Below are 115,343 nucleotides of genomic sequence, written 5' to 3' on the forward strand. Positions count from 1 at the left end.
GGACGGGACGATCCTGTGGACCTCCGGCGCGCTGCCGGGCAAGGCCCACGACCTGAGCGCCGCCCGCATCTGGGGCATCCTGCGTGCACTCGAGCGGGCCGGGATCATCACGCTGGCCGACAAGGCCTATCAAGGAGCCGGAGGCCTGGTCCGCACCCCGTACAAGGGCAAGAACAAGCCCGAGTCGCAGAAGCAGGCCAACCGCGCCCACGCCAGGCTGCGCGGCCCCGGCGAGCGCGCCAACGCCCAGCTGAAGAACTGGAAGATCCTCCGGAAGCTACGTTGCAGCCCGTCCAAGGCCGGCCACCTGTGCAAGGCCATCGCCGTCCTGCAAAATCACCGAGTCGCGCAGGCGGCGCGAGGATGAAAAACGTTCAGTGGCGAGCGCGAGCACGGGCGGTTTGCGCCACAAAACCTCTGGGGTCGGAATCGGCGCCATGGCCATGGCTTCGACCTCGACGTCAGTGCGCGTCTGATCGGCGTCGATCTTCAGAAACACATCCCCGGCACGCAGGGGCGCGCTCGTCATGCGCGACGACGACCTCGATCTGCTCCACGTCGGCCATTATCGCGAGAATGATCACCGACGTCGCCAGGCAATTCGCGTGCGGCTGCGCGGCTGATCGCATCCCACTGTCCCGAGGGCTGTGCAGGACACTGACCACTGACGCATCCAGCACTGAGGCGTTCCTCGCCCGCAGGCGCAAGCCGTCATCAACGACGGATGTCCCGACTTGATCTACGAACAGTGAGTCTGTGCGGTGGCGCGGACGCCCGTCGCCAATCTGACCACAAGCAGGCGAGAATCGTGATCCACAGCTCAGGCTGCAACGGCTCTTGATGTGGTCTGCTGCGAATCCTCCTGCCCAAGCTGTAGGTGACTTGCGGCCGGAAGAGGATTCGTTGTGAGGCGACCGAGTACCGGAACAGCGGAGCCTCATGACGCGTAGTCCCCATGTGGGGCTCCACGAGGGCGATGGGGCAGAACGAGTCCTACCGCGCCCTGTGGCCGATCAATAGGCGGATGGCGATCCGGCTTGTGGTCCTTCGGTTCCTCGAGGTGTCGCTTCCCAGGGGGTTTCGTGTGGGTGCGCGAGGCTCCAGGCGGCGAGGTGCGGCGCCACCCGGAGCCCTGAACCGGTCAGACGGGCATGCTGTACATCACTCTGAAGCGATCGCCCGGAATGACGATGTCGCTCGTTTCGACAGGACGTTCGCCGGCCCAGTGCGTACGTTCGACATGCAGAACGTGAACCCCTGCCGCCAGATCGAGGGCATCACTCTCGGCCGGTTGGGGCACCCGGGTGTGGATGCTCTCGACGACCTCGGTGATCTTTATGCCGTGCGCGTACATTCTCGCGACCAAGCTACGGCGTTCCTCCTCAGTGTGGGCGACGAACGCCATCGGCTCGTAGGCGGTGACGAGTTGGATCGGCTTGCCGTCGCCACGAAAGACGTAGTGCGTTCTGGTCAAAGTGGAATGTTCGTCGATGCGTAGACGTCTGGCGATGTCGGGGCTGGCGTCGGCCGGTTCGCTGTGCCAATCCCACGTCACGCGCCTGCCTTGGGACTGCAGGTCGGACGCGAACGGCGCGGGGTGGTCCAGGAAGCGCCATCGATGCAAGGGGGTCAAATTTGGGCGGTCCCTGACGTAATGGCCTGAACCGACACGGCCGATGATGAGACCCTCGCCCGCGAGGACGCGTAGAGCGTGACGGGCAGCGGTCTCACCGACCTGATACTTACGGGTCAGTTGCGCCCGTGAGGGAATGGGCGCGCCTGGGGGGAGGGTGCCGTCGAGGATCTGCCGCCGGATGTCTTCGACGACACGCAGGTAGACCGGATCTGAGGTGGCCACTAGTCCATCCCTGGGGGTTCGTGTGAGGCGTTGCCCCATGTTGCCGTATTCGACAGGTAACCGACCGTCATCGATGACTGCTGGAGCCCCAACTTTGCGATGGCGAAAAATTATCGGAGAAACCCTGTAACGCTGATGTAAGGGACACCGATTCTCCGGTAGAGGTCGTCGATGTGTGTACCCCCGAGCACATATCGGCGGCCTCTTCCAGTGCGCGCCCTCAGATGCAGTCGTCGAGGCATGCTTGCGCAGCTCATTCCGTACGTCGAGCTCCGCTTCCTGTCTTTTCACGGCATGTCCCAACCAGTTGGCCGGATGGACGGTTGGGACACGCGACAGCGGAACGCTGAAAGTAGAACCTGCCGCATGGGAACGGGAACGGCATCCAGTTGCCCTGTCCCTGCTCGCAACCGTGTGATGGCCACAGCCGCGCGTGTCCACAAACGCGGAGAGTGACGGTCGGAACGGGCGCATGTGATCGGCCCCGGCAGGAGTCCCCGCTGCGGTACTCAGCGGCCGAGAGAGCAGTCGAGGACAGCGCCCTCCGCAGGGGCCGTCGGTACCCGCAGGGCCATTGGTACCCGCAGGGCCATTGGTACCCGCAGGGCCATTGGTACCCGCAGGGCCATTGGTACCCGCAGGGCCATCGGTACCTGCAGGGCCGTCGGCGTCGGCCGCCGGCACCCGCGGGGCCATCATCAACACCCGCAAGGGGCATCAGCCCCGCAAGGTCAGCAACACTTACAAGGTCATCTGCATCACTCCAGGGCCATCAGTGCCTGTAGAGCCGTCAGTACCGGTAGGCGCTGTCAGTTGGCGGGATTTTCCCCCGCAGCTCAGTGCTCTCGCCGAGGGGTTGCGGAGAGGCGCAGCGTCGGAGTGCCACTCTATTGATGCTGGCGACGGCGGCGGGAGTTTCGTGCCGCGTGCCTCCTGCGAGGTGGCCGGCATCGGGAAGAGTGGTCGTCTGGTATCCCAAAGAAGTGGCCGTGTTGTAGAGAGCCACCTTCTCCCTAGGTTGTGAGCTCCGCCTTCGTCTTAGTTGTCGGCCCGGTCCATCCCGTGGGCTCGGCTGTCTGAGGCCGTGCCTGTAAGGAGACCATGTGATCAGCATCGGCAAGCTCATGCCGTCCGACCGGGATGCGTGGGAGAGCTTGTTCCGGGCCTACATCGACTTCTACCAGCGAGTCGAACCCGACGAGATGTATGGACGGGCTTGGCAGGAGTTCCAGGCAGACACTCGGATGCACGCCCTCGGCGCGCGCCTGGACGGGCGGCTCGTCGGCATCACCCACTTCCTGGTGCATGCCAGCACCTCGGCCCCTGACTCCGACGTCTGCTATCTCCAGGATCTGTTCACCGCTCCCGATGTCCGGGGCAAGGGAGTGGGACGCAAACTGATCGAGGCTGTCGCGGACTGGGCTCGGGATGGCGGCTGCTCCCGTGTCTACTGGAACACCCACGAATCGAACAGCACGGCGCGCCGCCTCTATGACAAGGTGGCCGAGAACAGAGGTTTCATCAGGTACCAGATCGAACTGTCCCGGTAGGGGACGCCGCGTGGTGGCTGATCTTCCCTCGTCGGTCCCGTCCAGGGAAAGGTAGGCGTGGGCGGAGATGATGAGGACTCGGCTGCCGGCGAGGTGATCGCAAGCGAAGTAGATCGGGTTACCCCATGCGGTCATCCTTGTCACCTTGCTCCTCCGAATGCCTGCGAATGAGGGCAAATGGCTCCGTCGGGCAGGCAAAGCGGGGTGGCGACGTCCAACGTTTTTCCGAATCCAGGTAGCGTTCGCACTATGGCATCGCCAACTGGAACCGCCGAAGCGCCCTTCGGTCGCATGCTGACCGCGATGGTCACGCCGTTCACCTCTGACGGCGACGTCGACTACGAAGGCGTACGACGCCTGGCCACCTACCTGGTGGACGAGCAGCGCAACGACGGCCTGATCGTCAATGGGACGACAGGCGAGTCGCCCACCACCTCGGACGATGAGAAGCGACGGATCGTCAGCGCCGTCCTGGAGGCCGTTGGCGACCGCGCCGCCGTAGTGGCGGGAGTGGGGACGAATGACACACGCCACACCGTCAAGCTCGCGAAGCAGGCGGCGGAGGTGGGCGCCCACGGACTGCTGGTGGTGACTCCCTACTACAGCAAGCCCCCGCAGGAGGGGCTCTATCAGCACTTCACCCTGGTGGCCGACGCCACCGAGCTCCCAGTGATGCTCTACGACATTCCTGGGCGCAGCGGCGTGCCGATCAAGACCGAGACCTTGATCCGTCTGGCGCAGCACGACCGCATCGTGGCCGTGAAGGACGCAAAGGGCGACCTGTTCGCCGCCAGTCAGGTCATGACGGCGACCGATCTCGTCTTCTACTCCGGCGACGACCTGCTCAACCTCGCCTGGCTGTCCCTCGGCGCCGCAGGGTTCGTCAGCGTCGTCGGGCATGTCGTTGGCTCTGAACTGGCTCGCATGATCGAGTTGCACAAGAGCGGTGACGTCAAGCAAGCGCTGGAGGTACACGGCCAGGTGGCCCCTGTTGTAGACGGGATCATGCTGAAGGCCGGTGGCGCGATCATGGCAAAGGCGGCGCTGAGCTTGGTGGGTGTGCCGGTGGGACCGGTACGTCTGCCGCTCGTGGCCGCAACAGAGAAGCAAATCGCCGAGCTGCGTGCTTGCCTGGTGGCCGGCGGGGTGAAGTTGACAGACGCATAGGAACGGGGAGGAACCGGGAGTTTTGAGAACACGATTTGACCATGGGGGCCGGGCATGAGCCATCCGCATCCTGAGCTTGGCCCCCCGCCGGAGCTGCCTTACGGTGGCCTGCGCATCGTCGCGCTCGGCGGGTTGGGGGAGATCGGCCGGAACATGGCCGTCTTCGAATACGACGGCCGGCTGCTGATCGTCGACTGCGGGGTGTTGTTCCCCGAGCCCGATCAGCCGGGCGTCGATCTGATCCTGCCCGACTTCGAATACATCAGGGACAGGCTCGACGACATCGAAGCCGTCGTGCTGACCCACGCCCACGAGGACCACATCGGGGCGGTGCCTTACCTTCTGCGCGAGCGGCGCAACATTCCGCTCATCGGATCCAAGCTCACCTTGGCCCTGATCGAGGCCAAGCTGACGGAACACCGGATCCAGCCGACCAAGGTCGAGGTCGTCGAGGGCGAACGGCACACCTTCGGGCCCTTCGACTGCGAGTTCCTCGCGGTGAACCACTCGATCCCCGACGCGCTGGCCGTGGCGATCAGGACGCCCGCCGGCATCGTCCTGCACACCGGCGACTTCCGCATGGACCAGTTGCCGAGCGACGGCCGGCTCACCGACCTCGGCGGCTTCGCCAGGCTCGGCACCGAGGGCGTCGACCTGCTGATGTCGGACTCCACCAACGCTGAGGTGCCGGGCTTCGTCACCAGCGAGCGGGAGATCGGGCCGGTCATCGACGAGGTGATCCGCACCTCCGAGCAGCGCGTGATCGTGGCGAGCTTCGCCTCGCACGTGCACCGCATCCAGCAGGTGATGGATGCCGCGGCCAGGCACGGCCGCAAGGTCGCCCTCGTGGGCCGATCGATGGTCCGGAACATGGGGGTGGCTCGTGATCTGGGCTACCTCAAGGTGCCGCCGGAGTTGATCGTCGACTCGCGCGACATCGAGCAGTGGCCGCCGGAGGATGTGGTGCTCGTCTGCACCGGGTCCCAGGGCGAACCCATGGCGGCGCTGTCGCGGATGGCCAATCGCGATCATCCGATCCGCATCGCCGAGGGTGACACCGTGTTGCTGGCATCGTCGCTGGTGCCGGGGAACGAGACCGCGGTCAACAAGGTGATCAACGGGCTCACCAGGTGGGGCGCTCGTGTCGTGCACAAGGGCAACGCGAAGGTGCACGTCTCCGGCCACGCGGCCGCAGGCGAGCTGCTCTATGTCCTCAACCTGACTCGCCCCTCGAACTTCATGCCGGTTCACGGCGAATGGCGGCACCTGCGGGCGCACGCCAAGCTTGCCGCGCTCACCGGTGTTCCCGACGACCACATCGTGATCGCCGAGGACGGCGTCGTGGTGGACCTGGTCGACGGCAGAGCGAAGATCGTGGGAGCGGTTCACGCCGGGTACGTCTATGTCGACGGCACCTCGGTGGGCGAGATTACCGACACCTCGCTGAAGGACCGCAGGATTCTCGGCGACGAGGGGTTCATCTCGGTGGTCGTCGTGGTCGACTCCGCCACCGGCAAGCTCACCGCCGGCCCCGAGATCCACGCCCGAGGCTCCGGTATTGATCCGGCGCAGTTCGAGGAGTTCATTCCGCAGATCGAAAGAGCTCTTCAGGACAAGGCCGCGGATGGCGTGGTCGACATGCAGGAGATCCGCCGGGTCGTGCGCCGCACGGTCGGCCGTTGGGTCAGCGACACTTACCGCCGCCGACCCATGATCATTCCCGTCGTGCTCGAAGTCTGAGCCACTGAGCGGTACGGCAGGCACCTGAGCCTGCCGTACCCGCAGTTGCGGAACGAGACGGCAGAGGATGCATCGCAACAAGGTCCATGGAGCGGGCATTTCAAGCGTCCCTCCTGCGTATGAGCCAGATGGCGGCCAGCAGGGGAAGAATCGCGTACAACACCAGCACGGTGGCGGCCGCAGGTGGAGGCAGAAGTGACCCGTACACCGACGTGGTGATGATGTCGCCGGTGATCTCGCGGGGAAGCGCACCGATCATGATCGAGCCCAGCCGTTCACTCCAAGGCTCCGGGATGTTGCCCACGATCATCGGAATGACATAGATCAGCCCCACCAACAAGGTGATCGCACCGGTGGCGGAACGCAGAAGCGCGCCCAATCCCAAGCCAAGCAGCGCGAACACGACCACCGTGGAACTGGTGACGAGCAGGAACGGAAGCTTGACCGCGAACGAGGTCATATATGCGCCGGAGAATCGGTCGCCAAGCACCCAACGCGAGACGAAATACGTCCCGAACACCGCCATCGGACCAATGACCAAGCTCAATACGCCGACCACAGCGGCCTTCGCAGCGAGAAGCGGCCATCTACGGGGGACGACCGTCAGACTCGTCCTGATCAAGCCGGTGGCGTATTCAGATGTGACGGCCAATGTGCCCAGGACGCCCATGCAAAGCTGCGGGACGATCACCAGAACCTCCTCCAGATCCGCTATCCGGGCAGTCGGACGCTGCTCCACGGGGGCGTCGTCGTACATGCCGGCTGCCATGGAGGCCAAGGCAAGGCCCAGAAGGATCGTGCCGAGACTGATGCCGACGATGAGATAGGAAGATCGGACCGAACGGACCTTCAGCCACTCTGAGGCCAGAACACTCATACGTCCCTCCGCGTGAGCGAGATGAAACCGGCAGCGAGCGTGATTACCGGGTAAGCCAGGAGGACCAGCAGCGCGGCCCAAGGCGGAAGAAAGCCGTCGCCAAGCCGGGACGACAGACGATCGCCGACCACTTGGGGAACCAGGTTCGGCAGCAGCAGTGATGCGGCACGCGTGTTCCACGGCGCAGGTAGGTACACGACAACACCGGGCAGGACGAACAGCAAGGCCACGACCGAGATGACCGCGCCAGCCGTCGACCGCGTGGCCATGCCCAGGCCGAGCCCCACCAGAGCCAGCGCAGTCACTGAGATCCCCGTGGCCAAGAGCACCGGCACGTCGTCGGCCAGCGAAGTCTCATTGAAGCCCAGCCGATGGTCGTGGGCGATCAGACGGCTCGCCGAATAGGTGACCAGAAGGATGACGTGAGCCGCTGTCAGCGTGGCCAGGCCGACGACGACGGCCTTGGCCAGAAATAAGGTGCTGCGACGCGGAACGACGGTAAGACTGGCGCGAATCATCCCTGTCGCGTATTCGGACGTGACCGCCAGCACGCCGAGCACGGTGAGGCTTATCTGAAGGAGGGGCAGGAATCTTTGTTCCGGCGCGGCTGCCTGCAGCGTCCCTCGATCTTCGGCGAGGTCGCTGACGTAGAGCGTCCAGACCACGCCGAGCACCGCCATGAGAGCCGCCGCACCCATTGCGTACCAGGTGGAGGTCACTGACCGGAGCTTCAGCCATTCGGCCAGCATGGCCGCCCTCATCTTGCTGCTCCGAACTGGACGCTGGTCGCCGTCAGAGCCATGTAGGCGTCCTCCAGGGAGGGATAGCGCGCGGTCAGCTCGTTGACCGTGGAGTGCGCGACCAATCGCCCCCGGCCCAGGATCACGATGCGTTCAGCGGTCAACGCCATCTCGCTCATCAGGTGACTGGAGAGCAGGACGGTCCTGCCCTCGGCGGCCAGTGACCGCATCAGGTCGCGGATCCAGCGCACCCCGTCGGGATCGAGGCCGTTGACGGGCTCGTCGAACAGCAGCACACCAGGATCGCCGAGCAGCGCAGCGGCGATGCCGAGTCGCTGCTTCATACCGAGGGAGAAGCCGGCCACGCGTTTTCGTGCCACACTCGCCAATCCGACCTGTTCAAGTACCTCGGCCACGCGTGTGGCACCGATGCCGTTGGTGGCGGCCAGGCAGAGCAGATGGTTGTAGGCGCTGCGCCCGCCATGGACCGCACTCGCGTCGAGCAGCGCCCCCACCTCGAACATGGGCGTGCGCAAGGAGGAATATCGTCGGCCGCCGATCAGAGCCTGACCGGAGGTCGGCGTGTCCAGGCCGAGAATCAGGCGCAGCGTGGTGGACTTGCCGGCACCGTTGGGGCCGAGGAAACCCGTCACATGGCCCGGCTCGACCTTGAAAGACAGATCATCCACGGCGAGCATGTCGTCGTAGCGCTTGGTGAGGTGCTGAAGTTCGATCACGCTGAAGAAGATGCGGCATGCCGGGCCGGCGGCGCATCAGACCACGGTTCGAACTTCAAGGTCAGACCCTGGGCTGACGTGCTCAGCTCGGCGAGAGGCTACCGTTCAACGCGTGAACGAGAACCATCCCTTCTTCGCCAGGCGTTGGAGCCGCGGTCAGCTGATCGTGCTCGATCTGGCAGCAGGGCTGGGGTTCGCCTTCGTGTTCGTCACAGCGGCGGTCACCGCGCCTGGGATACCGCCGGGGTTGAAGATCGCCCTCCCGTGCGGGCTGGGCCTGCCCTTGGCGGTGCGAAGGCTGTGGCCTGTGCCCGTCTTCTGTTTCACGCTGGCGCTTGCCGTCTTCGCAGTTGCAGTTGACGTGGTGGGGTACGCCTGCATCGCACCGGCTTATGCGATCTATATTGTGGCGATGTCCGACAGGTTCGGGGCCGCGCTGCCGTCCTCGGCCATCGGTGTGGTCAGCGTGATCAGTGTGTTCGGACTGGTGGTCGCAGGTGGCGCGCCTCGCGGGGGCACGCCTGCTTGGCTGGTGCACATCGATCAACCGCTGGTCGGCATCGCGGCGCTCGGCGGAGCCTGGACCATAGGGCGGGCCGTCCGGGAACGCAGGTTGTACGCCGCTCGTGAGGCCGAGCGAATGGCCGAGCATGCGGTAACACAGGAACGGTTACGCATCGCGCGGGAACTGCACGACGTCGTGACTCACAGCGTGGGGTTGATCGCGGTCAAGGCGGGCGTGGCCAATCACGTGCTGGCGACCAGGCCGGAAGAAGCACACGACGCTTTGCGTGTGATCGAGACCGCCAGCCGGAGCGCTCTGGTGGAGATGCGCCATCTTCTAGGCATGCTCCGTTCGACCCAACTGCCAGATCTTGTTCCCGTTCCTGGTATCGCGGGCCTGGAGGGTTTGGTGGAGCAGGCCAGGCAAGCTGGGGTCGAGATCGAGCTTGATCTACGGATCGGTGGAGATGAGGCCGGCCAGGAGAGTCCAGGTCTGCGGAGTCAGGCTGGAAGCACGCCACGGGGGCGGCCAAGAACGGGGCCTGGCGAAGTAGGTGGGCCTCTTGACGAGGAACAGGCCATGCCGTGGGACGGTGACCGTGCGCTGGATGAAGGCTTGTTCGGAGGAGTCGTCGCGGCGAATGGAGTAGGGGAACGACGAGGAGGGGGTGCGGCGCAGGCTAGACGGTTGCCCGATGGCGTGGAGTTGGCCGTGTATCGCATTGTGCAGGAGGCGCTCACGAACGTGGTCAAGCATGCCTCACCGACTCGCTGTCAGGTCTCTGTCGTGACAGACGGGGGCGAGGTGCGGATCGAGGTGATTGACGAGGGCACAGGAAGGCGGGTGTCGCCCGGGGACGGCTCCGGCCACGGGCTGATCGGGATGCGGGAGCGGGTCATGATGTACGGCGGAGTCTTTGAGGCGGCAAGTCTGCCTCGACGGGGGTTTCGTGTCTTCGCGCGTCTGCCGTATCAGGAGGTCTCGTGATCAAAGTGGTCGTTGCTGACGACCAAGCTCTGCTCAGAGGGAGCTTCACGATGCTGGTCGACTCCGAGCCTGACATGACAGTGGTGGGCGAGGCGTCAACCGGTGCTGAAGCAGTGGCAGTCGTCTTGGAGCATCGACCCGATGTGGTGCTGATGGATGTTCGCATGCCGCATATGGATGGCATCGAGGCGACTCGACGTATCGGGGATATCTCGCGGGTTCTCGTGGTGACGATGTTCGACCTGGATGCGTATGTCTACGATGCGCTTCGGGCCGGTGCGAGTGGATTCCTACTTAAGGACACGCCGCCTGCGGACCTGCTGGCTGCTGTTCGGGTGGTTGCGAGCGGCGATGCATTGCTGGCGCCGACGGTGACGCGACGCTTGATCGAGGAGTTCACGAAGACCCCTGTGGCGCAGCGGCCACAGGGGTTGGACAGGGTGACGGAGCGAGAGAGGGAAGTGCTGCTGTTGATCGCTCGCGGCCTGTCCAATGGGGAGATCGCTGATCATCTGCAGTTGAGCCTGGCCACCGTCAAGACACATATCGGCCGCTTGCTCGCGAAGTTGGATGCTCGTGACAGAGCGCAGTTGGTCATCGCGGCGTACGAGAGTGGGTTGGTTTCTGCGAGGCGGTGATGCAAGGGGACCTGTGATCGCTCGGTGCTCAGTGCTTTTCTGGTCGTAAGAGATCTTCACAAGGGGTGGATTCTGTAAGGCTGAGGGCCAGACTGGGGAAGTCGATTTGTGCGTCTTGGACGATCGTGCGCCACCGGTCGTATGGAGGTTGGACCCGAGGCCGCCGTTGACGTCCTTGCGAAGGCGAAAAACACATTCAATCGGCTACTTGCGGCGATCACCATGCGGTGCGGTCAGGTGATCGGCAAACGGCATCTGCGGTGGGGCCAGGCGCTGGAGGCAGGATGGTCGGTCGCGCCTGGGGTGGTAGCGGGTGCGCGCCGTCACATGATCGCCGACGGGCTCGGCCTGGCCGGGGCGCGGTGGGGCCTTGCGGGGGCCGAGGCGGTGTTGATGATTCGCACGCTGGTCGCCAGCGGGCATCTGGAGGTGTGCTGGAGATTCATATCGCCCGGCAGTGCGAGCCTGTCCATCGGGGCGGCTATCGGGACGGATATGCCCTACGGCTTGATCGCTTCAGTCGCCGAAACGAGCAACACCTTGTCCGGTTCAGCCCTGGGAAGTGCGGCGCCGTACGATCGCGTCGCTGATCTGCCGTGCCGCTTTCAGTTCGGGCGCCACCCAGCGCAGGCCGACGTCTTCCGCGCCCCTCGGCTCGACGATGACCTGCGGCAGCGGCTCCTCGTCACTGGGGCGATTCGCGTCAACCGAGTCAGGGGCAGCGGGTTCGACCAGGAGGTGCGTTCGTCGATTTGTGTGGGCATCTTGACCAGCGCCGAGGGGAACAGTGTTTCGGCTTAGATCCGGGGGCAGCCGGCGGGTTTCCGCTGGAGCCGCGTGAGGTTGGTGTTGAGGCGTTTAACGCATACCCAGTTTCGGAGAGGTGCGGCTGGAGTTGTTGGCCGTTAGCTTGATGGGGCAGCACGCAGGGGCCGGCGCAAGCGGCAGGGGAGCGTACTGAGGATGGACATGCTGAGGCGCGTTACGGGCTAGGTTTGGCCGTGATGAAGGCGGTTGTCCCTTCGGGGAGGGGACTTGAAGCCCGCCCGCTGTCCGCTCGACTGCTGGGGGCAGGGCTTGCACGGCTGGTGGGTCTTCGGTGTGGATATCGACGGTGGTTCGTGTGGCATTGTCCGAACCGAAGGGGCGGCCCGCGCGGGCACAGGTGTAGGGGTTGGTGCTCGCGCGGGCCGGCGTGGAGGAACTGGTAGGTGCCCGCGCGGGCAAAATGGAGGGGGATTCTAAGTGCCCGCGCGGGTGTCAATGGGATCCGGTGTCGGATCGATCTGTCCTGCTTGAACAGGTGGGTGTGGAACTGTTCGCTGTTTCGGCTTGCTCAGGGTGAAGATTACTAGCCGGTGGCCTAGTTGTGGGAGTGAATTCTTATCTTGGTGCTGGTGGAATGGCGGAGGGGGACGGTTCGGGGCGAGCAGGGCTAAGTACTTCTTTTGCGTCTTAGGTGGAATTGTTGCAACTTTGAGGGGGTCGTCTAGTGGGATTTGAGTCTTTTTGAGGGCTCTGGGTGGTGTGGGTTGGAGGGAGGATGGTGCTCTGGGGAGGGGTGGGGTCTTCTTCGGCTTGTGCTTCCGCCAGGACTCGTGCCCATGTTCCGTTCTCGGTCCAGCGTTTGTAGCGTTCGTAGCAGGTTTGCCAGGGGCCGTAGCATTTTGGGATTTCTCGCCAGGTCGATCCGGTCTCAAAACGCCAAAGGATTCCGTTCACTACTTGCCGGTGACCACGCCAGGGGCGGCCAGGGCCTGCGCCGGACGGGAGTAGGGGGGCGATCCGGTCCCATGCTTTATCGGTCAAGTCGCTACGTGTTGCCACGGCTCACTGTTCAAGCGGGATCGGAGGGGAGTGGTAAGGGGCTCCTTGGGGCGTTCTTTGACTGGAAGTGTGTGAGTGGGGGCGGGAACGGTGAAAATGCCTGGGTGTTTGGGCGATAGGTGGCAGCTTATCGAGGCTGGTGTTGTTGTAGGTCTGATGGATTGATAATGCCACTTTGTGGTATCTGGCGTGCGGTTGTAGAAGTTCCTCGTGGCTTGCTTGGGGTGAGGGCGGGTAAAGGGGGAGTGCGCCGGCTGAGGGGGATGCGGTTCTGGTGATGCATAACGGGCTTTATCCTGATGAGGGCTTGACTGCTCAAACTGAGGGTGACTTTCCGGCGGGGTAGAGCGTGCTGGCCTTGGTGTAGCGCGAGGGGCTGGAGCTGGACCGGATGGGAGCACAGGGCGCTCGTCACTGTGGTTCGCGCCTCGGAAGTCTGAATGCGATCGGTGTGGGATTAGAGGTATGGGCGAGCCGTATTTCTGCTTCCGGTGCAAGCCCTCAGGGGTCTTGGGGAGTCGGGGGTAGCCGCTGGTGGATGGCTCGTCTTCCGTGGGTTGGTAAGGGCAGGGTTCATCGACTGCATGGTGGGGTCTGGAGCTGAGTCTGTGGCGAGGGCGTGGTCTCAGGGCCTGGGAGGAGAGGGCGGGGCTGGGGAGGGGACGAGAGAGGTGGCCTCTCGGTTCTCGTGGTGGAGGTGGACGAAAAGTAGATTTGTTCTATGAGTGATGTACGGGTGGTGTTTCGGAAGTACGGCGGGGCGTTGCACTGGAACCATCCGGGCACGGTGCTCGGAGACGATCAATACGGGGTTTGGGTGGCCGTGCCCGGCGGGACGGTTGCGCGCAAGGGGGATGGGCCGGCCATCACCTGGGACAAGCACGCGATCATGCTGTTCCCGCGGGATGCCTGGTGGACGGCATCGTTCAATGCGGCACCCCATCGCACTGAGGTCTATGTGGATGTCACCACGGTTCCCGAGTGGCGGGATGACGAGGTCACCATGCTGGATCTCGATCTCGACGTGATCAGGAAGCGGGATGGGCGGCTCATTCTCGACGATGAGGACGAGTTCGCTGAGCATCAGGTGGTGCTGGGGTATCCGCCGGAGTTGATCGCCGGGGCGGAGGCGAGCGCGCGGTGGCTGATGGACGCGGTCGGGGCTCGTAGAGGGCCGTTCGGGGGAGCGCATGTGAAGTGGCTTGCGATGATGGAATGAGTGCCGCCGGTCCGGATGATGGGTGCAGTGGGCGGCGGGCTCGGGCTTGCGCCGGCGGCTGACACGGCAGGGTGTGTCGGGGTGTCGGGTGAGACGGTTGACGCTGGTCAGGTGGGTGACTTTGGGGGCCGGACGATGATGGCGGCGGGTGGCTGAGGAGCACCTGGTCTGTGATGTGAGGTTTGCGCCCCGGTTGAGGTGCGGCGGGTTGCTGTGTCAGGGCTCGACGCCCGGCTCGGCCAGGCGGGCGGGGGTGGTCGGGTTGCCGACGACGTCCCAGGGGGAGACGTAGGCGGCGTTCACCAGCGGGGGACCTTAGCGGAAAAGGAAGGGTCGATGCGCCGCATGTAGGCCGTGTCGTCGCGGGCGCGGGGGCCGCAGGTCTCGTACTGCTCGTGCATGACCGCCAGCGCGTCGCGGTCCAGTTCGACGCCCAGGCCCGGGCCGGTGGGCACCGGTACGGCGCCGTCGACGAAGCGCAGGCTGCCGGGGAGCACCACGTCCTGGCCGTCCTGCCAGGGGGTGTGGGTGTCGCAGGCGAAGGTCAGGTTCGGGGTGGCGGCGGCCAGGTGGGTCATCGCGGCCAGGCTGATGCCGAGGTGGGAGTTGGAGTGCATCGACAGGTCCAGGCCGAAGGTGCCGCAGAGGGTGGCGATGTGCGCGGATCGTACGAGGCCGCCCCAGTAGTGGTGGTCCAGCAGGAGCACGCCGATCGCGCCAGCGGCGATGGCGGGCGGCAGGTGTGCGGGGGTGACGACGCACATGTTGGTGGCGAGCGGCATCGGGACGGCTCTGGCCACCTCGGCCATGCCCGCGATGCCCGGCGTGGGGTCCTCCAGGTACTGCAGGGCGCCGTCGAGTTCGCGGCCGACGCGGATGGAGGTCTCGACGGTCCAGGCGGCGTTGGGGTCCAGGCGGAGGGGGACGCCGGGGAACGCCTCGTGCAGGGCGCGGATGCCGGCGATCTCCTGGTCGGGCGGCAGGACGCCGCCCTTCAGCTTGATCGAGGAGAAGCCGTGCTCCTTGATCAGGAGGGCGGCCTGCGCCACCAGGGCCGCCTCGTCGAGGGCCGGGCCGAAGCGGTCGGGGGCCGCGCCGGGGTGGCCCGCCCACTTGTAGAAGAGGTACGCGCTGTAGGGGACGGCGTCGCGGACGCGCCCGCCGAGCAGGTCCACGACGGGGACGCCGGCCGCTTTGCCGCGGATGTCCAGGCAGGCCACCTCGAAGGGGGAGAAGACCCGGTCGACGCTCTTCTCCTTGGTGGCGACGCCGGTCAGTCCGTGCAGGTCGGTGACGACGTCGCCGACGGTGGCCGCGACGCGGGCGTACATCTCGTTGGTGGCGTGGACGTCGAGCCCGAGCAGGACCTGCGCGCACTCGCGGACCTTGGTGAGGTGGCCGAGGTCGCCGTAGGTCTCGCCAAGCCCTGAGATGCCCTCGTCCGTGACGATCTCGACGATGGTCCGCAGGGCCCACGGCTCGTGCACGCCGGCGGCGTTGAGGAGGGGCGGATCCCGGAAGGCGACGGGGGTCACGTGGATCTGCCGGATAATCATTGAAGAACCGCCGTCCATATATGTGAACAGTAGCCAGATTTGTGGACAGGTTGCCGCAACTGTAAGAATCGGGCCGAGAAAGTGTCAAGACTCCGAAGGGCCACTCGATGATCTACGGATACGACCCCAGGACCGGTGAGACCGTGGGCAACGGCCTGCCCGAGACCGACGGCGCCGGGGTCGACTTGATCGTCTCCGCGGCGACGGCGGCCGGCGCCGCGTGGCGCGCGACCCCGGCGGACGAGCGGGCGGCGGCGCTGGAGGCCGTCGCCGACGCGCTCACCGCGCACGTGGACGAACTGTGGCAACTCGCCGACCGGGAGACCGCGCTCGGAGAGGTGCGGCTGCGAGGCGAGGTGGCTCGTACCGCCGGCCAGTTCCGGCTCTTCGCCCAGGTCGTCAGGGACGGCGGCTACCTGGAGGCCGTCATCGACCACGCGGACCCGGCGCTCACCCCGCCGCGGCCGGACGTGCGGCGGATGAACCATCCGCTGCCCGGGGTCGTCGCGGTGTTCGCGGCCAGCAACTTCCCGTTCGCGTTCTCGGTGGCCGGTGGCGACACCGCCTCGGCGCTGGCCGCGGGGTGTGCCGTGGTGGTCAAGGCGCATCCGGGGCATCCGCACACGTCCGATCGGGTGGCGAAGATCGTACGGAACGCCCTGCCTTATCCGGACCTGCTCGGGCTGGTGCAGGGGATGCAGGCGGGCGCCGACCTGGTACGACACCCGCGGGCGGTCGCGGCCGGGTTCACCGGGTCGGTGGCGGGCGGCAAGGCGATCCAGAAGCTGATCGACGAGCGGGAGACGCCCATCCCCTTCTACGGCGAGCTGGGCAGCGTCAACCCCGTGGTGGTGCTTCCGTCGGCGCCGGCGCAGGGGGTGGCGAGCGGGTTCGCGGCGTCGCTGACGCTCGGGGTCGGGCAGTTCTGCACGAATCCGGGGCTGGTGTTCGTGCCCGAGGACGACGAGTTGCGCAAGGCGCTGGTCGCGGCGGTGGAGGGCACGAGCGGCGGCCCCATGCTGGCCGAGCGGATCAGGGACGGGTATCTGGGCGGGCTCGGCCGGCTCGGCGAGCTGACCCTGCTGGCGGAGGGGAAGCCGGGGGAGGGGGCCTGGGCGGTGGCGCCCAAGGTGTTCACGACCGATCTGGCGTCGTTCGGCGAGCGGCTGCCGGGGATCGCGGAGGAGTGCTTCGGGCCGGCGGCTGTTGTAGTGACTTATCGGGAAGTTTCGGAGCTGAGGAGGGTGCTGGAGCGGCTGGAGGGATCGCTCACGGCGACCGTCCATGGTGATGATCCGGACGAGGCCGAGGAGATCGTCGAGGTGCTCGGCCGGAAGGCGGGGCGGCTGATCTGGAACGGATGGCCGACCGGGGTGGCGGTCTGCTGGGCGATGCACCACGGTGGGCCGTGGCCTGCGTCGACGTCGGCGTACACGTCGGTGGGGGCGACGGCGATCGGGCGGTGGGTGACGCCGGTCGCGTACCAGGACTGGCCGGAGGCGCTGCTCCCGGACGAGCTCAAGGACGCCAACCCCCTCGGGATCCCGCGCCGGGTGGACGGCCGCCCGCGGACGGCGTGACAGGCCGCCAACGGCCTTGGGAAGCGGGCCCAGCCGCCCGGACGGTGAGGATGATGTGCTGGAGCAGGTCGAGGTCGCCCAGCCCGTCCTGAAGCTGAACACGTTCGGCAGGGCGGCGAGCTCGGCCACGGCGGCGGGGGAGAAGCGCGCGTTCCCCCGCGTCGCCGAACACGGGCACGCGCCCGCCCGCGCCGCCGCCGACGTGGCTATGACCTTGGCTTGGTCGGCGAGGTCGAGGGCGTTGTACTCACCGGTGCCGCAGGCGGCGAACACCCCTCCCGCCTCGACTGCGACCCCGGCGGAGACGTGCTCGGCCAGCACCGGCTCCGAGACGGCGCCGTCGCCGTCGAAGGGGGTCACCACGGAAAGAAGAGAACACCATCCAGCCGCACCGGCAGTCCTTCCAACGAGGGGGCTAGCGGATGCCCTCCCTGCGCAGAGTGGCAGCCAGCTTGCGGGTGTGCTTGATCACCGCTTCGGTGACGCGCTCGATCTCGGCGGGCGGCAGCGCGGCCGGCATCGAGCAGCTGATGGCGTCGGTGGCCGGGATGCGGTAGTCGACCGCCACGGCCACGCAGGCCACGCCGGGGGTGCCCTGCTCGCGTTCGAGGGCCCAGCCGCGGGTGCGAACCAGGTCGAGCTCGCCGGTCAGCTTGGTCAGGTCGGTGATGGTGTGCTCGGTCAGTGCCCGCAGCGGGTCGGGCAGCAGGGTCGCGACCTCGTCGTCGGTGAGCTGGGCGAGCAGCACCTGGCCGAGCGCGGTGACGTGGGCGGGCAGCCGCCGGCCCACCCTGGGGATCACGTGGCCGGCCTCGCGTGACTCGCGGGTGGCCAGGTAGAGGACGTGGGCCTCGTCCCTGCGGGCGAAGTGCACGGTCTGGCCGATCTCGTCGCGCAGGTCCTCCAGGGTCTCCTGGGCGAAGTGCAGGGCCGGGTCCTTGTCGAGGTAGGCGGTGCCGGTCAGCAGGGCGTGCGGCCCGATCCCGAACGCCGACCTGGTCGTGTCGGTCTCGACCCAGTTGAGCTCGACGAGGGTGCGCATGAGGGCGTGGAGACTGCTGCGCGGGAAGCCGGTGCGCCGCTGGAGCTCCGACAGCGTCATGGGGACGGCGGACTCCGCCAGGGTCTCCAGGATGCGTACGGTCCGCTCGGCGGACTTGACCAGCTGTGGCTCCATACTCGTCCTATCTCGGCGGCTTCAGGGTGTCAGGATATGGGACCCCGTCCAGATACATGGACATCAATCCTTGACGATCGACGGCAGAGGAGAGCGGAGCGAGCGCGGGGCGATGGGCAGGGTCCGGGTGCTGGAGTCCGTCGAGACGATCAGCGGCAGCAGGTACGGGTCCCAGATCACGATGAAGCCGAAGACATCGAGGCACGGTGATCGTCGCGATGACGCGCAGCTCGCCCACGCCGTCGATGCGGGCGGCCTCCTCCGGCTCGACCGGAACCTCCTTCATGACCGCGACCGAGAAACCCGGGCGCCGACGGGCAGGATCATCCCGGGCGTACGCGCCGATCGGGTTGACATGCAGGACGGGCAGGTCGGCGAGGCAAACGGTTGCAGAAACCTTGACGCCGGGACCGCCGAAGGTCAAGGCTTGGCTCTGGCAACCGTTTGCAAGGAGGACGGCCATGACGGTGACGATCAAAGACGTCGCCCGCGCCTGCGGCGTGCACGTGTCGACCGTCTCGCGCACGTTCTCGGCGCCGCACCTGGTCAATCCTGCCACGCGGAACCGGGTGCTGGCCGCCGCCGACGACCTCGGCTACCGGCCCAACAGGGCGGCCAGGGCGCTGACGACCGGCCGCACGTTCAACATCGGCCTCATCGTCGCCGACATCGCCAACCCCTTCTTCCCACCGCTGATCAAGGCCGCGCAGGCGCAGGCGCGGGGGCGCGACTACCACGTCTTCGTGGCCGACACCGACGAGGATCCGCGGGTCGAGGAGGAGCTGATCCGCACGCTCGCCAAGCAGGTGGACGGCGTGCTGCTGTGCAGCCCCCGGCTGTCCAACCGGATGATCGAACGCCTGGCGGAGGACGTGCCGTTCGTGCTGGTCAACCGGCGGATCAAGGGCATGCCCGCGGTGCTGATGGACGTCGGCAAGGGCGCCAGGCTCGCGCTGGAGCACCTGGCCGGGCTCGGCCACCGCAGGATCGCCCTGCTGTCCGGCCCGCCCGGCTCGTGGACCAGCAACGAGATGCAGGCCGCCGCGGCCGAGATGCCGGGCCTCGACCTGCTCTTCTTCGGCCCCAACCAGCCCACCGAGTCCGGCGGCCTGGCGGTGGCGCCGGAGGTGGCCGCCTGCGGGGCGACCGGCGTGCTGGCCTACAACGACCTCGTCGCGCTGGGCCTCATCGAAGGGCTCACCGCGATGGACGTCGAGGTGCCGGGCCGGATCAGCGTCATCGGGTTCGACGACATCCTGCCGGGGCGGCTCGGCCGGCCCAAGCTCACCACGGTGGCGATGCCCGCCGCGGTGGCCGGGCGGATGGCGGTCGACCTGCTGCTGCAGTCAGAGGGCGAGGGCGCGGTGATCAACCTGGACACCGGCCTCATCGTCCGCGAGTCCACGGGAAGGGCCCAATCATGATCTTCGGAACGCTGCCGTCGGGGGAGACCGTCGAGCGCGTGGAGCTGTCGTCCGGACGGCTGCGCGCCGAGGTGCTGACCTACGGCGCCGTCCTGCGCTCGCTGGAGGTCTCCGGCCTCGACGTCGTGCTCGGCCTGGACACGCTGGAGGACTACCGCACCCGCAGCCGCTACTTCGGCGCCGTGGTCGGCCGCTACGGCAACCGCATCGCCGGCGGCCGTTTCACCCTCGACGGCCGCGAGCACCGCCTGCCCGTCAACAACGGCCCCAACAGCCTGCACGGCGGCACCGAGGGCTTCGACGGCAGGGTCTGGACGGTCACCGCCCGCACCCCCGCCTCCGTCACCCTCGAACTGACCAGCCCCGACGGCGACCAGGGCTACCCCGGCACGCTCACCGCGTCGGTCACCTACACCCTGGAGGACGACGCCCTCCGCCTCGACTACGCCGCCGAGACCGACGCGCCGACCGTGCTCAACCTCACCAACCACTCCTACTTCAACCTGACCGGCGGCGGCGACGTGCTCGGCCACGTGGTCAGGCTGGACGCCGCCCACTACCTCCCCGTGGACGACGGCAAGATCCCCACCGGTGAGCTCGCGCCGGTCAAGGGCACCCCCTTCGACTTCACCGAGCCGCACGCGGTGGGCGAGCGGATGGGCGGCGCCTACGACCACTGCTACGTGCTCGACGGCGACATCGAGGTCAGCGCGGGCGGCCTGACCATGCGGGTGACCACCACCGAGCCGGGCGTGCAGTTCTACACGGGCGGCATGCTCGACGGGGTGGCCACGCCGTACGGGCCCTTCGCCGGGTTGTGCCTGGAGACCCAGCACTTCCCCGACTCGCCGAACCAGCCGCACTTCCCCTCGACCGTGCTGCGGCCCGGCGAGCGCCACACCTCCTCGACCGCCTACCGCTTCACGGCCTGACCCCGCGCAGCTCCGTCGCGGCCTTGATGACCAGCAGCGCCACGTCGTCCTGCGACGGCTCCTGGGCGAACGTCTCGACCGCGTGCCGCACGCGTTCGGCCACCGCGTGGGCGCTCAGTCCGCGGCAGGTGGACAGCAACGCCGACAGGCCGTCGTCGTCGTCGAGCAGCCGGTCGCCGTCGCGCCGCTCGGTCACGCCGTCGGTGACGCACAGCAGCACCTCCTCCGGCGCCAGCTCGAACGTCTCGACGTAGAACCTGGCGCCGGCCTCGACGCCGAGCAGCAGTTGCGGCGCGGCCACCGTGTCGACCGCGCCGTCGGCGCGCAGCAGCAGCGGCGGCGGGTGCCCGGCGGACGCGATCGTGCACAGCGCGCCGCCCTGGGGCAGCGGGATCAGCTCGCCGCACAGCAGGCTCAGGAACCGGCCGTCGTCGCCCTCCTCCAGCAGGGCCTGGTTGAGCCGGTCGAGGATGTCGGCCACCGTGTAGTGCTCCTTGGCCAGCAGCCGGACGGCGTGCCGGGCCAGGCCGGTCACCGCGGCCGCCTCGGGGCCGCTGCCGCACACGTCGCCGAGGGCGAAGCACCAGTGGTCGGAGACGGTGAACAGGTCGTAGAAGTCGCCGCCCACGTCGGCGCCCTCCTCGGCCGGCTCGTAGACGACCGCCGACTCCAGGCCCGGCATGGGGGCCACGCGCATGGGCAGCAGGCTGCGCTGCAACACCCGGGAGGTGGTCGCCTGGCGGGCGTACAGCATGGCGGTGTGCAGGTTGAGCGCGACCAGCCGGCACAGATCGGCCAGCAGGTCGGCCAGCTCCAGCGGCAGGGTCGGCTCGGCGCGGCCGATCACCAGCGCGCCGTGCGACCTGCCCTGCGTGAGCAGCGGGAACGACAGCACCGTCTCGGGGCCGACCGGCCAGCTCACCTCGTCGAGCGCGGTGCGCGGGATCGCCGGCAGCGACCTGCGCAGGTTGGCGTTGTAGCGCTCCTCGCTGTGCCAGACGTGGGCGAGCCTGGTCATGCCCGCCAGATCGGTCAGGTAGACCGCCGCCCACGTCGCGATCTTGGGCACGACGAGCTGCGCGGTCAGCGCGGCGATCAGCTCCTCGTCGTGCACCCCGGCCAGCAGCTCGCCCGCCTCGGCCAGGAAGGACAGCCGGCCCCGGTGGGCGCGCTCGCGCTCGGCCAGCCGCTCGCGCTGCACCGGCACGGCCACCTGGTCGGCGATGTGCTGCAGGCTGACCGTGAGCTCCTGGTCGAAGCGGCCCGGCTGGGCCGCGGTCACCACGATGTAGCCGGTCACCTCGCCGCCCACGCTCATCGGCGCGCACGCCAGCGACCTGGCCCGCAGCTGCTGGGCCAGCTCGACGTCGCCGGCCAGCAGGTCGTCGATCATCGACGGCGTCCTGCCGTCGGGGCCGAACACGCCCGCGGCCAGCACGCCGACCAGCCCCGCCGTCGCGCCCGCGCCCGCCGCCACGCCGAACCGGTCGCCGCCCTCGGCGGCCAGCAGCACGTACGCCGCGTCGCCGCCGCTGCTGGTCTGGACGATCCGCGCGATGGTGTCCAGCAGCTCCGCGAACGGCATGTCCCGGTCGAGCAGGTCCTTGATCCGCCGCCCGGCCTCCCGGCGCAGCGGCGCGGCCGGCGGCGTCAGCACGTAGCGGTGGTCGCCGGCCACCATCATCCAGATCGACCGCCGGTCCTGCGGCCCGCCGCGGCTGCGCACGTGGGAGACGTAGACGGGGATCAGCCGGCCGTCGAGGTGGCGCATGCGCGCCTCGCCCCGCCAGCGGCCCAGGGACAGGGTGCCGGCCAGGGACATCGCGTACGGGCCGTGGCCGCGCCAGGCCACCAGGTCGGCCAGCGGCCTGCCGACGGCCTGCTCGGACGTCCAGCCCAGCAGGTGCTCGGCCTCGGAGTTCCACGACTGCACGGTCCCGTCGCCGTCGGCGAGCAGCACCCCGACGTGCAGCCCCTCGATGGGCGCGGCCACGGTGGCGGGCGCCAGGCCCGGCGTGCCGACCATGACCTCCTGGTGGTCGGGCCCGTCGGTCAGCTCCATGCGGACCCACACCCGTTTGGCGGTCCTGGTGTAGGTGACGCCCCAGGCGTCGGCCAGCATGGCGGCCAGCGCCAGCCCGCGCCCGGACGTGCGCGCGGGGTCGGTGGACAGGGCCTCGGGGGTCGGGACCGTCCTGCCGGGCCGGTGGTCGTCGACCTCGATCTCCAGCCTGGCCGGGCTCGCCGCGACGTCGAGGCGGCAGGTCAGCTCGATGCCGGTGCCCGCGTGCAGCACGGCGTTGGTGACGAGCTCGCTGGTCAGCAGCACCGCGTCCTCCGTCAGGTGGTTGAGGCGCCACTCGCCGAGCACCTGGCGGATGAAGCGGCGCGCGTGCGCCGGGGCGTGCGGAGTGCCGTCGAAGGCTGTGCTCGACACTCTGGTCGTGTCCACTGTGCGTCCTAGAACATCACTCGTTGTGGCAGTTCGGTCACAGTCAGAGTGTCAGATGGGTGCCGTTGATACCTCCGGTTGTGAAGAAGGTGCTCCCGGCTGACGCACGTCCCGCAGCAGGCCGACCAACGGCGCCGTGCATGTCGGACGCCGGGAAGCAGGGAGGGTCTGTGGAAAGGCTGCCCGCATGTGGCCGGGGGATGAACCCTGCGGCACCTTAAGGTGTTCACGTGCCACGACAAGCCCGCTACCGGGAGATCGCCCAAGTCCTCGGCAGGTCCATCGAGTCGGGCGAGCTGGCGCCGGGCGAGCGCCTGCCGACCGAGGACGCGCTGGCCGAGCGCTACGGCGTCCACCGGCTGACCGCCCGCCAGGCGATGGTGGAGCTGCGCAAGGCGGGCCTGGTCGAGACCCGGCAGGGGCTCGGGAGCTTCGTCAGGCGGGCGCCGCGCCGGATCGAGGTCTCCGTCGACCCCGAGACGCGCCGGCACCGCCCTTCCGACATCGCGGGCATGGCGGGCGTGTTCGCCGGCGGCGAGCGGGTCGTGGAGCGCGCGGAGGCGGCGCATCCGGTGGCGGCCGGTCACCTGCGGCTGCCCGGCGGCGTCGTGCACGAGATCACCACCCTGCTCCGCAACGCCGAGCGGCCCTGCGTGCTCAGCCGCTACCGCCTGGCCCCCGAGCTGGCCGGGCTGCGCCTCGACGCCAGGGCGGGCGTGCTCGCCGCGCTGGAGGCCGCCGGGCACGCCTACCGCTACGCCTGGCACGCCATCTCGGCCGAGCCCGCCGACCTGCACGACCAGAGCATGCTGGAGATGCAGGCGGGCGAGGCGGTGCTGGTGCGGGAGGGGCTGCTCACGCACGACGGGCAGCCCCTGTGTCATGTCGAGCGGCGCTGCCGCGGCGACATGATCTCGTTCGTCACCCGATATGACTGAGCAGGACCTCGGTGTCCAGCTCGTGGACCGGCGGCGCGGCCGACAACGGCACGAGCCGCACGTCCGTCCCCGCGGCACGCGGGCCGGCCGTTCGGGCTCGCGCAGGCCGATGCCGTCCATGAGGGGGCGGCACGCTCGGGATCGGCGGGTGGTGGTGCAGCATCAGCACGCTGCCGTCGGGCGCGAATGGATCAGCGTGTACGTCATCACTGCGGACGATCCACGACGCCACTGAACGTGATCAGCCATCTATATGAATACAGTAGGACATTTCGGGCGCACGGCGCGTCTCCGCGCGTGCGACGCCGTCTCCGACGTACCTTTGGCATCATGGCCACCCGTACGCCGAAAAGCGCATCGAAGGGGCCGGCGAAGCGGTCGACCTCGCCTCGATCGACCCCCGCGAAGCGGCCGGCCACGGCGGCGGGGCGACCGAGGGCGAAGGCCGCGAGCTCCGGCCGCAAGTCCTCCGTGACCCATCCCGACCCGATCAGCTGGGTCTTCACGATGATCGGCAAGCTGATCGTCGGGCTGTGGATGCTGCTCGCCAACGGCATCGGCAGCACCGCCCGCGCGCTCGGCAAGAACGCCCGCGAGCTCGACCCCGCACACCGGCGCGACGGCGTGGGCCTGTCGGTGCTGGCCGGCGCGATCGTGCTGGCCGCGATGACCTGGCGCAACCCCGAGGGCACGGTCTCCGGCGTCGTGAACACCGTCGTGCACGCCGTGTTCGGCTCGCTGGCCTGGGCGCTGCCGCTGCTGCTCGGCCTGCTGGCCTGGCGCTACCTGCGCCACCCCGACCAGAACGCCGACACCGGCCGCATGGTCATCGGGTGGAGCGCGCTCATGGTCGGCGTGCTCGGCGTCATCCACGTGGCCAACGACACCCCCTACCCGGCGGGCCAGGGGCAGGGCATGGACAAGGTGTCGGCCGCCGGCGGCATGATCGGGTTCATCGTGTCGGCGCCGCCGATGAGCATCCTGCCGTCCTGGATCACGATTCCGCTGCTGCTGCTCCTGTCCGGGTTCGGCGTGCTGGTGATCACCGCCACGCCCGTCCACCGCATCCCCGAGCGGCTGTCGGAGCTGCGGCACATGTTGTTCGAGCGGCACGCCGAGCCGCTCGCGCCGCTCGAACCCGCCAAGCGCCGGCCGCGGGCCAAGAAGGCGGAGGCCGAGGGCGCCGAGACGGTCAAGCCGTACGACACGCCGGTCATCGCCGAGAAGGACAAGCTGGCCGACCACTCGCCGGAGATCGTGCCGGGGCTCGTCGACGGGCCCGCGGACGAGGAGCCGTCCGTGCCGGAGCGCAGGCCGGAGCCGCCGGAGCCGCCGGACCCCACGCCCGCGCCGCGCAAGGTCGAGCAGCTCGTGCTGTCGCCGCAGGCGGGGCCGTACAGCCTGCCCGACCTGCAGTTCCTCAAGCCCGGCACCGCGCCCAAGCCGCAGACCAAGGCCAACACGACCGTGGTCAACGCGCTGACCAGCGTGCTGGAGCAGTTCGCCATCGACGCGCAGGTGATCGGCTTCACCCGCGGCCCGACGGTCACCCGCTACGAGATCGAGCTGGGCCCGGCGGTCAAGGTGGAGAAGGTCACCGCCCTCACCAAGAACATCGCCTACGCCGTCAAGTCGGCCGACGTCCGGATCCTGTCTCCCATCCCCGGCAAGTCTGCGATCGGCGTCGAGATCCCCAACGCCGACAAGGACCTGGTCGCGCTCGGCGACGTGCTGCGCTCCCAGGTGGCCCAGGCCGACCACCATCCGATGATCGTGGGCCTGGGCAAGGACGTCGAGGGACGGACCATCGTCGCCAACCTCGCCAAGATGCCCCACCTGCTCATCGCGGGCGCGACCGGCGCCGGCAAGTCGGTCTGCGTCAACGGCCTCATCACCAGCATCCTCATGCGCTCCACCCCCGACGAGGTGCGCATGGTGCTGGTCGACCCCAAGCGCGTCGAGCTCAGCGTCTACGAGGGCATCCCGCACCTCATCACGCCCATCATCACCAACCCGAAGAAGGCCGCGGAGGCCCTGGAATGGGTCGTGGGCGAGATGGACCGCCGCTACGACGACCTGGCCGCCAGCGGGTTCCGGCACGTCGACGAGTTCAACAAGGCCGTGCGCGCGGGCAAGCTCGTGCCGCCGCCGGGCAGTGAGCGGGTCTACCAGCCGTACCCGTACCTGCTGGTGATCGTGGACGAGCTGGCCGACCTCATGATGGTGGCCCCGCGCGACGTCGAGGACTCGATCGTGCGCATCACGCAGCTCGCCCGCGCGGCCGGCATCCACCTGGTGATCGCCACCCAGCGGCCCTCGGTCGACGTCGTCACCGGCCTGATCAAGGCCAACGTGCCGTCCAGGCTGGCCTTCGCGGTGTCGTCGCTGACCGACTCGCGGGTCATCCTCGACCAGCCGGGCGCCGACAAGCTGGTCGGCCAGGGTGACGCGCTGTTCCTGCCGATGGGCGCGAGCAAGCCCATCCGGATCCAGAACGCGTACGTCTCGGAGCGGGAGATCGCCGAGATCGTCACGCACTGCAAGGAGCAGATGCAGGTCGAGTACCGCGACGACGTGGCCGCCGCGCCGGTCAAGCGGGAGATCGACGAGGAGATCGGCGACGACCTCGACCTGCTGATCCAGGCCGCCGAGCTGATCGTGACCACCCAGTTCGGCTCGACCTCGATGTTGCAGCGCAAGCTGCGGGTCGGCTTCGCCAAGGCCGGACGGCTGATGGACCTGCTGGAGAGCCGCAACGTGGTGGGCCCCAGCGAAGGCTCCAAGGCCCGGGAAGTGCTGGTGAAACCGGACGATCTGCCCGGCCTGCTGGCCGACCTGCGTGGCGAATGACCCCAATGCACGGGTCCACGGCGATAACTGATTGAATATGAACCACTACGCACTGTCGTGGTGGGGAGGCGTTCGCTGTGCAGGAACAGAGCATCGGGGCCATGCTGGCAGCGGCCAGGCAGGCGGCGGGATTGACGGTCGCGCAGGTCAGCGCGGCGACCCGGATCCGAGAAACGATCATCAACCGGATCGAGCAGGAGGACTACGACCAGTGCGGGGGCGCGTTCTACGCCCGCGGTCACGTCAAGGCCATAGCCAAGGTCGTCGGGCTCGATCCCGAGGCCACGGTCCACCTGTTCGACCAGCAACACGGCGGGGCGCCGCAGCCCGTCCGCGCCGCCGCCGTGTTCCAGGCCGACCGCACGCTCGCCCTGCGCGAACGCCGGGGGCCCAACTGGACGATGGCGCTCGGCGTGGCGCTGGCCGTCGTGGTGGTGTTCGGCACGGTGCGCGTGCTCGGCGGCGCGAGCGACCAGGTGCGCACCGCCGACGTGCACGCCATCACGCCCAAGCCCAGCGTGCCGCCGAACACGCCCATCACCGAGGGCCCCAGAGCCGCGGCGGGCAAGGGCAAAGCGGGCAAGGGCATGGTCACCCTGAAGATCGAGGCCAGGCGTACGTCGTACGTGAACGTGCGCGACGGTCAGGGCCGGATGCTCTTCGCCGGGATGTTGAAGGCCGGAGACAGCTCGACCTGGCGGGCCGCGGAGAAGGTCAGCCTGCTTCTCGGTGACGCCGGAGCGGTGTCCTTGCAGGTCAACGGCAAGAAGGTGGAGAAACTCGGGGGCCGGGGCGAGATGGTGACCCGCTCGTTCGGTCTCGACGCGACGCCTCCGCGGTAGTCCGGCGGGGAGGCCGTGCATCAGGTGGTGGCCAACTCCCGATACCGTAGTGTTCACCATGTCATCCCGCCGAACCGCATCGCTGATCACCCTGGGCTGCGCGCGCAACGAGGTCGACTCCGAGGAGCTGGCCGCGCGACTTGAGGCTGCCGGCTGGCAGCTGGGCGACGACGACCCCGACGTCGTCGTCGTCAACACGTGTGGCTTCATTGACTCGGCCAAGAAAGACTCCATCGACACGCTGCTCGCCGCCGCCGACTCCGGGGCGAAGGTGGTGGCCGCGGGTTGCATGGCCGAGCGCTACGGCAACGAGCTGGCCGAGGCACTGCCCGAGGCGAGCGCCGTCATCTCCTTCGACGACTACACCGAGATCGGCGGCCGGCTCGACGACGTGCTGGCCGGGCGTCCGCTCAAGCCGCACACGCCGCGCGACCGCCGCACGCTGCTGCCCATCTCGCCGGTCGAGCGCGGCAGCGCGCCCAAGACCGGCATCCCGGGCCACGGCGAGCTGCCCGACGGGCTCGCGCCCGCCAGCGGCCCGCGCGTGCTGCGCAAGCGCCTCGACGAGAGCCCGGTCGCCTCGCTCAAGCTGGCCTCCGGCTGCGACCGGCGCTGCACGTTCTGCGCCATCCCGGCCTTCCGCGGGGCCTACGTCTCGCGCAACCCCGACGAGCTGCTCGCCGAGGCCGACTGGCTGGCTCATCGCGGCGTGCGCGAGCTCGTCCTGGTCTCGGAGAACTCCACCTCCTACGGCAAGGACCTGGGCGACCTGCGGGCGCTGGAGAAGCTGCTGCCGCAGCTGGCCGCCGTGCCGGGCATCGACCGGGTGCGGGTCAGCTACCTGCAGCCCGCCGAGCTGCGGCCGGGGCTGATCGACGTCATCACCGCCACCGAGGGCGTGGCCGACTACTTCGACCTGTCCTTCCAGCACGCCAGCGGCGGCGTCCTGCGCCGGATGCGCCGCTTCGGCGACCCCGAGCGTTTCCTCGGCCTCCTGGAGAGCGTGCGCAAGGGCGCTCCCGAGGCGGGCGTACGCTCCAACTTCATCGTGGGCTTCCCCGGCGAGACCGAGGAGGAGTTCGGCGAGCTGGTCGGCTTCCTGGAGCAGGCCAGGCTCGACGTGATCGGCGTGTTCGGCTACTCCGACGAAGACGGCACGGAGGCGGCCAACCTGCCGGGCAAGCTCGACCAGGAGGTCATCGACGAGCGCGTGCGCGTGCTCACCGAGCTGGCGGAGGAGCTGACCGCCCAGCGCGCGGAGGAGCGCATCGGCACAGAGGTCGACGTGCTCATCGACGACGACCTGGGAGACGGCGGCTACGAGGGCCGGGCCGCCCACCAGGGCCCGGAGGTCGACGGCTCGGTGACGGTCCAGGGCATCGGCCTGGTCAAGGGACAGATCGTGCGCGCGGTCGTGGTCGACGCCGAGGGGGTTGACCTGATCGCGCGCATCAAGGCCAGTCCATGACCAGGGACGAGCGCCGCGTGGTAAGCCCGTGGAACATCGCCAACGTCCTCACGGTCCTCCGGTTGGCGCTCGTCCCCTTCTTCGTCGCATGCCTGTTCCTGCCCGGCACCGGCTGGCGGCTGGCCGCCCTGGGGGTGTTCGGGGTCGCCTCGATCACCGACCATCTCGACGGCGAGCTGGCCCGCCGCTACGGGCTGATCACCGATTTCGGCAAGATCGCCGACCCGATCGCCGACAAGGCGCTCACCGGGGCGGCGCTGGTGTGCCTGTCGATCCTCGACGAGCTGCCGTGGTGGGTCACGATCGTGATCCTGGGCCGCGAGCTGGGCATCACCCTGCTCCGGCTGGTCCTGCTGCGGCACGCGGTCATCCCGGCCAGCTACGGCGGCAAGGTCAAGACCGTGCTGCAGATCGCCGCCATCGTGCTCTACATCCTGCCGGGGGTGCCCGACCCGCTGCGATGGGTGGTGATGGGCGCGGCGCTGGCCGTGACCGTCGCGACGGGCGTCGACTATCTCGTACGGGCGGTCAAGCTGCGCCAGGTGGCCAGACGGGCGCGTGGGGAGTGAGCTGAGCGATGGCGGACGTGGCCGAGGTTCTGGCCCTGCTGGTGCGGCAGGACGCCACCGTGGCGGTGGCCGAGTCGCTGACCGGCGGGCTCATCGGGGCCGCGTTCACGTCGGTCCCGGGGGCGTCCAAGGCGTTCCGGGGCGGGGTGATCTCCTACGCCACCGATCTCAAGCACGATCTGCTGGGCGTGCCCGGCGAGCTGCTGAGCCGCGAGGGGGCCGTGCATCCCGAGGTGGCCGCGGCGATGGCCGAAGGGGTCGCCCGGGTGTGCGGGGCGGGATACGGGCTGGCCGTGACGGGTGTGGCCGGCCCCGAACCACAGGACGGAAAGCCCGTGGGCCTGGTGTACGCCGCGGTCCACGGCCCGGACGGGGAGAACCTGGTGCGTGCGTTGAGCCTTGAGGGGTCGCGCGAACGTATCCGGGTAAGGACGGTGCACGAGGCAGTCGATCTCCTCGCAGGTGTGCTGAAGGCCAACAAAGGGGAACATTCCGGATGATTACCGTGTTACGTCCCGAGCGAACATGCGAAGCACGGTCTGACGCGGTGTCGGTGGATACGGGTACGGTGGAGCTGTGAGTGAGGTCCGTGAGCCAACTGCAAGCACCGAGCGCCCGGCAGGCGGGCCTGATGAGTCGCGCGACCAGGCACGAGCGGCAGACCCGGGGCGGCGACGCCCCATGATGACGGCGAGGAGTATGTACGAAGCCAAGAAGACCAATGTGCGGCACGATCCGATCGCGCGGGGCGTGGTGAAGACATCCACGCCGGGGAGGGAGCGACAGATGATTCTGCTGCGTCAGCTGCTCGGTGACGTGCTGAGGCGGTTGCGGGTGCGTCAGGGGCGCACGCTACGCGAGGTGTCCACGCTGGCGCGTGTCTCGCTCGGTTATCTTTCCGAGGTCGAGCGTGGCCAGAAGGAGGCCTCGTCCGAGCTGCTCGCGTCCATTTGCGGTGCCCTCGGTGTGCCGCTCTCGCAGGTGTTGCGTGAGGTTTCCGACCAGTTCGCGCTGGCGGAGCTCCAGGCCGCGCCTGTTCTGGCCGACATGCCCGAGCACGAGCGCCTGCCTCTTGCCGAGACGGTTCCCGGTTCGATCGGCGACACCGTGTTCCCCGAGGTCAAGGACATGGTGGCGGCCTAACGCGGCTGGCAGCCACCACACCACAGGATCAGCCTTTCCTGTGGCTGTGCCCCCATCTCCCCGCGGCTGATGCGCGTGCCGCATCGGCGACAGGGTCTCCCTGCCCTGCCGTAGACCCAGGTCTGGTTCGCCGGGCGGCGATCACCTGTCGTCACCGTGCCGCCATGCCCCTTGTTGGCCTCCAGCAGCCGGTGGGCCAGCGTGACGAGCCCTTCGAGATCCTCGATCTCCCCGACCTTCCGCCACGGCCAGATCCCGCGCAGGAACAGGGTCTCGGCGCGATAGATCGTGCCGATCCCCGCCAGGTTGCGCTGATCGAGCAGCGCTTCGCCGATCGTCCTGTCCGGTGCCGCTCGCAGCCTTCGCGCGGCCTCGCCCGGATCCCAGTCAGCGCCCAGCAGGTCCGGCCCCAGGTGCCCCACCAGGCGCCCCTCGTCGGCGGTCGTGACCAGGTCGACCATGCCGAGCTTGATCCCCACCGCCTGCCACTCCGCGTTGGCCAGGATCAGCCGCACCTGGTCGCCGCCGGCCGTGCGCCGCCCCGCGGGCATGACCCGCCAGCTCCCGTCCATGCGCAGGTGGGTGTGGACGGTCAGGCCGCCCTCGACCCGGGTCAGCAGATGTTTGCCCCTGGAGACGGTGGTGAGCACCGCACGGCCCCTCAGGTCGGCGGTGGCGTGCCGCGGGACGCGGAAGTCCGACCTGGTCAGCACGCGGCCGTCGAGCGCGCCGCGCAGGCGCGCCGCGGTGCGGTAGACGGCGTCTCCCTCGGGCATCCCTCCAGTCTAGGTACCCGCCTCCCGGCCGGGACGGCGGCCACGGGCCCGAGGGCGCCCGCCGCCAGGCCGGCCGGTGGTCGTCAGTCCCAGGCGGCGGGGTCGGCGGCGAGCTGGCGGACGCGCTCGGGAAGGCTGCCCGTGGCGACCTGTTCGAGCGTGACCTCCTCCAGGATGGCCCGCTCGGTGGCCCGCAACGCGATCCACACCTGCTGCAACGACTCGGCCGGACCCCGGTAGCCGACGTGTTCGGGACGCTCGCCGCGCACGTTGGCCAGCGGCCCGTCGACGGCCCTGATCACGTCGGCGAGCGAGATGTTCGCGGCGGGCCGGGCCAGCACGTAGCCGCCCTCGGGACCCCGCTGGCCGCGCACGAGGCCGGCGCGGCGCATCTGGAGCAGGATGTTCTCCAGGTATTTGGGAGGCATGTCCTGTTCCTTGGCGAGCTCACCCACGGTAGTCGGACCCGCGCCGGCTGCGGCGAGTTCAGCGGCGGCACGGAGGGCGTAGTCGACACGAGCGGAAAGGCGCATGTTCTCGATTATCCCTCCTGGTCAACACTGGTTAGGCGCAAGGTCGTCAGAACGGGCAGGTGATCCGAATACGGCAAGCGCGGCGCCTGCGCCGAAATCGCGGTCAATCCCTTGGTGAGCAGCACGTGGTCGATGCGCTCCTTGGGGGCGTCGGCGGGCGAGGTCGGCGGGTCCCCGAACGCGGTCAGCGGGTCGCTCAGACCGGCCGCCTTCAGCACCTCCATGGCCGGATCGGTGGGCCGTGTGTTGAGGTCGCCCGCCAGGACCACCGGTCGCCTCACCTGCTCCCCGGCTCCGGCGGCGCTGTGCCCGGCCTCGTCGGCGTCGCGGCCGGCGGCCAGGGCGCGGGCGATCGCGGCGACCTCGGGCGCCTGGCCCTCGGGAGCCTGCAGATGGGTGTTGACGATGCCCACCTCCCTGCCGCCGACCTCCAGGACGACCGTCTGGGCCTGCGCCCCCGTCGGGTAGTCGTGGGCGCCCAGCGGGTGGGAGTGCACCTGCTTGACCGGGAGGTTGGTGAGCAGCGCGTCGCCCCACACCTGGTCGGCGGCGGGCGCGAAGTGGTAGCGCATGCCGAGGCGGCGGGCGATCCTGGCCAGGTCGTCGTGGCCGCCGTTGAGCAGCCAGCCGCGGTCCACCTCGCTGAGCAGCACGACGTCGGGCTTCTGGGCGGCGGCCCACGTCCCGATCTTGTCGAGCGACAGGCGGCCGTCCAGGCCGTAGCCCATGCGGATGTTGTAGGCGATCAGGGTGAAGGTGTCGCCCTGCTTGGCCCGTACGGGCGGCGCCGACGGCGCCCCGAGCGTGACGAGCCCCACCAGCAGGACGGCGACGGCCGGCGGCAGCCAGTTGAGGCGGACCGGCCCGGCCGGCGGCGGCGAGTGCCGGACCAGGGCCGTGATCACGCTGAGGGCGGCCACCAGCACCGCCACCGCCACGAGGATCTGGCCGTTGGGGAAGCCGAGGTTCATGTCGTAGGCCGCGTAGTAGACGAACAGCCCGACGAAGAAGACCAGCCCGCCGCCGAGCACGGCCACGCCAGGACGTCGCCCGGCCGGATAGTCGGGCCGCGCGGTTCCGGCGAGCAGGGCGCCGAGCCAGCCGATCAGCAGCACGGCGACGTAGGGCGCCGACAGGGTGAGGAGCACCGTGAAGGCCACCAGCAGGACCCCGATGATGAGATCGAAGACCGGCGACAGCGGCGGGCGGGCGGCCTGCACAACGGCCATGACCAGGACGGCGGCGAGCAGGCCGGTGCCCGCCAGCATCTGCCACAGGTCGGTCGGGCTCTGTTCGGGCTTGGCCCAGCCCGTGGCGGCGACGCCGGTCAGCAGCATCGCCGGGCCGAGCAGGAACCACGTCAGCGCGGGCGCGCGGTCCACCTCGGCGGCTGGCGGGCGGACCAGGCTCAGGAAGGCGGCGCAGACGCAGAGCACCGCCAGCCACGGGACCAGGCCGTCGCGCCAGACCAGATCCACGCCGTCCAGCAGCAGGTGGACGATCAGCGACAGGCTCAGCCCGCCCATCACGCCGACGGGGACCGCCCGGCGCGGGACGGTGTGGGCGCAGCCGTACAGGAAGACCAGACCGGCGGTGACGCCGGCGGAGGCGACGTAGAGCTGGCTCACGCCCGCCTGCAGCAGGATCCTGGTGAGGACCAGCGCCGCGGCGCCGCCGAGCAGAGCGTGGCGCGGCTTGGCTAACAGCGCGAGGAAAGGCAGGATGAACCAGGCGGCGGCGTAGAGGCCCATCAGCTCCGGCGGCGTCTCGCCCGCCCGGCCGAACAGGGTGATCAGCGACGGGAGGAAGACTCTCAACACGTCCAGCAGCAGCACGAGGCCCAGCGCGAGCATGATCGCCGGGCCGCGGGGGATTGTCATGAGGCATCCTCGTGTTCGGCTCCGATGATATGCAAGGGCTGGGACGCTAAACTTCCAACAACCTTTTCGAATTGACGGTGGGAATCAGCGTGGAGCGTCGTCCTGGTGTGCCCAGACTTCTCCGGGAGATCAACGATCGGGCCGCACTGGAGCTGTTGCTGGCCACCGGCCCCATGACGAGGGGGCAGATCGGCGACCTGACCGGTCTGTCCAAGGTCACCGCCTCCCAGACGCTCGCGCGGCTGGAGGAGCGCGGCCTGGTCGAGGTGGTGGGCGCGCAGGCGGGCGGCAGGGGGCCGAACGCGGCGCTCTACTCGGTCATCCCCTCCAGCGCGTACGTGGCCGGTCTGGAGGTCGGGCCCGAGCTCATCTCCACCGCCGTCGCCGACATCCACGGCCGCACCATCGCCGAGGTCACCGTCGATCCCGGCGGCCACGACGACCCGGTGGCCGCCGTGCACGGCGCGATCGTCAAGGCGTGCCGCAGCGCGAAGGTCAGCCTGGCCAAGCTGCGCGGCGTGGTGATCGGCACCCCGGGCGTGGTCGATCCGCGCAGCGGCGACGTGCGCTTCTCCTTCGACCTGCCGGGCTGGCACGAGGGCATCCACGAGGCGCTCGCCGGCGACCTGCGGCGCGAGGTGACGATCGAGAACGACGTGAACCTGGCCGCCATCGCCGAGTACGCCGACGGCGCGGCCAAGGGCGTTGACGACTTCGTGCTGGTGTGGGCCAGCCGGGGCCTCGGCATGGCCGTCATGCTGGGCGGCAAGCTCCACCGGGGGCGTTCGGGCAGCGCGGGGGAGATCGGCTACCTGCCGGTGCCCGGCGTGCCGCTGCCGGAGGACATCCGCACCAAGCCGGGCCGGCTGCCGTCGCTGGCGGGCGGCCTGCAGTCGCTGGTGAGCGCCGAGGCGGTGGCCGAGCTGGCCCGCGGCTACGGTTTCACGGCCGAGAGCGCCGGCGAGTGCGTCGAGGTCGCGGTGGCGGCCGGGTCCCGCGGCGAGCCGATGCTCGACGAGATCGCCCACCGGCTGGCGCTGGGCGTGGCGGCGGTCTGCGTGATCCTCGACCCGGGGCTGGTCGTGCTGGCCGGGGAGGTGGGCCACGCCGGGGGATCCGCGCTGACCTCCAGGGTGGAGGAGGCCGTGGCGCGGATCTGCCCGGTGCGGCCGCAGGTGGTCACCACGGCGGTCGCCCACGCCAACCCGGTGCTGCGCGGCGCGGTGCTGGCCGCCCTGGACCAGGCGCGCGAAGAGCTCCTCACGCCCTGATCCGGCGGGCCTGGGCTGTCCGCCTCAGGCGGTGATCAGTTCCACGGCGGCCTGGGCGTTGGCCCTGGCCGCCCCGTACGTGGCGATATAGGCGGCGCTGTCGGGCCGCCAGACGGGCAGGCCCATCTCGATCACCGTCGCGTCCTGGCGGGCCGCCACCAGAGCGGAGACCAGTTCCTGGCTCTCCTGGTAGCGGTGGGCGTCCTTCACCACGATGACCAGCGACCGGTTCACGGCCTTGGCCAGCAGGGCGGGGACGTCGGCGGCCGCGGGCTCGACGCGGACGATCTCGGCGTCCGGCAGCCACGGGCCGACCCCCCATGGCACGTTCCCGACGGCGATCGTGGGCGGGGTGTCCACCTCGATCACCAGGGGTTCCACCAGGGGTTCCGTCTCGCCGGTCAGCTGTACGGCGCGGCGGGCGGCGTGCAGGCCGACCCCGTTCTGCTCGGCCGCGATCACCTCGGGCGTGCCGAACCAGGCCCGCAGCGCCCCCACGCGGTCGGCCGCCTCCTCCAGCCTGGCGGCCGGCAGGCGGCCCTCGGTCACCGCGGCCACGATCTCCCCGATGACCCGCTGGACGTCGTCCTCGCCGGGGATCGGGCCGAGGCAGATCAGGTCCGCCCCGGCCGCGAGCGTGAGCACGGCGCCGTTGGCCAGGCCGACGCTCTTGGTGATCGCGTGCATGTCCAGCGCGTCCGTGATCACCACGCCGTCGTAGCCGAGCTCGCCCCTGAGGAGCCCGGTCAGAGCGGCGGGTGACAGGGTGGCCGGAGTGTCCCCGGTCACCACCGGAACCGCCACGTGGGCGGTCATCACGGTCTTGGCGCCGGCCTCGATGGCCGCACGGAACGGCGCGAGCTCGCGGGCGCGCAGCACGTCCAGGCCGACGTCCACGACGGGCACGGCCAGGTGGGAGTCCACCCGGGTGGCGCCGTGGCCGGGGAAGTGCTTGACGCAGGCGGCCACGTTCACCGACTGCAGGCCGTTGACCGCCGCGACCGTGTGCCTGGCCACCAGCGCCGGGTCGGCGCCGAAGGACCTGGTCCCGATCACCGGGTTGTCGGCCTCGGTGTTGACGTCCGCGCTCGGCGCGAGGTCCAGGTTGATGCCGCACGCGGCCAGCTCGGACCCGATCGCCGCGTAGACCCGGCAGGTCAGGTCCACGTCGTCGACCGCCCCCAGCGCCGCGTTCCCGGGGTACGGGCTGCCGACGTGGTAGGCCAGCCTGGTGACGTCCCCGCCCTCCTCGTCGAGCGAGATGACGGGCTCGGCCGAGGCGCGCAACGTCGTGGTGAGCGACCTGACCTGGTCGGGACCGGCGACGTTGAACCCGAAGAGCGTCACGCCGCCCAGGCCGTTGTCCAGCTCACGCAGCACCCAGTCGGGCGCCGTGGTGCCCTGGAAGGCGACGAGCAGCGTGCCGGCCGCGAGGCGACGCAGCCCCCGATCACTCTGACTCATGGCTCCTCATCACTTGAATGACGGCACGATCGGGTACGGCCCGGACCAGCCGAGCCGTACGAGGATCAGTGCCTGTTACCCCTTCACGGCCCCGGCGGTGAGACCGGCGACCATGCGGCGTTGTACCAGCAGGAAGAAGACGACCACCGGAAGGGTCATCAGGGTGGAACCGGCCATGATCGCGCCCCAGTCGACGCCCTTCTGGCCGAAGAAGTACTGCAGGGCGACCGGCATCGTGTAGCCCTCGGAACCCGACATCAGGTAGAGGGCGAACACCAGATCGTTCCAGGCGGTGATGAACGAGAAGATGCTCGTGGCCACCAACCCCGGCGCGACCAGCGGGAACAGCACCTTCCAGAACGTGGTCAGGCGGCTCGCGCCGTCGATCCAGGCCGCCTCCTCCAGCGTCCGCGGCACCGCGGCCACGAACGTGCGCAACATCCAGATGCCGAACGGCAGCGTCAGCGCGACCTGGGTGATGATCAGCCCGATGAGCTGGTCACCGAGGCCGACCCGCTTGACCATCATGTACAGCGGGATGAGCAGGCCCTCGGCCGGCAACATCTGCACGATCAGCAGGATGACCAGGAACGTGCCGCGTCCCTTGAAGCGGAAGCGGGCGATGGCCGTGGCCGACAGCAGCGCGAAGACCGAGCCGATGAGCACGGTGCCGAGCGCCACGATCGCGCTGTTGCGCATGTAGAGCCAGATGGAGTTGTTCGCCACGCCCTCGGTCAGCACCCGCGCGAAGTGGTCGAAGGTGAAGTGCGTCGGGAACGGGATGAACTCCGTCGTGAAGATCTGGTCGTTCTCCTTGAAGCCGGTGGAGACCATCCAGTAGACGGGGAAGACCGCGTAGAGGAAGACCAGCACACCGGCCGTGTTCAGGAGGATCTTCCCGAGCTTCTTGCGGGCCAGCGCGTTCACATCTCCTCCTGCTTCACGATCTGCCGGACGTACGCGACGGTGATGATGAGCAGGATGATCGTCAGCACGATGGAGATCGCCGCGCCCGTGCCCAGCTTCTGCGGGGGCTTGAACGCCTCCGCGACCGCGTACATCGACAGGTTGAAACCGTCGCGGTTGGTCGGGCCGTTCATCAGCACGTAGAGCTGGCTGAAGACCTTGAAGTCCCAGATGATCGACAGGATCGTCAGGACGGCGAAGACCGGCTTGAGCAGCGGCAGGGTGATCTTCCTGAACGTCCGCCACGCCCCCGAGCCGTCGACCTTGGCCGCCTCGTACAGCTCGGACGGGATGCCCTTGAGGCCGGCCAGCACCGAGACCGCGATGAACGGGAACCCGGCCCACACCACGCACACGATCAGCGCGACGTAGAGCGGGAAGGTGTCGTTGAGCCAGGGGGTGCCGGTCCAGTCCCGCTGACCGGCGGGCGGCGCGGCCAGCCAGTCGGGCAGCAGGTTGAGCAGCCAGTTCACGATGCCGGACTCGGCGTCGAAGAGCGAGCGCCAGATGACGCCCTGCGCGACCGGCGGCACGGCCCAGGCGAACATGCACCCGATGACCACGAACAGGGACATCTTCTTGCCGAGCTTGTTCAGCAGCACGCCGACCGCGGTGCCCACGATCAACGTGAGGCTGACGGCGACGAAGGCGAACACCACGGTGTTGCGCAGAGCCGACCAGAAGATGTCGTTGGAGAGGACCTTGTTGAAGTTGTCCAGGCCCACCCATTCGGCCGGCTTGCTCCCCCTGATCTGCGCGAGCCCGACCTTCTGGAAGGCCATCACGCCGAGCTGGAACATCGGGTACAGCAGCAGTCCCGCGATGACCAGCAGACCGGGGATGAGCAGCACGTACGGGATGCTCCACGTGGGCATCCCGGTGGCCTTGACGGGCCCGCCGCCCTTCTTACGGCGGCGCCCCGGGGCGGGGGACGAGCCCCTGCCCCGGGTGACCGTAGTCGTGTTCGCCATCGTTACTGGTTCAGGATCTCTTCGAGTTCCTTGTTGGCGTCAGCGAGAGCCGTGGTGGTGTCCTTCTTGCCCTCGATGACGGCGCGCGCCGCGTTCTGCAGCACGGCCTTGGTGGCGTCGGCCTCGGCCCAGTTCGGGTCGGCCGGGAACGCCTTGGCCTTGGCGAAGGCCTGGGCGAACGGGCCCTGCGCCGGGTCCTCGTTCAGCGCCGCCAGGGTGTCGGGGTAGACCGGCAGCAGGCCGCCTTCCTTGGCGTAGCGGTCGGCCCAGGTCTTGCTGGTGGCGAGCTTGATGTACTCCTTGCCGAGGTCGGCCTCCTTGGTGCCGCCCCACAGCGCGATGTCGTTGCCGCCGAAGAAGGACGGGGCCAGGCCGCCGGTCTTGGCGGGCAGCGGGAAGAAGCCGAGCTTGTCGCCCTTCAGCTTGCCCTTCGAGTCCTCCTCGATGCCGGGCAGGTCCCAGCCGGCGGTGAGGTACATCGCCACCTTGTTGTTGGCGAAGCGCTTGCGGATGTCGACGGTGTTCAGCGTCAGGTTCGCCTTGCTGGACAGGCCGCCGGTGACCAGACCGGTGTAGGTCTCGAAGCCCTTCTGGAAGCCGGGGTCGGTCAGCTTGCCGACCCACTTGTCGCCCTCCTTGACGGCGAACTCGCCGCCCTCGGACCAGGCGAACGCGGCCAGCAGGTGGTTGGCGTCGGAGCCGCCGTTGAAGGCGAAGCCGTCGACGCCGGCGCCCTTCGCCTTCTGGATCTTCTTGGCCGCGGCGACGAGCTCGTCCCAGGTCTTGGGAACCTCGATCTTCAGGTCGGCGAACCAGTCCTTGCGGTAGAGCACCGCGCGGGCGCCGGCGCCCCACGGGATGCCGTAGATCTCGCCGTCGACCGTCTCGTAGCCGTAGAGGTTCTCGGGGATCTGGGCCCGGTCGCCCTCACGCGCGATGTCGGTGATGGGGGTGAGCGCGTCCTGGCTCTGCCACATCGGGACCTGGTCGTTGCCGATCTCGGTCACGTCCGGGCCGGTGCCGGTCGCGGCGGCGGCGAACTTGTCCGCCACCTGCGGCCACGGGATCCACTCAAGCTTGACCTCGGCGCCGGTCTGCTTCTTGAACTCGGCGTCGAGCTCTTCCATGTACTTGGCGGCGGCAGGGTTGCTGTCGCCCAGACGCCACACGCTGAGCGTCTTGCCCGCGAACTTCGGGCCACTGGAAGCGGGGGCGGCCGCGCTGGACGACGGCTTCGGCTCCTCGCTGGACCCACAGGCGGCCAGGCCCAGGGCCAGGGCGGCCGTGGTGACCGTAGTGGCTGTGATCTTCGCGATCCTCACAGGGTTCTCCCTTCCCGGGTGCTGGCCTACGGTCCGCACCAGGCTGATCGTCAAATGCCGAACGACGCTGTTAAACTAACAAGAAACTTTCTTAAAAGAAACGCTCGTTAGCCATTCGTGACGAGAGGGGTGCGGTAATGAGTCGAAGCCCGGGGATCCCCCGGCTGCTGCGCAGGTTGAACGACCGCTCGGCACTTGAACTCCTCCTCGCGGACGGTCCGCTGACCCGCGCCGAACTGGGGGAGCGAACGGGGCTATCCAAGGTAACCGCAGGTCAGCTGCTGGCTCGACTCGAAGAACGGGGCCTGGTGGAGGTCGCGGGCGAGCGCGCCGGCGGCCGGGGTCCGCACGCCGCCCTGTACGCAGTGGTTCCGTCGAGCGCGTACGTCGCCGGGCTGGAGGTGCTGCCCGACAGCCTCACTGTCGGTGTGGCGGACATCACAGGTAAAATCGTGGTCGAGGTGACGGTCAACCCGTCCGACGCCCGCGATCCGGTCAAGGCGGTTCACTCGGCCGTCCAGCGGGCCTGCGCCACGGCCAGCGTCGAGCTCTCCCAGCTCCGCTCCTTCGTCATCGGCACCCGGGGCGTCGTCGATCCCCGCAGCGGCGACGTGCGCTGGTCCTACGACCTGCCCGACTGGCACGTCGGCGTGCTGGCCAGCCTGCGCCAGACCCTCGGCGGCTCGGTGACGATAGAGAACGACGTCAACCTGGTCGCCCTGGCCGAGAGCCGCTACGGCGCCGCCGTCGGCCACGACGACTTCGTGGTCATCTGGGCCGGCGTCGGTCAGGGCCTCGGCGTCATGCTCGGCGGGCGGCTGCACCGCGGGATCACCGGCGGGGCGGGCGAGATCGGCTGGCTGCCGGTGCCGGGCGAGCCGCTGCCGGCCGACGTCTCGCAGCCGCAGTCGGGCTCGTTCCAGCGCCTGGTGGGCCACGACGCCCTGCGCGGCCTGGCCGGCGAGCACGGCGTGATCGGCTACACCGTGCCCGACCTGGTCCGCAACGGCGACGAGGACTACCTGGACGAGGTGGCTGGCCGCCTGGCCGTGGGCGCGGCGGCCGTGGCCGTCGTGCTCGACCCCGGGCTGATCGTGCTCAGCGGCGACGTCGGCCGGGCCGGCGGCGAGCGGCTGGCCGCCAAGGTCGAGGAGGCCGTGGCCCGCGTGTGCCCGAGCCAGCCGACCGTGGTGACCACCAAGGTGACCGGCAACGCGGTGCTGCGCGGGGCCTTGGTCGCGGCTCTGGAGCAGGCCCGGGAGCAGGTTTTCTCCGACACTGTGTGAGAATTTCTGCCCATGTGGCAGCTCGACACCGACGTAGTCCTCATCTCCGACCCGCGCGTCTCGGCGGTCCCCGTCCGGGAGTGCGGTGAGCCGCTGGCCGACGTACGCGGGCGGCTGCGGGTCGACACGCGGATGGCCGACGCCGACGGCGCGTACGCGCACCTGCGGGCGGGGCTGCTCGACCGGCTGGAGCGGGCCGAGAGCTCGTTGCCCGACGGCTTCCACCTGCTGATCGTCGAGGGATACCGGCCCATCGCCACGCAGCGGCGCATCTTCGAGGGGTACCGCGCGCAGCTCCTCACCACTTATCCCGACATGACGCCTGACGAGTCCTATATCGCGGCGAGTCGTTATGTGTCCCCTGTCGAGGTCGCCCCCCACACCGCCGGCGCCGCCGTCGACCTGACCCTGTGCGCCCCCGACGGCACCGAGTACGACATGGGCACCCAGGTCAACGACAACCCCGAGGAGAGCGGCGGCGCCTGCTACACGGCCGCCGCCGGCATCCCGGCGCAGGCCCGCGAGCACCGCAAGATCCTGGCCGCCGCCCTGGAGCCCGTGGGCCTGGTCAACTACCCGACCGAGTGGTGGCACTGGTCGTACGGCGACCGCTACTGGGCCATGTCCACCGGCGCCCCGGCCGCCCTGTACGGTCCTGCCCCCTTCTAGCCAGGTTTTCCCCCGGCGGCGGTACGGGCACAACCTGTGGCGGAGGCTCTTCGGACTCCCCCAGCGAGGTGTGCATGGTTCCGTTGATCGGGATCGAAGAGGAATACCTCGTCGTCGATCCCCGCACCCGCCACGTGTCCCCCCGGGCGGCCGAGGTCCTGGCCGCCGCGACGGACATGCTCGACGTGGCCCACGAGATCACCCGTTTCCAGGTGGAGGCCCGTACGCCGCCCTCCGCCGACCTCAGTGAGCTGGGCTCCCAGCTCCGGGCAGCACGGAAGGAGGTGGCCGAGGCGGCCCGGTCCTGCGGCCTGGCGGTCGTGGCCAGCGGCATCCCGGTGCTCGGCAACGTCATGCCGCCGCCGCTCACCGACGACCACCGCTATCAGCAGGGCAAGGAGCTCTACCGGGCGTTGCAGGACGAGATCAGCATCTGCGCGCTGCACGTGCACGTCGACGTACCGGACGAGGAGATCGCCGTCTACGTCGGCAACCATCTCAGACCCTGGCTGCCGACGCTGATCGCGCTGGCCGCCAACTCGCCGTTCTTCGTGGGCCGCGACACCGGCTACGCGTCCTGGCGGGTGATCAGCTGGGGGCGGTGGCCGGTGTCCGGGGCGCCGCCGTACTTCCCGACGTTCGGCGACTACGAACTGGCGCTGCGTGCGCTGTCGGAGTCGGGCGCGCTGATGGACCCCAAGACGGTCTTCTGGGACACCCGTCCGTCGCCGAGTCTGCCGACGGTCGAGATCAGGGTGGCCGACGTGCCGCTCGACGTGAGCGACAGCCTGACGATCATCGGCCTGATCCGGGCCCTGGTCGTGACCGCGTTGCGGGAGGTGGCGCGCGGCGACCGCGGGCTGCCCATCCCGTCGGAGGTGCTGCGGGCCGCCTACTGGCGGGCCGCCCGGGACGGCCTGGTCGGCGACAGCCTCGACGTGCGGCACGGAACGCTCGTGCCCGCCACGGTGATGGCCCGCCGGCTGTTCGGCCACGTGAGCGCCGCGCTGGCCGAGGCCGGCGACCTGACCTTCATCGAGGAGGGCCTGGAACGGCTGCTGAGCAAGGGCTCCGGGGCGGTGCGCCAGCGGCGCGTGCACGCCCGGGGCAACGACCTGACCGACGTGGTCGATGACCTGATCGAGGCCACCGTCGCCTGAACCGCCCGTTCGACGCTGCTTCACCGCAGCGCGAGCGCCGCCGCCACGCCGAGGCCGAAGGTCACGACGACGCCGCGCAGCACGTTCGGCGGCATGAGCCGGGCCACGCGGGTGCCGAGGAAGCCACCCGCCAGGCTGGCCGGCGCCACCACCGCCACGGCCTGCCACTCCACCGGGCCGAACAGCGCGAACGCCACCACCGACACCGTACTGACGACCAGCGACAACGCGGCCCGTACGGCGTTGACCCGGTGCAGGTCGTCGTGCAGGAACATGCCGAGCACGGCCAGCAGCAGCACGCCCATCCCGCCGTTGAAGTAGGCGCCGTAGCAGCCACCCAGGAACACCCCGGCGTACGCCAGCCTGCTCGGAGGCTGCCCGGCCGCGCCGCCGAAGCGGTCCTTGAGCCACGGCTGGGCCAGCAGCGCGAGGCTGGCGAAGGTCACCAGCCACGGCACCATCGCGTCGAACAGCCGGCCCGGCGTGAGCAGCAGCAGCGAACAGCCCGCCACGGCGCCCGCCACGGTGGCGGCCGACAGCGCCGCCACCCGGCGCCGCTGCCCGCGCAGCTCGGCGCGGTAGCCGACGACGCCGCCCAGGTAGCCGGGCCACAGCGCCACCGCGTTGGTCACCGACGCCGTGACGCCCGGGTAGCCGAACGCCACCAGCGCCGGGAAGGAGATCAGCGTGCCGCCCCCGGCCAGAGCGTTGACCACCCCCGCCAGCAACCCGGCCCCCACCAGAAAGACAAACTCCCCAACCGTCACCACCCCACCCCCAACCGGAACGCACGGTCGGTGGCGGCCCTCGCCTTGGGACGGGACGCGCGGTCGGTGGTCGTCCTCCCTTGGGAGAGGAACGCGCGGTCGGTGGTGATCCCCGCCTTGGGGCGGGACGTGCGGTCGGCGGTGGTTCTCGCGTTCAGGCGGGACGTGCGGTCAGGGGGCGTTCTCGCGTTCAGGCGGGGCGTGCGGTTGCTGGTCATCGGCCCGCCGCGTAGCCCTGGGCGCCGCGGGGGTTGGCGGCGGCCCGCAGGAAGGCGCCGTCGCGGGCCACCGCGCTCAGCCTGCCGAGCGACCACGGCCCCTCGACCTCGACCTCGTGCCCACGCCGCCGCAGCTCGGTCACCACCCCCGGGTCGAGCCGCCCCTCGACGTGCAGCACCCCGGGACGCGAGCCACGCGGGAAGAACGAGCTGGGGATGTGCGCGGAGTGGAACATGGGCGCCTCGATCGCCTCCTGGAGGTTCAACCGCCCGTGCACGACGGCCAGGAAGAAGTTGACACTCCACTGGTCCTGCTGGTCGCCGCCCGGCGTGCCGAACGCCAGCCACGGCCTGCCGTCCCGGGTGGCGAACGACGGCGACAGCGTGGTGCGCGGGCGCGCGCCGGGCCGCAGCGAGGCGGGCAGCCCCTCCTGCAGCCAGAACATCTGCGCCCTGGTGCCCAGGCAGAAACCCAGCTCGGGGATCGTGGGGGAGCTCTGCAACCAGCCGCCGCTGGGCGTGGCCGAGACCATGTTCCCGAACCGGTCCACGACGTCGACGTGACAGGTGTCGCCGCGCACCGCGCCGTCCGGCGTCACCGTCTGCTCACCGGCGCCGGTCAGGGGGCGCGGGCGGCCGGTCGGCGGTGCGTCGTGGCGGGCGACCGTCGGCTCGCCGATGCCCGGACGCACGGGCGCCGGAATCGCGGGGGAGACGGCCGCCGTGCCCGGCGGGAGGACCGGCAGCCGCGGCTCCCGGCCGCCGGGCGCGCCCGGCCGCAGCTCCAGGCTGGCCTCGTCCCCGATCAGCCGCCGCCGCTCTTCGTTGTACGCCGCGCTCAGCAGGTCGGCCATGGGGACGTCCGCGTCGCCGTACCAGGCTTCGCGGTCGGCGAAGGCGAGCTTGGCCGCCTCGGTCACCACGTGCACGTAGTCGGCGTCCAGGAAGCCGGCGGCGTCGAGGTCGAACCCGGACAGCAGGGCGAGCTGCTGCAGGAAGACCGGCCCCTGCCCCCAAGGCCCTGTCTTGTACACGGTGTGCCCGCGGTAGTCGAAGCTCACCGGCTCCTCGACCGTGGCGGACCAGCGGGCCAGGTCGTCCCCGGTGAGCAGGCCGCCGTGGACCTCGCCCGAGCTGTCCCGCCAGGCGGTGCCGGTGCTGAATCCGGCGACGGCCTCGGCGACGAAACCCTCGTACCAGGCCTGCCGGGCGGCGGCGAGCTGACCTTCGCGGGTGGCCGATGCGGCCTCGGCCTCGGCGACGAGTCTGCGGTAGGTCGCCGCGAGCACCGGGTTGGCCAGCCTCGAACCGGGCGCGGGCACCCGGCCGTCCGGCAGCCAGGTGGCCGCCGACGTGGGCCAGTCGTGCCGGAACAGCTCCTCGACCGTCCCGATCGTGGCGGCGATCCGGTCGAGCACCGGCACGCCGCGCTCGGCGTAGTGGATCGCCGGGGCCAGCACCTCGGCCAGCGACCAGGTGCCCCAGCGCTCCAGCAGCGACATCCAGCCGCCGAACGCGCCCGGCACCGTCGCCGCCAGCAGACCCGTGCCGGGGACGACGTCCAGCCCTATCGCGGCGAAGCGCTCGACGGTCGCGGCGGCGGGGGCCACGCCCTGGCCGCACATCGCTGACACCTTCTGCTCCTCCTCGCTCCACAGCAGGATCGGCACCTCGCCGCCGGGGCCGTTCAGGTGCGGTTCGGCGACCTGGAGCACGAACCCGGCCGTCACCGCCGCGTCGAAGGCGTTGCCGCCGCGCTCCAGCACGCCCATCCCGGCCGCCGAGGCCAGCCAGTGGGTGCTGGCGACCATGCCGAAGTCGCCCGTCAGCTCGGGCCTGGTGGTGAACAACGGTCTCTCCTCCCGGGGGGACGGTTCAGGAGACTGTATACAATCTCCGCATCTCACCCACGCTGCGGGGTGCCGGTTGCCGCCTGTGCGTCCTTGTCGTCCGCGTCGGTCGCATGGTTCGTCGTCCGGGGCACGGTAGCGAGGAACGACCGGCGGGCGGCGGCGACGTGCGCGACCGCCCTGGCCTGGGCCTCGTCCTCGTCGCCCGCCGCGATGGCCTCGCACAGGCTCAGGTGCTCCGTCCAGGAGTGCGGCCCCCGGACGGCGGCGGTCTGGCTGAACACCCACTGCGCCCGCAGCACCATGGGTTTCATCATCAGGTTGAGATAGGAGTTGCCCGCCGCCTCGCCCACGGCCAGGTGGAAGGCGGTGTTGAGCTCGGCCACCGCCGCCGGTCGCCCGGCCGCCACGGCCTCCCTGGCCGCGTCGAGCACCTGACGCAGCCGCGCGACGGCCTCGGGGCTGCGTTTGCGTGCCGCCAGCCGGGCGGCCAGGCCCTCGACCGCCATGCGCACGTCGAAGAGCTCCTCGCCATCCTCGGCCGTCAGCCGCGCGACCGTCGCGCCGACCCGCGGGACGACCTCGACGAACCCCTCGGCCGCCAGCACCCGGATGGACTCGCGCACGGGGTTGCGCGACACGCCGAGCAGCGCAGCCAGCCGATCCTCGACCAGCCGCTCTCCCTGGGCCAGCTCACCGGACAGGATGCGACGACGCAGCTCCTCGGTGACCTCGCCCAGCAGCGTCGTACGCCCCGCGCTCCGCCTCACATCAGCCATATGGCCGCCCATCGTATACAAATCCGTGACGGCCGGCCGTCGCCACCGCCGACTGGTCAGGCGCGCAGGCGCAGCCCCCGGGGGGTCGGATGGAACCCGGCCGCCTCCAGGGCGGCCGCCAGCGGCGATTCCACGATGGACGTGCCGTCGGCCCGCTCCACCGTCAGCTTCCCGAGCGCCCCGTCGCGCACGGCCAACGCCAGCGCGTCGACCGCCGGTTGCAGCCGCTCGTCGTCGGCGAACGACAGCAACGTCTTGCCGCCCCGCTCCACGTACAGGACGAGGTGACCGTCCACGAGCACGACCAGCGAGCCCGCCTTCCTGCCCGGCTTGTGCCCGACGTCGCCGGGACGTTGCGGCCAGGGGAGCGCGGCCCCGTACGGGCTGGCCGGGTCGGCGGCGGCCAGCACCACGGCCCGCGGCCCGGACCCGCCCCGGCCGCCTCGACCGAGCATCCCGGCCTCGCCGCCCCGGTCGAACCCGCCGCCACCGGGCCGTGAGCTCCGGCCGCCCTCTCCGTCGTCGAATCCGCCGCCGAACCCCCCGCCTGGGAGACCGAACCCCCCGCCGCCGGGCCGGCCGGTCTCCCAGGCGGGGATGTCGGGCGGCGCACCGAAGCCCTCGGCCGGCCCACCGCCGGTCGGCGCGACGCTCGGGGCCATGGCACGCATCCGGTCGACCGCCCCCGCCAGCGCGAACTGGGCGCCCCCCAGCCCTTCGACGAAGTACCCCCGGCGGCACCGCCCGCTCTCCTCATAGGCGCGAAGCACCTGGTAGACAGGCGTGAACCCGCCGGGCAGCCGTTCGGAGGTCACCGCCCCGCGCGTCACCACGCCGTGCCGTTCGAGCAGCACCTCGGCCTGCGCGTGCGCCCGCTGCGTCGCGTCGTCGGCCGGACCGGGCAGCAGCCACCACCGCCCGGCCACGGTCGGCGGCCCGCTCCTCGACGGCAGCACGGCCCGGCGCCGCCGCGTCGTGGCGGGCCGGTGCGCGGGACGCCCGGTGCCCAGCGTGGCCCGCAGCGGCGCGAGCGTGTCGCCGGAGACCCGGCCCGACCACACCAGATCCCACAACGCGGAGACCAGCGTCGCGTCGTCGAGCGCCCCGCTCTGGGCCCCGAGCTGGTCGGAGATGCCCCGGAAGAACAGCGCGCCCCCGCCGCCCAGCAGGTCGAGCACGCGTTCGTGCAGCGGCGTCATCGTGATCTCGGCCGGGTCGGGCAGCAGCAGCGGCGCGGTGTCGGCGAAGTAGAGCGACACCCATCCGTCGCCGCCGGGCAACGACCCCTGCCCCACCCACATCACCTCGCCCGACGAGGTCAGCTCGTCGAGCAGCGCCGGATGGTAGCCGGGCACCCGCGAGGGCAGCACGAGAGTCTCCAGCGCGGACGCCGGCACCGCGGCCCCCTGAAGCTGCTCGACCGACCGCACCAGCGCGTCCATGGCCCGGGCCGCCCCGGCCCGCGAGCCGTCGGACGACGTGCCGGAACCGGTGATGCCGTGCCAGGCGGGCAGGAAACGGGCCAGCGTCTCGGCCGCGACCGGCTCGACCTCCTTGCGCAGCCGGGCCAGCGACCTGCGGCGCAACATCCGCAGCACCCCGGCGTCGCACCACTCCTCGCCCCGGCCGCCCGGCCGGAACTCCCCGTTCACCACGCGCCCCGACGCGGCCAGCCGCCGCAGCGCGTCGGTCACCACGGCCGCGCCGAGCCCGAACCTGGCGGCGGCGGTGCCGGCGTGGAAGGGCCCGCGGGTGCGGGCGTGCCGGGCCACCAGGTCGGCCAGCGGGTCGGGCACCGGCTCCAGGAACACGTGCGGCACCCCCACGGGCAGCGGCACGCCGAGCGCGTCGCGCAGCCGGGCGGCGTCCTCCACGGCCGCCCACTGCTCCTCGCCCGCGATGCGCACGCGGATGGCCCGGCGCGCGCGTTCGAGCTCCTCCAGCCAGGACGGGTCGCCGCCGCGCACGCTCACGTCGGGCGTCAGCAGCGGCCCGTGCGAACGCAGCAGGTCGGCCAGGTCCTCGGCGTCGCGCAGCGGCCGGTCGAGCCGGGCCAGCTCGCGCTCGCTGCTCACGATCACGTCGGGGTCGAGCAGCTCGCGGAGGTCGGCCTGGCCGAGCAGTTCGGCCAGCAGCGTGGTGTCCAGCGCCAGGGCCTGCGCGCGGCGTTCGGCCAGCGGCGCGTCGCCCTCGTACATGAACGCGCCGACGTAGTGGAACAGCAGCGACGCGGCGAACGGCGAAGCCTGCGACGTCTCGACCTCCACCACCCGGATCCGGCGGGCCGCGATGTCACGCATGAGCTGGACCAGCCCCGGCACGTCGAACACGTCCTGGAGGCACTCGCGCATCGTCTCCAGCACGATCGGGAACGAGGCGTACTGGGAGGCCACGCCCAGCAGATGGGCGGCCCGCTGGCGCTGCTGCCACAGCGGGCTGCGCCGGCCCGGCACGCGGCGCGGCAGCAGCAGCGCCCGCCCCGCGCACTCCCTGAACCGGGAGGCGAACATCGCCGACCCGCCCAGCTCCTCGGTGACGATCTGCTCGATCTCCTCGGCGTCGAACGCCGCCACGTCGGTGGGCGGCTCGGCCAGCGTGTCGGGGATGCGCAGCACGATGCCGTCGTCGGAGTGCACGGCCTGCACGTCGATGCCGTAACGCTCGCGCAGCCGCCGGTTGATCGCCAGCGCCCAGGGCGCGTGCACCCGCGCGCCGTAGGGGGAGTGGATCACCACCCGCCAGTCGCCCAGCTCGTCGTGGAAGCGCTCGACCAGCAGCGTACGGTCGTCGGGCACGTAGCCCGTGGCCTCGCGCTGCTCGTCGAGGTAGGCCAGCAGGTTGCCCGCGGCGAACTCGTCGAGCCCCGCCTCCCTGATGCGGTCGGTGGAACCCTGCTTGGCCTGCTCCCGCAGGAACTGCCCGATCGCCCGGCCCAGCTCGGCCGGCCGCCCGGCCGTGTCGCCGTGCCAGAACGGCAGCTTCCCCGGCTGGCCAGGAGCGGGCGAGACCAGCACCCGGTCGGCCGTGATGTCCTCGATCCGCCACGACGTCGCGCCCAGCACGAACACGTCGCCCACCCGCGACTCGTAGACCATCTCCTCGTCGAGCTCGCCCACCCGGGACGCCTTCTCACCCACGAGGAACACGCCGAACAGGCCGCGGTCGGGGATCGTGCCGCCGTTGGTCACGGCCAGCCGCTGCGCGCCGGGCCGCCCCTGGAGGACGCCGGTGACGCGGTCCCAGACGATGCGCGGCCGCAGCTCGGCGAACTCCTCGCTCGGGTAGCGGCCGGCCAGCATGTCGAGCGTCGCCTCCAGCGCGCTGCGCGGCAGGGTGGCGTAGGGGGCGGCCCGCTTGACCACGGTCTCCAGCTCGTCGACGGTCCACTCGTCGAGCGCGGTCATGGCCACGATCTGCTGGGCCAGCACGTCGAGCGGGTTACGCGGGTAGCGCAACTCCTCGATCTGCCCGGCGCGCATGCGCTCGGCCACCACGGCCGTCTGGACGAGGTCGCCCCGGTACTTGGGGAAGATCACCCCTCGGGAGACCGCGCCCACCTGGTGACCGGCCCGGCCGATGCGCTGCAGCCCGCTGGCCACGCTCGGCGGGGCCTCCACGCACGCCACCAGGTCGACCGCGCCCATGTCGATGCCCAGTTCCAGGCTGGAGGTGGCGACCACGGCGGGCAGCCGCCCCGACTTGAGCGCCTCCTCGATCTGGGCCCGCTCCTCCTTCGACACCGAGCCGTGGTGGGCCCGGACGATCTCGCTCACCACGCCCTTGCTCGCCCCCGCCTGCGCCATCGTCTCGGCGGGCATGCGCCTGGGCGGCGGGGGTTCCAGGTCGTACGGCGGCTCCTGGTCCTGCGGCGGCGTCTCCCAGATCGACAGGTCGATCGCCTCCGGCCCCTGCCGCCGCGTGTAGGCCAGCTCGTTGAGCCGGGTGCACAGCCGCTCGGCCAGCCGCCTGGAGTTGGCGAACACGATCGTCGAGCTGTGGGACTCGATCAGGTCGAACAGGCGCTCTTCCACATGGGGCCAGATCGACCGGCCGGACGACGGCTCGACCTGCTCGGGATCGGGCGCGCCCGCCATCTCCGTCATGTCCTCGACCGGGACGACGACCTCGATCTCGATGCGCTTGTCGGACGGCGGCTGCACCACCGTCGCCGGACGCGTGCCGCCGAGGAAGGCCGCCACCTCGCTCACCGGCCGCACGGTCGCCGACAGCCCCACCCGCTGGGCCGGACGCTCCAGCAGCGCGTCGAGCCGCTCCAGGCTGAGCGCCAGATGGGCGCCGCGCTTGGTGGCCGCGACCGCGTGCACCTCGTCGACGATCACCGTCTCGACGTCGCGCAACGCGTCGCGCGCCTGGCTGGTGAGCAGCAGGAACAGCGACTCGGGAGTGGTGATCAGGATGTCGGACGGCTTGGCGGCGAACCGCCTGCGCTCCTCGGCCGGGGTGTCGCCGGAGCGGATCGCCACCGAGATCTCCGGGACGGGCAGCCCGAGCCGGCGCGCCGTCTGCCTGAGCCCGGCCAGCGGCGCGCGCAGGTTGCGCTCGACGTCGACGGCCAGCGCCTTGAGCGGCGACACGTAGAGCACGCGGGTGCCCGGCTTGTGCCCCTTCGCCGCACCCTCGCCCGGGACCTGCTCGGCCGCCCGCGCCGCGAGCCGGTCGAGCGACCACAGGAACGCCGCCAGCGTCTTGCCCGACCCCGTGGGGGCGACGACCAGCGTGTTGTCGCCGCGCGCGATCGACTCCCACGCGCCCTCCTGGGCCGCCGTGGGCGCCTGGAAGGCGCCGGCGAACCATTGCCTGGTCACCTGGGTGAAGTGGTCTAGCGAGCTCACCAGCACATACTGCCTCGCGCCACCGACAGAAAACGCATTGGAGCGGCGCCGGGTGATTGAGCGGGGGGCAAGGCGGACATACAGCGACCGTGACCATTGATTATGCCGCCGTCGAGACCCGACGCGCACAGTTGAGAAGCCAGTACGCCTTACCGCACCGGCCGTCGAGCAGCGCCCGTGGTCTGCATCACGTGGCCATGTTGTCGTCCGATGTGGAGCGGACCATCAAGTTCTACCAGGAACTTCTGGAGTTCCCGCTGACGGAGATCATCGAGAACCGCGACTACAAGGGTTCGAGCCACTTCTTCTTCGACATCGGCAACGGCAACCTGCTCGCGTTCTTCGACTTCCCTGGGCTCGACCTCGGCCCGTACCAGGAGGTGCTCGGCGGGCTGCACCACGTGGCGATCTCCGTCGACCCCGCCACCTGGGAACGGCTGCGCGGCAAGCTGGAGATGGCCGGCGTGCCGCACCAGATCGAGAGCGGCGCCTCCATCTACTTCAAGGACCCCGACGGCGCCCGCCTGGAGCTGCTCGCCGACCATCTCGGTGAGATGTACGGTGCGCGAGTGCTGTGACGGTTCGTCCCGGCTCAGCGCCGTGACGCCCTGCGCGTACGCGGCCTGCCCGCACGCGGCTCCTGCCTGATTCCCGCGTGCCGCTCCGATCGCTGTCCCTTCTCCTTCTGGACGGCCTGCCGCATCGCGAGTAACAGCCGGCGGCGGCGCGCCCTGTTGGCCTTGGTCCTGGCGGTCTTCGGGGGTGAAGACTTGGGGGTCTTTGGCATGCGGATGTCTTACCCACACCTGACGCGATTCCATACTTGGTCCATGCGCCTGACCGAGTTCTGGAGACGGATGAACGTCCATTTCGGCGAGACCTATGCCGAATCGTGGGCCCGCGACTACGTGATCGCCCCGCTGGGCGGCCGTACCGTGATCCAGGCGCTGGCCGACGGCGAGAGCGCCAAGACCGTCTGGCGGGCCGTGTGCCAGGTGGAGGACGTCTCGCCCGGCCTACGCTGAGCCCAGCGTCCGGCGGAGCGCGTCCGCCGTGGCCTCCAGGTCGTCCGCGCTGCCCTGGCCGCCCGGCGACCACAACAACGTCCAGCCCTCGCTGGAGGGGGTGGCGAAGATGATGGTCTGGCGGCGCGTGCGCGGATGCCACACCCACAGCACCGGATCGTCGCCGCCGACCATGCGGCTGACCAGCCCCTGATGGGGCAGCAACTCGGCGAGCGCCTCCAGAAGGGTGCGTCGTTCCCCGGTGTAGCCACTCGCCACTTCGCCGCCTCCCAGCCAATCCCCTGCATGGGAGTCTCCCCAGCTCACGGCGTATGACAACACGTCGGCGGCAACCCGCGCGGAAGATCGTCGAACGCCCTCGCCCCCCGCGCCCCAGGTGTCACCCGGGCCCCGGTGCCCGCGCTCTCCGCGCCGCGTGGGGAGAGCGTCCGTGACGTCTCCCCACGCGGCGATCCGCATCCTCCGGGACGGCTCAGGTCCGCGTTTTTCCGGGACGGGCCGGAGCCGTGTTCTCCGGGAAGGGCCGGAGCCGTTCTTGGGGACGGGCCGGAGCCGCGTTTTCCTGGGCGGGTCAGATGCCGCTCGCCTGCGAGGGGCAGGCGTTCGTCGGACCCGGACCAAGGCAGCCACCCATGCGGACGCACCCCATCACATCCGCCCGCCGCGCCCGATCCCACGGCCGCGACCCTCCGGGCAGACCCCACGGCCAATCGGCCGGCAACCACCATGAACGCGAGCGACGTCCGAGCATCGGCCTCGCCCTCCTCTGACCACGCCGCATGCATCCCAGCAGCGTGTTCGTGATGTGATCGAACAGCCGTTCGGCTACGATGAACCTGCCGAACCCGGCCACGCCTTCCCCGACCGTCTCAGAAAATGTCGGTGGCAGGCCGTAGCTTTCACTCGACTGATCGGACCACGACCCTCCAGAGGGAGCTCCCATGGCTATCAACGACCGCGAGAAGGCCCTCGAGACCGCGCTCGCTCAGATCGAGCGGCAGTTCGGCAAGGGCTCCGTCATGCGACTGGGCGACGACGCCCGAGCCCCCATCGAGGTGATCCCCACCGGGTCGATCTCCCTTGACGTGGCCCTCGGCATCGGCGGCCTCCCGCGTGGGCGCATCGTCGAGATCTACGGCCCCGAGTCCTCGGGCAAGACCACGGTCGCCCTGCACGCGGTGGCCAACGCCCAGCGGGCCGGCGGCATCGCGGCGTTCATCGACGCCGAACACGCCCTTGACCCCGAATACGCCAAGAAGCTGGGCGTCGACACCGACGCCCTGCTCGTCTCCCAGCCCGACACCGGTGAGCAGGCGCTCGAGATCGCCGACATGCTGATCAGGTCCGGCGCGGTCGACATCATCGTCATCGACTCGGTGGCCGCCCTGGTGCCCAAGGCCGAGATCGAGGGCGAGATGGGCGACAGCCACGTCGGCCTCCAGGCCCGCCTCATGTCCCAGGCCCTGCGCAAGGTCGCCGGCGCGCTCAACAGCACCGGCACCACCGCGATCTTCATCAACCAGCTCCGCGAGAAGATCGGCGTCATGTTCGGCAGCCCCGAGACCACGACCGGTGGCAAGGCGCTCAAGTTCTACGCCTCCGTCCGCATGGACATCCGCCGCATCGAGACCCTGAAGGACGGCACGGAGGCGGTCGGCAACCGCACCCGGGTCAAGGTCGTCAAGAACAAGATGGCCCCGCCCTTCCGCGTCGCCGACTTCGACATCCTCTACGGCGTGGGCATCTCCCGCGAGGGCGGCCTCATCGACATGGGCGTCGAGCACGGCTTCGTCCGCAAGTCGGGCGCCTGGTACACGTACGAGGGCGACCAGCTGGGCCAGGGCAAGGAGAACGCGCGCAACTTCCTGAAGAACCACCCCGACATGGCCAACGAGATCGAGAAGAAGATCAAGGACAAGCTCGGGGTCGGTCCGAAGCTCGACACGCCCGCCGAGCCCGTCGCCGCCGCCGCTGCCCCGGCTCCCGCCGCCGCGCCCTCGGGTCGTGGCTCGAAGTCCACCCCCAAGCCGGGTGACGTCTGATCGGTCGGCGCATGAGTGAGAGGGATCCGTCGCAGGCGCCCCGTTCCCGGGACTGGGGCGCATGGCCCGACCTCCCCGCCTCGGGGGAGCGCAGAAAGCGCGGACCCCGCGGCCCCCGGGCCGCCCCCTCCGACCCGACGCCCACGTCCACCACCCCCGAGCCGTCGGCCTGGGCCACCACGCCCGAGCCGTCGGCCTGGGCCACCACGCCCGAGCCGCCGACCTGGGCCACCTCGGCTGAGTCGGTGACCGGGGCCACGCCCGAGCCGGTGACCCGGGCTACCGGCCGTCCGGCCTCGGGCAGGGGCTCCCGTGGCGCCGACCTGGCTCGGTCGGCCGCGGACGGCTGGCCGTCGGTGGACGAATGGCACGAACAACGCGCCCGCCTCCGAGCCGCCGCCTCCGAGCCCCCCACCTCTGACGACGACCACTCGCCGACCACCCACTCCGGAGCAGATGACCCGGCTGCCCACGACGGGCTGGCCGACGCCGCCGATCCCGCTGGGGCCGCCGGCGTGGAGGGCATGGCCGTCCACGATCAGGCGGACGATGCGGTCGTTCACCATGAGGCGGGCGACGTGGTGGTTCGCGACGATACGGACGACGTGGTCGTCCCCGCGCACGTGGAAGACGTGGTCGTCCCTGCGCAGATGGACGACGAGGGTGTGCCGGGCTGGGGCACGGGCGGGCAGGCCGTTGTCGTGCCCCCAGCGTGGGGCCCTGGCCGGAAGATGGCCGCGCCGACCTTCCACTGGCCGGGCGACCCCCGCCCCCAGGCCGACGAGAGAGAAACGGACGCAACTCGCGAAGCCGACCGGAGCCTGAGTAATAGGGCTGTGGCCGGGCTTGGTGGAGGGGCCTCCGTCGCCCCGGGCGATGAAGCTGACGTTGGGCCGCGCAGAAGGGCGGTTGTTGCGCCGGAAGGTGACGCCGGTGTTGGGCCGCGCAAGACGGGCGTTGCCTCGGAGGGTGACGCCGGTGTTGGGCTGAGCGAAGGGGCTGGCGTGACGCCGGGCAGTGAGGCCGATGTCGCGCTGGGCGGTGAAGCGGGTTTCGGGCTCAGGCCGCGCAGTGAGGTGTTCATGACATGGCCGGGCGCTGAGCATGGCGATCCGGCTGACCAGCACACCCCCGGCCGGCTCGACTCGGCCGACCCCAGCGTCCAGGACGACGAAGCCACCCCCGACGGCAGCCCGGCCGATCGTGGCCGAGCTGGTGGGCGGACCGGCGGCCGGGCCAGGGGACGGGCGTCCCGAGGGCGCTCGGACGATGGAGCCGACGCGCCGATCTTCGTCTGGCCAGGCGAGCGTAAGACTCCTGCCGGCCGTGACACCGCTGCGAGCTTGCTTGCCGAAGACGCCCGCACCGAACCGGCCCGTAAGGGCAGTTCCGGAAGGCGTAAGAAGAAAGCCCAGGTCGCTGAGGATTTCGCCGGAGGCGCGCTGGATGAGCTGGGCGATCATGACGGCGAGGGCGCTGCCAGGGTTGCTGGGCGGCGTACGAGCAGGCGGAGGGCTCAGGACGGCGAGGGTTTCGCTGGAAGTCCTTCGGATGAGCTGAGTGGCCATGATGGCGAGGACGCTGCCGGCGTTGCTCCGCGGCGTACGAGCGGACGCGGAGTTCAGGAGCGTGAGGAAAGCTCCGGGGCGCGGTCGGCTGGGCTGAGTGGTCAGGATGACGGCGGTGCCGCTGAGGAGAACCTGCGGGAACGGGAAGATCCGTACGAGCCCGGCGGCGTTGGCGGACGCCCGGAGGGTGAGGCTTCCGCCGAGGAGAAGCGCGGCGCCGATGAGTGGCATTCTGAGGTGCTGGCCGGAAGCAGCTGGTTCGGCGATGAGCAGGACGCGGGTGGGAAGAAGCGTTCAGGCAAGGGACGCCGGATAGGCGGCCGGAGCACTGGACGGGGGAACGGCAAGGGGAGCGGACGCTTCGGAAGAGGCGCGTCCGGCCGTGGCGGCCCGCTGTCCGACGGGTCGCCGTCTGACGGGCCAATGCACGACGGGCCGCTGCATGAAGGCTCATCGTATGGCGGGCCATCGCATGGTGGGCCGTTGCCTGATGGGCCGGACGTCGGCAGTTCCGCTGCGGCGGCACCCGCGGCCGACCCGGAGTCCGTTGCGCGGGCCATCTGTCTTCGGCTGCTCACCATGGCTCCCAAGACGCGGGCGCAGCTGGCCGAGGCCCTTCGCAAGCGGGACGTACCGGATGAGGCTGCCGAAAAGGTGCTTGATCGGTTTGTCGAGCTCGGGCTGATCAATGACGAGGCGTTCGCGGAGGCATGGGTCGATTCCCGGCACCACGGTCGGGGTCTCGCGAAGCGTGCGCTCGCGGCCGAGTTGCGCCATCGGGGTGTCGACACCGAGACCGTGAAGGAAGCCGTGGAGCGCCTGGACTCCGACCAGGAGGCCGAGACGGCCCGACGGCTGGTGGACCGTAAGCTCGCCTCCACCCGGTCCCTCGACGCGCAGACCCGTACGCGGCGTCTGGCCGGCATGCTCGCGCGCAAGGGGTACTCGTCGGGGCTGGCGTACCGGGTGATCCGGGAGGCTCTCGAACAGGAGGGCATCGACCTGGAGGACGACTTCTCCTGATCCCCCAGGCTTCTCCACCTGACCCGCCACCAGGTCCGGAGCCTGTCACGCTCGGGGCTCGGCGAGATGAAGGGGCTGCGGCTCTGCCTCCAGGGCTGGTCCCCGCCCCCGCTCGGGGCTGGTCCCCGCCCCCGCTCGGGGCTGGTCCCCGCTCCCGCTCGGGGCTGGTCCCCGCTCCCGCTCAGGGCCGGGGCTCCCGCTCGGGGCTCGGCGAGATGAAGGGGCTGTGGGTCTGCCTCCAGGGCTGGCCCCTGCTCCCGTTCGGGGCTGGACCCCGCTCCCGCTCGGGGCTTGGGGGACGGCCTGGCGGTCTGCCGCCGGTTCGGGTTTCAGGGAAGCCGAAGGGGCCGTTGGTCTGCTGCCGGGTTCAGAGTGCGAGCAGAGCCAGGTGGGTTAGGGGAGTTGGCCGGTTTGGTGGAGGTGGTCGAAGATGAGTCGGTCGACCGGGGATACGCGGTCGCGGTCGGCGTAGGTCAGCCAGGTGATCTCTTCGATCTCGTTGCCGGGGGTCGGGACTCCGTGGTGCTCGGCGGTGTAGCAGGTCATCCGTACGGTGACGCCGTCGGCGTGGCCGTGTGCCTGGGCGTGGAAGGTGCCCAGGTGGGTGGCGGTGGCCGGGATGATGGTGATGGAGAGTTCCTCGTCGATCTCGCGGATCAGGGTGTCGAGGTCGGTTTCGCCGGGCTCGCGTTTGCCGCCGGGGAGGTAGTAGGCGTTCTTGCCTCGTGAGCGGGTGCTGAGGATCTTGCCGTTGTCCAGGTGGATCCAGGCGATCTTGTCGATGAGCTTGTTCACCGTGTGCTCCTGTGGGGGCGGGCGAGCCGGGCGTCGGGCGTTCGAGAAGTGTCTCGCGGGCGGCGGGGGCCGTAGGGCTGGGGGTGTCCGTCGGAGGCCCGCGGTTTCATGGCCGGTGATCGCCGGGTGCGGGTTGCGGGGTTTGTCCGGGGAATGGGGGTTGGGGAGGCGAGGGTGGGGGACAAATGGGGGTGATCGTGGGTTATGTGGCTGATTGGGGAGATGCGGGCCCGTAAGACACGCTTGAGGACGCGTTTGCTTGCTCGTGACCTGTTCGACGCATAACCTCGACGGCAGTGAGGAGTTACTCCGCGCAGCGCGGATTGCCATACCGGTGAACGACGGACGAACGAGCTCGGTTGATCGAGGCAGGCGAGGTGTCGGCTATGGGGGCCGATGCCCGGTCCGCCTTGGCCTGACATCGGCCCTGGAGACGACGCCGACCGGGCTTTCCGTGGCGCGCACGTGACCCCTCCCGTATTGGGTCCGCGTTATGAGGTGTTGACGACGCGAGGAGGGCGGGGCGCGCATGCAGCCGCTTGTCGTGGTGCTGATGGTGGCGGTGCTCGTGCTCGCGTTCGGGATGATCGTGGCGCTGCTCGTCGTCATACGCCGTACCTCTAGCGGTTTGCCCCGGAAGTCCGAGCCGAGCCCTGAGCAGGTGGAGGCCGTACACACGGAGCTTGAGGAGGCGCGGGAGCGGGCCAGGGAGATCCGCGCCAAGGCGGAGAGCGACGCCAAGGAGCTCCTGCGCAGGTCGGAGAGCGCCGTCGAGAGCGCCGCGCAGATGCGGCGGGAGGTCGAGGAGGAGAGCCGGATCCTGAAGTCCGAGCTCAAGGAGCTCCGGACCGATCTCGAACGCCGGGAGGCCAGGCTGGCCGAGCGCGAGCAGCGGCTCGACGAGGAGGCCAGGCGGCAGTCCGAGCGGGACAGGAAGCTGGCCGAGACCGAGGTGCAGCTGGCCGACCGGCGCGAGGAACTTCTCCAGGTCGAGGACGAGCGGCGGGCGATCCTGGAACGGGTCGCCGGGCTGACGGGGGAGCAGGCCAAGTCCGAGCTGGTCAAGGAGATCGAGAACCAGGCCAAGCGCGAGGCGGCGCTGATCATCAGGGAGATCGAGGGCGAGGCACGCAAGGAGGGCGAGAAGCGGGCCACCAAGATCGTGACGCTGGCGGTCCAGCGGGTGGCGGCCGAGCAGACGGCCGAGTCGGTCGTCAGCGTGCTGCATCTGCCCGGCGACGAGATGAAGGGCCGGATCATCGGGCGCGAGGGGCGCAACATCCGGGCGTTCGAGTCGACCACCGGCGTGAACCTGATCATCGACGACACGCCGGAGGCGGTGTTGTTGTCGTGTTTCGACCCGGTTCGCAGGGAGACGGCGCGGCTCACGCTGGAGAAGCTGGTGCTCGACGGGCGCATCCATCCGCAGCGCATCGAGGAAGCGCACGACCGCAGCCGCCAGGAGGTCCAGGACCTCTGTGCGCGGGCCGGCGAGGACGCGCTGGTCGAGCTGGGCATCACGGACATGCATCCCGAGCTGACGCTGCTGCTCGGCCAGCTTCGATACCGCACCTCCTACGGTCAGAACGTGCTCAAGCACCTCATCGAGTCCGCGCACATCGCCGGGATCATGGCGGCCGAGCTGAAGATGAACCAGCAGCTCATGAAGCGGTGCGCGCTGCTGCACGACATCGGCAAGGCCCTCACGCACGAGGTCGAGGGCAGTCACGCGCTGATCGGCGCCGAGATCGCCCGCCGGTACGGCGAGCAGGAGGACGTGGTGCACGCCATCGAGGCGCACCACAACGAGGTCGAGGTCCGGACGGTCGAGGCGGTGCTCACGCAGGCGGCCGACGCCATCAGCGGCAGCCGTCCGGGGGCGCGCAGGGAGTCACTGGAGGCGTACGTCAAGCGGCTGGAGCGGCTGGAGGAGATCGCGCAGTCGTACGAGGGCGTGGAGAAGGTGTTCGCCATGCAGGCCGGGCGGGAGATCCGGGTCATGGTCAAGCCGGACGCGATCGACGACATCCAGGCGCAGGTGATCGCCCGGGACGTGGCCAAGCAGGTGGAGGAGGAGCTGACGTATCCGGGGCAGATCCGGATCACGGTGGTGCGCGAGTCCCGCGCCACCGAGTTCGCCCGCTGACCCCGAGAAGACCACCCGCCGGCCCCAAGCAGGCTCACCCTTTCCCGGGATCCCGCCCGTTCCAGGCGTCCGCTCGTTCCAGCGGGCCCGCTGGTTCCAGCAACTCGTTCCGGAAAGCGCGGGGCGGGGGGCGGAGCGTCCAGGGGTGCGGATCAGGCCCGTGTCGAAGCCCTCCGAACGAGCCAGATGGTTGCGAGGGCGGCGCCGTCGGCGGGCGCGGAGGGTGCGCCCGCCGGGAGGCGCCGCTCGCATCGTCAGGCCAGACGGATCCGGGGATCCAGGAGCCCGTAGGCGATGTCCACGATCAGGTTCGCCACCACCACGGCGGTGGTGGCCAGGATGACGACGCCCATGATCACCGGCAGGTCACCGCTGATGAACGCCTGCACCACCGCCTGCCCGATGCCGCCGAGCCCGAAGACCGACTCCGTCACCACCAGACCGCCGATCAGCGTGCCGATGTCCACGCCGAGCTGGGTCACCACGGGGGTCAGCGCGGCGCGCAGGCCGTGCCGGTAGATGACGCGGCCCTCGGGCACGCCCTTGGCGCGGGCCGTACGGATGTAGTCCTCGCCCAGGACGTCCAGCATGGAGCCCCGGGTGAGCCGGGCGTACGAGGCCGCCTGGACCATGGCCAACGTGATCCACGGCAGGATCAGGTGCCGGGCCCATTCGCCGGGGTTCTCGGAGAAGGGCACGTAGGAGTCGGGCGGCAGGATCGGGGCGCCCGCCATGGTGAGCTGGAAGAAGAAGAAATACAGCAGCAGCAGGCCGACCACGAACGTCGGCATCGAGACCCCGGCCAGGGCCAGCGTGGTCAGGGCCCGGTCGAGGAACGACCGTACGCGGGTGGCGCTGAGCACGCCGGCGCCGACGCCCAGGCAGAGCCACAGGACGGCGCCGCCCAGCACCAGCGAGAACGTCGGCGGGAAGTCCTGGGCGAGCAGCTTGCCCACCGATTCGCCCGAGAAGTACGACTGGCCGAGGTCGCCGTGCAGGAGCCGGCCCAGGTAGTCGAAGTACTGGACGATGGTGGGATGGTCGAGGCCGAGGTTGTGCCGGATCAGGTCGACCTGCTCGGGGGTGGCCTGGCGGCCGGCCAGCGTACGGGCGGGGTCGCCGGGGGCGACGAAGAACAGGAAGAACGTGCCCAGGGAGACCAGCCACAACACCAGCACCCCGAGCAGGGTCCGCCGCAGCAGGAACCGTCGCAACATCAGCCCTCCACCTCCTGAAGCAACCCCGGCATGCCACCCCGGTCACGAAGCAGCGGCATCGGACCCCCCAGCAGCGGCATCGGACCCGCCGGCGGCGGGCGCGGAGGCCGGAGCGGAGGCCGGAGCGGAGGCCGCGCGCCGGTTCCGCCGTCGCCGGCGGCTGAACAGCCGTTCCATCCGGGGATCGATGGCGTCCCTGATCCCGTCGCCCACCAGGTTGAACGCCAGCGTCGTGATCAGCAGCGAGGCCGCCGGGAAGCCCAGATACCAGTACGCCACCCGGTAGAACCCCTGGGCCTCGCTCAGCAGGTTCCCCCACGACGGGGTCGGGGGAACGATCCCGAGCCCCAGATAGGACAAGGTGGACTCGAACACGATCGCGGCCGGTACCAGCAGCGTGGTGAGCACGATGACGGGGGCCAGCAGGTTCGGCAGGATGTCCACGAACATGATCCGCGCGTCGCCGGCCCCCATGGACCGGGCCGCCTCCACGTACTCGCGTTCCTTGAGCGACAACGTCTGGCCGCGCACCACGCGGGCGATCGCCGCCCAGGAGTAGAACGAGATCACCCCGATCGTCGCGGTCAGCGACGGCCCGGCGATGGACACCACCGCGATCGCGAAGATCAGGTACGGGAACGACAGGACCACGTCCATGAGCCGGGACAGGATGGTGTCGATGACGCCGCCGTAGTACCCGGCCAGCAGCCCGATGACGACCCCGATCAGCGCCGCCACGCCGGTCGCGACCACGCCGACGAGCAGCGAGACGCGCGCGCCGTACAGGACCCTGATGAACAGGTCGCGGCCGAGGCGGTCGGTGCCGAACCAGAACTCGCCGTTGGGCGCGACCGGCAGGCCCTGGTCGGTGATGCCGGTGTCGCGGAACTGCTCGTCGGGGTCGTGGCCGTTCCACGCCGAGATGAGCGGCGCGGCCAGGGCGAGCAGGCACAGCAGCACGACGACGATGCCCGAGATCAGGGCCACCCGGTCGGACCTGATCCGCGCCCAGGCGAGCTGCCAGGGGCTGCGTCCGGCGATCGTGCGGTCGGCGACGACGTCCGGACGGATCTCCGTGAGAGTCATGCGCTCCTCCCGGCGGTCAGGTCCTCGCCCGCCTCGACGGGGTAGTGACAGGCCACCAGGTGCTCCTGGGGCACCAGCAGCGGTTCCTCGGCCGAGCAGCGTTCGCGCGCCTTCGGGCACCGCGGGTGGAAGCGGCAGCCGGTGGGCGGGTCGATCGGCGAGGGCACGTCGCCGGTGAGGATGATGCGGTGCCGCCGTTCGGCCTCGTCGGGGTCGGCCACGGCGGTCGCCGACAGCAGCGCGTTCGTGTACGGATGGCGGGGCACGGCGTGCAGCTCCTCAGCGGTGGCCAGTTCGGCCACCTTGCCCAGGTACATCACCGCGATCCGGTCGCTGACGTGCCGCACCACCGACAGGTCGTGGGCGATGAACAGGTACGTCAGCCCGAAGTCGTCCTGGAGGTCCTTGAGCAGGTTGAGGATCTGGGCCTGGATGGACACGTCGAGCGCCGACACCGGCTCGTCGCAGATGATCAGCCGGGGCCGCAGCGCGAGCGCCCGCGCGACCCCGATGCGCTGCCGCTGCCCGCCGGAGAACTCGGCGGGGAACCGGTTGTAGTGCTCGGGGTTGAGCCCGACCCGTTCCATCAGCTCCTGGACGGTCCGCCGCAGCTCCTGGCCGCTCTGCACCCGGTGGATGACGAGCGGGTCGGCGATGATCGAGCCGACCCGCCGGCGCGGGTTCAGCGAGCCGTACGGGTCCTGGAAGATCACCTGGATGTCGCGCCGGTAGGGCCGCATCCGGCGCCGCGGCAGGTTCGTGATGTCGGCGCCGTCGAAGCGCACGCTGCCGGAGGTGATGGGATGCAGGCCCGCGATGCACCGGGCCAGCGTGGACTTGCCGCAGCCGGTCTCGCCGACCAGGCCGAGCGTCTCGCCGGGCGACAGCGACAGGCTGACGCCGTCGACGGCTCTGACCTGGCCGATCGTCTGCTTGATCAGCATGCCGCTGGTGATGGGGAAGTGTTTGACCAGGTTCTCGACTTCGAGCAGCATCAGGCCTCCTCCGCCGTGCCGAGCACCGCCCGCTTGCGCAGCGCCTCGGCCTCCGCGCCGAGCCCGATCGCCTCGTGCGGCAGCCAGCACGCCGAGGCGTGCCCGCGCGCGCCCGTGATGGAGGCCAGCGGCGGCCGTTCGGCGGGACAGACCGGCATCACGTACGGGCAGCGCGGATGGAAGGCGCACCCGGACGGGATCGCGATCAGGCTCGGCGGCGAGCCGGGGATGGGCCGCAGCCGTCCGCCGCGGTCGCCGGTGCTGCCCGGGATCGACTCCAGCAGGCCCTTGGTGTACGGGTGGTGCGGTTGGTAGTAGAGCGTGCGCCGGTCGGCCCGCTCGACGACGAGCCCGGCGTACATGACGAGCACCTCGTCGGCCATGCCGGCCACCACGCCGAGGTCGTGCGTGATGAGGACGAGCGCGATGTCGAACTCGGCCTGCACCCGCCCGATCAGCTCAAGGATCTGCGCCTGGACGGTCGCGTCCAGCGCGGTGGTGGGCTCGTCGGCGACGATGAGCTTGGGGTTGAGCGCGAGCGACATGGCGATCATCGCCCGTTGCCGCATGCCGCCGGAGAACTGGTGGGGGTAGTCGTCCACCCTGCGGTCGGGGCGGGGGATGCCCACCAGGCCCAGCAGCTCGACGGCCCGTTTCCTGGCCTCGGCGCGGCGGGTGCCGGGATTGTGGACGCGGATCAGCTCCTCGATCTGCCAGCCGACCTTGTAGAGCGGGTGGAGGCTGGTCAGCGGGTCCTGGAAGACCACGCTGATCTCCGCGCCGCGGATGCGGCGAAGCTGTTCGTTGTCGAGTCCGAGCAGGTCGACGCCCTCGAACAGGGCCGTGCCCGTGATGTCGGCGTCGGGGGTCAGCCCGAGTATCGCCTGGGTGCTCACGGTCTTGCCGCTGCCGGACTCGCCGACGATCGCCAGCGTCTGGCCGCGGTCGACGGTGAACGACAGCCCCCGCACCGCCTGGACCACGCCGTCGGAGGTGGGGAAGGACACCTGGAGGTCGGTTACCTCAAGCAGGCTCATATGTCTCCCTCGCGGCCGTCCCGCGGGCCCGCCTGCCGGCGCGCCCGCGGGAGGCCGGTCGTCAAGGCGTGTTGGGGTTCAGCCAGAGGTTGGTGACGTCGTAGATCTGGTACGACGGCAGGTACAGGGCGTTCTGCACCCGCTTGTTCTTGTAGAGCGGCGTGTTCTGGTTGTTCAGCGGCACGATCACCGCGTCGCCCAGCACCGTCTGGTCGGCCTCGTGCCACAGTGCCGCGGCCTTGGCCTGGTCGGTCTCGGCGAGCGCCCGCTTGATCAGGTCGTCCACCTTGGGGTTGCTGTAGCAGCCGTAGTTGCTGGTGCCGGCGTTGCAGTTGGTCTGGAACAGCGGCTGCATGACCGCGCGGCCGTTGTTGCCGTACCAGTCGGGGATCCAGCCGGGGGCCGACAGGTCCCATTCGCTGTTCTTGGCGTGCGAGGGCGTCTGCAGGTAGGTGTAGTAGTCGCCCTGGCGCAGCGGCAGGCCCTTGACGGTGATCCCGCACTTCTTCAGGTCGGCCGCGTACGACTGGAAGTTGGCCGGGTGGTTGCCCGCGTTGCGGAAGGCGCCGATGAGGGTCAGCCCGTCGGGGTAGCCGGCCTCGCTCAGCAGTTGCTTGCACTTGGCGGGGTCGCCCTGGTCGCCCGGCGTCGGGTACGGGTTGTACTCCTGGTAGCCGATGTTGCCGGGCGGGATGACCGTGTGCAGCGCGGTCGCGACGTCCGCGCCGCCGTAGATCTTGGCGATGGCGGTCTTGTTGATCGCGTACTCGATCGCCTGGCGGACCTTGAGCTTGCCCATCGCCCCGCCGGCGTTCTTGCTCTGCAGGTTGAACACCACGTACGGGTTCGTCACGGCGCCGGGGAAGATGGTGAAGTTGGGGTCGTTGCTCTTGAGCTGCGGGATCTGCGAGGTCGGCACCGGCAGGTCCCACGACAGGTCGGCGCTGCCGGCCTCGATCTGCTGCTGCACCGCGTCGGGCTCGCCGACGCCCATCTTGACGTCGATGGCGTTGACGTACTGGTGCCTGATCGGGTCGGACTCCTGCTTCCAGGCCGGGTTCTTCTCCAGCCGGATCGACTTGGTGGCCACGTACGAGGTGATCTTGTACGGGCCGTTGGAGATCACGTGCTGGCGGAAGGTGGCGTCGTCGGGGACGTACTGGTCGTACTCCTGCGGCGCCGCCGAGGCGAAGTTCAGGGCCAGGATGTTGAGGAAGTCACCGGCCGGCTGGGTCAGGGTGAAGACGACCGTCTTGTCGTCCTTGGCCTGCACGCCGGCGATGTCGTGGCCGTTCTGGAAGTCGGCCAAGGCCTTGGCGGTGGGCTTGGCCTTCTCGAACGCCTTGATGTAGGCGTCGCAGTACTCGGCCATGCCCTTGATCGTGCTGGTGTAGTAGCCGGGCGCGCCGGAGCCCGCCACCGGGTTGCAGATGCGCTTGAACCCGCGGACGAAGTCGCCCGCCGTCACCGGCCGCGGCGGCTGGGTGTCCCACTGCACGCCGTCGCGCAACTTGATCGTGTACGTGAGCTTGTCGGCGCTCAGGCCGCCGTTCGCCTCGGTGGGCAGTTCGGTCGCTATGTCGGGCAGCACCTCGTAGCCCTTGGTGGTGTCGGCTCCCGCCGCGACGCCCTGGAGGGCGTACAGCTGGCGCGAGTAGCCGCGCATGATCCCGATGGTGACGACGTAGTAGATGCTGGTCGGGTCGAGATGGTCGACGTCGCCCGAGCCCACGAGCCTGAGCGTGCCGCCCGTGACGGGGCTTCCGGAGCTCTGGCTCGCTGCGGGGGGCGGAGCGGATTTGCTGGTTCCGTTCTGCGTCGCGCAGGAGGTGGCGAGCAGAGTTGCCGCCGCCACCGTGATGATGCTGAGATGGCGCAAGCTGGCCATCTGGCCTCCCTCGTGCCGAGATGGGGGTGTTGTTGGCTGGCACAGCTGGGGCGCGCGTCGTGGCCGCGACGCGCGCCCCACGTTTACTGAGACGAGCAACCCATGCCGGAGGAAGACTGTCGAGGTCGGTTACGTAACTGTTTGCGACTAGCGACTGGTCGGTAATGCTGATTCAGTACGGGAATTGTCTGGAGATCGCGACATTAACTGAATAGCTGCTGGTAGAAAGCCAGCTCGGCGGCCAGGGCCGCGACCCGCGTCTCCAATCGGCGAAATCCATGGGATTCGCCGTCGAAAGCGAGATAAGTGCAGGAGACGCCGCGCTCGGACAACGCGTCGGCGAAGGCCGTCGACTGCTCGGGCGGCACCACCGGGTCGTCGAGCCCCTGCAGCAGCAGCATCGGGCAGGACACCCCGTCGACCAGGCCGAGCGGCTCCCTGGAGGCGTAGACGGCCGGGTCGTCGCCGACCAGCCACTCGACGTAGCGGGACTCGAAGTCGTGGGTGTGCGCGGCGAGCGGCGCGAGCGCGCTGACGCCGTAGTAGGACACCCCGCCCGCGAACACGCCGGAGCGGCAGCAGGCGGCCATCACCGTCCAGCCGCCCGCGCTGCCGCCGCGCACCGCGATCCGGGCCGGATCGGCCAGCCCGGAGTCGGCCAGCCACTGGGCGGCGGCGACGGTGTCGGCGACGTCGACCAGCCCCCACTGGCCGCGCAGCCGCTCCCGGTAGGCGCGGCCGTAGCCGGTGGAGCCGCCGTAGTTGACGTCGAGCACGCCGATGCCGCGCGAGGTCAGGAACGCCTTCTCCAGGTCGAGCGCCGTGTCGGCGTGGGCGGTCGGGCCGCCGTGCACGAACACCACGAACGGCGTCGGCTCCTCGGCGACCTGGTGCAGGAAGGCGTGGACGAGCCGTTCGCCCGGCACGACCACCGGCCGCGGATCGGGCACCCCGGACAGGTCGGGCAGGCGCTCGGCGGCCCGCGCCAGCGGCTCGGCCCGCCCGGCGGCGACGTCGACCCGCACGACCGAGCGCGGCAGCCGGGCGGCGTGGCCGACGCCCGTCACGGACATGCCGTCGGCCGCGAGCGCGGCCTGCCATCCGGTGTAGGGCAGGTCGAGGTCGTGGAGCGCTCCCGTGGCCGGGTCGAGCACGCCCAGCCGCAGGTCGCCTTGCCCGTGCAGGACGGCGAGCCGCCCGTCGCCGAGCACGGTGTACGGCGCGCCGCCGAGCTGCCACGGCGGCTGCGTGAACTCCTCCTCGGCCGGGCACAACGCCCGCGGCGCGGCGCCGTCGAGGCCGCACTCGTAGAGGTTCCACCAGCCGGAGCGGTCGGAGACCAGGTAGAGGGTGGCGTCGTCCTTCCAGGCGGGCGACAGGACGGACTCCGCCGCGCCGCCCAGCACGGTGCGGGCCTGCCCGTCGCGCAGCCGGACGACGCGCAGCTCGGTGCCGTCCCAGGGCATGCGGGGGTGGTTCCAGCAGACGTAGGCCAGGTGGGCGCCGTCGGGGGACAGGGCGGGGGAGGCGTAGAAGTCGTGGCCGCAGGCCCGCTCCCGGGGCTCGCCGCCCGCCAGCGGGATCGACACGACGGACCGGGTGATCTTGCCGTGCTCGCCGTGGCGCTCGCGCACCGCCCAGACCTCGCCGTCGTGGACGGTCAGGTCGGCGTAACGGGAACCTTCGGCGGTGAGGGGTTTCGGCTGGCCGTTTTGCCCGAGAAGGTACAGACGCTGGTCGGCCAGAGCGGCGAAGACCACGTCGCCGCCGGGCGTCACGGCATAGGGACGCCCGCCGTACTCGTGGACCCTCGTACGCGCGCTCCAGGGGGCGGGCAGCAGGTCATGGCAGGTGCCGTCGGCCTCGCGGCGGACGATCGCGGTGCGGCCGCCCTCGCCAGGACGGTCTTCGGTCCACCACACCCGGCCGCCCTGCGCGACGGGCCAGCCGGGCCGCAGACCGGCGGCGGCGACGTCGCGGGCGGAGATGGGGGACGGCCAGAAAGGCATACCCGCATCCTGCCGGAAGATCCGGGGCCGTGGGGCGCGATCAAGAACATCTCTCCTGCGGCGGCATCGAGGTGGGCAGGTTGAGCCCGGTGTCGCCGAACCACTTGCGCAGCAGCCGGGTGGCCGTCCCGTCCCGCCACATCTCGACCACGGCCTGCTCGGCGGCCTCGCAGGTCTCGATGTCGCCCTTCTTCAGGCCGATGGCGTACCGCTCGTCGGTGAAGGGGTCGTTCAGCAGCCGGAACAGGCCGGGGGCCTGCTGGGCGAAGCCGGCCAGGGTCAGGTCCTCGGTGGAGACCGCGTCCAGCTCGTCGTCGCTGAGCTTGCGCACGCAGTCGGAGTAGTTGGCCGCGGGCACGGCCACGACGGGCAGGTCGAGCTTGCCGTCAGGAGGCGGGTCGGCGACGCGCTTGAAGGAGTTGGAGCCCGGCACCTGGCACACGCGCTTGCCCCGCAGGTCGCCGACCTCGCGGATGGACGCGTCCTCGGCCCGGACCATCGTGTCCTGGTGCACGAGCACGTACGGGCCGGCGAAGGTCACCTTGGGCCTGCGGGCCTCGGTGATGGAGTAGGTGGCGAACACCATGTCCACGGTGCCGTTCTGGAGCAGCGCCTCGCGGCCCGCCGCCGGCGCCTCCCGCCAGGTGATGCGCACGGGCCGGCCGCGGGCCAGTTTGGCGACGACGTACCGGGCGACGTCCACGTCGAAGCCCACGGGATCGCCGGGACCCACCTTCAGGCCCAGGCTCGGCTGGTCCCACTTGGTGCCCACGATGACCTGGCCGGTGCCCCTGATCTTGCCCACGACGCTGGAGTAGGCGCCGCCGCCACCGCACGCCACCGGGACGGCGAACGCGGCCGTGCCGGCCAGCGCCACCACGACTCCACGTATCCGCACGCACAGGAGTCTGTGGGCTCGGCGGCCCGGCGGGCGCGGTCTGCGTGCCGCACCGGCGAAGATCTGAGGCTTTCTTTACGAGACGGCGGCGGGACGGGAACCCCGCCGCCGTGCTCCTCACTGCACCCGCAGGTCACTCCACGGGGATGTCGGGCGCCATGCCGCCGCCCTCGGTGCCCTGGCCGGTCGCGACGCCGACGGAGGCCGCGCCGGGGGTGGCGATCGGCCGCGCCGAGGTCTTCCTGCTGCGCCTGCTGCGCCGCTCCAGCAGGGTGGCCAGGTAGCTCAGCGTCATGTTGAGCGCCACGTAGATGACGCCGATGACGATCGCCGCCGGGATCAGCGAGCCGAAGTACGCGGCCGGCAGGATCTTGAACCCGGTGTTGAGCAGGTCGACGTAGGCGATGATGTAGCCGAGCGCGGTGTCCTTCAGCAGCACCACGAGCTGGCTGACGATCGCCGGCATCATCGTCGTGACCGCCTGCGGCAGCAGCACCAGGCGCAGCACCTGGTTCTTGCGCATGCCCACCGCGTAGGCGGCCTCGGCCTGGCCCTTGGGGATGGCGTGCACGCCCGCGCGCACGATCTCCGCCAGCACCGAGCCGTTGTAGAACATCAGGCCCAGCACCACCGCGATGAAGGCGTAGTCGCCGCCGCCGGCGATGGCCGGGGCCAGGTAGAAGATGAAGAAGATGAGCAGCAGCAGCGGGATGGACCTGAAGATCTCCACCACCGCGGCCGCCGGCACCCTGATCCAGGCGTGGTCGGAGAGCCTGGCCAGGCCGAAGACCGCGCCGAAGACCAGCGCGAGCACCGCCGCGGCGGCCGCCGCCTCCAGCGTGCCGAGCAGGCCCGGCAGGATGAACTCCCGCCACACCTCGGCCGTCAGGAACGGCTGCCAGATCTTGCCGTCCCACTGGCCCTTGGCGTCGAAGCCCCGGTAGACGAAGTACACGACGGCCAGGACCGCCAGGACACTGATCGCCGTCAGCAGGTGGTTGCGCAGCCTGGCCCTGGGGCCGGGGGCGTCGAACAGGACGGACGCGCTCATCGTGCCACCGCCAGACGCCGGGCCAGCCAGCCGGAGAAGAAGCCGATCGGCATGGTCACGATCATGAAGGCCACGACCACCCCGAGGAAGATCGGGATCGAGGCCCCCGTGGTGTCGAACGTGAGCTTCATCTCGGCGGCCACGTCGGCGGCGTACCCGCCGGCGACCGCCACCGTCGTGTTCTTGATCATCGCGATCATCACGCTGGCCAGCGGCGCGATGACCGATCGGAACGCCTGCGGCAGGATGATCAGCCGCAGCGTCTGCATGAAGCTCAGCCCGATCGCGCGGGCCGCCTCCGCCTGTCCCATCGGGACCGTGTTGATGCCCGAGCGCACCGCCTCGCACACGAACGCCGACGTGTAGATCGACAGGCCCATCGAGACGATCCAGAAGGAGTTCGTCCGCGGCTCGCCGGAGAAGACGAGGCCGAGTTTGTCGCTCAGGCCCAGCGCCGAGAACGCCAGCACCAGGGTGAGGGGGGTGTTGCGCACCACGTTCACATAGACCGTGCCCACCGCGCGCAGCACGGGCGTCGGGGAGACGCGCATCCCGGCCAGGACCGTCCCGAGGACGAGCGAGACGACCGCGGCCACGAGCGCGATCCTGATGTTCCCCCAGAAGCCCATCGCGAGGTCGGGCAGGTACTTGATTAGTTCATCCATCGTGCTCCACCGCATAGAGCGGCGGCGGCCGGGATGCCGGCCGCCGCCTCTGGCGTGACTAGCTGCAACCCTCGGCCGGGGGCGCGGTCTCCGACAGCTTCAGGCCCTCGATGCCGCCGAACCACTTCTCCAGCAGCTGCTTCATGGTGCCGTTGTCCCAGATCTTCTTCACCGCGGTGTTGACGGCCTCACACGTCTTGGTGTCGCCCTTCTTCAGGCCGATGCCGTACTTCTCGTCGGTGAAGCCCTGGCCGAGCACCTTGAAGTTGCCGCCGGCCTGCTTGGCGAAGCCCGCCAGGATCAGGTCGTCGGTGGTGACGGCGTCGAGGTTGCTGCCCGACAGCTTCTGCACGCACTCGGAGTAGTTGGCCGCGTCGACGGTCGTGGCGTCGATGTCGAGCTTGCCGTCCGGGGGCGGGTCGGTGACGCGCTTGTAGGAGTTGGAGCCGGCCGCCTTGCAGATCTTCTTGCCCTTGAGGTCCTGCGGGGTGTTGATCGCGGCGTCGTCCTTGCGGACCATGATGTCCTGGTGCGCGATCACGTACGGGCCGCCGAAGGACACCTTGGCCTTGCGCTCCTCGGTGATGGAGTACGTGGCGAAGATGATGTCGACGGTGCCGTTCTGGAGGAAGGGCTCGCGGTTGGAGGAGGCCGACTCCTTCCACTCGATCTGGGCGTCCTTGCCGCCGTTCATCTCCTTCAGCACGGCCTTGGCGACGTCGACGTCGAAGCCCTCCGGCTCCGACCCCTTCTTCAAGCCCAGGCTCGGCTGGTCCCACTTGGTGCCGACCACGACCTTGCCGCCGTCCTGCACCTTCTCCAGGACGCTGGCGTAGGTCTTGTCACCGCCGCAGGCGGCCAGAGCGGCGAGCATGCCCACTCCCGTGACCACCGCTCCCAAACGACGCATGTGCATGTATACCTGCCTCAAAATCTCAGTGCGTGAGGATCTTCGAAAGGAAATCACGCGCGCGGTCGGTCTGCGCGTTGGTGAAGAACTCGTCGGGGGTGTTCTCCTCCACGATCTGTCCGTCCGCCATGAAGACCACCCGGTTGGCGGCCCGGCGGGCGAATCCCATCTCGTGCGTGACGACCATCATCGTCATGCCGTCGCGTGCCAGCCCGATCATCACGTCGAGCACCTCCTGGACCATCTCCGGGTCCAGGGCCGAGGTGGGCTCGTCGAAGAGGATCATCTTCGGGTCCATGGCCAGCGCACGCGCGATCGCGACCCGCTGCTGCTGGCCGCCGGAGAGCTGGGCCGGGTACTTGTCCGCCTGCGCGGCGATGCCCACCCGTTCCAGCAGTTCCATGGCCCGCGCGTCGGCCGTCCGGCGGTCCTTGCGGCGCACCTTGATCGGGCCGAGCGTGACGTTCTCGCGGATGGTCTTGTGCGCGAACAGGTTGAAGGACTGGAACACCATGCCGACCTCGGACCGCAGCCTGGCCAGCCCCCTGCCCTCCTCGGGCAGCACCTGGCCGTCGAACACGATCCTGCCGTCGTCGATCGTCTCCAGGCGGTTGATCGTCCGGCACAGCGTGGACTTTCCACCGCCCGAAGGCCCGATGACCACCAGAACCTCGCCACGAGAGACGGTCAAGTTGATGTCCTTCAGGACGTGCAACGCCCCGAAGCGCTTGTTGACGCCCTCCAACTGAACGAGTGGAGTGGCGTCGCCGTTCTCCGTCATGGACCAAAACGGTAGAGGTCATTAAGACGCTGGTCACTAACCAGGTGGTACCGATCCGGTCACATCGTGCCGTCAAGCTGGTGTTTTAGACGGGGGCGGCTGCCGCGAGCCGGACAACGACTACCCTTGAACCTGCCATGACTGTGACCCAGGAGAGCGCCCGCACGTACGAAGTGCGCACATACGGGTGCCAGATGAACGTGCACGACTCCGAGCGCCTTTCCGGCCTGCTGGAAGACGCCGGCTACGTGCCGGCCCCCGACGGCCAGACGGCCGACGTCGTCGTGTTCAACACGTGCGCCGTGCGGGAGAACGCCGACAACCGCCTTTACGGAAACCTCGGCCATCTGCGGCCGGCCAAGATGGACAACCCGCGCATGCAGATCGCGGTGGGCGGCTGCCTGGCCCAGAAGGACCAGGGCGACATCGTCCGCAAGGCGCCCTGGGTCGACGTCGTCTTCGGCACCCACAACATCGGATCCCTGCCGGTGCTGCTGGAGCGGGCCCGGGTGGCCGGCGAGGCGCAGGTCGAGCTGAAGGAGTCGCTGGAGGTCTTCCCCTCCACGCTGCCCACCAAGCGCGAGTCGGCCTACGCGGCGTGGGTCGCGATCTCGGTCGGCTGCAACAACACCTGCACGTTCTGCATCGTGCCGTCGCTGCGCGGCAAGGAGAAGGACCGCCGCCCCGGCGACGTCCTGTCCGAGGTGCGCACGCTGGTGGGCCAGGGCGTCCTGGAGGTGACCCTGCTCGGCCAGAACGTCAACACCTACGGCGTCGAGTTCGGCGACCGGCTGGCCTTCGGCAAGCTGCTGCGCGCCTGCGGCGACGTCGAGGGCCTGGAGCGGGTGCGCTTCACCTCGCCCCACCCGGCCGCCTTCACCGACGACGTCATCGCCGCCATGGCCGAGACGCCCAACGTCATGCACCAGCTCCACATGCCGCTGCAGTCGGGCTCCGACCGCGTGCTGCGGGCCATGCGCCGCTCCTACCGCGCCGAGCGCTACCTCGGCATCATCGAGCGGGTGCGGGCCGCCATGCCCGACGCGGCCATCTCGACCGACATCATCGTCGGCTTCCCCGGCGAGACCGAGGAGGACTTCCAGGCCACCCTCGACGTCGTCCGGCAGAGCCGCTTCGCCAACGCCTTCACCTTCCAGTACTCCATCCGTCCCGGCACCCCGGCGGCCACCATGGAGGACCAGATCCCGAAGGAGGTCGTCCAGGAGCGTTACGAGCGCCTGGTGGCCCTGCAGGAGGAGATCTCCTGGGAGGAGAACAAGAAGCAGGTCGGCCGCACGCTGGAGGTGCTGGTCGCCGAGGGCGAGGGCCGCAAGGACGACGCCACGCGCCGCCTGTCCGGCCGCGCCGCCGACAACCGGCTCGTGCACTTCGCGGTGGGCGAGGAGACCCCGAGGCCCGGTGACATGGTCACCGTCGAGGTCACCTACGCCGCCCCCCACCACCTGGTCGCCGACGGCGCGGTCCGTGCGGTGCGGCGCACGCGGGCCGGCGACGCCTGGGAGGCCCGCCAGGGCGCCCCGGCGAAGGGGCCCGGCGTGCTGCTCGGCATGCCGTCCGTCGGCCGCCCGGCGGCTCCCGCCCCGGCCGCCGGAGCCTGCTCGGCCCACTGAGCCACCGCGTATCGACACCCCGCCGCTCCTTCGGGACGGCGGGGTGTTCCGCGTGGGTCAGCGTCTGAGGCGGTCGAGGAAGCTGTAGCACGGCTGCCGGCGGAAGTCGTCGAACGTGGCGCACGGGTCGGGCCCGCCCGGCCGTACGGAGGGAGGCGGCGGCGGGGGAGGCGCCTGACGGTCCGGCTCGGGGACGACCCGTTCCCTGGGCGGCGCCTGCGGGGACGCGTGCGGAGCCGGACGCCGTACGGCGGCCCGCCGGGACGGACGCGGCGGCGCGACCAGCGGCGGACGCGTGGGAAGCGCCCTGGGCGAGAGCGGCGACGACGGCTCGCCCCGCACCGGCCTGCCCCTTCCCGGAGAGTGCGAGGGCTCGCCCGGCTCCGGCTCCGCCGTGGTGGGCCGGTCGGGCGCCGGCACGGCCTCCATCCACCCAGGCGACCAGGGGCCGGGCGTCCAGGGGCCCGCCGACGGGGTCAGCGGCGCCGGGGACGGCTCGGCCGCCGGCGAGCCCGCGATCCGCGAAGGAAAATACGATCTTGGGATAAGCGGTGTTTCCTGATCGAATTCACGGCGGATTTGCGGGCGCGATTCCGGAGAACTGGTGAATGCGAGGAAAATCCCGAGCCCGGCCGTGACGAGTACCCCGGCCGCCCCGGCCGCGGCGCCCAGCCGGGGACGGCCACCTGGGCAAACAGATCTTTGGGGGGACAAGTCGTGATTCCTTTGTGATTGGTGTGCGAGCATTCCGCTGATGCGGCTAGTGTGGTCCATCACCCGCGGAAGCCGGCGAGCTTTCCCCGATACGACCGCAGGGAGCTGCACCACCATGCATGATCCGACCGAGCCGGATCGTCAGGAGATCCTCTCCGGGCCGGGCTCGTCCCCGAGGCCCCCCGGCAGGAGCAGGAAGACCGCCGTCATCGCCGCGTTCGCCCTCGTCGGCGTGCTCGCCGCGGGCGGCGCCGGCTACCTGCTGGCGGCCAAGCCCGGCCAGAGCGCCCAGCAGGAGCAGGGCTCCGGCCGCCCGTCCCCGGCCACGAGCGCCGGCGACGAGGTGTTCGAGGCCGACGAGGACGCCACCATGGGCGACGCCACCACCGACGCCCCCGACGACGGCCTGCCCGCCGACGGCTCCGACGACTCCGCCATGGGCGACGCCGTCACGGACCCGGGCGGCGGCCCCGACCCCGCCGACAAGGGATCGACCGGTTCCGACGGCACGACGCAGACGGGCACCGGCAGGAAGCCCGGCACGCCGTCCACCAAGGCCCCGCAGCCGGCGGGCGACAACCCCGCCGACGGCCCCGCTGGGGAGCTCAGCGGCCAGTGCGCCAAGAGCGGCTGCTGAGACACCGTCCCCAAGTGGCTCGCGCTTTCCGGCCGGTAATGGATCTGCTGGAGAGCCGGCCGTCCTCGTAGGGTGCCGGGCATGACGACTGACAGAGCGGCCACGTTGCGACGGCTGCACGTGCCCGGCAGCCCGCTGATCCTGCCCAACGTCTGGGACGCCGCCTCGGCGCGCGCGGTCCAGGAGGCCGGGTTCCCGGTGGTGGCCACCGGCAGCGCGGCCGTCTCCCGCGTGCTGGGGTACGCCGACGGCGAGAGCACGCCGGTCGGCGAGATGATGGCGGCCGTCGCCCGCATCGCCAGGGCCGTGGACGTGCCCGTGACCGCCGACGTCGAACGCGGTTACGGGCTCGCGCCCGGCGAGCTGGCCGAGCGGCTGGCCGAGGCGGGGGCGGTGGGCTGCAACGTGGAGGACTCCGACCCGCGTACCGGCGAGCTGGTCGACGCAGGGGCGCAGGCGGACTTCCTGGCCGGCATGCGGGCGGCCGCGGGCGACGCCCTGGTGATCAACGCCCGGGTCGACACCTATGTGCGGGGCCTGCGCGACCGGGCGGCGGCGGTGTCGCGCGGGCGGCGCTACCTGGAGGCCGGGGCCGACTGCGTGTACCCGATCACGCTGGCGGACGAGGGCGAGATCGCGGCCCTCGTCGCCGAGGTGGGCGGGCCGGTGAACATCCTGTTCCGGCCGAAGGCGCCGTCGTACGCGCGGCTGGCGGAGCTGGGGGTGGCCAGGATCAGCTTCGGCGGCGGCCTCCACCAGGCGGTCCACGCCTACACGCAGGGCCTGCTCGCCGCCGTCGCACAGGGCCACGACCCCTACACGACCTGACCACCGGCTTGGGGCGGGTGGCGCGTACGCTTGCGCTCGTGCTTGTCGCCGCGGCCGTCTGCCCGCAAACCCCGCTGATCGTGACCGGGCTGCCCGAGCTGCGCGCGGCCTGTCGTGCCGCGGTCGCCGCGCTCCGGGCCGCCCGTCCCGACGTGCTGGTCGTGGTGGGCGGCGCGGAGACGACCCGCTCCTACGACGGCGCCGCGGCGGGCACCCTGCGGCCCTGGGGCTTCGACATCACGGTGGGCGAGGGCCGGCCCGTGCTGCCGCTGTCCCTGACCGTCGGCCGCCGGCTCCTGAACGACCCCGGACAGCCCCCCACGGCCGACGCCGACGGGGGTGCCGCGCAGGCGGTCGCCTTCGATGCCGCTCCGGCCGAGTGCCGCGCGATCGGCGCCGGGCTGGCCGCACGCGGACGGGTCGCGCTGCTGGTCATGGCCGACGGCTCGGCGTGCCTGACCCCGCGGGCGCCGGGCCGGTACGACGAGGCGGCCGGGCCGTACGACGACCTGATCGCCGAGGCGGTCGGCAGGGCCGACGCGGCGGCGCTGGCCGCGCTCGACCCCGCCGAGGCCGACCGGCTCTGGGTGACCGGCCGCGCGGCCCTCCAGGTGCTGGCCGGCGCCGCCGAGGGGACGCCGCTGACCGGCACGCTGCTCATGCGGTCGTCGCCCTACGGCGTCGGCTACTTCACGGGCGTGTGGAGCTGACGGGACGGCACCGGGAGGCGCGTCAAGCCTGGGGGCGGCGGCGGGGGACCGGGATGCGCATCAGGTCGCGGGCCGTGATCACTTCGCCGTCGAAGCTGCGGCGCACCTCCTCGACGAACGCCGGCTCCTCGGCGAACCCGTACCGCTCGGAGAAGTGCGTGAGCACCAGCCTGCGCACCCCCGCGTCGGCCGCCACCACACCCGCCTCGAACGCCGTCAGGTGCCCGTACTCCTTGGCCAGCGCGCTCTCGGCGGACAGGAACGTCGACTCGATCACCAGCAGGTCGGCCCCGAAGGCCAGCTCGAACACGGAGTCGCACAGGCGGGTGTCCATGACGAACGCGGCGCTCTGCCCCGGCCTGGGCTCGCTGCACTCGGCGAGCGTGACGCCCCGGACCGAGCCGGTGCGCTGGAGCTCGCCGACCTCCGGGCCGCGGATGCCGTGGCGGGCCAGCCGGTCGGGAAGCATGCGGCGGCCGGGCGGCTCCTGGACGCGGTAGCCGTACGACTCGACGGGGTGGGACAGGCGGCGGGCGATCAGCGGCCCCACCCCGGCCAGCGCGCCGGAGACCGGATGCTCCTCGATCACCTTCGTGTCGGCGAACGCGGCCGCGTGCCGCAGCCTGCGCCAGTAGGTCTCGCCGGCGGCGGGGAAGACCGCGCGCACCGGATGGCGCACCCGGTCGCGGGCGATGCGCTGCACGACCCCGGGCACGCCCAGGCAGTGGTCGCCGTGGAAGTGGGTCACGCACAGCCAGTGGACGTCGTTCGCGCTCAGCCCGGCGTGCAGCATCTGCCGCTGCGTGCCCTCGCCTGGGTCGAAAAGGTAGCCTTGCCCGTCCCAGCGCAGAAGGTACCCGTTGTGGTTACGGTGTCGGGTGGGCACCGCGCTGGAGGTGCCCAGCACCACGAGTTCACGTGAGGACATGATGACCACGCAGTCCACGCTGTCCACGGTCGCGTTCGCCGAGGTGCCGACGCCGGTCGGCCCGTTCGTCCTGGCCGTCACCGAGCAGGGGCTGGTCGCCTCGGGATGGGGATCGCCTGCCGGACTGGCCGGCCGGCTCGGCCTGGCTGAGGTTCATGATGCGGATCGTACGGCCTGCGCGGTCGCCGAGCTGAACGCTTATTTCGCCGGCGAGCTGCGCACGTTCAGCACCCCCGTGGACTGGCGGCTGATGACCGGCTCCCGGCTGCAGGTGCTCCAGGCCCTGCACCGCGTCCCGTACGGCACCGCCGTCACCTACGGCGAGCTGGCCCGGCGCGCCGGGTCGAGCGTGCCCGCCCGCGGCATCGGCTCGATCATGGGCTCCAACCCGCTCCCCATCTTCGTGCCCTGCCACCGGGTGGTCGCGGGCAACGGGCTGGGCGGGTTCAGCGGCGGCGTGGGGGTGGAGACCAAGCGCTGGCTGCTGACGCACGAGGGATACCTCCAGCCGACGCTCCTCGACCTGTAGGTGGTCCGTCCACACCCGGACAGTTGACACACTGGTCGGTGTGCGCCAGCAGCCAGTCATCGCCGTCGTGGGCCCCACGGCGGCCGGGAAGTCCGATCTCGCCGTCGACCTCGCGCTCCGGCTCGGGGGCGAGTGCGTCAACGCCGACTCCATGCAGCTCTACCGCGGCATGGACATCGGCACGGCCAAGCTCACCCTTGCCGAGCAGCGCGGCGTCCCCCACCATCTGCTGGACATCTGGGACGTCACGGTCACGGCCAGCGTCGCCGAGTACCAGCGGCTGGCCAGGGAGCTGTTCGCGAAGATCGACGTCCCGGTGCTGGTGGGCGGCAGCGGCCTCTACGTCCGGGCGGCCCTCGACGACCTGGAGTTCCCCGGCACCGACCCGGTGATCAGGGCCCGGCTGGAGGCGGAGCTGGCCGAGCGCGGCCCGGCCCCCCTGTACGAGCGGCTGCGCGAGCAGGACCCGGCCGCGGCCGAGGCGATCCTGCCGAGCAACGGCCGCCGCATCGTGCGCGCGCTGGAGGTGATCGAGCACTCCGGCCGGCCGTTCTCGGCCACCATGCCGTCCTACGACGCCGTCTACCCCAGCGTGCAGCTCGGCCTGGAGGTGCCGCGGCCGGTGCTCGACGAGCGCATCGAGCTGCGGGTCGAGCGCATGTGGGCGGCCGGCCTGGTCGAGGAGGTCCGCGCGCTGCTCGGGCAGGGCCTGGCCGAGGGGCGCACGGCGGGCCGCGCGCTCGGCTACGCCCAGGTCATCAGGTTCCTGGAGGGGGAGTGGACCGAGGAGCAGGCGTTCGCCGAGACGGTCAGGGCCACCAGGCGCTTCGCCCGCCGCCAGGAGTCGTGGTTCCGCCGCGACCCGCGGGTGCGCTGGCTCCCGTACGACGCCCCCGACCTGCTTGAACGATCCCTGGCGCACATCGCCGACCCGGGTGCGGCATAAACTCAGGCAATGCGGTTTCTCAAGGGGCACGGCACCGAGAACGATTTCGTCATCCTGCCCGATCCCGACGACGGCGTGGAAGTGACGGCCGCGCTGGTGGCCAAGATCTGTGACCGGCGGGCCGGGATCGGCGCCGACGGCGTGCTCCGGGTCGCCAGGACCAAGCAGCACGCCGAGGTGGCCGAGCAGGCCGCGGTGGCCGACTGGTTCATGGACTATCGCAACGCCGACGGCAGCGTCGCGGAGATGTGCGGCAACGGCGTACGCGTCTTCGCCCGCTACCTGGTGGACGCGGGGCTGGTGGAGGGGACGGAGTTCTGCCTGGCCACCAGGGGCGGCCCGCGGCGGGTCCGGGTCGAGCCCAACGGCGACATCACGGTCGACATGGGCAAGCCGGCCGTGCTGGGTGAGAGCGTGGCGGGCGTCGGGGGGCACGAGTACCCCGGTCTCCACGTCGACATGGGCAACCCCCACCTGGCCTGCGCGATCGGCGACCCGGTCGTCCAGCTCGACCTCAGCCACCAGCCCGGCTTCGACACCGGGGTGTTCCCGGCGGGCGTCAACATCGAGCTGTTCAACCCGGTGGGCGTCAGCCGCGTGGTGATGCGGGTCTACGAGCGCGGCTCGGGCGAGACGCGGTCCTGCGGCACCGGCGCCGTGGCGACCGCCGTGGCCGCCGCGCACATGTCCGGCGACACCACCGGCACCTGGACCGTCGAGGTCACCGGCGGCTCGCTGACCGTCATCCTCGACGAGGACACGAGCTACCTGTCCGGCCCGGCGGTGATCCTGGCGAGCGGCGAGCTGATGCTTGCAGAATGATGTTCTCCTGAGGGATGCTGGGTCCACTTTCCGAACCGAGGAGGGGTTGAGGATGGCGGACCCGCGTACCACGGCGGTCCAGGTCAAGGCGCCGATCGGCCAGTACGGCGGCGGCTTCATGGTCTCCCGCGAGGCCAAGGCCGTCTGCGAGCAGCACGGGCTCGGCCCGCGCGAGCTGTACTTCCGCGGACGCTGCGGGGTGCTCGGCGAGTGCCACGCCGACGTGGTCACCTCGGTGGCGGTCTTCTTCCCCGCCGCCCACGTCGAGGAGAGCTGGAACGGCGGCAGGAAGATGCCCGTCGAGCAGGCCGTCGAGCTCTACACCGAGGCGTGCCGGCAGTGGGGGCGGCGCAAGCTGGGCGGATACGACGGCTGCGCCCGTATCGCCGAGCTGCTCGAACCGGTCGTCGCGCAGGCCTCGCCGGTGGGCGCGCCGCTGTTCGCCGGCTGGCGGGCGGTGCCGCTGCCGGACGACCCGCCCGCGCGCGCCGTCCAGCTCATGCACGTCCTGCGTGAGCTGCGCGGGGGCCTGCACGCCGACGCCGTGCTCGCGGCCGGCCTGCACCCCCTGGAGGCCACGCTCGCCGCCGTTCACGACACCACCCCCTTCGGCTACGCCGACGGCGTGACGATCGCCAGGTTCTTCACCTGGCCCGAGCCCTACGCCACCCCCGGTCCCGACGTCGTGGCGCGGCGGGCCCAGGTCGAGGAGACCACCGACGACCTGATGGCCCCGGTCTTCTCGGTCCTGCGCGACAGCGAATCGGACGAGCTGATCGAGCTTCTGCGTTTTGGGCACGCTCGTTGACCTGGCAGACTGACTGCCCATGGACGTGGACATCTGGGCCTGGGTCGGCGAAACCCAGCAGCAGCTTTCCGAGGCGGGCAACGTTGGCCTCGCCATGGCGCTGGGAGACCTTCCCGCACAGGCCTACGAGGGCCGGTATCCGCAGCTCGACGTGATGGCCCCGGCCATCGCCCAGCAGGCCGAGACGCTGGAGCTGCCCTGGCTGGAGTTCTACGCCCGCTACTGGCACCTCATGGGCCGCATCGGCGACCGGGCCCAGGGCGCGGTGGCCATCGACGACGCGCGGCAGCTGCTCACGTTCGCCCAGCGCGAAGACGTGCGCGACTGCCCGGCCACCCCGGCCGCCGTCGAGGCGATGGCCATCGTGTGGGCCAACACCGACGGCCCCGGCTACGCCGGCGACCGCCTGGAGACGGTGGGCGCCTTCCTTGAGGGCATGAGCCCGGAGCGGCCCGCCTTCAGCGGCCTGGTCACCCAGTACGTCGCGGCGCTCGTCGACGCGGGCAAGGCCGGCGAGGCCGTCGCCTACGCCGAGTCCGCGGTCGAGCGGCTGCGCACGGCCGGTCGCGCGGCGAGCTGGGAGCTCGGCGCCGAGGGCGCCCGCGCCCTGCTGGCCGCCGGCCGGGCCGACGACGCGCTGGCCGCCCTGCAGGCCGCCGCCGACCTCGCCCCCGACGACCCGCCCGCCAAGGCCCACCGCGAGGGCGTGCGCCGCGCGCTCATCCTGGCCGAGCTCGGCCGCACGGCCGAGGCCGTCGACGCGCTGCCCGACCTCGACGTGGTCGGCGAGCACCCGCGCGTCTTCGTCGAGTGGTCGCGCGCGGTCGCCAAGCTGGCCGGGTCCTCCCAGATCACCAACACCTGGCAGCTCGGCCGGGTGCTGCGCCAGTGGATCGACTACTTCGGCATGATGGGCGGCTACCGCGCCCGCGTCGAGCTCGCGCTGGTCGCGGGCGAGCTGGCCCTGGCCAGGAACGGCGTGTGGCAGGCCCGCCTGCTGGCCGACCTGGCCGAGTCCGGCGCGGCGGAGCTGCGCGGCGAGACCGGCGACCTGACCGAGCGCGTCGCCGCGCTGCGGGCCGCCGCCGACGCCACCTCCGAGCCCGAGGCCCCCGGGCCCCTGACCGAGCGGGTCGGCCTGTTCGACGCCGCCGACGGCTTCAACGCCGACCCCGAGAAGTGGGTGGGCTGGCTCGCGCCGCTGTCCGGCGAGGACCTGGAGGCCACCCGCCGCCACACCACCACGCTCGGCTTCCTCGGCTTCCCCGCGGCGGGCGCCGACATCTACTGGAAGCTGCTGGTCGACTCCGGCGACATCGCCTCGGCCGACCCCGACGACATCGCCTACCTGACCACCCTGCTCATCGAGGCCCGCCAGGACGAGCGCCTGGAGCAGATGGCCGCGCTGCTGCCGCACGCCGCCCAGTACCTCGCGCTGGCCAGGCTCCACAGCGCCCGCGAGCGCTGGCCGGAGACGCTCGACGCCGCCGAGCACGCGGTCGCGGCCGGGGCCGGCATCGAGGCCAGGCGCCTGCTGTCCGGCGCCGCCCAGCAGCTCGACCACAACGACAGGGCCGCCGGCGTCCTGGCCGAGGTGCTCGACGAGCTGACCGACGAGGACGTCTGGCGCATGGTCGTCATGGCCACCTCGGCAGAAGACTGGGACACCGTGCGCAAGGGCGCGGCCAAGATCGGCATGCCGATCAAGTCCAAGCAGGGCCCGATCGAGGAGGAGATGGGCCTGATCCGGCTCATCCTCCCGGCGCCCGACGGCGGCCAGCGCCAGGTGCTGTCCATCCGCACCGGCCCGGCCACCGCCCGGCTGGCGCTGCCGCAGCCGCGCGGCATGGACTACAACGCCGGCGACCTGGTCGTGTTCGACCCGCAGCTGCTGGAGCCCGTCCCGGAAGACCCGCAGGAGCAGCAGAACTTCGTGCCGCCGTTCGCGGCCGTGCGCATCCTGCGTCCCGGCGGTTACACCAGCTACTTCTTCGACGGCGCCGCGCCGAGCGAGGAGGACTGGGCGGAGTTCACCGAGGTCATGGCCGAGCGCGGCTGGCCGATGTGGGTCTACAGCGACGAGAACTACACCGTCACCCACCCGACCAGCGGCGAGTCGCTGCCAGGCGTGTTCGGCTGGGTCGCGGTGCCGCCGGACGTGTCGCCCGCCGAGGTCGACGCCCTGCTCGACGACGCCACCGAGCGCTGGGTGCACCCGCTGGCCTGGCTCGACCTGGCCCGCGAGATCGACGTCGAGGTCGAGCGGCACGAGCGCATCGTCAAGGAATACGGGCTCTGACGTGCTGGAGCGCTTCAGCCTCGACGGCAAGGTCGCCATCGTCACGGGCGCGTCGTCGGGGCTGGGCGTGGCCTTCGCCCGCGGGCTGGCCGAGGCCGGCGCCGACGTCGTGATCGGCGCCCGGCGCGCGGACCGGCTGGCGGAGACCGGGCGCCTGGTCGAGGAGACCGGGCGCCGCTGCCTCCCCGTCCCGACCGACGTGGCGGCGCCGGAGGAGTGCGACGCGCTGGTCGCCGCGGCCGTGGCCGAGTTCGGGGCGGTCGACGTGCTGATCAACAACGCGGGGGTCGGCACCGCCGTGCCCGCGCTGCGTGAGCGGCCCGAGGAGTTCCGCCGGGTGGTGGAGATCAACCTGCACGGCACGTACTGGATGGCGCAGGCGTGCGCGCGGGTGATGCGGCCGGGCTCGTCGATCGTGAACATCGGCAGCATCCTCGGCTCGACCACCGCCGGGCTGCCGCAGGCCGCCTACAGCGCGTCGAAGGCGGCCGTGGCCGGGCTCACCCGCGACCTGGCCCAGCAGTGGACGGCCCGGCGCGGCATCCGGGTCAACTGCCTGGAGCCGGGGTTCTTCGCCTCGGAGATGACGGAGCAGTATCCGCCCGGCTACCTCGAACGCATGCTGGAGCTGCGGGTGCCGATGAACCGGCCCGGCGACCCGGCCGAGCTGGTGGCGGCGGCGGTCTTCCTGGCCTCCGACGCCTCGTCGTACGTCACCGGGGTCACGCTGCCGGTGGACGGCGGCATCCTGATCACCTAGACGGTCCTTCTAGTACGTTGTCGGGAATGACCGCCCCCTTCGTACGTTCCTACCGTGCGGCCGATCTGGCCGCCGTCTACGACATCTGCGTGCGCACGGCCGACGCCGGTGGCGACGCCCGCGGCCAGTACGCCTCCGACCTGCTCATGGGCGACATCTTCGCCGCCCCCTACGTCACCCTGGAGCCCGAGCACGCCCACGTCGTGGACGACGGCACGGGCCAGGCCGTCGGCTATGTCGTGGGCACCGCGGACACGGCGGCGTTCGTCCGCCGCTACCGCGAGGAGTGGATCCCGGCGTCCGCGGCGCGCTGCCCCCTTCCCGCCGACCCGCCGGTCACGGCGGACGACGTGATGCTCGCCCTGCACCACCGGCCCGAGCGCATGCTGGTGCCCGAGCTGGTCGATCACCCCGCCCACCTGCACATCGACCTGCTGCCCGACTGGCAGGGCAAGGGCTGGGGACGCCGGCTCATGAGCGCCTTCGTCGACGGCCTGCGCGCCGCCGGGGTGCCGCGGCTGCATCTGGGGATGGTCAGCACGAACGCGCCCGCGCGCGCCTTCTACGACCGGCTCGGCTTCGTGGAGCTGGCGGTGGCCGACGCCGGGCCGGTGACGTACCTGGGACGGGACACCTCGCCGCTCGGCTAGCTCTTGTCCGCGGGGATCCAGGGCCTTATGTTCGTTGCGTAGTCCGGTGCGTGTTGCGTATTAAGGAACAACCGGAGGCGTGATGGGTCGGCCGCGCGTGGTGATCATCGGAGCCGGGATCGTGGGGTGCGCGGTGGCCGACGAGCTCACCGAACGCGGCTGGAGCGACGTCACCGTGGTGGAGCAGGGCCCGCTCTTCGCCGCGGGCGGCTCCAGCTCGCACGCCCCCGGCCTGGTCTTCCAGACGAACCCGTCCAAGACCATGACCGAGTTCGCCGCCTACACCGTGCGCAAGTACACCGCGCTCGGCGCGCACTGCTTCCGGCAGGTCGGCGGCCTGGAGGTGGCCACCACCCCCGAGCGCTGGACCGACCTGCACCGCAAGCTCGGCTGGGCGCAGTCGTGGGGCGTCGAGGGCCGCCTGCTGGACGCCGCGCAGTGCGCCGAGCTGTGGCCGATGCTGGACCGCGACCGGGTGCTGGGCGGCTTCCACGTGCCGAGCGACGGCCTGGCCGCCGCCGTGGCCTGCGGCGAGACGCAGGCGGCGCGGGCCACCGAACGCGGGGCGCGCTTCCTCGGCGGGCACACCGTCACCGGCGTCGAGCAGCAGGGCGGCCGGGTCACCGGCGTCTCCTGCCTGGCCGCGGGGGAGTACCGGACGATCCCGGCCGACGTGGTCGTGTGCGCGGCCGGATTCTGGGGCCCGTCGATCGGGGAGATGGCCGGGCTGACCGTGCCGCTGCTGCCGCTGGCCCACCAGTACGCGAAGTCCGGCCCCCTGCCCCCGCAGCCCGAGGGCCCCATCCTGCGCCACCAGGACCGCGACCTGTACGCCCGGCAGCACGGCGACCGCATCGGCATCGGCTCCTACGCCCACCGCCCCATGCCGGTCGCCCAGCACGAGATCGGCCCCAAGGGCACCACCATGCCCTCGGTCCAGTCGTTCACCGAGGAGGACTTCGAACCCGCCTGGCGCGACGCCGCCGAACTGCTGCCCGCCCTGGCCGGATCCAAGTACGAGGACGGCATCAACGGCGTCTTCTCCTTCACCGCCGACGGCTTCCCGTTGATCGGCGAGGCACCGCACCTGGACGGGTTCTGGCTGGCCGAGGCCGTCTGGGTGACGCACTCGGCCGGGGTGGCCAGGGCGGTCGCCGAGCTGCTGGTGACCGGCCGGTCGCAGGTGGACCTGCACGAGTGCGAACCGGCCAGGTTCGAGCAGGCGCAGCTGTCGCCCGCCTACGTCGAGGAGCGCGGCAGGCAGAACTTCGTCGAGGTCTACGACGTCATCCACCCGTTGCAGCCCATGGAGTCGCCGCGGCCGATGCGGACCAGCCCCTTCCATCCGCGCCAGGTGGAACTGGGCGCGTACTTCCTGGAGTCGGCCGGATGGGAACGTCCGCACTGGTTCGAGGCGAACGAGCCGCTGCTCGCCGGCCTCGAAGAGCCGCGGATCGGCGCCGACCGCCGGGACGCGTGGGCCGCCCGTCACTGGTCGCCCGTCGCGGCCGCCGAGGCGTGGGCCACCCGCGAGCGGGTCGCGCTCTACGACATGACCTCGCTCAAGCGCATCGAGGTCAGCGGGCCGGGCGCGGCGGCCTTCCTCCAGCACATGACCACCAACAACGTGGACAAGAAGCCCGGCACGGTCACCTACACCCTGCTGCTGGACGCCGGCGGCGGCATCCGCTCCGACCTCACGGCGGCGCGGCTGGCCGAGGACAGGTTCCAGCTCGGCGCGAACGGCAACCTCGACCTCGACTGGCTGACCCGGCACGCCCCCCGCGGGGTGCACATCAGGGACATCACGCCCGGCACCTGCTGCGTCGGCGTGTGGGGGCCGCAGGCCAGGGAGCTGGTGCAGGGGCTCACGGACATGGACCTGTCCAACGAGGGCTTCCGCTACTTCACCTGCCGGTCCGGGTACGTCGGGCAGGTGCCGGTGCTCGCGATGCGCGTCTCGTACGTGGGCGAGCTGGGCTGGGAGCTCTACACCGGCGCCGACATGGGGCTCAAGCTGTGGGACACGCTGCGGGCCGCCGGGACGCCGGTCGCGGGCGGGCGGGCCGCGTTCAACAGCCTCCGGCTGGAGAAGGGGTACCGGCTCTGGGGCGTGGACATGACCACCGAGCACGACCCGTACGAGGCCGGGCTGGGCTTCGCGGTCAAGCAGGACAAGGACTTCCACGGCCGCGACGCGCTCCGCGCCGAGCCGTCCCGCAGGCTCGTGCCGCTGCTCAGCGCCGAGGTGGTCATGGGCAAGGAACCGGTCTGGCACGCCGGCCGCGTCGCCGGGTACGTCACCAGCGCCGCGTACGGGCACACCATCGGCCGTCCGATCGCCTACGCCTGGCTGCCGGCCGAGCTGGCCGGACCGGGGACGCGGGTGGACATCTCGTACTTCGGCCGCCGCGTGCCCGCGGAGGTCGCCGCCGAGCCGCTGTTCGACCCCCGGATGGAGAAGATCAGACGTTGACCCACCCCGGCTTCCTCTGGCGCAACCCCGATCCGCGGTCCTCCTACGACGTGGTCGTCGTGGGCGGCGGCGGGCACGGCCTGGCCACCGCCTACTACCTGGCCAGGAACCACGGCCTGACGAACGTCGCCGTCCTGGAGAAGGGCTGGCTGGCCGGCGGCAACATGGCCCGCAACACCACCATCATCCGCTCCAACTACCTGTGGGACGAGAGCGCCGCCCTCTACGAGCACTCGCTGAAGCTGTGGGAGGGCCTGAGCGCCGAACTGGACTACGACCTGCAGTTCAGCCAGCGCGGCGTGCTCAACCTGGCGCACAACCTGCACGACGTGCGCGAGGGCAGGCGGCGGGTCAACGCCAACCGGCTCAACGGCGTGGACGCCGAATGGCTGGACGCCGACGAGGTCAGGAAGTTCTGCCCGATCGTCAACGTCTCCGGCCGGGCCCGCTACCCGGTCCTGGGGGCCACCCTGCAGCGGCGCGGCGGCATCGCCAAGCACGACCACGTCGCCTGGGCGCTGGCCCGCCAGGCCGACGCGTACGGCGTCGACCTGATCCAGGGCTGCGAGGTGACCGGGTTCGAGATCACCGGCAACCGGGTGACCGGCGTGCGCACCTCGCGCGGGCCCATCGCGGCGGGCACGGTCGCGCTCGCCTCGGCCGGGCACACCTCGGTCCTGGCCGAGCGGGCCGGGATCCGGCTGCCGCTGCAGTCGCACCCGCTCCAGGCGCTGGTGTCGGAGCTGCTGGAGCCGGTGCTCGACTGCGTCGTCATGTCCAACGCCGTCCACGTGTACGTCAGCCAGGCGCACAAGGGCGAGCTGGTCATGGGGGCGGGCATCGACGCGTACAACTCCTACGGGCAGCGCGGCGGGTGCCACGTGATCGAGGCGCAGATGGCGGCCGCCCTGGAGCTGTTCCCGCTGTTCAGCCGGGTCCGCGTGCTGCGGACGTGGGCCGGGATCGTGGACGTCTCGCCGGACGCCTCCCCGATCATCGGCGCCACCCCCGTGGACGGTCTGTACGTCAACGCCGGGTGGGGCACCGGCGGCTTCAAGGCGACCCCCGGCTCCGGCTGGGTGTACGCCGACACGATCGCCAACGGCCGGCCGCACCCGCTGGCCGAGCCGTTCGCGCTGGAGCGGTTCAGCACGGGCGCGCTCGTGGACGAGCACGGCGCGGCGGCGGTGGCCCACTGATGCTGCTCCTCGACTGCCCCCACTGCGGCCCCCGCGACGAGACCGAGTTCCACTACGGCGGCCAGGCCGGGATTTCCTACCCGCAGGCTCCCGGCGAGCTGTCCGACCAGGAGTGGGCCGCCTACGTCTTCCTGCGCGACAACCCCAAGGGCTGGTTCCGCGAACGCTGGTTCCACACGCACGGCTGCCGGACCTGGTTCACCGTCGAACGGCACACGGTCACGCACGAGATCAGGAAGGCGCCATGAGGTTCACCTTCGACGGCCGTCCCCTCCAGGGGGAACCGGGCGACACGCTGGCCGCCGCGCTGCTGCGCAACGGGGTGCGGGTGGTGGGCCGCGGTGTGGAGTCCGGCCGCCCGCGCGGCGTCTTCTCGGCCGGTCCCGAGGAGCCGAACGCCCTGGTCCGCGTGGGCGCCGACCCGATGCTGACGGCCACGACCGTGGAGCTGTACGACGGGCTGGAGGCGTGGAGCCTGCGCGGCAAGGGCCGGGTGGACCTCGACGCGGCCGACGACCGGCGCTGCGACAAGGGATACCTGCACTGCGACGTGCTGGTGGTCGGCGGCGGCCCGGCCGGGCTCGCGGCGGCCGCCGCGGCGCGCGCGGCCCGGGTGATCCTGCTCGACGACCAGCCGCGCCTCGGCGGCGACCTGCTGAACAGCCGGGTGCTGCTCGACGGCGCGCCCGCGCTCGACTGGGTCGACTCGCTCGACCTGTCCGGCGTGCGGGTGCTCACCAGGACCACGGCCGTCGGCTACCACGACCACAACTACGTGGTGGCCGTCGAGCGGCGGGCGCGCGGCGAGCGGCTGTGGCACATCAGGGCCCGCCGGGTCATCCTGGCGACCGGCGCCCACGAGCGTTCGCTCGCCTTCCCCGGCAACGACCGGCCCGGCGTCATGCTGGCCTCGGCCGCGCGCGCCTACGCCAACCGGTACGGCGTGCTCCCCGGCCGCCGGGCGGTCGTCCTCGCCTGCGCCGACTCCGGGTACGAGGCCGCCGCGGACCTGCGCTCGGCCGGCGTGGAGATCGCCGCGATCGTCGATCCGCGCCCCGAAGGGCTCACCCCCGACGCCCTGGCCGGGCAGGTGATCACCGGCACCACGGCCGGCGCGGACGGCGTGCTGACCGGCGTGCGGGTGGGGGAGCGGCACATCGAGGCCGACCTGCTGGCCGTGGCGGGCGGCTGGAACCCCGCCGTGCACCTGTTCAGCCAGTCACAGGGACGGGTGCGCTTCGACGAGGGGTTGCAGGCGTTCGTCCCGGACGTCTCGGCGCAGGCCGAATGCTCCGCCGGCGCCTGCCGCGGCCGGTACGGCACCCGCGAGGCCATCGCCGACGGCCACGCCGCCGGCCGGGAGGCCGCCGGATCCGCCGCCCGCGAACTCCGCGTGCCCGACTGCGACGAGCGCCCTCCGCGGCCACCCGCCGCTTTGTGGCTGGTCGAGGGGGACGGCGACGAGCCCGCCTTCGCCGACCTGCACCGGGACGTGACCGTGGCCGACCTGGCCAGGGCCACCGGCACCGGGATGCGCTCGGTCGAGCACGTCAAGCGCTACACCACCGCGGGCACCGGCGCCGACCAGGGCAAGACGTCGGGCACGGTCGTCGTGGGCGTGATGTCGGCGCTGCTCGGGACCGCGCCGGGGCAGGTGGGCACGACCACGTTCCGGCCGCCGTACACGCCGGTCTCGTTCGCGACGCTGGCCGGGCGCGACCGGGGCGCGCTCTCCGACCCGGTCAGGACCACCGCCATGCACGCCGCGCACGTCGCGGCGGGCGCGGTGTTCGAGGACGTCGGCCAGTGGAAACGCCCCCGCTACTTCCCGCTGGACGGCGAGACCATGGAGGCCGCCGTGGCGCGCGAGTGCCGGGCCGCCCGCACCTCCGTCGCCGCCATGGACGCCTCCACCCTGGGCAAGATCGACCTCCGGGGCGCGGACGCGGGCGCGTTCCTGGACCGGATCTACACCAACATGTACTCCACGCTCGCCGTCGGCGCCTGCCGCTACGGGCTCATGTGCCGGGCCGACGGCATGGTGTTCGACGACGGCACCACGACCAGGCTCGCCGCCGACCACTATCTGATGACCACGACCACCGGCAACGCCGCCGCGGTGCTCGACTGGCTGGAGGAGTGGCGGCAGACCGAGTGGCCGGAGCTCGACGTCTCCTTCACCTCGGTGAGCGACCACTGGGCGACGGTCGCCGTGGCCGGCCCCAAGGCGCGGCGGGTGATCGCCGCCGTCGCGCCCGGCGCGCTCGGCCTGCCCTTCATGCGGTACGCCGGGACGGACGTGCTCGGCGTGCCCGGCCGGGTGTTCCGGATCAGCTTCTCCGGCGAGCTGGCCTACGAGGTGAACGTGCCCTGGCCGTACGGCAGGGCGTTGTGGGAGGCCGTGCTGGAGCTGGGCGCGGTGCCGTACGGGACCGAGGCGATGCACGTGCTGCGGGCCGAGAAGGGGTTCGCCATCGTCGGCCAGGAGACCGACGGCACGGTCACGCCGCAGGACCTCGGCATGTCGTGGATCGTCTCCCCGCGCAAGCCGGACTTCGTGGGCAAACGCTCGCACACCCGCCCCGACACCGCCCGCGAGGGCCGCAAACGCCTGGTCGGCCTGCTCGCCGACGACCCCGCGGCGCCGATCGAGGAGGGCGCCCAGCTCGTCAGGGGCGGGCCGGGCGCGCCCATGCTGGGGCACGTCACCTCCGGCTACGCCAGTGCGGCGCTCGGCCGGACGTTCGGGCTGGCCATGGTCAGGGACGTCGTGCCCGGGGACCGGCTCACGGCGGTGTCGGGGACGGCGGCCACCGGCGTGACGGTCGTCGAGCCGGTCCTGTACGACCCGGACAACACCCGCCGCGACGGCGACCCCCTGGAGGACGACGCGCCCGCGGCACTCGGGGGCGTCCCTGCGCGGGAGAGCCCGGCGGCGGCGTTCGCCGGCCGGTTCGCGGCGGCGAGCGGGCCGGCGGTGCGGCTGCGCGAGCTGCCGTTCGAGCCGATGTGGGAGGTCAGGGGCGCCGATCCCGGCGTGGGCCTGCGGCTCGGCCCGTCGTGGTGGCTGGTGACCGGGGACGCCGCGCCGGGGCCAGGCTGGGTGGACGTCTCGGGGCAGCGGACGATCCTGGAGCTGTCCGGGCCGGCGGCGGACGACGTCCTGATCACCGGCTGTCCCGTGGACCTGCATCCCGACGTGTTCCCCGGGCACGCGCAGACGCTGCTGGGCCGGGCCCCGGTGATCCTGGAACGGCGGGCGGCCGGCGAGTACCGGATCCACGTCAGGTCGTCGTTCACCGCGTACCTGGCAGAGTGGCTCTTGGACGCTCTTTTGGCGTTATAAGACCATTTAGGGGTACTTGCTATACCTAGACTTTACGAAAACCGAAGTCTGGGGGATCACGTGCGCACACGGGCGTTCACGGCCGGTCTGGCCATGGTGACGATGCTGGCCGGCTGCGGCGGCCTGGAGGCGCAGTCGGGCGGCCCGGATCCGGCCAAACCGGACTCCGCGTCGGTCTCGGACGCCCGCAAGAAGCTGGACAAGCTCAAGGTCAAGGGACGGGCCCCGCGCACCGGCTTCGACCGCGACGCGTTCGGCCCCGCCTGGGCCGACGTCGACCACAACGGCTGCGACACCCGCAACGACATCCTCAAGCGCGACCTGAAGGACGAGACGTTCAAGTCGGGCACCCACGACTGCATCGTCCTCACCGGCACCCTGGACGACCCCTACAGCGGCAAGACCATCAAGTTCAAGCGCGGCCAGGACACCAGCACGGCCGTCCAGATCGACCACCTGGTGCCGCTGTCGGACGCCTGGCAGAAGGGCGCGCAGCAGTGGTCGCCCGCCAAGCGCAAGGAGTTCGCCAACGACCCGCTGAACCTGCTGGCGGTGGACGGCCCGCTGAACAACCAGAAGAGCGACTCCGACGCGGCCACCTGGCTGCCGCCGCGCAAGGCGTACCGGTGCGCCTACATCGCCCGCCAGATCGACGTGAAGAGCAAGTACGACGTCTGGATCACCGACGGCGAGAAGAGCGCGATGGAAGGCATACTCAAGGACTGCTGAGGGCCCCGCCGGGGGCGGTCAGCGTCAGCTCCACGCGGGCCCCGCCGCCCTCGGGCGCCGAGACGACGAGCGTGCCGCCGCACGACTCGGCGGTGCGCCGCGCGATGTCCAGCCCCAGGCCGGTCGAGCCGCCCCCGCTGATCCCCCGCGCCAGCGCCCCCGGGTCGAACCCCGGCCCCGAGTCCTCGACCACCAGCAGCGCCCCGCCCGGCCGGGACGACAACCGCACGGCCATGGCGGTGCCCTCCGGGGTGTGCGCGAACACGTTGCCGAGCAGCGCGTCCACGCACGCGGCCAGCTCCTCGCCGCCGACGGCGACCGGCGCGGGCGCGTCGGGCAGCGACACCGACACCGGCCGCCCCTGGTCCTCGGCCAGCACCGACCAGAACCGCACCCGCTCGCGCACCACCTCGGCCGCGTCGCACGAGCCGCGCCCGGCCGAGCGCCGCCGCGCCTCGGTGATGACCGCGCTGACCGCCCGCTCCAGCGCGTCCACCCTGTTCTGGACCCGGGCGGCCTCCTCCGGGTCGCGCAGCGACTCGGCCTCCAGCCGCAGCCCGGTCAGCGGCGTGCGCAGCCGGTGGGACAGGTCGGCGACCGACTCGCGCTCGGCGGCCAGCAGGTCGCCGATGCGCCCGGCCAGATGGTTGAGCGCCAGCGCCACCGAGCGCACCTCCGGCGGCCCGCCCGGCTCGGCCCGCGCGCTCAGGTCGCCGCCGGCCAGCCGGTGCGACACGCGCGCCAGCCCGACCACGGGCCTGGTCACGGCCAGCGCCAGCCGGTCGGCCAGCACGATGCCGAGCACCATGAGCCCCAGCCCGAGCACGAGCAGCGCCAGCCAGGCCGCCCGCACGCCGTGCGTCAGCTCGTCGTCCGGCACGAACACCCTGATCACGGCCGTGCCGTCGGGGGACTGCGCCGAGACCAGCACCTCCCGGCCGCCGGGGGCGGCGGCGCTCACGCTGCGGCCCGTCGCGGCCAGCCGCACGGCGTCGGAGCGGGCGGCAGGCGCGCCCATCGTGCCCCCGCCGGGCAGGAACACCGTCACCCGCCGCGGCACCTGCTCCACGGCCAGCGGCAGGTCGGGCGTGCCGACCGCGACCGCGACGGACTCGGCGGCGGCGGTGGCCCGGCTCATCGCGCCGTTCTCGGCCACCGTGCCGATCAGCAGCGCCATCGGCACCAGCAGCGCGATCAGCACGAGCGACGTCGTCGCCGCCACCAGCAGCGCCAGCCAGCGCCTCACGACGGCCCGACCAGCTTGACCCCGACGCCTCTGACGGTGTGCAGGTAGCGGGGCTCGGCCGCGGTCTCGCCGAGCTTCCTGCGCAGCCACGACAGGTGCACGTCCACGGTCTTGTCGGCGCCGCCGTACGGCAGCCGCCACACCTCCGTCAGCAGCTCGCGCTTGGTGACCACCTCGCCGGGCCGGGCCGCGAGGAAGTGCAGCACGTCGAACTCGCGCGGCGTGAGGTCGAGGGACACGCCGTCGAGCGTGGCCGTGCGCGCGCGGGGATCGACCCGCAGCCCGCCCACGGCCAGCGGCTCGGGCGCGGCCTCGCCCGCGCGCCGCAGCACCGCCCGCACCCGGGCGTCGAGCTGCCGGGCGCTGTACGGCTTGACCACGTAGTCGTCGGCCCCCGCGTCCAGGACGGGCACCATCTCGGCGTCGCCGTCGCGGGCGGTCGCCACGATCACCGGCACCCGGCTCACCGCTCGCAACATGCGCAGCAGCTCGACGCCGTCGAGGTCGGGCAGGCCCAGGTCGAGCACGATCAGGTCGGGACGGTCCTGCACGGCCAGCCGCAACCCCTCCAGCGCGGTCGGGGAGGAGGAGACCGCGTGGCCGAGATCGCGCAGGCCCCGGCTCAACGACGTCCGGATGGTCACGTCGTCCTCGATGAGCAGGATGTCAGCCATATACCCAAACCGTAGACGGTCCGTGGTGATGCACCGAGCATCGTTAGCGTCGCCTTAACCTGCGCTTAGCCGTACGTGGGGGAGGGTGTGAGCGTGAAGCGTCTCGTGCTGGCCTGGGCCGTCACCGCGGCCGCCGCGACCGGGGCGGCCGTGGCCGTGCTCGGCCTGCTCGGAACCGGGGTGACCGGCACGTCCAGCCGCGTGCTCAGCGGGCCGGAGGTGCGCGCCGCGCTCTCCACCGCCACCGCGCGCGCCGCCACGCCCGTGCCGCGGACGTCCGCCCGCGCACAGGACCGGCTCATGCGCACCGGCGCCGGCACGGTGATCGCCTCCTGCTCCGGCGGCCTGGTCACCCTGCGCTCCTGGAGCCCGGCCCAGGGCTACTCGGTGGACGGCGTCCAGCCCGGCCCGGCCCACGAGGCGAAGGTCGAGTTCGAGCCGGAGGACGGCGAGGAGGTCGAACTCAAGATCTTCTGCACCCCCGACGGCCCCGCCACCCGCTGACCGGCCCGCCGGGGCGCGGACGGGTCACCGACCGCCGCGGACTTCCAGCGCCCCCAGCAGCTCCTCGGAGGCCCTGGTGATCGCCTCCACGGCCCGGTCGAACGCCTCGGCGTTGTGGGCGGCAGGGGCGCGGAATCCGGAGATCTTCCTGACGTACTGGAGCGCGGCGGCCCGCACGTCGTCCTCGGTCACGCTCTCGGCGTACGGCGGCCGCAGGGTCTTGATGCTTCTGCACATGCCCTCAACGGTAATAGCCGATGCGCTGGCTTATCTCCCTCGCGCCCGCGGCCAGCAGCTCACCGACCTCGGGCAGCCGCTCGGGCGTGAGCCGGTACGACGGCCCGGACGCGCTCACCGCCGCCACCACCGAGCCGTCGGCCCCCCTGATCGGCGCCGCCACCGCGTTCAGCCCGACCTCCAGCTCCTCCACCGTGGCCGCCCACCCGCGCCGCCTGATCTCCTCCAGGCCCAGGCCGGCCGGGGAGGTGACGGTGCGCGGGGTGTAGCGCTCCAGCTCGCCGGCCAGGCGCAGGGCGCCGAAGGCGAGCAGCACCTTGCCGCTGGAGGTGGCGTGCGACGGGGTGCGCTGGCCGACCCAGTTGTGGCCGCTGATCGCCGCCGGGCCGCGCACCTGGCTGATGTTGACCGTGTCGCCGTCCTGGGGGACCGCGATGTTGACGGTCTCGCCGACCTCCTCGGCCAGCCGCAGGCACACCTCGCGGCCCTCCCTGGACAGGTCGAGCTGGGCCGTGGCCGCGCCGGCCAGCCGGACGACGCCGAACCCCAGCCGGTAGCGCCCCCGGTCGCCGCTCTGCTCCACCAGCCCGCCCTGCTCCAGGGCGGCCAGCAGCCGGAACGCGGTGGACTTGTGCACGTCGAGCTCGACCGCGAGGTCCGTCACCCGGGTGGCGCCCTCGCGGGCCAGGATCTCCAGGATCGCGATGGCCCGGTCGACGGACTGAACCGTCGTGCTGTTGCTCACAGCGCAACAGAATAGCCGCCGAAGCCGGACGGCAGGCGCTACTTCGACGAGGCCGGGGCGAGCTCGCGGCCGAAGTCGGCGGCGATCATCCGCATGCCCTCGGCCAGCTCGTCGCGGTCGAGGGCGTCGATGCGCTCGGCCGGCCCCGACACCGACATCGCGGCCACCACCCGCTCGCCGTCCCGGACGGGCACCGCCAGGCAGTGGACGCCCAGCTCCTCCTCGCCCAGGTCCGTCGCGTAGCCGCGCTCCTTGACCCGGCCGAGCTCGGCCAGCATGCCGGCCGCGTCGGTGATCGTGTTCGGGGTGCGCCGCGGCATGCCCGTACGCTCGAACACCGCCATCGCCTCGGCGGCCGCCCGCCCGGCCAGCAGCGCCTTGCCCACGGCCGTGCTGTGCGGCAGCACCCGCCTGCCGACCTCGGCGAACATGCGCAACCTGCGCGGCGAGGGCACCTGCGCCACGTAGACGACGAAGTCGCCTTCGAGCACCGCCAGGTTCGCCGTCTCGCCGGACAGCTCCACCATCCGCGTCAGGTACGGCTGCGCCCACACGCCCACCATGCTCTCCGCGATGCCGCCCAGGCGGACCAGCCCGCCGCCCAGCGCGTACCGGCGGTCGGACTCCTGGCGCACGTAACCGCGGGCGAGCAGCGTCTGCAGCAGCCGGTGGATGGTCCCGTACGGCAGGCCCGTCCGCGCCGCTATCTCCGACAGCCCGGCCTCGCCGCCGTGCTCGGCCAGCGCCTCCAGCACGTCGAGCGCCCGCTCGACCGACTGCACGCTCACAGCGACACCCCGCGCAGGGAGGCGTCCAGCACTTCGGCGGTGTGGGCCACCCTGATCTCCTTCCCGGCCCGGCGCAGCGCCGTGGCGATCTGCATCGTGCATCCCGGATTGGCCGAGACCAGCAGCTCGGCCCCGGTCGAGGCGACCGCCCCGGCCTTCCGGTCGCCGAGGTCGCGGGCCGCCTCCGGTTGCAGGATGTTGTACGTCCCCGCCGACCCGCAGCAGATCGCCGACTCCGGGACCTCCCGCAGCTCCAGCCCGGGGATCCCGCGCAGCAGCTCGCGCGGCTGCGCCCGGACGCCCTGGGCGTGGGCCAGGTGACAGGCGTCGTGGTAGGCGACGGTGAGCGGCAGCGGATGCCGCCTGGCCGCCGGGCCCAGCTCGGCCAGGAACTCCGACAGGTCACGCACCCGGAACCCGGGATCGGCGCCGAACAGCTCGCCGTACTCCTTCATGACGGAGCCGCAGCCGGCCGCGTTCACCACGACCGTCTCGACCCCCGCCCGCCGGAACGCCCTGATCGTCCGGCGGGCCAGCCGCCGGGCCTGATCGGCGCGCCCGGCGTGCACGCTGAGCGCCCCGCAGCAGCCCTGCCCGGCCGGGACGAGCACGTCGCAGCCCTCCAGCGCGAGCACCCGCGCGGTGGCCGCGTTCACCTGCGGGAAGAACTCGCCCTGCACGCACCCGGTGAGCATGCCCACCACGGCCCTGCGCCGGCCCCTGGCCCTGACCAGGCGCGGCAGGCGCTGCCGGTGCTCCACGCGCGGCGCGAGCGCGGCCATGGCGCCCAGGCTCGGATGGGCCCGCGTCAGGAACGGCGCCATCCGCCCGGCCAGCCACATCGTCGGCCGCAGCAGCCGCAGCCTGCGCGGGTAGGGGAACAGGCTGAACACGATCTCGCGCACCGCCCGCTCCCGCGGCTCGCGCACGTGCGTGCGCTCGACCTCGGCGCGGGTCTGCTCGATCAGCCGGTCGTAGCGCACGCCCGACGGGCACGCCGTGACGCACGCCATGCAGCCCAGGCAGGCGTCGAAGTGCCCGGCCATCTCCGGGGTGACCGGAACGCCCTCGACGTGCTGCTTCATCAGGTGGATGCGCCCGCGCGGCGAGTCCATCTCCTCGCCCCACAACGCGTACGTCGGGCACGTCGGCAGGCAGAACCCGCAGTGCACGCAGTCGCCGATCAGCTCCGGGTCCATGGTCACAGGCCTCCCGCCAGCCGTCCGGGCGACATCCTGCGCCCGGGGTCGAACCGTTCCTTGACCCGCCGCATCAACGGCAGCGCGCTCACCCGTCCCCACCTGTCGACCCCGGCGCACGGCGCGGCCAGCACGTTCACCCGGCCGCCCGCGGCCTCGACCCGCTCCCGCAGCCCGCTCACCAGGCCCGGCAGCGCGTCCTCGGCGACGGGCGCGCCCGGCTCCAGCAGCACCCGGCCGGCCACCACCGACCCGCGCAGCGACAGGCCGCACCCGGCCGCCGCCCGCAGCACGGCGCCGGCCGCCGCGGGCGGGAAACGCACCTCGACCAGCACCTCACCCCGTGGGACCACCCCCCACCAGGACGGCGGCTCGCCGGTCACCGCCCCGCCGCCGGTCAGGTCGCGCAGCGCCTCGGCGCGTGCCCGCGCGGCCGTGCCCTCCACCAGCACCGCCAGCGTCACCGGCCCGCCCGGCTCCGGACGGTCCACCTCGACCGCGCTCGGCTCGGCCTGCGCGGCCGCCAGCGCCGCCGCGACGCCCGGCACGTCGTCCGCGGGCATCACGGTGACCACCCAGCACCGCTCGCCGGGCAGCGGATGCAGCCGGAACGTGGCCTCCGCGATCACCCCGAGGGTGCCGTACGAGCCGGTGAACAGCTTGCCGAGGTCGTAGCCCGCGACGTTCTTGACCACCTTGCCGCCCGACCGGGCGATCGTGCCGTCGGCCAGCACCACCGTGACGCCGATGAGCAGGTCGCGGGCGGTGCCGTGGCGGAAGGCGCGAGGGCCCGGCAGGGCGGCGGCGAGGGTGCCCCCGACGGTCGCCTGCCCGGCGAACGGCACGTCGAGCGCCAGCTCCTGCCCGCGCGCCGCGAGCGCCGCCGCCAGCGCCGCCGTCCGCACGCCGGCCTGCGCGCGCACCACCAGGTCGCCCGCCGCGTGCTCCAGGACCGCGTCCAGGCGGGACAGGCCGAGCAGCACGTCGCACCGCTCCGGCGGCGGACCCCAGTGCAGCTTCGTGCCGCCTCCCACGGGCACCGCCGCCAGGTCGGCCGCGGCGCACGCGCGCAGCACGGCGGCGACCTCCTCGACGGTCCCCGGCAGCGCCACCCACCGGGCGCCCCACTCGTGCGCGGGGTCTTCGGGCCCGGCCGCCCTGACCGGCACGCCGGTGCCCGAGAACGGATCCGCCATCAGAACTGCTCCGCCCTGCCCGACTCGACCAGCGGGTGCGCGCCCTTGCGCACGCCCGGCACCTCGCCGCACAACCGCGGCGTGGGGAACACCTTGCCCGGGTTGGACAGGCCGCCCGGGTCGAACGCGCACCGGACGAGCTGCATGGTGTCCAGATCGGCGCCGGTGAACATCTTCGGCATGTAGCGGGCCTTGTCCACCCCGACGCCGTGCTCGCCGGTGATCGAGCCGCCGTGCTCGACGCACAGGTCGAGGATCGCGCCCGAGACCGCCTCGGCCCGCTCGCCCGCGCCCGGATCGGCGTCGTCGAACAGCACCAGCGGGTGCAGGTTGCCGTCGCCGGCGTGGAAGACGTTGGCCACCCTGATGCCGTGCTCGCGCGAGAGCCGGTCGATGGCCGCGAGCACGCCGGGCAGCGACGTGCGCGGCACGACGCCGTCCTGGACGATGTAGGCCGGGCTGATCCGGCCGACCGCCGCGAAGGCCGACTTGCGCCCCTTCCAGATGGCCGCGCGCTCCTCGGGACCGGCCGCCACACGCAGCTCGAAGGCGTCCGAGCAGATCTCCGTCAGCCGCGCGAACTCCCGCTCGACCGACTCCCGCGGCCCGTCCAGCTCCACGATCAGCACCGCGCCCGCCCCCCGCGGGTAGGAGCAGGCGACCGCCGCCTCGGCGGCCTCGATGGCCAGCGCGTCCATCATCTCGATCGCGGCCGGCACGATGCCCGCCCCGATGATCGCCGACACCGCCCGGCCGCCCTGCTCGATGTCCTCGAACGCGGCCAGCACCGTGGTCACCGCCTCCGGCGCCCGGCTCAGCCGCACGGTGATCCTGGTCGCGATGCCCAGCGTGCCCTCCGAGCCGACGAACGCGCCGAGCAGGTCGTAGCCCGGGTCCATGCGGTCGAGGACGACCAGGTCGCCGTCGGGGGTGACGATCTCGCACGCCTCGACGTGGTTGACGGTGAAGCCGTACTTGAGGCAGTGGGCGCCGCCGGAGTTCTCCGCCACGTTGCCGCCGATCGAGCAGACCTGCTGGCTGGAGGGGTCGGGGGCGTAGTAGTAGCCCGCCTCGCGCACGGCCTCGGTGATGGCCAGGTTCGTCACGCCCGGCTCGACCACGGCCCTGCGGTCGGGCAGGTCGATCTCCAGGATCCGGCGCATCTTCGAGGTGACGATGAGCACGCCGTCCTCGCGGGGGAGCGCGCCGCCGGACAGGCCCGTGCCCGACCCCCTGGCCACGAACGGCACCCCGAAGTCGTTGCACAGCCGGACGACCCCGGCGACCTGCTCGGCCGTCGCGGGCAGCACGACCACGCCCGGCGTCGCCCGGTGGCTGGTCAGCCCGTCGCACTCGTAGGTGCGCAGGCGTACCGGATCGGTGATCACCGAGTCGGGAGGCAGCAGCGAGCGCAGCGCCGCCGTCAGCGTGTCGAGCACCAGTCACTCTCCAGCACATCTACGGCATCTGGGCGTACGCCGGCAGCGTCAGGAACTCGGCGAAGTCGTCGTCCAGCGCCACCTCCTTGAACAGCGCCGTCGCCTGCCCGAACAGCCGCTCGTCGTAGCCCGGCTCGGCCGAGATCCGGGCCAGCTCCTCGGCGATGATCCGCTCGACCAGCTCCTTGGTCACCTGCTCACCGGTGTCGGCCAGCGTGATGTCGTTGTGGATCCACTGCCAGATCTGCGAACGGGAGATCTCGGCCGTCGCGGCGTCCTCCATGAGGTTGTGGATCGCGACCGCGCCCAGCCCGCCCATCCAGGCGGCCAGGTAGCGCAGGGCCACGTCGACGTTGTTGCGCAGGCCCGTCTCGGTGATCTCGCCGGGCGTCTCGGAGACCGACAGCAGGTCGGCGGCCGAGACGCGGACGTCCTCGCGCAGCCGGTCGAGCTGGTTGGGCCGCGCCCCCAGGACGCCGTCGAACACCTCGCGGCACACCGGCACGAGGTCGGGGTGCGCCACCCAGGAGCCGTCGAACCCGTCGCCCGACTCGCGCGTCTTGTCCGCCCGCACCTTCTCCAGCGCCACCGCGTTGACCTCGGGGTCGCGCCGGGAGGGGATGAACGCCGCCATCCCGCCGATGGCGTGCGCGCCGCGCTTGTGACACGTCCGCACCAGCAGCTCGGTGTAGGCCCGCATGAACGGCGCGGTCATCGTCACCGCGTTCCGCTCGGGCAGCAGGAACTCCCGCCCCCGCGTGCGGAACTTCTTGATCACGCTGAACAGGTAGTCCCAGCGGCCCGCGTTGAGCCCGGCCGAGTGGTCGCGCAGCTCGTAGAGGATCTCCTCCATCTCGAACGCCGCCGGATAGGTCTCGATGAGCACGGTCGCCCTGATGGTCCCGTACGGGATGCCCAGGAGCTCCTGGGCCCGGGTGAACACGTCGTTCCAGAGCCGCGCCTCCAGGTGCGACTCCATCTTCGGCAGGTAGAAGTACGGCCCCTTGCCCTTGTCGAGCTGCCGCTGCGCGCAGTGGAAGAAGTAGAGCCCGAAGTCGAACAGCGACGCCGACACCGGCCGCCCGTCCACCTGGGCGTGCTTCTCGTCCAGGTGCCAGCCGCGCGGGCGCACCACGATCGTGGCCAGCTCGTCGTCGGGCCGCAGCGCGTACGTCTTGCCGCCGGTCTCGAAGTCGATCGCCCGGTCGAGCGCCTCGCGCAGGTTGAGCTGCCCGGACACGCAGTTCTCCCACAGGGGCGAGTTGGCGTCCTCGAAGTCGGCCAGCCACACCTTGGCGCCGGAGTTGAGCGCGTTGATCGTCATCTTCCTGTCGACCGGCCCGGTGATCTCGACGCGGCGGTCCTCCAGGCCAGGGGCCGGCGGCGCGACCTGCCAGTCGCCCTCCCTGACCTCCTTGGTCTCCGGCAGGAAGTCGAGCGTCCCGCCGGCCGACAGCTCCGCCTGCCGGGTCTGGCGGGCTTCGAGCAGCTCCAGCCGCCTGGCGCCGAACTCCCGCTGGAGAGCCGCCACGAAGCCGAGCGCCTCCGGCGTGAGGATCTCGTCGAACCGTTCGAGCATCGGGCCGGTGATCTCCATGTCCCCTCTTTTCCGTAGAGTGGAAAACTGATTCTGGATTGTGGAAGTGAAGCTACTCCGCCCGAGGTTCCCGGGTCAAAGGCTGGGGTACCCCTGGGGGCGTCTTCGGGGGCATCCCCGATGCGGAGGGGGTCATGCCCGCGGAAAGATCGGGGACATGAAGACGATTGCCGTGGCGGGCGGGCTGCTGGCCGCCGCGCTGGTGCTGACGGGTTGCGGGCTGGAGAGCCTGGGCGGTTCCTCCAACCAGGACACTGTGTCCTACGAGGTGAAGGACAAGGTCTCCAAGTTGCGGGTCAAGAGTGACAACGGCGATGTCGTGATCACCGAGACCGACGGTCCCGCCGTCCGTGTCGTCGAGACCTTGCGTTGGCGGAACGACGACAAGCCCAAGCCGCAGCACAAGGTCGAGACCGACGCGCTTTTCGTGACGTACGACTGCCCCTCGAACTGGGGGAGCTGCAGCGTGGACTACAAGATCGAGATCCCCAAGGGCCTTGCCGTCGATCTCGACATGGATTCCGGCGACGCCACCTTGCGGGCGCTGAGCGGGCAGCTCGACGCACGGGTCAGCTCCGGCGACCTCGACGGCTCGGGCATGACCGGCAAGAAGGTGCACGCCACGAACGACTCGGGCAACATCGAGCTCAAGTACACCTCCCCGCCCGACAGCGTCGAACTGGACTGCGACTCGGGCGACGTCGTCCTGCGCGTGCCCGCCGGCTCCTACGACGTCAGAACGGACGTGGGGTCCGGTGACGCCACCGTCTCGGTCAAGTCCGACCCCGCCTCGCCCCGCAAGATCTCCCTGAGCGCCGATTCCGGCGACGTGACGCTTTCGGCGGGATAACCAGGTGATGACGCCGGGGATGTCGTGCCACCATCGTGGGAAGACACCGAGGTGTCCAGACGTTCCCTCATAGAGATGACACGAATGCACGAATACACCGCGCTCGACGAGTTCGAGACCGGCGACATGGACCTCGAGGAGCGCCAGGCGCTGCGCCGCGTGGCGGGCCTCTCCACCGAACTCCAGGATGTCTCCGAGGTCGAGTACCGGCAGCTGCGGCTCGAGCGGGTCGTCCTCGTCGGCGTCTGGACCTCCGGAACCGCCGAAGACGCCGAGAACTCCCTGCTCGAGCTCAAGCTCCTGGCCGAGACCGCCGGGTCCGAGGTGCTCGAAGGGCTCATCCAGCGGCGCCAGAAGCCCGACCCGGCCACCTACATCGGCTCGGGCAAGGCCCTGGAGCTGCGCGACGTGGTCGAGTCGACCGGCGCCGACACCGTGATCTGCGACGGCGAGCTGACCCCCGGCCAGCTCCGCCAGCTGGAGGAGACGGTCAAGGTCAAGGTCATCGACCGTACGGCGCTGATCCTCGACATCTTCGCCCAGCACGCCAAGAGCCGCGAGGGCAAGGCCCAGGTCGAGCTGGCGCAGCTGCAGTACCTGCTGCCGCGCCTGCGAGGCTGGGGCGGCAACCTGTCCCGCCAGGTCGGCGGCCGCGCCGCGGGCGGCGTGGGCATCGGCGGCCGCGGCCCCGGTGAGACCAAGATCGAGCTCGACCGGCGCCGCATCCGCGACCGCATGTCCAAGCTGCGCCGCCAGATCAGCGGCATGTCCACCTCGCGCGAGACCATGCGCCACCGGCGCCAGCGGCGCGAGGTCCCGGCCGTGGCCATCGCGGGCTACACCAACGCGGGCAAGTCCTCGCTGCTCAACCGCATCACCGGTGCGGGCGTGCTGGTCGAGGACGCGCTGTTCGCCACGCTCGACCCGACCGTGCGCCGCGCCCGCACGCCGGAGGGCCGGCTGTTCACGATCGCCGACACCGTCGGCTTCGTGCGCCACCTGCCCCACCAGCTCGTCGAGGCGTTCCGGTCCACGCTGGAGGAGGTCGCCGACGCCGACCTGATCCTGCACGTCGTCGACGGCTCGCACCCCGACCCCGAGGGTCAGCTCGCGGCCGTCCGCGAGGTGTTCGCCGACATCGAGGGCGCCTCCGAGGTGCCCGAGGTCGTGGTGATCAACAAGGCCGACGCGGCCGACCAGGAGGTGCTCGACCGCATCGCCAGGCGTGAGCGCGACAGCATCGTGGTCTCCGCCCGCACCGGCAAGGGCATTCCCGAGCTCATGCGGCTCATCGAGGAGCGGCTGCCGCGCCTCGACCACGAGGTCCACCTGCTGGTGCCCTACGACCGGGGCGACCTGGTCTCGCGGGCCCACAAGGAGGGCGAGGTGCTCTCCGTGGAACACGTCCAGGACGGCACCGTCCTGCACGCCCGCGTGCTGCCGAGCCTGTTCCAGGAGCTGGAGCGGGTAGGCAAGCCGGTCGAACGCGTCTCTTAGCCGGACGGCTGGGCAGCTCTCGCTCAAAGTAGCGCAGAGCTGCCCAAATAGTGCAGTGGTCCAGGAACCCTGGGGTTGCTAGGATGGCCAGACCTAACGTTGGTCTGGTTTTTTGGTTTCGGTTCTGGGTTTCGGATGATGACGTTGAGTGCGGCAGTCGTCAGCGGGGGCCAGGGGGGCAAGGCGTGGCCGGGTGACGGATGGGATGAGTGGTCTTTCTTCCGAATAACCCTGTACACCAAGCCCGGCTGTGAAATAACGTAACTGAACTGAAATCGCCGGGTCATGTCTCCGGCGATACGGTCACCGCACAACATCACGCGGATGAGAGCAGGAGACCCCCCATGTCGTCCGGACCCGGAGCGGACTCAGTGGGCGCGGCACAGGCCGTGCGCTGGGTGTTGCGCCTGCAGGGGGCGGTGGTGCGATGACCGTTCGGCTCTTGACCAACATCGGCCGCCTGTGGACGGGTAACGAGGTCCTCAGCAACGCGGCCATCCTCGTGCACAACGACCGCATCGCCTGGGTCGGGCGGGCGCCCGACCTCCCGCAGAGCGTGCCCGGCGTCGTCGACGACATCGTCGACGTCGACCACGTGGAGAACCTCGGCGGCGCGCTCGTCACGCCCGGCCTCATCGACGCCCACACGCATCCGGTCTACGCCGGCAACCGCTACGCCGAGCTGGCCATCCGCACCGGCGGCTCCAGCGCGGCCTCGATCACCGCGGCGGGCGGCGGCGTCGGCTCCACCGTCACCGTGACGCGCGGCACCGACCCCTGGACGTTGTGCAACGGCGTGCGCGAGCGGCTGCGGAGCTGGCTGCTCAGCGGCACCACCACCGTCGAGGCCAAGACCGGCTACCACCTCACCCGCGACGGCGAGCTGGCCGACGTGCGGCTCCTGCGCGAGCTGGAGAAGGAGCCGATGATGCCGCGGGTGCACGTCACCTTCCTCGCGGCGCACGTCGTGCCTCCCGAGTACTTCGGCCGTCAGCGCGAATACGTCGAGGCCGTGGGCGCCTGGTGCGCCGACGCGGCGGCGGCCGGCGCCGACAGCGTCGACGTCTACTGCGACGAGGGTCACTTCACCACCGAGGAGTCCCGCTGGGTCCTCGCCTCGGGCCGCAACGTGGGGCTGCTCCCGCGCATCCACGCCGGCCTGTTCAGCCGTCGCGGCGCCGTGCAGCTGGCCGCTGAGCTCGGCTGCGCCTCCGCCGACGGTCTGCACCACATGTCCGACGAGGACATCGCGATCATGTCCCGCTACGGCGTGCCCGCGGTGGTCTGCCCGGCCACGGCACTGCAGCGCGGCCACGTGCCGCCGGTCCGTCAGATGATCAAGCACGGCGTGCAGATCGCCCTCGGCAGCGACCACAACCCCGGCTACTGCGGCATCACCTCGATGTCGCTGGTCATCGCCATGGCGGTGTCGGCGTTCGGCATGAGCGTCAACGACGCGCTGCGCGCGGCCACGCTGGGCGGCGCGACCGTCCTCGGGGCGCCCGACCGCGGGGTGCTGGCTCCCGGGCGGCTGGCCGACATCGTGCAGTGGGACGCCGACCACGAAGGCGCCTTCGCCTGGTCCTTCGGGCTCAAGCCGCGCCGGGTCTGGCGGGGCGGCACGCCCGTCCAGTAACCCCGGACTCGGGAGCGGGTGGCTAATCTCGGGATATGCCGCCCTCTGTCGCCGTTGTCACCGATTCCACCGCTTACCTGCCCGCCGTGCCCGGTGTGACGGTGGTGCCGGTACAAGTGGTCGCCCGCGGCATCCCGCGCGACGAGCACACCTTCACCGGCGACCTGGCCACCGCCACCACCTCACGTCCGTCGCCCGCGCGCTTCGCGGCCTGCTACGACGAGCTGGCCGCCGCCGGCGCCACGGGCGTGGTCTCGATCCACCTGTCCGGCGAACTGTCCGGCACCGTCGAGTCCGCCCTCGCGGCGGCCAAGGACGCGCCGGTGCCGGTGGAGGTGATCGACAGCCGGTCCATCGCGATGGGCCTGGGCTACCCCGTGCTGGCCGCGGCGCGCTCGGCCGCCGCCGGAGCCTCCTTGGGCGACGTGGCCGACGCCGCCCGCCGCACCGCCGCCGTCACCCGGACCTTCTTCTACGTGGACACCCTGGAGTACCTGAGACGGAGCGGCCGCATCGGCGCCGCCACGTCGTTGTTCGGGTCGGCCCTCATGATCAAACCGCTGCTGCACATCGTGGACGGGCGCATCTCCCTGCTGGAGAAGGTGCGGACGTCGGGACGGGCGATCGCGCGGCTGGAGGACCTGGCGGTGGAGGCGGCCGTGGAGCTGGGCGGGGCCGGGGTGGCGGTGCAGCACATGGGGGCTCGGGGGCGGGCCGAGGCGTTGGGGGGACGGCTGTCGAAGCGGGTGGCGGGGGTTCGTGAGGTGCGGGTGGTGGAGGTGGGGGCGGTGATCGGGGCTCATGTGGGGCCGGGGATGCTGGGGGTGACGGTTACGGCGTACGAGGGGTGACCTGGCGTCCTCTTTGTTTTGCGGGCCTTCCCTTGGTCGGTGTCGGGTTTTCCACAGTCATCTCGGTTCTTGGCTCCGTCGTCCCCAGAACTCGGTTCGGTAGCTTGTGGACGGGGGGTGCAGCCCTAGGTTCGTCGGCGTGCGATCTCAGGACCCGACGGCAGAGCGGACCATAGCCGAATCCAGGCTCCGGTCGATCACGAGCCCTGCCCGGCGGCCGCGTCCGGGACGACGCAACAGACATCCTTACGGCGACGAGGCCCAGAACCTTCCGACCTCCCGACTCAGCGCATCTCCGCCACCCTCTGCGCCTACTTCTTCTGCGTTCGCTTCTTCCGTGAGCGCTTCTCCTGCATCTGGGGCTCCTGTGCTGGATGCTCCTGCGTTCGCGTCTCCCGAGCGGTGGGATGGGCGTGGTGAGTCAGCTTCCGAGCTGTGGGGCGACCTTGGGGTTGTGCCTTCCTGTGAGCCGGGGAGTGAGGGCGGGGGTGAGCCTTCGTCCGGGCTGTGGGGTGAGCCTCGGCCTGAATCGTGGGGCGGGCGTTCGGCGGGGCCTCAGGCGATGTCGCAGCCCGAGCGGCAGGCAGAGCGGCAGCCCGAGCGGCAGGATGAGCCGGAGGAGAGCGTCCCCGGAGCCGAGCGTCGAGCTGAGCGTCGGGCTGGGCGTCGGAGCGGGCCGGGGATCGAGCCCCAGGGCGTCACAGGGGCGCCCCCGCACATCCCGCGGCGGATCACAGGCAGCCCCGCTCCCATGCCTCCGACTTTCCAAGCGTTCCGCGACGCCATCACCTCGGCCCAGCCGTCCACCACCATCGACCTCAGCAAGCCCGGCCTGCGCGTGCTCGTCGCCGTCGGTGCCCTGGCCGTGGCGGTCGCCGTCTTCTTCGTCTGGCGCTCCCAGCCCACCCCGGAGCCCCTTCCGCCGCCACCCGCGACAACCCTTCCATCCCCGTCACCCACCGCCGCCAAGGTGACCGTCCAGGTGGCGGGCAAGGTCCGCACCCCCGGCGTCTACCTGCTCCCGCAGGGCTCCCGCGTTACGGACGCGGTGACGGCGGCGGGCGGGCTCAAACACGGAGCCTCCACGGGCCCCCTCAACCTAGCCCGACGCCTGATCGACGGAGAGCAGATCATCGTGGGAGCCCCCTCCGCGGTCGTCCCCGCCGTACCTCCCGGATATTCCGGCTCGGACCCCGCCACAGCCATCCTCGACCTCAACGCCGCCACCCCCGACCAACTCGAAGAACTCCCGGGAGTGGGAGAGGTGCTGGCCGCCCGGATCGCCGAGTTCCGCACCGCCCACGGCGGCTTCACCAGCGTGGACCAGCTCCGCGAGGTTAGTGGCATCGGCCCGAGAAAGTACGAGGAAATCAAGCCGAAGGTCCGCGTCTGACATGCCGCCCTCCGACGCCCCCTCGAACCCCGGCCCTTCTGCAATCCCCATGCGCCCCGCCGATCCTCTGTGCCCCGCCACCATCGATCCTCCGCGCTATGCCGCCACCGACCCTCTGCGCCTCGCCACCGCAGACGGCGGCGAGCACAAGCGCTCCTGGACACTGGTCCTCCCGGCGCTGTCCGCTTGGGCCAGCGCCCTGATCATGCTCGGCCAATCGCCCATAGTGGGCATGACGGCAGCCGCCACTACCGTCCTGGCCGCAGGCGTCCTGGCCTGGCGCACCCGCTCGCCGTTCACCCACTGGCCCCTCATCGGTTCATTGATCAGCAGGTTCCTGCCTGGGACGTTCGGATCTGTCCTGTCCGCCCTTCCACTGCTCCTGCCGTTCAGCCGACACCATTTGCTACGTTCGTCGCCCTCTCCCTCAGGACGGATTTCGCCCGGTCGGCCTTCGCCGCCCTTCTTGGGGGCTTGGCGGAACGTGGTGCTCGCGACACTCATCTGCGCGGCGGCGGCCTCCGCGTCTGTCGCCTTCCGCGTCCAGGCGCTGACCACCGGCCCGGTGGCCGAGCTCGCCGCCAGGAACGCGAACGTGACCGCCCAGATCGTCCTGTCCGACGACCCGAAGCGCAGGCCACGCAGAAGCGGCCACTTCAACCAGGACAGCTACGTGATCCCGGCCACCCTCAAGATCATCGAGGTGTCTGCGTGGCAGAAAGGCAGATCCGCTACCGGTCGACCTGAGGGGAACCGTCCTGACGTCCCTGGAGGCAGTGACGGAGGTGTGGCGCAGGCAGCATCCCCGCCACCGGAACGCCAAGCCGTCGACGTCCCCGTCACGGTGTTCGCCGGCGGCAACACCTGGAGCACCCTGCTGCCGAGCCAACGCCTGCAGGTCACCGGCCGCCTGGCGCAACCAACGCCCGGCGACCTGGTGGCAGCCATCCTCCTGGTACGAGGCGAGCCCCGCATCCTGACACCGCCTTCGTCCATGCAGACCATGGCGGGCACTCTCAGAACCGGCCTCCGGACAGCCGCCGACCCCCTCCCGCCCGACCAGCGGGGCCTCCTGCCCGGCCTGGTCGTCGGAGACGTCTCCCGCATCGCCCCTCAGGTGGCCGCCGACCTCAAAGAAGCGGGCCTGAGCCACCTGAACGCCGTAAGCGGCGCAAACCTCGCCATCGTCGCAGGCGCCGCCCTGGCGCTCTCCCGCCTGGTCGGCCTCTCCCTGCCGCTGAGAGCCGTTTTCGCGGCCGTCGCGATGCTCGCGTTCACCGTGGTGGCCAGGCCGTCCCCGAGCGTCCTCCGTGCCCTGCTGATGGGTCTGGCCGCGGCCCTCGCCCTGGGTACCGGGCGGGCGAAGGACGGCCTCGCCGCCCTCTCGGCAACCGTCCTCTTGCTGGTGCTGTTCGCACCGGAACTGGCGCGTTCGTACGGCTTCGCCCTTTCAGTCGCGGCCACCGCCGGCATCCTCCTCCTCGCACCACGCTGGCGCGACAAACTCTCCACTCCGTCACCGACGGAGACCGGCGACCGCGACGCCACCGAAGCGCCCACGACGACAGACCGGAAACCAGAAGAGGGCAGGGAACGCGGCAGCGTGCAGGGGCGTGCGGCAAGTGCGTCCGAAGAGGCCGGCGACTGCCGCGCGACCTCGCCCCCCGAAGACGCGTCCACCGGTCGAGGACGTGCCGTCGCAAGGATGCGCCGCTTGCCGAGATGGCTGGCGGAGGCGCTGGCCGTGTCGGCTGCCGCGCAAGCGGCCGTGACGCCCGTCCTGGTGCTGATGTCGGGTCAGTTGACGTTGGTGGCGGTGCCCGCCAACCTGCTCGTGGCCCCAGCCGTGGCTCCCGCGACCCTGCTCGGCTTCGTCGCCGCCCTGGTGGCCCCGATCTGGCCGGACGCCGCCGGCATGCTGGTCATCCCGGCCGGATACGCGGTGGGCTGGATCGTCACCGTGGCTCGCTGGGCCGTGAACGTCCCTCTCGCCACCCTGCCCTGGCCGGGCGGCCTGCCCGGTCTGGGGCTCCTCGCCCTCGCCGTGGCCGTCGCGATCCCGGTGCTCAGGCACCGCCGCTGGCGGACGATGGCGCTGCTGACGGCAGGGGCCGCTCTGGTCGCCGTACTGGTGATCCGTCCGCTGACGGGGGGTTGGCCGCCCAAGGGCTGGCTGATGGTGATGTGCGACGTGGGGCAGGGCGACGGGCTGGTGGTGGCGGCCGGACCTGGACGAGGCGTGGTCGTGGACACCGGCCCGGACCCGGTCGTCATGGATCGATGCCTGCGCAGGCTCGGCGTCGAGGACGTTCCCCTGCTCGTCCTGACCCATCCGCACGCCGACCACGTGGACGGCCTGCCGGGCGTGCTCAGGAACCGACGTGTGGGAGCCGTGATCGTCAGCCCTCGGCCGACGGCGGTGCAGTCCAGCGCGCGGATCTCAGCCGTACTGGCTCGGCACCGGATTCCCGAAGGGAACGCTGCACCAGGCACGCGATGGCGGTTCGGCCCGTCCGAGCTCACTGTCGTCGCCCCTGACCCGACGTCAGGCGGGAGTAACGGCCAAGGCGAAGGCAGCGTGATCAACAACTCCAGCGTCGTGATCGCCATACGCTGGCGCGCCGGTTCCGCCCTGCTCGCCGGAGACCTGGAGACCGAGGCGCAGGACGATCTCGCACGCCACCTCGCCCTGCATGCTGACATCCTCAAGACCCCGCACCACGGCTCGAATCGCCAGTCCCCGGCCTTCCTCGGCGCGCTGGGTGCACGGGCCGCCCTGATCAGCGTGGGCACCGGCAACGACTACGGCCACCCGGCCACATCGACCCTCGCCCTCCTCCACCGCCTCGGCGCCGCCATCTACCGCACCGATCGATCGGGCGACCTGGCAGTCGTCGAACACGAAGGCAGCCTGGCCGTTGTCCCCCGTGGACCATGAATGCTCCGACGCCGAACGAGCGCGACCCAGGCTCACCGAGGCGGATGGCACCGGTGGGTCGCCCGAATGGATCAAGAACCGGCCACCGGAGCCGTGGTCGCAGTTGTGAGCGAGTCGCGGGCTGGCGACGTCTCACGCCCGATGCCGAGCCGATCTCCTGGACGGGGATGCCAGCGGTTCTTAGGGCGGTGACTGTTCGCGCCTGGTGACGAGCCGATCTTCCGGACGGGGATGTCGACGGGGCGAGGGCCGGTGTCTCTTCACGCCCGAAGAAGGTCTCTGGGCCGGTCGAAGAACCCAGGGCTGTAAGGGCTGGCCGCCGGTGTGGGCCGCTCGGACGGCTGCCGGGCGTTCTGTCGAATCAGAGAACCGGCCCTGGTCCCGCAGATCCCCCTGTCCGGTTGATGCAGCGTTACTGCCGGGGGATCGGCTTGCCATCGGCGTGGAGAGTCGCCGGCGACCTGCTCCACAGCCTCTCGGCAGTGTTGCGCTGCTCTTGGAGCTCAAAGGCAGGTGTGACCGTCGGTCGCCGCAGAGAAGCGCGGTGCTCTGCGGCGGCCGCGGTTGGGGGCCAGGGGCCCCCTGGCTTTCTGGAGGCCATGGCCGCTGAAGGTCGGGGTCGGGGTCGGCGGCGGTGGCAGGGGCGGGCCCCGCGGCGCGGCGGGCCACGGTCGGTCAGGGCGTCGAGCCGTTCGAGGGTGCCCGGATGGGGGCGAGGTGTTCGGGCAGGGCGTCGCGAGTCGGCCCGCCGAGCCGGAAGCAGGGCAGATTTACTTGGCATCGTTCATGTGCGGCATGCTACTGTCCTCTTATCATTCAGACTATGAACGATTTTGGGAGAGAATAGTGATCGATCCCCGTACCGTGCAGATCGTCTTCGCCGACCTGCAGGACAGCATCGTGGCCCTGAGCAGCACGAACAGCCCCGACGTCATCAGGCGGTCGGCTGGCGTGCTCGCCGCGGTCGCGCAGGCGCTGGACATCCCCTTCACCGTGTCGGTCGCCCCGAGGCCCGGTGGCCCCGGTGTCATCGTCGAACTTCCCGAGACGTCCCCCTTCGTGCGCGGCGGACCGTGCTGCTGGGACGACCAGGCATGGCGCGAGGCGATCGCTGCCGAGGGCCGTAAGACGCTGGCCGTTTGTGGTGTGACCTCGGAGATCGTCGTCCTGCACACCGCGCTCGACGCCCTGGCCGACGGCTATGACGTGATTGTGCTGGTTGACGCGAGCGGCGGCATGTCGGAGCGCACGGAGAGCGCGGCCTTTCGCCAGATCGAAGCGGCGGGTGGCACGGTGACGTCCGTGGCGAGCTTCGTCACCAGCATGGTGCGTGACTTCACCACCCCAGTCGGCCGCGAGGTCATCACCGCACTGCACGGCCTGTCGCGCTAGCGATCACGGCCGCGGCCCCCGCCTGAGACTGCGGCCCCCGCCTGAGACTGCGGCCCCCGCCGTCAGGCTGCGGCCTTCGCCTCCAGCCCGCGGGCCCCGCCGTCAGGCGTGATCCTCGCCGTCAGGCCGCGGGCCCCGCTGTCAGGCTCTGTGCTCCGTCGTCCGTTCAGACCTCCGGAAGAAGTTCCATGAGACTCGCTCCCCATCTGCACCGCCTCGGCAACGACGTCGTGGCCTGCTATCTCGTCGACGCCGACGAGGGCATCACCCTGATCGACGCCGGACTGCCCGGCCACTGGCGGGATCTGCGGCGCGAACTCCGTTCCCTCGGCAGGTCCGTGGACGACATCCGCGGACTCGTCCTGACCCACGGCGACTCCGACCACCTCGGTTTCGCCGAACGCCTGCGCAGCGAGCACGGGGTGCCGGTGTTCGTGCACGCCGCCGACGCCGTCCGCGCCCGTACCGGCCAGAAGCCCAAGGTGGCGGTCGGGCCGGTGCGGCTCGGTCCGGCGCTCGGCTTCCTCGGGTACTCCATCCGCAAGAACGGGCTGCGCACCCGCCACGTCGGCGAAGTCACCGAGATCGGTGACGGCGACGTCCTGGACCTGCCCGGGAGCCCGGTGATCGTGGGCATGCCGGGGCACTCGCCCGGGAGCGTGGCGGTGCACGTCCCGCTCGCCGACGCCGTCTTCGTCGGGGACGCCCTGACCACCCGGCACGTCCTCACCGGACGCGAAGGCCCCCAGCCCGCCCCCTTCACCGACGACCCCGCCGAAGCGCTCGTCTCCCTCGACCGGATCGCCCGGCTGCCGGCGTCCTGGGTGCTTCCCGGACACGGCGCTCCCTGGCGCACCTCACCTGCCCGAGTGGGGGAAGAGGTTCGGGCGGCGTCGGCCAGAACCCGCGGATGAACCTGGCCTTGAGCCCGGTAGCCACTTTCCTCGGGCCCGATGCCCGCTTCCCTCAGGGCCCGGAGCTCGCATCCCACGAGGCCGGTGGCGGCGGCCGGGACGGCGGCCGGGGCCGCGTGGCCCTGCGAGAGGAAGCCGAACGCCGGGACCAAGACGCACAGGCCCGGCCGTGACCTTGGGCTTTTGTCAGGTACGGGCGCGGACGGCGTTCGGCGGCGTGCACGAACACCGGCACGCCGTGCTCGCGCGGACGGCGAGCGGACGGCGAGCGGACGTTGAACGCCGGCAGGGCGCGCTCAGACGGCCTTGTCTGCGGTCGCGACGGCGTCCAATTCGAACAGCATGTCGGGCAGGGCGAGCGCGGCCATCCCATGAGCGTCTGAGCCGGCGGCAGATCCCCCCAGACGTCATGGACGGCCTTGAGAAGAACCTCCAGCCTGTCCTGGTCCTGGTCGACGATGTGGGTGCGGATCTGCACGACGTGGCTGTGGTCGAGGTCGGCCGCGGCCGGCGCGTTGCCCAGGTTCGCGAACGACGGCCTGGCCTGCTCGGCGAAGCCCTCGGAGACGACGTGGCCCTCGCGGTCGGAGGCGCACTCCCGGGCGACGAAGACGGTCTCTCCGGAGGCGCAGGCGATGTCGCTGGAGCCGTATCCGACCGGGTCGTGCAGAGTCTCAGGGTTGATGATGGTGTCCTCTTGCCGACGGAAGAGCGTCCGCGAACAGGGGACGGCACGTCGCGCTACTTCGCGATCGCCTCGCGCACGGACGGCACGATCTCCTGGGCCCAGCGGGCCAGCGTGGTGAGGTCGGTGGCGCCGTGGCCGGCGGAGAAGAGGACGAAGCCCGAGGCGTCGTGCTCCAGCACCGCTTCGGTCAGCTCTTCGACCCACTGCCCGACCGAGCCGCCGATCCAGCGTCCGTCGTGGTCGCGGGTGGCGGGCAGCGGACGGTCGGTGATGCGGCCCGGGAAGTTGTAGATCGTACGGATCTCGCGTGGGTCGCGGCCCACCGCGGCGGCCGCCTCGTCGATGATGGGCCGCGAGGCGCGATACCGCTCGCTGCGCCAGTCGGCCGCGTGACCGGGGATCCAGCCGTCGGCCACCCTGCCCGTGGCGGCCAGGGATTTGGGCCCGTTCGATCCGGTCCATACCGGGGGCGCGGCGACGGGGGCGGGCTCGATCCCGCGTACCCGGTAGTGGCGTCCCTCGTGGGTGACCGGCGCGCCGCCGCCCGACAGCTTCCGGATCAGGACGATCGCCTCCTCGAAGGCGTCCACGGCGTCGCCGGGGGTCTGCCGGGGCACGCCCATGTCGGTGATGCGGTCCCACAGCCCGCCCGCGCCCATGCCGAGCACGACGCGGCCGTTCGACAGCGCCGACAACGACGTCACCGTCCTGGCCAGCATGGGGGCGGGCCTGGTCGGCAGGTTGGTGACATTGGCCAGGCCGGCGATGTGCCGCGTGCCGCCCAGCAGGAAGCCGATCGTGGCGTAGGCGTCCAGGCGGTCGCCGAGATAGGGGTGGTCGGACAGCGAGAAGAGATCGAGCCCGTCCCGG

The 115,343-nt window shown here is 71.1% G+C and carries 97 protein-coding genes and 2 pseudogenes (1 of these 99 running past the window's edge); 52 read left to right on the forward strand and 47 right to left on the reverse strand.

The genetic code is table 11. The features are described 5' to 3' along the window. A partial coding sequence (locus ABT158_RS09750; RefSeq protein WP_352352354.1) for a transposase family protein occupies positions 1–367 on the forward strand: 367 nt, incomplete at its 5' end. A 774-nt stretch (positions 368–1,141) separates the two neighbouring features. On the opposite strand, the gene ABT158_RS09755 is transcribed toward ABT158_RS09750, so the two are convergent. After that, on the reverse strand, positions 1,142–1,858 hold the full coding sequence (locus tag ABT158_RS09755; RefSeq protein ID WP_352320788.1) for a GntR family transcriptional regulator: 717 nt from the start codon (positions 1,856–1,858) through the stop codon (positions 1,142–1,144). A 1,103-nt stretch (positions 1,859–2,961) separates the two neighbouring features. Here ABT158_RS09755 and ABT158_RS09760 point away from each other — a divergent pair. The 3 genes from ABT158_RS09760 (at position 2,962) to ABT158_RS09770 (ending at position 6,315) form a co-directional block, all read left to right on the forward strand. Further along, the gene (locus ABT158_RS09760) at positions 2,962–3,408 is read left to right on the forward strand and encodes a GNAT family N-acetyltransferase (protein WP_352352355.1); all 447 of its coding nucleotides are present in this window, start codon (positions 2,962–2,964) and stop codon (positions 3,406–3,408) included. Positions 3,409–3,657: 249 nt separating this feature from the next. Beyond that, the gene (gene dapA / locus ABT158_RS09765; protein ID WP_352352356.1) at positions 3,658–4,575 is read left to right on the forward strand and encodes a 4-hydroxy-tetrahydrodipicolinate synthase; all 918 of its coding nucleotides are present in this window, start codon (positions 3,658–3,660) and stop codon (positions 4,573–4,575) included. Between the two features lie 54 nt (positions 4,576–4,629). Next, entirely contained in the window at positions 4,630–6,315 is a 1,686-nt protein-coding gene (locus ABT158_RS09770; RefSeq protein ID WP_352352357.1) for a ribonuclease J, read from the forward strand. A gap of 100 nt (positions 6,316–6,415) precedes the next feature. Here the strand turns inward: ABT158_RS09770 and ABT158_RS09775 are convergent, their stop codons facing one another. The 3 genes and pseudogenes from ABT158_RS09775 to ABT158_RS09785 all read right to left on the reverse strand — a co-directional run. Continuing rightward, positions 6,416–7,192 (reverse strand): ABC transporter permease, encoded by a 777-nt coding sequence (locus tag ABT158_RS09775; RefSeq protein ID WP_352352358.1) that lies wholly within the window; start codon positions 7,190–7,192, stop codon positions 6,416–6,418. Further along, positions 7,189–7,941, reverse strand: coding sequence for a DUF2705 family protein (locus tag ABT158_RS09780; protein WP_352352359.1), 753 nt, complete (start codon positions 7,939–7,941; stop codon positions 7,189–7,191). The genes ABT158_RS09775 and ABT158_RS09780 overlap by 4 nt, the downstream gene beginning before the upstream one ends. Before the next feature lie 74 nt (positions 7,942–8,015). Further along, a pseudogene (locus ABT158_RS09785) lies at positions 8,016–8,669 on the reverse strand (ABC transporter ATP-binding protein); the annotation flags it as partial. 112 nt (positions 8,670–8,781) lie between these two features. Between ABT158_RS09785 and ABT158_RS09790 the strand changes: the two are divergent. From ABT158_RS09790 to ABT158_RS09800, 3 genes are all read left to right on the forward strand, one after another. After that, complete coding sequence (locus tag ABT158_RS09790; RefSeq protein ID WP_352352361.1) at positions 8,782–10,161, forward strand: sensor histidine kinase; 1,380 nt, start codon at positions 8,782–8,784, stop codon at positions 10,159–10,161. Next, on the forward strand, positions 10,158–10,799 hold the full coding sequence (locus ABT158_RS09795) for a response regulator (protein WP_352352362.1): 642 nt from the start codon (positions 10,158–10,160) through the stop codon (positions 10,797–10,799). Before ABT158_RS09790 ends, ABT158_RS09795 begins: the two co-directional genes overlap by 4 nt. 141 nt (positions 10,800–10,940) lie before the next feature. Next, positions 10,941–11,600 (forward strand): hypothetical protein, encoded by a 660-nt coding sequence (locus ABT158_RS09800; RefSeq protein WP_352352363.1) that lies wholly within the window; start codon positions 10,941–10,943, stop codon positions 11,598–11,600. Between the two features lie 654 nt (positions 11,601–12,254). Here ABT158_RS09800 and ABT158_RS09805 read toward each other — a convergent pair. Further along, positions 12,255–12,626 carry a transposase gene (locus ABT158_RS09805; protein WP_352352364.1) on the reverse strand — a complete coding sequence of 124 codons (372 nt, stop codon included), beginning with the start codon at positions 12,624–12,626 and terminating at the stop codon, positions 12,255–12,257. 721 nt (positions 12,627–13,347) lie between these two features. Between ABT158_RS09805 and ABT158_RS09810 the strand changes: the two genes are divergently transcribed. After that, positions 13,348–13,845 carry a DUF402 domain-containing protein gene (locus ABT158_RS09810; RefSeq protein ID WP_352352365.1) on the forward strand — a complete coding sequence of 166 codons (498 nt, stop codon included), beginning with the start codon at positions 13,348–13,350 and terminating at the stop codon, positions 13,843–13,845. Positions 13,846–14,144: 299 nt separating this feature from the next. On the opposite strand, the gene ABT158_RS09815 is transcribed toward ABT158_RS09810, so the two are convergent. Then, positions 14,145–15,401: an enolase C-terminal domain-like protein gene (locus ABT158_RS09815; RefSeq protein ID WP_352352366.1), complete on the reverse strand. Its 1,257-nt coding sequence runs from the start codon at positions 15,399–15,401 to the stop codon at positions 14,145–14,147. Between the two features lie 107 nt (positions 15,402–15,508). Here ABT158_RS09815 and ABT158_RS09820 point away from each other — a divergent pair, with 107 nt between their 5' ends. Beyond that, positions 15,509–16,981 (forward strand): aldehyde dehydrogenase (NADP(+)), encoded by a 1,473-nt coding sequence (locus ABT158_RS09820; protein WP_352352367.1) that lies wholly within the window; start codon positions 15,509–15,511, stop codon positions 16,979–16,981. A gap of 213 nt (positions 16,982–17,194) precedes the next feature. Here ABT158_RS09820 and ABT158_RS09825 read toward each other — a convergent pair. The 3 genes and pseudogenes from ABT158_RS09825 to ABT158_RS09835 form a co-directional block, all read right to left on the reverse strand. Beyond that, positions 17,195–17,344 (reverse strand): annotated as a pseudogene (locus ABT158_RS09825) (dihydrodipicolinate synthase family protein); the annotation flags it as partial. Positions 17,345–17,396: 52 nt separating this feature from the next. Next, positions 17,397–18,158 (reverse strand): IclR family transcriptional regulator, encoded by a 762-nt coding sequence (locus tag ABT158_RS09830; protein ID WP_352352368.1) that lies wholly within the window; start codon positions 18,156–18,158, stop codon positions 17,397–17,399. Between the two features lie 7 nt (positions 18,159–18,165). After that, entirely contained in the window at positions 18,166–18,636 is a 471-nt protein-coding gene (locus tag ABT158_RS09835; protein WP_352352369.1) for a hypothetical protein, read from the reverse strand. Between ABT158_RS09835 and ABT158_RS09840 the strand changes: the two genes are divergently transcribed. Continuing rightward, on the forward strand, positions 18,620–19,582 hold the full coding sequence (locus ABT158_RS09840) for a LacI family DNA-binding transcriptional regulator (RefSeq protein ID WP_352352370.1): 963 nt from the start codon (positions 18,620–18,622) through the stop codon (positions 19,580–19,582). The genes ABT158_RS09835 and ABT158_RS09840 overlap by 17 nt on opposite strands. Beyond that, entirely contained in the window at positions 19,579–20,514 is a 936-nt protein-coding gene (locus ABT158_RS09845; protein ID WP_352352371.1) for an aldose epimerase family protein, read from the forward strand. The genes ABT158_RS09840 and ABT158_RS09845 overlap by 4 nt, the downstream gene beginning before the upstream one ends. Here ABT158_RS09845 and ABT158_RS09850 read toward each other — a convergent pair. Beyond that, positions 20,504–22,966, reverse strand: coding sequence for a SpoIIE family protein phosphatase (locus ABT158_RS09850; RefSeq protein ID WP_352352372.1), 2,463 nt, complete (start codon positions 22,964–22,966; stop codon positions 20,504–20,506). The genes ABT158_RS09845 and ABT158_RS09850 overlap by 11 nt on opposite strands. Positions 22,967–23,196: 230 nt before the next feature. Between ABT158_RS09850 and ABT158_RS09855 the strand changes: the two genes are divergently transcribed. The 7 genes from ABT158_RS09855 to ABT158_RS09885 all read left to right on the forward strand — a co-directional run bounded on the left by ABT158_RS09855 (position 23,197) and on the right by ABT158_RS09885 (position 30,776). Next, positions 23,197–23,904, forward strand: a complete 708-nt coding sequence (locus tag ABT158_RS09855) for a GntR family transcriptional regulator (RefSeq protein ID WP_352352373.1) — start codon at positions 23,197–23,199, stop codon at positions 23,902–23,904. Between the two features lie 330 nt (positions 23,905–24,234). Further along, on the forward strand, positions 24,235–26,754 hold the full coding sequence (locus ABT158_RS09860; protein WP_352352374.1) for a DNA translocase FtsK: 2,520 nt from the start codon (positions 24,235–24,237) through the stop codon (positions 26,752–26,754). Positions 26,755–26,831: 77 nt separating this feature from the next. Next, the gene (locus ABT158_RS09865; RefSeq protein WP_352352375.1) at positions 26,832–27,596 is read left to right on the forward strand and encodes a helix-turn-helix domain-containing protein; all 765 of its coding nucleotides are present in this window, start codon (positions 26,832–26,834) and stop codon (positions 27,594–27,596) included. A gap of 58 nt (positions 27,597–27,654) precedes the next feature. Then, complete coding sequence (gene rimO / locus ABT158_RS09870) at positions 27,655–29,064, forward strand: 30S ribosomal protein S12 methylthiotransferase RimO (RefSeq protein ID WP_352323163.1); 1,410 nt, start codon at positions 27,655–27,657, stop codon at positions 29,062–29,064. Continuing rightward, positions 29,061–29,633: a CDP-diacylglycerol--glycerol-3-phosphate 3-phosphatidyltransferase gene (gene pgsA / locus ABT158_RS09875; RefSeq protein WP_352352376.1), complete on the forward strand. Its 573-nt coding sequence runs from the start codon at positions 29,061–29,063 to the stop codon at positions 29,631–29,633. The genes rimO and pgsA overlap by 4 nt, the downstream gene beginning before the upstream one ends. 8 nt (positions 29,634–29,641) lie before the next feature. After that, the gene (locus ABT158_RS09880) at positions 29,642–30,133 is read left to right on the forward strand and encodes a CinA family protein (protein WP_352352377.1); all 492 of its coding nucleotides are present in this window, start codon (positions 29,642–29,644) and stop codon (positions 30,131–30,133) included. A 286-nt stretch (positions 30,134–30,419) separates the two neighbouring features. Beyond that, complete coding sequence (locus tag ABT158_RS09885) at positions 30,420–30,776, forward strand: helix-turn-helix domain-containing protein (protein WP_352323171.1); 357 nt, start codon at positions 30,420–30,422, stop codon at positions 30,774–30,776. On the opposite strand, the gene ABT158_RS09890 is transcribed toward ABT158_RS09885, so the two are convergent. The 3 genes from ABT158_RS09890 to ABT158_RS09900 form a co-directional block, all read right to left on the reverse strand. Continuing rightward, positions 30,773–31,552: a DNA-formamidopyrimidine glycosylase family protein gene (locus ABT158_RS09890; RefSeq protein ID WP_352352378.1), complete on the reverse strand. Its 780-nt coding sequence runs from the start codon at positions 31,550–31,552 to the stop codon at positions 30,773–30,775. The genes ABT158_RS09885 and ABT158_RS09890 overlap by 4 nt on opposite strands. Positions 31,553–31,635: 83 nt before the next feature. Further along, entirely contained in the window at positions 31,636–32,085 is a 450-nt protein-coding gene (locus ABT158_RS09895; protein ID WP_352323159.1) for an RrF2 family transcriptional regulator, read from the reverse strand. A gap of 8 nt (positions 32,086–32,093) precedes the next feature. Beyond that, a complete protein-coding gene (locus ABT158_RS09900) occupies positions 32,094–33,965 on the reverse strand; it encodes an endonuclease/exonuclease/phosphatase family protein (protein ID WP_352352379.1) in 1,872 nt (623 codons plus the stop codon). A gap of 89 nt (positions 33,966–34,054) precedes the next feature. On the opposite strand from ABT158_RS09900, the gene ABT158_RS09905 reads away from it, so the two are divergent. Next, complete coding sequence (locus tag ABT158_RS09905) at positions 34,055–35,236, forward strand: ROK family transcriptional regulator (protein ID WP_352352797.1); 1,182 nt, start codon at positions 34,055–34,057, stop codon at positions 35,234–35,236. Between the two features lie 24 nt (positions 35,237–35,260). Here ABT158_RS09905 and ABT158_RS09910 read toward each other — a convergent pair whose 3' ends face one another. From ABT158_RS09910 to ABT158_RS09925, 4 genes are all read right to left on the reverse strand, one after another. Then, positions 35,261–36,700 carry a glycoside hydrolase family 3 protein gene (locus ABT158_RS09910; protein ID WP_352352380.1) on the reverse strand — a complete coding sequence of 480 codons (1,440 nt, stop codon included), beginning with the start codon at positions 36,698–36,700 and terminating at the stop codon, positions 35,261–35,263. 75 nt (positions 36,701–36,775) lie between these two features. After that, entirely contained in the window at positions 36,776–37,627 is an 852-nt protein-coding gene (locus ABT158_RS09915) for a carbohydrate ABC transporter permease (protein ID WP_352352381.1), read from the reverse strand. Further along, entirely contained in the window at positions 37,624–38,637 is a 1,014-nt protein-coding gene (locus ABT158_RS09920) for a carbohydrate ABC transporter permease (protein ID WP_352352382.1), read from the reverse strand. The genes ABT158_RS09915 and ABT158_RS09920 overlap by 4 nt, the downstream gene beginning before the upstream one ends. Positions 38,638–38,639: 2 nt before the next feature. Further along, positions 38,640–39,959 carry an extracellular solute-binding protein gene (locus ABT158_RS09925; protein WP_352352383.1) on the reverse strand — a complete coding sequence of 440 codons (1,320 nt, stop codon included), beginning with the start codon at positions 39,957–39,959 and terminating at the stop codon, positions 38,640–38,642. Positions 39,960–40,096: 137 nt separating this feature from the next. Here ABT158_RS09925 and ABT158_RS09930 point away from each other — a divergent pair, with 137 nt between their 5' ends. The 3 genes from ABT158_RS09930 to ABT158_RS09940 all read left to right on the forward strand — a co-directional run bounded on the left by ABT158_RS09930 (position 40,097) and on the right by ABT158_RS09940 (position 43,074). After that, a complete protein-coding gene (locus tag ABT158_RS09930; RefSeq protein ID WP_352352384.1) occupies positions 40,097–41,245 on the forward strand; it encodes an ROK family transcriptional regulator in 1,149 nt (382 codons plus the stop codon). 12 nt (positions 41,246–41,257) lie between these two features. Beyond that, positions 41,258–41,914, forward strand: a complete 657-nt coding sequence (locus tag ABT158_RS09935) for a M15 family metallopeptidase (RefSeq protein WP_352352385.1) — start codon at positions 41,258–41,260, stop codon at positions 41,912–41,914. Between the two features lie 74 nt (positions 41,915–41,988). After that, positions 41,989–43,074, forward strand: coding sequence for a carboxylate-amine ligase (locus tag ABT158_RS09940; protein ID WP_352352386.1), 1,086 nt, complete (start codon positions 41,989–41,991; stop codon positions 43,072–43,074). A 20-nt stretch (positions 43,075–43,094) separates the two neighbouring features. Here the strand turns inward: ABT158_RS09940 and ABT158_RS09945 are convergent, their stop codons facing one another. The 4 genes from ABT158_RS09945 to ABT158_RS09960 form a co-directional block, all read right to left on the reverse strand. Beyond that, positions 43,095–43,814 (reverse strand): sulfite exporter TauE/SafE family protein, encoded by a 720-nt coding sequence (locus ABT158_RS09945; RefSeq protein WP_352352387.1) that lies wholly within the window; start codon positions 43,812–43,814, stop codon positions 43,095–43,097. A 241-nt stretch (positions 43,815–44,055) separates the two neighbouring features. Next, the gene (locus ABT158_RS09950; protein WP_352352798.1) at positions 44,056–45,870 is read right to left on the reverse strand and encodes a gamma-glutamyltransferase family protein; all 1,815 of its coding nucleotides are present in this window, start codon (positions 45,868–45,870) and stop codon (positions 44,056–44,058) included. Positions 45,871–45,962: 92 nt separating this feature from the next. After that, positions 45,963–46,688, reverse strand: a complete 726-nt coding sequence (locus tag ABT158_RS09955; protein ID WP_352352388.1) for a GntR family transcriptional regulator — start codon at positions 46,686–46,688, stop codon at positions 45,963–45,965. A gap of 56 nt (positions 46,689–46,744) precedes the next feature. Continuing rightward, positions 46,745–51,547 (reverse strand): ATP-dependent helicase, encoded by a 4,803-nt coding sequence (locus ABT158_RS09960; protein ID WP_502911502.1) that lies wholly within the window; start codon positions 51,545–51,547, stop codon positions 46,745–46,747. A 185-nt stretch (positions 51,548–51,732) separates the two neighbouring features. Between ABT158_RS09960 and ABT158_RS09965 the strand changes: the two genes are divergently transcribed. Both ABT158_RS09965 and ABT158_RS09970 read left to right on the forward strand, forming a co-directional pair. After that, positions 51,733–52,119, forward strand: a complete 387-nt coding sequence (locus tag ABT158_RS09965; protein WP_352352390.1) for a VOC family protein — start codon at positions 51,733–51,735, stop codon at positions 52,117–52,119. A 252-nt stretch (positions 52,120–52,371) separates the two neighbouring features. Then, positions 52,372–52,566, forward strand: a complete 195-nt coding sequence (locus ABT158_RS09970; protein ID WP_352352391.1) for a DUF3046 domain-containing protein — start codon at positions 52,372–52,374, stop codon at positions 52,564–52,566. On the opposite strand, the gene ABT158_RS09975 is transcribed toward ABT158_RS09970, so the two are convergent. After that, positions 52,558–52,824: a hypothetical protein gene (locus ABT158_RS09975; RefSeq protein WP_352352392.1), complete on the reverse strand. Its 267-nt coding sequence runs from the start codon at positions 52,822–52,824 to the stop codon at positions 52,558–52,560. The genes ABT158_RS09970 and ABT158_RS09975 overlap by 9 nt on opposite strands. Positions 52,825–53,507: 683 nt before the next feature. On the opposite strand from ABT158_RS09975, the gene recA reads away from it, so the two are divergent. Together recA and recX are read left to right on the forward strand one after the other, a co-directional pair. Beyond that, positions 53,508–54,608: a recombinase RecA gene (gene recA, locus ABT158_RS09980; protein WP_352352393.1), complete on the forward strand. Its 1,101-nt coding sequence runs from the start codon at positions 53,508–53,510 to the stop codon at positions 54,606–54,608. A 1,082-nt stretch (positions 54,609–55,690) separates the two neighbouring features. Continuing rightward, a complete protein-coding gene (recX, locus tag ABT158_RS09985) occupies positions 55,691–57,199 on the forward strand; it encodes a recombination regulator RecX (RefSeq protein WP_502911512.1) in 1,509 nt (502 codons plus the stop codon). A gap of 393 nt (positions 57,200–57,592) precedes the next feature. On the opposite strand, the gene ABT158_RS09990 is transcribed toward recX, so the two are convergent. Next, a complete protein-coding gene (locus tag ABT158_RS09990; RefSeq protein WP_352352395.1) occupies positions 57,593–57,994 on the reverse strand; it encodes an NUDIX hydrolase in 402 nt (133 codons plus the stop codon). 529 nt (positions 57,995–58,523) lie between these two features. On the opposite strand from ABT158_RS09990, the gene rny reads away from it, so the two are divergent. Next, a complete protein-coding gene (rny, locus tag ABT158_RS09995; RefSeq protein WP_352352396.1) occupies positions 58,524–60,140 on the forward strand; it encodes a ribonuclease Y in 1,617 nt (538 codons plus the stop codon). Between the two features lie 254 nt (positions 60,141–60,394). On the opposite strand, the gene ABT158_RS10000 is transcribed toward rny, so the two are convergent. The 11 genes from ABT158_RS10000 to ABT158_RS10050 form a co-directional block, all read right to left on the reverse strand. Continuing rightward, positions 60,395–61,357 carry an ABC transporter permease gene (locus tag ABT158_RS10000; protein ID WP_352352397.1) on the reverse strand — a complete coding sequence of 321 codons (963 nt, stop codon included), beginning with the start codon at positions 61,355–61,357 and terminating at the stop codon, positions 60,395–60,397. A 42-nt stretch (positions 61,358–61,399) separates the two neighbouring features. After that, positions 61,400–62,443, reverse strand: a complete 1,044-nt coding sequence (locus ABT158_RS10005) for an ABC transporter permease (RefSeq protein ID WP_352352398.1) — start codon at positions 62,441–62,443, stop codon at positions 61,400–61,402. Then, positions 62,440–63,438, reverse strand: coding sequence for an ABC transporter ATP-binding protein (locus ABT158_RS10010; protein WP_352352399.1), 999 nt, complete (start codon positions 63,436–63,438; stop codon positions 62,440–62,442). The genes ABT158_RS10005 and ABT158_RS10010 overlap by 4 nt, the downstream gene beginning before the upstream one ends. Continuing rightward, the gene (locus ABT158_RS10015) at positions 63,438–64,475 is read right to left on the reverse strand and encodes an ABC transporter ATP-binding protein (RefSeq protein WP_352352400.1); all 1,038 of its coding nucleotides are present in this window, start codon (positions 64,473–64,475) and stop codon (positions 63,438–63,440) included. The genes ABT158_RS10010 and ABT158_RS10015 overlap by 1 nt, the downstream gene beginning before the upstream one ends. Before the next feature lie 61 nt (positions 64,476–64,536). Next, positions 64,537–66,363, reverse strand: coding sequence for an ABC transporter substrate-binding protein (locus ABT158_RS10020; protein ID WP_352352401.1), 1,827 nt, complete (start codon positions 66,361–66,363; stop codon positions 64,537–64,539). Between the two features lie 203 nt (positions 66,364–66,566). Further along, the gene (locus ABT158_RS10025) at positions 66,567–68,372 is read right to left on the reverse strand and encodes a S9 family peptidase (protein WP_352352402.1); all 1,806 of its coding nucleotides are present in this window, start codon (positions 68,370–68,372) and stop codon (positions 66,567–66,569) included. A gap of 40 nt (positions 68,373–68,412) precedes the next feature. Beyond that, positions 68,413–69,270: a glutamate ABC transporter substrate-binding protein gene (locus ABT158_RS10030; protein WP_352352403.1), complete on the reverse strand. Its 858-nt coding sequence runs from the start codon at positions 69,268–69,270 to the stop codon at positions 68,413–68,415. A gap of 133 nt (positions 69,271–69,403) precedes the next feature. Next, positions 69,404–70,321 carry an amino acid ABC transporter permease gene (locus tag ABT158_RS10035; RefSeq protein ID WP_352352404.1) on the reverse strand — a complete coding sequence of 306 codons (918 nt, stop codon included), beginning with the start codon at positions 70,319–70,321 and terminating at the stop codon, positions 69,404–69,406. Next, positions 70,318–70,986 carry an amino acid ABC transporter permease gene (locus ABT158_RS10040; RefSeq protein ID WP_352352405.1) on the reverse strand — a complete coding sequence of 223 codons (669 nt, stop codon included), beginning with the start codon at positions 70,984–70,986 and terminating at the stop codon, positions 70,318–70,320. Before ABT158_RS10040 ends, ABT158_RS10035 begins: the two co-directional genes overlap by 4 nt. Before the next feature lie 58 nt (positions 70,987–71,044). Continuing rightward, the gene (locus ABT158_RS10045) at positions 71,045–71,896 is read right to left on the reverse strand and encodes a glutamate ABC transporter substrate-binding protein (RefSeq protein WP_352352406.1); all 852 of its coding nucleotides are present in this window, start codon (positions 71,894–71,896) and stop codon (positions 71,045–71,047) included. A 25-nt stretch (positions 71,897–71,921) separates the two neighbouring features. Further along, entirely contained in the window at positions 71,922–72,677 is a 756-nt protein-coding gene (locus ABT158_RS10050) for an amino acid ABC transporter ATP-binding protein (protein WP_352352407.1), read from the reverse strand. Positions 72,678–72,814: 137 nt separating this feature from the next. Between ABT158_RS10050 and miaB the strand changes: the two genes are divergently transcribed. Continuing rightward, positions 72,815–74,308: a tRNA (N6-isopentenyl adenosine(37)-C2)-methylthiotransferase MiaB gene (gene miaB / locus ABT158_RS10055; protein WP_352352408.1), complete on the forward strand. Its 1,494-nt coding sequence runs from the start codon at positions 72,815–72,817 to the stop codon at positions 74,306–74,308. A gap of 57 nt (positions 74,309–74,365) precedes the next feature. Here the strand turns inward: miaB and ABT158_RS10060 are convergent, their stop codons facing one another. After that, positions 74,366–74,737, reverse strand: a complete 372-nt coding sequence (locus ABT158_RS10060; protein WP_352352409.1) for a hypothetical protein — start codon at positions 74,735–74,737, stop codon at positions 74,366–74,368. 400 nt (positions 74,738–75,137) lie between these two features. Here ABT158_RS10060 and ABT158_RS10065 point away from each other — a divergent pair, with 400 nt between their 5' ends. The 3 genes from ABT158_RS10065 to ABT158_RS10075 all read left to right on the forward strand — a co-directional run bounded on the left by ABT158_RS10065 (position 75,138) and on the right by ABT158_RS10075 (position 77,197). Further along, on the forward strand, positions 75,138–75,659 hold the full coding sequence (locus ABT158_RS10065; RefSeq protein WP_352352410.1) for a flagellar basal body-associated FliL family protein: 522 nt from the start codon (positions 75,138–75,140) through the stop codon (positions 75,657–75,659). Positions 75,660–75,740: 81 nt separating this feature from the next. Next, on the forward strand, positions 75,741–76,487 hold the full coding sequence (locus ABT158_RS10070) for an isocitrate lyase/PEP mutase family protein (RefSeq protein ID WP_352352411.1): 747 nt from the start codon (positions 75,741–75,743) through the stop codon (positions 76,485–76,487). Between the two features lie 38 nt (positions 76,488–76,525). Further along, positions 76,526–77,197 (forward strand): class III extradiol ring-cleavage dioxygenase family protein, encoded by a 672-nt coding sequence (locus ABT158_RS10075; protein ID WP_352352412.1) that lies wholly within the window; start codon positions 76,526–76,528, stop codon positions 77,195–77,197. Between the two features lie 22 nt (positions 77,198–77,219). On the opposite strand, the gene ABT158_RS10080 is transcribed toward ABT158_RS10075, so the two are convergent. Next, positions 77,220–78,125 carry a ribonuclease Z gene (locus tag ABT158_RS10080; protein WP_352352413.1) on the reverse strand — a complete coding sequence of 302 codons (906 nt, stop codon included), beginning with the start codon at positions 78,123–78,125 and terminating at the stop codon, positions 77,220–77,222. Here ABT158_RS10080 and ABT158_RS10085 point away from each other — a divergent pair. The 12 genes from ABT158_RS10085 (at position 78,124) to ABT158_RS10140 (ending at position 92,689) form a co-directional block, all read left to right on the forward strand. Continuing rightward, positions 78,124–78,654, forward strand: a complete 531-nt coding sequence (locus ABT158_RS10085) for a methylated-DNA--[protein]-cysteine S-methyltransferase (RefSeq protein WP_352352414.1) — start codon at positions 78,124–78,126, stop codon at positions 78,652–78,654. The genes ABT158_RS10080 and ABT158_RS10085 overlap by 2 nt on opposite strands. A 40-nt stretch (positions 78,655–78,694) precedes the next feature. Continuing rightward, complete coding sequence (gene miaA / locus ABT158_RS10090; protein ID WP_352352415.1) at positions 78,695–79,600, forward strand: tRNA (adenosine(37)-N6)-dimethylallyltransferase MiaA; 906 nt, start codon at positions 78,695–78,697, stop codon at positions 79,598–79,600. Positions 79,601–79,609: 9 nt separating this feature from the next. After that, a complete protein-coding gene (dapF, locus tag ABT158_RS10095) occupies positions 79,610–80,422 on the forward strand; it encodes a diaminopimelate epimerase (RefSeq protein WP_352352416.1) in 813 nt (270 codons plus the stop codon). A gap of 52 nt (positions 80,423–80,474) precedes the next feature. Further along, positions 80,475–81,230, forward strand: coding sequence for an SCO6745 family protein (locus ABT158_RS10100; protein ID WP_352352417.1), 756 nt, complete (start codon positions 80,475–80,477; stop codon positions 81,228–81,230). Positions 81,231–81,249: 19 nt separating this feature from the next. After that, positions 81,250–83,529: a tetratricopeptide repeat protein gene (locus ABT158_RS10105; RefSeq protein WP_352352418.1), complete on the forward strand. Its 2,280-nt coding sequence runs from the start codon at positions 81,250–81,252 to the stop codon at positions 83,527–83,529. 1 nt (position 83,530) lies between these two features. Then, positions 83,531–84,289: an SDR family NAD(P)-dependent oxidoreductase gene (locus ABT158_RS10110; RefSeq protein WP_352352419.1), complete on the forward strand. Its 759-nt coding sequence runs from the start codon at positions 83,531–83,533 to the stop codon at positions 84,287–84,289. Positions 84,290–84,315: 26 nt separating this feature from the next. Beyond that, the gene (locus tag ABT158_RS10115; protein WP_352352420.1) at positions 84,316–84,939 is read left to right on the forward strand and encodes a GNAT family N-acetyltransferase; all 624 of its coding nucleotides are present in this window, start codon (positions 84,316–84,318) and stop codon (positions 84,937–84,939) included. Between the two features lie 82 nt (positions 84,940–85,021). Further along, the gene (locus ABT158_RS10120; RefSeq protein WP_352352421.1) at positions 85,022–87,415 is read left to right on the forward strand and encodes a GcvT family protein; all 2,394 of its coding nucleotides are present in this window, start codon (positions 85,022–85,024) and stop codon (positions 87,413–87,415) included. Next, positions 87,412–88,614 (forward strand): sarcosine oxidase subunit beta family protein, encoded by a 1,203-nt coding sequence (locus tag ABT158_RS10125; protein ID WP_352352422.1) that lies wholly within the window; start codon positions 87,412–87,414, stop codon positions 88,612–88,614. Before ABT158_RS10120 ends, ABT158_RS10125 begins: the two co-directional genes overlap by 4 nt. Continuing rightward, entirely contained in the window at positions 88,614–88,862 is a 249-nt protein-coding gene (locus tag ABT158_RS10130; RefSeq protein ID WP_352352423.1) for a sarcosine oxidase subunit delta, read from the forward strand. The genes ABT158_RS10125 and ABT158_RS10130 overlap by 1 nt, the downstream gene beginning before the upstream one ends. Then, positions 88,859–91,960, forward strand: a complete 3,102-nt coding sequence (locus ABT158_RS10135; RefSeq protein WP_352352424.1) for a 2Fe-2S iron-sulfur cluster-binding protein — start codon at positions 88,859–88,861, stop codon at positions 91,958–91,960. Before ABT158_RS10130 ends, ABT158_RS10135 begins: the two co-directional genes overlap by 4 nt. Before the next feature lie 60 nt (positions 91,961–92,020). Then, positions 92,021–92,689 carry an HNH endonuclease family protein gene (locus ABT158_RS10140; protein WP_352352425.1) on the forward strand — a complete coding sequence of 223 codons (669 nt, stop codon included), beginning with the start codon at positions 92,021–92,023 and terminating at the stop codon, positions 92,687–92,689. Here the strand turns inward: ABT158_RS10140 and ABT158_RS10145 are convergent. Together ABT158_RS10145 and ABT158_RS10150 are read right to left on the reverse strand one after the other, a co-directional pair. Next, on the reverse strand, positions 92,676–93,935 hold the full coding sequence (locus tag ABT158_RS10145; RefSeq protein ID WP_352352426.1) for a sensor histidine kinase: 1,260 nt from the start codon (positions 93,933–93,935) through the stop codon (positions 92,676–92,678). The genes ABT158_RS10140 and ABT158_RS10145 overlap by 14 nt on opposite strands. Beyond that, complete coding sequence (locus ABT158_RS10150) at positions 93,932–94,609, reverse strand: response regulator transcription factor (RefSeq protein WP_352322768.1); 678 nt, start codon at positions 94,607–94,609, stop codon at positions 93,932–93,934. The genes ABT158_RS10145 and ABT158_RS10150 overlap by 4 nt, the downstream gene beginning before the upstream one ends. Before the next feature lie 93 nt (positions 94,610–94,702). On the opposite strand from ABT158_RS10150, the gene ABT158_RS10155 reads away from it, so the two are divergent. Beyond that, positions 94,703–95,113 carry a hypothetical protein gene (locus ABT158_RS10155; protein ID WP_352352427.1) on the forward strand — a complete coding sequence of 137 codons (411 nt, stop codon included), beginning with the start codon at positions 94,703–94,705 and terminating at the stop codon, positions 95,111–95,113. Positions 95,114–95,137: 24 nt separating this feature from the next. Here ABT158_RS10155 and ABT158_RS10160 read toward each other — a convergent pair whose 3' ends face one another. The 7 genes from ABT158_RS10160 to aceB are packed head-to-tail and all read right to left on the reverse strand — an operon-like array spanning position 95,138 to position 102,314. Then, positions 95,138–95,350, reverse strand: coding sequence for a DUF2277 domain-containing protein (locus ABT158_RS10160; RefSeq protein WP_352322770.1), 213 nt, complete (start codon positions 95,348–95,350; stop codon positions 95,138–95,140). Between the two features lie 4 nt (positions 95,351–95,354). Further along, the gene (locus ABT158_RS10165; protein ID WP_352352428.1) at positions 95,355–96,095 is read right to left on the reverse strand and encodes an IclR family transcriptional regulator; all 741 of its coding nucleotides are present in this window, start codon (positions 96,093–96,095) and stop codon (positions 95,355–95,357) included. Positions 96,096–96,133: 38 nt separating this feature from the next. Next, positions 96,134–96,883 carry an IclR family transcriptional regulator gene (locus ABT158_RS10170; RefSeq protein WP_352352429.1) on the reverse strand — a complete coding sequence of 250 codons (750 nt, stop codon included), beginning with the start codon at positions 96,881–96,883 and terminating at the stop codon, positions 96,134–96,136. After that, positions 96,880–98,082 (reverse strand): (Fe-S)-binding protein, encoded by a 1,203-nt coding sequence (locus tag ABT158_RS10175; protein ID WP_352352799.1) that lies wholly within the window; start codon positions 98,080–98,082, stop codon positions 96,880–96,882. The genes ABT158_RS10170 and ABT158_RS10175 overlap by 4 nt, the downstream gene beginning before the upstream one ends. Positions 98,083–98,084: 2 nt before the next feature. After that, complete coding sequence (locus tag ABT158_RS10180) at positions 98,085–99,278, reverse strand: FAD-binding oxidoreductase (protein WP_352352430.1); 1,194 nt, start codon at positions 99,276–99,278, stop codon at positions 98,085–98,087. Beyond that, on the reverse strand, positions 99,278–100,717 hold the full coding sequence (locus ABT158_RS10185) for an FAD-linked oxidase C-terminal domain-containing protein (protein WP_352352431.1): 1,440 nt from the start codon (positions 100,715–100,717) through the stop codon (positions 99,278–99,280). The genes ABT158_RS10180 and ABT158_RS10185 overlap by 1 nt, the downstream gene beginning before the upstream one ends. Before the next feature lie 19 nt (positions 100,718–100,736). Then, positions 100,737–102,314: a malate synthase A gene (gene aceB, locus ABT158_RS10190; RefSeq protein ID WP_352352432.1), complete on the reverse strand. Its 1,578-nt coding sequence runs from the start codon at positions 102,312–102,314 to the stop codon at positions 100,737–100,739. Between the two features lie 157 nt (positions 102,315–102,471). Here aceB and ABT158_RS10195 point away from each other — a divergent pair, with 157 nt between their 5' ends. The 8 genes from ABT158_RS10195 to ABT158_RS10230 all read left to right on the forward strand — a co-directional run bounded on the left by ABT158_RS10195 (position 102,472) and on the right by ABT158_RS10230 (position 113,785). Then, a complete protein-coding gene (locus tag ABT158_RS10195) occupies positions 102,472–103,164 on the forward strand; it encodes a DUF4097 family beta strand repeat-containing protein (protein ID WP_352352433.1) in 693 nt (230 codons plus the stop codon). Positions 103,165–103,248: 84 nt separating this feature from the next. Continuing rightward, positions 103,249–104,661 carry a GTPase HflX gene (gene hflX, locus ABT158_RS10200; RefSeq protein WP_352352434.1) on the forward strand — a complete coding sequence of 471 codons (1,413 nt, stop codon included), beginning with the start codon at positions 103,249–103,251 and terminating at the stop codon, positions 104,659–104,661. A gap of 427 nt (positions 104,662–105,088) precedes the next feature. Continuing rightward, positions 105,089–106,297: an imidazolonepropionase gene (gene hutI, locus ABT158_RS10205; protein ID WP_125633626.1), complete on the forward strand. Its 1,209-nt coding sequence runs from the start codon at positions 105,089–105,091 to the stop codon at positions 106,295–106,297. 35 nt (positions 106,298–106,332) lie between these two features. After that, a complete protein-coding gene (locus ABT158_RS10210; protein ID WP_352352435.1) occupies positions 106,333–107,148 on the forward strand; it encodes a DegV family protein in 816 nt (271 codons plus the stop codon). Between the two features lie 751 nt (positions 107,149–107,899). Continuing rightward, positions 107,900–108,541 carry a ComEA family DNA-binding protein gene (locus ABT158_RS10215; RefSeq protein WP_352352436.1) on the forward strand — a complete coding sequence of 214 codons (642 nt, stop codon included), beginning with the start codon at positions 107,900–107,902 and terminating at the stop codon, positions 108,539–108,541. Between the two features lie 49 nt (positions 108,542–108,590). After that, positions 108,591–111,479 carry a ComEC/Rec2 family competence protein gene (locus tag ABT158_RS10220; protein ID WP_352352437.1) on the forward strand — a complete coding sequence of 963 codons (2,889 nt, stop codon included), beginning with the start codon at positions 108,591–108,593 and terminating at the stop codon, positions 111,477–111,479. An 846-nt stretch (positions 111,480–112,325) separates the two neighbouring features. Next, positions 112,326–112,871 carry an isochorismatase family protein gene (locus ABT158_RS10225; protein WP_352352438.1) on the forward strand — a complete coding sequence of 182 codons (546 nt, stop codon included), beginning with the start codon at positions 112,326–112,328 and terminating at the stop codon, positions 112,869–112,871. 188 nt (positions 112,872–113,059) lie between these two features. Continuing rightward, complete coding sequence (locus ABT158_RS10230; protein WP_352352439.1) at positions 113,060–113,785, forward strand: MBL fold metallo-hydrolase; 726 nt, start codon at positions 113,060–113,062, stop codon at positions 113,783–113,785. 52 nt (positions 113,786–113,837) lie between these two features. Here the strand turns inward: ABT158_RS10230 and ABT158_RS10235 are convergent, their stop codons facing one another. Beyond that, complete coding sequence (locus ABT158_RS10235; protein ID WP_352352800.1) at positions 113,838–114,575, reverse strand: Rid family hydrolase; 738 nt, start codon at positions 114,573–114,575, stop codon at positions 113,838–113,840. After that, positions 114,527–115,343, reverse strand: the 3' portion of a protein-coding gene (locus ABT158_RS10240; protein ID WP_352352440.1) for an LLM class flavin-dependent oxidoreductase. 89 nt of this gene lie beyond the right edge of the window; 817 of the gene's 906 nt are visible here — the last part of the coding sequence; its start codon lies beyond the right edge, outside the window; its stop codon occupies positions 114,527–114,529. The genes ABT158_RS10235 and ABT158_RS10240 overlap by 49 nt, the downstream gene beginning before the upstream one ends.

This window comes from Nonomuraea sp. NPDC001636 (genome assembly GCF_040298265.1).
Lineage (GTDB): Bacteria > Actinomycetota > Actinomycetes > Streptosporangiales > Streptosporangiaceae > Nonomuraea.

What these genes read in the sequence shown, in the direction of transcription:
- dapA (WP_352352356.1), top strand. Translation starts at nt 3,658, where the DNA reads ATGGCATCGCCAACTGGAACCGCCGAAGCGCCCTTCGGTCGCATGCTG.
- ABT158_RS09770 (WP_352352357.1), top strand. Translation starts at nt 4,630, where the DNA reads ATGAGCCATCCGCATCCTGAGCTTGGCCCCCCGCCGGAGCTGCCTTAC.
- ABT158_RS09775 (WP_352352358.1), bottom strand. Translation starts at nt 7,192, where the DNA reads ATGAGTGTTCTGGCCTCAGAGTGGCTGAAGGTCCGTTCGGTCCGATCT.
- ABT158_RS09780 (WP_352352359.1), bottom strand. Translation starts at nt 7,941, where the DNA reads ATGCTGGCCGAATGGCTGAAGCTCCGGTCAGTGACCTCCACCTGGTAC.
- ABT158_RS09800 (WP_352352363.1), top strand. Translation starts at nt 10,941, where the DNA reads ATGGAGGTTGGACCCGAGGCCGCCGTTGACGTCCTTGCGAAGGCGAAA.
- ABT158_RS09810 (WP_352352365.1), top strand. Translation starts at nt 13,348, where the DNA reads ATGAGTGATGTACGGGTGGTGTTTCGGAAGTACGGCGGGGCGTTGCAC.
- ABT158_RS09815 (WP_352352366.1), bottom strand. Translation starts at nt 15,401, where the DNA reads ATGATTATCCGGCAGATCCACGTGACCCCCGTCGCCTTCCGGGATCCG.
- ABT158_RS09820 (WP_352352367.1), top strand. Translation starts at nt 15,509, where the DNA reads ATGATCTACGGATACGACCCCAGGACCGGTGAGACCGTGGGCAACGGC.
- ABT158_RS09830 (WP_352352368.1), bottom strand. Translation starts at nt 18,158, where the DNA reads ATGGAGCCACAGCTGGTCAAGTCCGCCGAGCGGACCGTACGCATCCTG.
- ABT158_RS09840 (WP_352352370.1), top strand. Translation starts at nt 18,620, where the DNA reads ATGACGGTGACGATCAAAGACGTCGCCCGCGCCTGCGGCGTGCACGTG.
- ABT158_RS09845 (WP_352352371.1), top strand. Translation starts at nt 19,579, where the DNA reads ATGATCTTCGGAACGCTGCCGTCGGGGGAGACCGTCGAGCGCGTGGAG.
- ABT158_RS09860 (WP_352352374.1), top strand. Translation starts at nt 24,235, where the DNA reads ATGGCCACCCGTACGCCGAAAAGCGCATCGAAGGGGCCGGCGAAGCGG.
- rimO (WP_352323163.1), top strand. Translation starts at nt 27,655, where the DNA reads ATGTCATCCCGCCGAACCGCATCGCTGATCACCCTGGGCTGCGCGCGC.
- pgsA (WP_352352376.1), top strand. Translation starts at nt 29,061, where the DNA reads ATGACCAGGGACGAGCGCCGCGTGGTAAGCCCGTGGAACATCGCCAAC.
- ABT158_RS09880 (WP_352352377.1), top strand. Translation starts at nt 29,642, where the DNA reads ATGGCGGACGTGGCCGAGGTTCTGGCCCTGCTGGTGCGGCAGGACGCC.
- ABT158_RS09885 (WP_352323171.1), top strand. Translation starts at nt 30,420, where the DNA reads ATGATTCTGCTGCGTCAGCTGCTCGGTGACGTGCTGAGGCGGTTGCGG.
- ABT158_RS09890 (WP_352352378.1), bottom strand. Translation starts at nt 31,552, where the DNA reads ATGCCCGAGGGAGACGCCGTCTACCGCACCGCGGCGCGCCTGCGCGGC.
- ABT158_RS09895 (WP_352323159.1), bottom strand. Translation starts at nt 32,085, where the DNA reads ATGCGCCTTTCCGCTCGTGTCGACTACGCCCTCCGTGCCGCCGCTGAA.
- ABT158_RS09900 (WP_352352379.1), bottom strand. Translation starts at nt 33,965, where the DNA reads ATGACAATCCCCCGCGGCCCGGCGATCATGCTCGCGCTGGGCCTCGTG.
- ABT158_RS09910 (WP_352352380.1), bottom strand. Translation starts at nt 36,700, where the DNA reads ATGAGTCAGAGTGATCGGGGGCTGCGTCGCCTCGCGGCCGGCACGCTG.
- ABT158_RS09920 (WP_352352382.1), bottom strand. Translation starts at nt 38,637, where the DNA reads ATGGCGAACACGACTACGGTCACCCGGGGCAGGGGCTCGTCCCCCGCC.
- ABT158_RS09930 (WP_352352384.1), top strand. Translation starts at nt 40,097, where the DNA reads ATGAGTCGAAGCCCGGGGATCCCCCGGCTGCTGCGCAGGTTGAACGAC.
- ABT158_RS09935 (WP_352352385.1), top strand. Translation starts at nt 41,258, where the DNA reads ATGTGGCAGCTCGACACCGACGTAGTCCTCATCTCCGACCCGCGCGTC.
- ABT158_RS09940 (WP_352352386.1), top strand. Translation starts at nt 41,989, where the DNA reads ATGGTTCCGTTGATCGGGATCGAAGAGGAATACCTCGTCGTCGATCCC.
- ABT158_RS09950 (WP_352352798.1), bottom strand. Translation starts at nt 45,870, where the DNA reads ATGGTCGCCAGCACCCACTGGCTGGCCTCGGCGGCCGGGATGGGCGTG.
- ABT158_RS09955 (WP_352352388.1), bottom strand. Translation starts at nt 46,688, where the DNA reads ATGGCTGATGTGAGGCGGAGCGCGGGGCGTACGACGCTGCTGGGCGAG.
- ABT158_RS09970 (WP_352352391.1), top strand. Translation starts at nt 52,372, where the DNA reads ATGCGCCTGACCGAGTTCTGGAGACGGATGAACGTCCATTTCGGCGAG.
- recA (WP_352352393.1), top strand. Translation starts at nt 53,508, where the DNA reads ATGGCTATCAACGACCGCGAGAAGGCCCTCGAGACCGCGCTCGCTCAG.
- recX (WP_502911512.1), top strand. Translation starts at nt 55,691, where the DNA reads ATGACATGGCCGGGCGCTGAGCATGGCGATCCGGCTGACCAGCACACC.
- rny (WP_352352396.1), top strand. Translation starts at nt 58,524, where the DNA reads ATGCAGCCGCTTGTCGTGGTGCTGATGGTGGCGGTGCTCGTGCTCGCG.
- ABT158_RS10000 (WP_352352397.1), bottom strand. Translation starts at nt 61,357, where the DNA reads ATGTTGCGACGGTTCCTGCTGCGGCGGACCCTGCTCGGGGTGCTGGTG.
- ABT158_RS10005 (WP_352352398.1), bottom strand. Translation starts at nt 62,443, where the DNA reads ATGACTCTCACGGAGATCCGTCCGGACGTCGTCGCCGACCGCACGATC.
- ABT158_RS10010 (WP_352352399.1), bottom strand. Translation starts at nt 63,438, where the DNA reads ATGCTGCTCGAAGTCGAGAACCTGGTCAAACACTTCCCCATCACCAGC.
- ABT158_RS10015 (WP_352352400.1), bottom strand. Translation starts at nt 64,475, where the DNA reads ATGAGCCTGCTTGAGGTAACCGACCTCCAGGTGTCCTTCCCCACCTCC.
- ABT158_RS10020 (WP_352352401.1), bottom strand. Translation starts at nt 66,363, where the DNA reads ATGGCCAGCTTGCGCCATCTCAGCATCATCACGGTGGCGGCGGCAACT.
- ABT158_RS10025 (WP_352352402.1), bottom strand. Translation starts at nt 68,372, where the DNA reads ATGCCTTTCTGGCCGTCCCCCATCTCCGCCCGCGACGTCGCCGCCGCC.
- ABT158_RS10035 (WP_352352404.1), bottom strand. Translation starts at nt 70,321, where the DNA reads ATGAGCGCGTCCGTCCTGTTCGACGCCCCCGGCCCCAGGGCCAGGCTG.
- ABT158_RS10040 (WP_352352405.1), bottom strand. Translation starts at nt 70,986, where the DNA reads ATGGATGAACTAATCAAGTACCTGCCCGACCTCGCGATGGGCTTCTGG.
- ABT158_RS10045 (WP_352352406.1), bottom strand. Translation starts at nt 71,896, where the DNA reads ATGCGTCGTTTGGGAGCGGTGGTCACGGGAGTGGGCATGCTCGCCGCT.
- ABT158_RS10050 (WP_352352407.1), bottom strand. Translation starts at nt 72,677, where the DNA reads ATGACGGAGAACGGCGACGCCACTCCACTCGTTCAGTTGGAGGGCGTC.
- miaB (WP_352352408.1), top strand. Translation starts at nt 72,815, where the DNA reads ATGACTGTGACCCAGGAGAGCGCCCGCACGTACGAAGTGCGCACATAC.
- ABT158_RS10060 (WP_352352409.1), bottom strand. Translation starts at nt 74,737, where the DNA reads ATGGAGGCCGTGCCGGCGCCCGACCGGCCCACCACGGCGGAGCCGGAG.
- ABT158_RS10065 (WP_352352410.1), top strand. Translation starts at nt 75,138, where the DNA reads ATGCATGATCCGACCGAGCCGGATCGTCAGGAGATCCTCTCCGGGCCG.
- ABT158_RS10070 (WP_352352411.1), top strand. Translation starts at nt 75,741, where the DNA reads ATGACGACTGACAGAGCGGCCACGTTGCGACGGCTGCACGTGCCCGGC.
- ABT158_RS10085 (WP_352352414.1), top strand. Translation starts at nt 78,124, where the DNA reads ATGATGACCACGCAGTCCACGCTGTCCACGGTCGCGTTCGCCGAGGTG.
- ABT158_RS10080 (WP_352352413.1), bottom strand. Translation starts at nt 78,125, where the DNA reads ATGTCCTCACGTGAACTCGTGGTGCTGGGCACCTCCAGCGCGGTGCCC.
- dapF (WP_352352416.1), top strand. Translation starts at nt 79,610, where the DNA reads ATGCGGTTTCTCAAGGGGCACGGCACCGAGAACGATTTCGTCATCCTG.
- ABT158_RS10100 (WP_352352417.1), top strand. Translation starts at nt 80,475, where the DNA reads ATGGCGGACCCGCGTACCACGGCGGTCCAGGTCAAGGCGCCGATCGGC.
- ABT158_RS10105 (WP_352352418.1), top strand. Translation starts at nt 81,250, where the DNA reads ATGGACGTGGACATCTGGGCCTGGGTCGGCGAAACCCAGCAGCAGCTT.
- ABT158_RS10115 (WP_352352420.1), top strand. Translation starts at nt 84,316, where the DNA reads ATGACCGCCCCCTTCGTACGTTCCTACCGTGCGGCCGATCTGGCCGCC.
- ABT158_RS10120 (WP_352352421.1), top strand. Translation starts at nt 85,022, where the DNA reads ATGGGTCGGCCGCGCGTGGTGATCATCGGAGCCGGGATCGTGGGGTGC.
- ABT158_RS10130 (WP_352352423.1), top strand. Translation starts at nt 88,614, where the DNA reads ATGCTGCTCCTCGACTGCCCCCACTGCGGCCCCCGCGACGAGACCGAG.
- ABT158_RS10135 (WP_352352424.1), top strand. Translation starts at nt 88,859, where the DNA reads ATGAGGTTCACCTTCGACGGCCGTCCCCTCCAGGGGGAACCGGGCGAC.
- ABT158_RS10150 (WP_352322768.1), bottom strand. Translation starts at nt 94,609, where the DNA reads ATGGCTGACATCCTGCTCATCGAGGACGACGTGACCATCCGGACGTCG.
- ABT158_RS10160 (WP_352322770.1), bottom strand. Translation starts at nt 95,350, where the DNA reads ATGTGCAGAAGCATCAAGACCCTGCGGCCGCCGTACGCCGAGAGCGTG.
- ABT158_RS10175 (WP_352352799.1), bottom strand. Translation starts at nt 98,082, where the DNA reads ATGGACCCGGAGCTGATCGGCGACTGCGTGCACTGCGGGTTCTGCCTG.
- ABT158_RS10180 (WP_352352430.1), bottom strand. Translation starts at nt 99,278, where the DNA reads ATGGCGGATCCGTTCTCGGGCACCGGCGTGCCGGTCAGGGCGGCCGGG.
- aceB (WP_352352432.1), bottom strand. Translation starts at nt 102,314, where the DNA reads ATGGAGATCACCGGCCCGATGCTCGAACGGTTCGACGAGATCCTCACG.
- ABT158_RS10195 (WP_352352433.1), top strand. Translation starts at nt 102,472, where the DNA reads ATGAAGACGATTGCCGTGGCGGGCGGGCTGCTGGCCGCCGCGCTGGTG.
- hflX (WP_352352434.1), top strand. Translation starts at nt 103,249, where the DNA reads ATGCACGAATACACCGCGCTCGACGAGTTCGAGACCGGCGACATGGAC.
- hutI (WP_125633626.1), top strand. Translation starts at nt 105,089, where the DNA reads ATGACCGTTCGGCTCTTGACCAACATCGGCCGCCTGTGGACGGGTAAC.
- ABT158_RS10210 (WP_352352435.1), top strand. Translation starts at nt 106,333, where the DNA reads ATGCCGCCCTCTGTCGCCGTTGTCACCGATTCCACCGCTTACCTGCCC.
- ABT158_RS10215 (WP_352352436.1), top strand. Translation starts at nt 107,900, where the DNA reads ATGCCTCCGACTTTCCAAGCGTTCCGCGACGCCATCACCTCGGCCCAG.
- ABT158_RS10220 (WP_352352437.1), top strand. Translation starts at nt 108,591, where the DNA reads ATGCGCCCCGCCGATCCTCTGTGCCCCGCCACCATCGATCCTCCGCGC.
- ABT158_RS10230 (WP_352352439.1), top strand. Translation starts at nt 113,060, where the DNA reads ATGAGACTCGCTCCCCATCTGCACCGCCTCGGCAACGACGTCGTGGCC.